General features: G+C 60.1%; 82 protein-coding genes and 3 pseudogenes. 46 read left to right on the top strand and 39 right to left on the bottom strand.

Going from position 1 to position 94547, the window contains the following annotated elements; genetic code table 11:
- From ACQ4OE_RS24255 to ycaC, 6 genes and pseudogenes are all read left to right on the top strand, one after another.
- Positions 1–2260: pseudogene (locus ACQ4OE_RS24255) on the top strand (hypothetical protein); the annotation flags it as partial.
- 459 nt (positions 2261–2719) lie between these two features.
- Complete coding sequence (locus ACQ4OE_RS24250) at positions 2720–3079, top strand: DUF6124 family protein (RefSeq protein ID WP_430948176.1); 360 nt, start codon at positions 2720–2722, stop codon at positions 3077–3079.
- 251 nt (positions 3080–3330) lie between these two features.
- Positions 3331–3747, top strand: a complete 417-nt coding sequence (locus ACQ4OE_RS24245; protein ID WP_122592423.1) for a DoxX family protein — start codon at positions 3331–3333, stop codon at positions 3745–3747.
- Positions 3740–4366, top strand: coding sequence for an antibiotic biosynthesis monooxygenase (locus ACQ4OE_RS24240; RefSeq protein WP_430948175.1), 627 nt, complete (start codon positions 3740–3742; stop codon positions 4364–4366). The genes ACQ4OE_RS24245 and ACQ4OE_RS24240 overlap by 8 nt, the downstream gene beginning before the upstream one ends.
- Positions 4367–4409: 43 nt before the next feature.
- On the top strand, positions 4410–6248 hold the full coding sequence (locus ACQ4OE_RS24235) for an amidohydrolase (RefSeq protein WP_430948174.1): 1839 nt from the start codon (positions 4410–4412) through the stop codon (positions 6246–6248).
- Between the two features lie 72 nt (positions 6249–6320).
- The gene (gene ycaC, locus ACQ4OE_RS24230; protein ID WP_007913541.1) at positions 6321–6944 is read left to right on the top strand and encodes an isochorismate family cysteine hydrolase YcaC; all 624 of its coding nucleotides are present in this window, start codon (positions 6321–6323) and stop codon (positions 6942–6944) included.
- A gap of 67 nt (positions 6945–7011) precedes the next feature.
- Here ycaC and ACQ4OE_RS24225 read toward each other — a convergent pair whose 3' ends face one another.
- Both ACQ4OE_RS24225 and ACQ4OE_RS24220 read right to left on the bottom strand, forming a co-directional pair.
- Positions 7012–8439 carry a mechanosensitive ion channel domain-containing protein gene (locus ACQ4OE_RS24225; RefSeq protein WP_430948173.1) on the bottom strand — a complete coding sequence of 476 codons (1428 nt, stop codon included), beginning with the start codon at positions 8437–8439 and terminating at the stop codon, positions 7012–7014.
- Between the two features lie 108 nt (positions 8440–8547).
- A complete protein-coding gene (locus tag ACQ4OE_RS24220; RefSeq protein ID WP_430948172.1) occupies positions 8548–9570 on the bottom strand; it encodes an alpha/beta hydrolase in 1023 nt (340 codons plus the stop codon).
- Between the two features lie 161 nt (positions 9571–9731).
- Between ACQ4OE_RS24220 and ACQ4OE_RS24215 the strand changes: the two genes are divergently transcribed.
- The gene (locus ACQ4OE_RS24215; RefSeq protein ID WP_430948171.1) at positions 9732–10631 is read left to right on the top strand and encodes a LysR family transcriptional regulator; all 900 of its coding nucleotides are present in this window, start codon (positions 9732–9734) and stop codon (positions 10629–10631) included.
- 130 nt (positions 10632–10761) lie between these two features.
- Here the strand turns inward: ACQ4OE_RS24215 and ACQ4OE_RS24210 are convergent, their stop codons facing one another.
- The 3 genes from ACQ4OE_RS24210 to gspG all read right to left on the bottom strand — a co-directional run bounded on the left by ACQ4OE_RS24210 (position 10762) and on the right by gspG (position 12904).
- On the bottom strand, positions 10762–11199 hold the full coding sequence (locus ACQ4OE_RS24210) for a hypothetical protein (protein ID WP_430948170.1): 438 nt from the start codon (positions 11197–11199) through the stop codon (positions 10762–10764).
- 74 nt (positions 11200–11273) lie between these two features.
- The gene (locus ACQ4OE_RS24205) at positions 11274–12461 is read right to left on the bottom strand and encodes a type II secretion system F family protein (protein ID WP_430948169.1); all 1188 of its coding nucleotides are present in this window, start codon (positions 12459–12461) and stop codon (positions 11274–11276) included.
- A gap of 14 nt (positions 12462–12475) precedes the next feature.
- Positions 12476–12904, bottom strand: coding sequence for a type II secretion system major pseudopilin GspG (gspG, locus tag ACQ4OE_RS24200; protein ID WP_007913548.1), 429 nt, complete (start codon positions 12902–12904; stop codon positions 12476–12478).
- Positions 12905–13111: 207 nt separating this feature from the next.
- On the opposite strand from gspG, the gene ACQ4OE_RS24195 reads away from it, so the two are divergent.
- From ACQ4OE_RS24195 to ACQ4OE_RS24080, 24 genes and pseudogenes are all read left to right on the top strand, one after another.
- Positions 13112–13720, top strand: coding sequence for a lytic transglycosylase domain-containing protein (locus tag ACQ4OE_RS24195; protein WP_430948168.1), 609 nt, complete (start codon positions 13112–13114; stop codon positions 13718–13720).
- 200 nt (positions 13721–13920) lie between these two features.
- Positions 13921–19755 carry a manganese-oxidizing multicopper oxidase MnxG gene (gene mnxG, locus ACQ4OE_RS24190; RefSeq protein ID WP_430948167.1) on the top strand — a complete coding sequence of 1945 codons (5835 nt, stop codon included), beginning with the start codon at positions 13921–13923 and terminating at the stop codon, positions 19753–19755.
- A gap of 210 nt (positions 19756–19965) precedes the next feature.
- Positions 19966–21888: a YncE family protein gene (locus ACQ4OE_RS24185; protein ID WP_430948166.1), complete on the top strand. Its 1923-nt coding sequence runs from the start codon at positions 19966–19968 to the stop codon at positions 21886–21888.
- A gap of 14 nt (positions 21889–21902) precedes the next feature.
- Positions 21903–22553 (top strand): SCO family protein, encoded by a 651-nt coding sequence (locus tag ACQ4OE_RS24180; RefSeq protein WP_430948165.1) that lies wholly within the window; start codon positions 21903–21905, stop codon positions 22551–22553.
- Positions 22550–23170, top strand: coding sequence for an SCO family protein (locus tag ACQ4OE_RS24175; protein ID WP_430948164.1), 621 nt, complete (start codon positions 22550–22552; stop codon positions 23168–23170). Before ACQ4OE_RS24180 ends, ACQ4OE_RS24175 begins: the two co-directional genes overlap by 4 nt.
- A gap of 9 nt (positions 23171–23179) precedes the next feature.
- Positions 23180–24730 (top strand): ABC transporter substrate-binding protein, encoded by a 1551-nt coding sequence (locus ACQ4OE_RS24170; RefSeq protein ID WP_430948163.1) that lies wholly within the window; start codon positions 23180–23182, stop codon positions 24728–24730.
- A gap of 15 nt (positions 24731–24745) precedes the next feature.
- Entirely contained in the window at positions 24746–25507 is a 762-nt protein-coding gene (locus ACQ4OE_RS24165; RefSeq protein ID WP_430948162.1) for a SurA N-terminal domain-containing protein, read from the top strand.
- 220 nt (positions 25508–25727) lie between these two features.
- Positions 25728–26258 carry a response regulator gene (locus ACQ4OE_RS24160; protein ID WP_430948161.1) on the top strand — a complete coding sequence of 177 codons (531 nt, stop codon included), beginning with the start codon at positions 25728–25730 and terminating at the stop codon, positions 26256–26258.
- Positions 26259–26339: 81 nt separating this feature from the next.
- The gene (locus ACQ4OE_RS24155) at positions 26340–28046 is read left to right on the top strand and encodes a GspE/PulE family protein (protein ID WP_430948160.1); all 1707 of its coding nucleotides are present in this window, start codon (positions 26340–26342) and stop codon (positions 28044–28046) included.
- Positions 28027–28830, top strand: coding sequence for a hypothetical protein (locus ACQ4OE_RS24150; protein WP_430948159.1), 804 nt, complete (start codon positions 28027–28029; stop codon positions 28828–28830). The genes ACQ4OE_RS24155 and ACQ4OE_RS24150 overlap by 20 nt, the downstream gene beginning before the upstream one ends.
- Before the next feature lies 1 nt (position 28831).
- Complete coding sequence (locus tag ACQ4OE_RS24145; RefSeq protein WP_430948158.1) at positions 28832–29377, top strand: PilN domain-containing protein; 546 nt, start codon at positions 28832–28834, stop codon at positions 29375–29377.
- The gene (locus ACQ4OE_RS24140; RefSeq protein ID WP_430948157.1) at positions 29364–29912 is read left to right on the top strand and encodes a GspMb/PilO family protein; all 549 of its coding nucleotides are present in this window, start codon (positions 29364–29366) and stop codon (positions 29910–29912) included. Before ACQ4OE_RS24145 ends, ACQ4OE_RS24140 begins: the two co-directional genes overlap by 14 nt.
- Complete coding sequence (locus ACQ4OE_RS24135; RefSeq protein ID WP_430948156.1) at positions 29912–30424, top strand: hypothetical protein; 513 nt, start codon at positions 29912–29914, stop codon at positions 30422–30424. The genes ACQ4OE_RS24140 and ACQ4OE_RS24135 overlap by 1 nt, the downstream gene beginning before the upstream one ends.
- Positions 30421–32268, top strand: coding sequence for a secretin N-terminal domain-containing protein (locus ACQ4OE_RS24130; RefSeq protein WP_430948155.1), 1848 nt, complete (start codon positions 30421–30423; stop codon positions 32266–32268). Before ACQ4OE_RS24135 ends, ACQ4OE_RS24130 begins: the two co-directional genes overlap by 4 nt.
- 2 nt (positions 32269–32270) lie before the next feature.
- Positions 32271–32744: a type II secretion system protein gene (locus ACQ4OE_RS24125; RefSeq protein WP_430948154.1), complete on the top strand. Its 474-nt coding sequence runs from the start codon at positions 32271–32273 to the stop codon at positions 32742–32744.
- 5 nt (positions 32745–32749) lie between these two features.
- The gene (locus ACQ4OE_RS24120) at positions 32750–33124 is read left to right on the top strand and encodes a type II secretion system protein (protein WP_007919395.1); all 375 of its coding nucleotides are present in this window, start codon (positions 32750–32752) and stop codon (positions 33122–33124) included.
- Entirely contained in the window at positions 33099–33638 is a 540-nt protein-coding gene (locus ACQ4OE_RS24115; RefSeq protein ID WP_430948153.1) for a type II secretion system protein, read from the top strand. The genes ACQ4OE_RS24120 and ACQ4OE_RS24115 overlap by 26 nt, the downstream gene beginning before the upstream one ends.
- Entirely contained in the window at positions 33635–34027 is a 393-nt protein-coding gene (csgE, locus tag ACQ4OE_RS24110) for a curli production assembly/transport protein CsgE (protein ID WP_430948152.1), read from the top strand. The genes ACQ4OE_RS24115 and csgE overlap by 4 nt, the downstream gene beginning before the upstream one ends.
- Positions 34024–34455, top strand: a complete 432-nt coding sequence (locus tag ACQ4OE_RS24105) for a curli assembly protein CsgF (protein ID WP_122592398.1) — start codon at positions 34024–34026, stop codon at positions 34453–34455. Before csgE ends, ACQ4OE_RS24105 begins: the two co-directional genes overlap by 4 nt.
- Before the next feature lie 28 nt (positions 34456–34483).
- A complete protein-coding gene (locus ACQ4OE_RS24100) occupies positions 34484–35344 on the top strand; it encodes a CsgG/HfaB family protein (protein WP_430948151.1) in 861 nt (286 codons plus the stop codon).
- Positions 35345–36289: 945 nt separating this feature from the next.
- Positions 36290–36661 (top strand): DUF6124 family protein, encoded by a 372-nt coding sequence (locus ACQ4OE_RS24095; protein WP_430948150.1) that lies wholly within the window; start codon positions 36290–36292, stop codon positions 36659–36661.
- 155 nt (positions 36662–36816) lie between these two features.
- Positions 36817–36945, top strand: a pseudogene (gene relB, locus ACQ4OE_RS24090) (type II toxin-antitoxin system RelB family antitoxin); the annotation flags it as partial.
- Positions 36946–37196: 251 nt separating this feature from the next.
- A complete protein-coding gene (gene relB, locus ACQ4OE_RS24085; protein ID WP_430948149.1) occupies positions 37197–37370 on the top strand; it encodes a type II toxin-antitoxin system RelB family antitoxin in 174 nt (57 codons plus the stop codon).
- A gap of 94 nt (positions 37371–37464) precedes the next feature.
- Positions 37465–37989 (top strand): hypothetical protein, encoded by a 525-nt coding sequence (locus tag ACQ4OE_RS24080; protein WP_430948148.1) that lies wholly within the window; start codon positions 37465–37467, stop codon positions 37987–37989.
- Between the two features lie 142 nt (positions 37990–38131).
- Here the strand turns inward: ACQ4OE_RS24080 and ACQ4OE_RS24075 are convergent, their stop codons facing one another.
- From ACQ4OE_RS24075 to ACQ4OE_RS24060, 4 genes are all read right to left on the bottom strand, one after another.
- Positions 38132–39583, bottom strand: a complete 1452-nt coding sequence (locus ACQ4OE_RS24075) for a curlin (protein ID WP_430948147.1) — start codon at positions 39581–39583, stop codon at positions 38132–38134.
- 27 nt (positions 39584–39610) lie between these two features.
- On the bottom strand, positions 39611–40075 hold the full coding sequence (locus ACQ4OE_RS24070) for a curlin (RefSeq protein WP_053119098.1): 465 nt from the start codon (positions 40073–40075) through the stop codon (positions 39611–39613).
- A 73-nt stretch (positions 40076–40148) separates the two neighbouring features.
- The gene (locus tag ACQ4OE_RS24065; protein WP_122592392.1) at positions 40149–42377 is read right to left on the bottom strand and encodes an Ig-like domain-containing protein; all 2229 of its coding nucleotides are present in this window, start codon (positions 42375–42377) and stop codon (positions 40149–40151) included.
- 35 nt (positions 42378–42412) lie between these two features.
- A complete protein-coding gene (locus ACQ4OE_RS24060) occupies positions 42413–43759 on the bottom strand; it encodes a hypothetical protein (RefSeq protein ID WP_122592391.1) in 1347 nt (448 codons plus the stop codon).
- 420 nt (positions 43760–44179) lie between these two features.
- On the opposite strand from ACQ4OE_RS24060, the gene ACQ4OE_RS24055 reads away from it, so the two are divergent.
- The 5 genes from ACQ4OE_RS24055 to ACQ4OE_RS24035 all read left to right on the top strand — a co-directional run bounded on the left by ACQ4OE_RS24055 (position 44180) and on the right by ACQ4OE_RS24035 (position 52705).
- A complete protein-coding gene (locus tag ACQ4OE_RS24055) occupies positions 44180–45628 on the top strand; it encodes a sensor histidine kinase (RefSeq protein ID WP_430948146.1) in 1449 nt (482 codons plus the stop codon).
- Between the two features lie 167 nt (positions 45629–45795).
- Positions 45796–48603 (top strand): multicopper oxidase domain-containing protein, encoded by a 2808-nt coding sequence (locus ACQ4OE_RS24050; protein WP_430948145.1) that lies wholly within the window; start codon positions 45796–45798, stop codon positions 48601–48603.
- Positions 48600–49703 carry an SCO family protein gene (locus ACQ4OE_RS24045; protein WP_430948144.1) on the top strand — a complete coding sequence of 368 codons (1104 nt, stop codon included), beginning with the start codon at positions 48600–48602 and terminating at the stop codon, positions 49701–49703. The genes ACQ4OE_RS24050 and ACQ4OE_RS24045 overlap by 4 nt, the downstream gene beginning before the upstream one ends.
- A gap of 94 nt (positions 49704–49797) precedes the next feature.
- Complete coding sequence (locus ACQ4OE_RS24040; protein WP_430948143.1) at positions 49798–51288, top strand: sensor histidine kinase; 1491 nt, start codon at positions 49798–49800, stop codon at positions 51286–51288.
- Positions 51257–52705, top strand: coding sequence for a sigma-54-dependent transcriptional regulator (locus ACQ4OE_RS24035; protein ID WP_430948142.1), 1449 nt, complete (start codon positions 51257–51259; stop codon positions 52703–52705). The genes ACQ4OE_RS24040 and ACQ4OE_RS24035 overlap by 32 nt, the downstream gene beginning before the upstream one ends.
- Before the next feature lie 149 nt (positions 52706–52854).
- On the opposite strand, the gene ACQ4OE_RS24030 is transcribed toward ACQ4OE_RS24035, so the two are convergent.
- Both ACQ4OE_RS24030 and ACQ4OE_RS24025 read right to left on the bottom strand, forming a co-directional pair.
- On the bottom strand, positions 52855–53202 hold the full coding sequence (locus ACQ4OE_RS24030) for a hypothetical protein (RefSeq protein WP_430948141.1): 348 nt from the start codon (positions 53200–53202) through the stop codon (positions 52855–52857).
- A 56-nt stretch (positions 53203–53258) separates the two neighbouring features.
- Positions 53259–53438 carry a DNA-binding protein gene (locus tag ACQ4OE_RS24025; protein ID WP_430948140.1) on the bottom strand — a complete coding sequence of 60 codons (180 nt, stop codon included), beginning with the start codon at positions 53436–53438 and terminating at the stop codon, positions 53259–53261.
- A 237-nt stretch (positions 53439–53675) separates the two neighbouring features.
- On the opposite strand from ACQ4OE_RS24025, the gene ACQ4OE_RS24020 reads away from it, so the two are divergent.
- Positions 53676–54473: a class I SAM-dependent methyltransferase gene (locus ACQ4OE_RS24020; protein WP_430948139.1), complete on the top strand. Its 798-nt coding sequence runs from the start codon at positions 53676–53678 to the stop codon at positions 54471–54473.
- A 151-nt stretch (positions 54474–54624) separates the two neighbouring features.
- Here ACQ4OE_RS24020 and ACQ4OE_RS24015 read toward each other — a convergent pair whose 3' ends face one another.
- From ACQ4OE_RS24015 to ACQ4OE_RS23935, 17 genes are all read right to left on the bottom strand, one after another.
- Complete coding sequence (locus ACQ4OE_RS24015) at positions 54625–55317, bottom strand: N-acetyltransferase (RefSeq protein WP_122592602.1); 693 nt, start codon at positions 55315–55317, stop codon at positions 54625–54627.
- A 114-nt stretch (positions 55318–55431) separates the two neighbouring features.
- Positions 55432–56223: a ChbG/HpnK family deacetylase gene (locus tag ACQ4OE_RS24010; protein WP_430948138.1), complete on the bottom strand. Its 792-nt coding sequence runs from the start codon at positions 56221–56223 to the stop codon at positions 55432–55434.
- Positions 56195–57379 (bottom strand): GNAT family N-acetyltransferase, encoded by a 1185-nt coding sequence (locus ACQ4OE_RS24005; protein ID WP_430948137.1) that lies wholly within the window; start codon positions 57377–57379, stop codon positions 56195–56197. The genes ACQ4OE_RS24010 and ACQ4OE_RS24005 overlap by 29 nt, the downstream gene beginning before the upstream one ends.
- A 4-nt stretch (positions 57380–57383) precedes the next feature.
- Positions 57384–58073 carry an N-acetyltransferase gene (locus ACQ4OE_RS24000; protein WP_430948177.1) on the bottom strand — a complete coding sequence of 230 codons (690 nt, stop codon included), beginning with the start codon at positions 58071–58073 and terminating at the stop codon, positions 57384–57386.
- Positions 58074–58141: 68 nt separating this feature from the next.
- Entirely contained in the window at positions 58142–60064 is a 1923-nt protein-coding gene (locus ACQ4OE_RS23995; RefSeq protein WP_430948136.1) for a hypothetical protein, read from the bottom strand.
- Positions 60061–61368, bottom strand: a complete 1308-nt coding sequence (locus tag ACQ4OE_RS23990; RefSeq protein ID WP_430948135.1) for a lipopolysaccharide biosynthesis protein — start codon at positions 61366–61368, stop codon at positions 60061–60063. The genes ACQ4OE_RS23995 and ACQ4OE_RS23990 overlap by 4 nt, the downstream gene beginning before the upstream one ends.
- Positions 61365–62366 (bottom strand): polysaccharide deacetylase family protein, encoded by a 1002-nt coding sequence (locus ACQ4OE_RS23985; RefSeq protein WP_430948134.1) that lies wholly within the window; start codon positions 62364–62366, stop codon positions 61365–61367. The genes ACQ4OE_RS23990 and ACQ4OE_RS23985 overlap by 4 nt, the downstream gene beginning before the upstream one ends.
- 13 nt (positions 62367–62379) lie before the next feature.
- On the bottom strand, positions 62380–63516 hold the full coding sequence (locus ACQ4OE_RS23980) for a glycosyltransferase (RefSeq protein WP_430948133.1): 1137 nt from the start codon (positions 63514–63516) through the stop codon (positions 62380–62382).
- Entirely contained in the window at positions 63509–64477 is a 969-nt protein-coding gene (locus ACQ4OE_RS23975; RefSeq protein ID WP_430948132.1) for a glycosyltransferase, read from the bottom strand. Before ACQ4OE_RS23975 ends, ACQ4OE_RS23980 begins: the two co-directional genes overlap by 8 nt.
- Complete coding sequence (locus ACQ4OE_RS23970) at positions 64474–65844, bottom strand: O-antigen ligase family protein (RefSeq protein WP_430948131.1); 1371 nt, start codon at positions 65842–65844, stop codon at positions 64474–64476. Before ACQ4OE_RS23970 ends, ACQ4OE_RS23975 begins: the two co-directional genes overlap by 4 nt.
- Entirely contained in the window at positions 65841–66932 is a 1092-nt protein-coding gene (locus tag ACQ4OE_RS23965) for a glycosyltransferase family 4 protein (protein WP_430948130.1), read from the bottom strand. Before ACQ4OE_RS23965 ends, ACQ4OE_RS23970 begins: the two co-directional genes overlap by 4 nt.
- Positions 66929–68521, bottom strand: coding sequence for a Wzz/FepE/Etk N-terminal domain-containing protein (locus tag ACQ4OE_RS23960; RefSeq protein ID WP_122592375.1), 1593 nt, complete (start codon positions 68519–68521; stop codon positions 66929–66931). Before ACQ4OE_RS23960 ends, ACQ4OE_RS23965 begins: the two co-directional genes overlap by 4 nt.
- A 16-nt stretch (positions 68522–68537) precedes the next feature.
- Positions 68538–69563, bottom strand: a complete 1026-nt coding sequence (locus tag ACQ4OE_RS23955) for a polysaccharide biosynthesis/export family protein (RefSeq protein WP_122592374.1) — start codon at positions 69561–69563, stop codon at positions 68538–68540.
- A 21-nt stretch (positions 69564–69584) separates the two neighbouring features.
- Positions 69585–70232, bottom strand: a complete 648-nt coding sequence (locus ACQ4OE_RS23950) for a CpsD/CapB family tyrosine-protein kinase (RefSeq protein WP_008084477.1) — start codon at positions 70230–70232, stop codon at positions 69585–69587.
- Positions 70232–70978 carry a sugar transferase gene (locus ACQ4OE_RS23945; protein WP_430948129.1) on the bottom strand — a complete coding sequence of 249 codons (747 nt, stop codon included), beginning with the start codon at positions 70976–70978 and terminating at the stop codon, positions 70232–70234. Before ACQ4OE_RS23945 ends, ACQ4OE_RS23950 begins: the two co-directional genes overlap by 1 nt.
- Positions 70975–72033, bottom strand: a complete 1059-nt coding sequence (locus ACQ4OE_RS23940) for an NAD-dependent epimerase (protein ID WP_430948128.1) — start codon at positions 72031–72033, stop codon at positions 70975–70977. Before ACQ4OE_RS23940 ends, ACQ4OE_RS23945 begins: the two co-directional genes overlap by 4 nt.
- On the bottom strand, positions 72030–73382 hold the full coding sequence (locus ACQ4OE_RS23935; protein WP_430948127.1) for a UDP-glucose dehydrogenase family protein: 1353 nt from the start codon (positions 73380–73382) through the stop codon (positions 72030–72032). The genes ACQ4OE_RS23940 and ACQ4OE_RS23935 overlap by 4 nt, the downstream gene beginning before the upstream one ends.
- Positions 73383–73771: 389 nt before the next feature.
- Between ACQ4OE_RS23935 and ACQ4OE_RS23930 the strand changes: the two genes are divergently transcribed.
- Positions 73772–75469 carry a sulfatase-like hydrolase/transferase gene (locus tag ACQ4OE_RS23930; RefSeq protein WP_430948126.1) on the top strand — a complete coding sequence of 566 codons (1698 nt, stop codon included), beginning with the start codon at positions 73772–73774 and terminating at the stop codon, positions 75467–75469.
- Positions 75470–75631: 162 nt separating this feature from the next.
- On the opposite strand, the gene ACQ4OE_RS23925 is transcribed toward ACQ4OE_RS23930, so the two are convergent.
- Positions 75632–76972: a hypothetical protein gene (locus ACQ4OE_RS23925; protein WP_430948125.1), complete on the bottom strand. Its 1341-nt coding sequence runs from the start codon at positions 76970–76972 to the stop codon at positions 75632–75634.
- A 190-nt stretch (positions 76973–77162) separates the two neighbouring features.
- Here ACQ4OE_RS23925 and ACQ4OE_RS23920 point away from each other — a divergent pair, with 190 nt between their 5' ends.
- The 6 genes from ACQ4OE_RS23920 to ACQ4OE_RS23895 all read left to right on the top strand — a co-directional run bounded on the left by ACQ4OE_RS23920 (position 77163) and on the right by ACQ4OE_RS23895 (position 82599).
- Positions 77163–77816, top strand: coding sequence for an ABC transporter ATP-binding protein (locus ACQ4OE_RS23920; protein ID WP_430948124.1), 654 nt, complete (start codon positions 77163–77165; stop codon positions 77814–77816).
- A complete protein-coding gene (locus tag ACQ4OE_RS23915) occupies positions 77813–80284 on the top strand; it encodes an FtsX-like permease family protein (RefSeq protein WP_430948123.1) in 2472 nt (823 codons plus the stop codon). The genes ACQ4OE_RS23920 and ACQ4OE_RS23915 overlap by 4 nt, the downstream gene beginning before the upstream one ends.
- Positions 80274–81344, top strand: a complete 1071-nt coding sequence (locus ACQ4OE_RS23910) for a lipocalin-like domain-containing protein (protein WP_430948122.1) — start codon at positions 80274–80276, stop codon at positions 81342–81344. The genes ACQ4OE_RS23915 and ACQ4OE_RS23910 overlap by 11 nt, the downstream gene beginning before the upstream one ends.
- A 133-nt stretch (positions 81345–81477) precedes the next feature.
- Positions 81478–81720 (top strand): hypothetical protein, encoded by a 243-nt coding sequence (locus ACQ4OE_RS23905; protein WP_122592366.1) that lies wholly within the window; start codon positions 81478–81480, stop codon positions 81718–81720.
- Positions 81721–81731: 11 nt separating this feature from the next.
- Complete coding sequence (locus tag ACQ4OE_RS23900) at positions 81732–81929, top strand: hypothetical protein (protein ID WP_430948121.1); 198 nt, start codon at positions 81732–81734, stop codon at positions 81927–81929.
- Positions 81930–82014: 85 nt separating this feature from the next.
- Positions 82015–82599: a hypothetical protein gene (locus tag ACQ4OE_RS23895; protein ID WP_122592364.1), complete on the top strand. Its 585-nt coding sequence runs from the start codon at positions 82015–82017 to the stop codon at positions 82597–82599.
- Between the two features lie 337 nt (positions 82600–82936).
- Here ACQ4OE_RS23895 and ACQ4OE_RS23890 read toward each other — a convergent pair whose 3' ends face one another.
- A complete protein-coding gene (locus ACQ4OE_RS23890; RefSeq protein ID WP_430948120.1) occupies positions 82937–83740 on the bottom strand; it encodes a glycosyltransferase family 2 protein in 804 nt (267 codons plus the stop codon).
- Positions 83741–83967: 227 nt separating this feature from the next.
- Here ACQ4OE_RS23890 and ACQ4OE_RS23885 point away from each other — a divergent pair, with 227 nt between their 5' ends.
- Together ACQ4OE_RS23885 and ACQ4OE_RS23880 are read left to right on the top strand one after the other, a co-directional pair.
- Positions 83968–84786, top strand: a complete 819-nt coding sequence (locus tag ACQ4OE_RS23885; RefSeq protein ID WP_430948119.1) for a VanW family protein — start codon at positions 83968–83970, stop codon at positions 84784–84786.
- A 51-nt stretch (positions 84787–84837) separates the two neighbouring features.
- Positions 84838–85812: a tetratricopeptide repeat protein gene (locus tag ACQ4OE_RS23880; protein ID WP_430948118.1), complete on the top strand. Its 975-nt coding sequence runs from the start codon at positions 84838–84840 to the stop codon at positions 85810–85812.
- A gap of 70 nt (positions 85813–85882) precedes the next feature.
- On the opposite strand, the gene ACQ4OE_RS23875 is transcribed toward ACQ4OE_RS23880, so the two are convergent.
- The 9 genes and pseudogenes from ACQ4OE_RS23875 to ACQ4OE_RS23835 all read right to left on the bottom strand — a co-directional run.
- Positions 85883–86677 (bottom strand): hypothetical protein, encoded by a 795-nt coding sequence (locus ACQ4OE_RS23875; protein WP_430948117.1) that lies wholly within the window; start codon positions 86675–86677, stop codon positions 85883–85885.
- Positions 86674–86907, bottom strand: a complete 234-nt coding sequence (locus ACQ4OE_RS23870) for a hypothetical protein (RefSeq protein WP_430948116.1) — start codon at positions 86905–86907, stop codon at positions 86674–86676. Before ACQ4OE_RS23870 ends, ACQ4OE_RS23875 begins: the two co-directional genes overlap by 4 nt.
- Before the next feature lie 271 nt (positions 86908–87178).
- Entirely contained in the window at positions 87179–87406 is a 228-nt protein-coding gene (locus tag ACQ4OE_RS23865; RefSeq protein WP_430948115.1) for a hypothetical protein, read from the bottom strand.
- A 103-nt stretch (positions 87407–87509) separates the two neighbouring features.
- Positions 87510–87797 (bottom strand): barstar family protein, encoded by a 288-nt coding sequence (locus ACQ4OE_RS23860; RefSeq protein ID WP_430948114.1) that lies wholly within the window; start codon positions 87795–87797, stop codon positions 87510–87512.
- 251 nt (positions 87798–88048) lie between these two features.
- Complete coding sequence (locus tag ACQ4OE_RS23855; protein ID WP_430948113.1) at positions 88049–88486, bottom strand: HEAT repeat domain-containing protein; 438 nt, start codon at positions 88484–88486, stop codon at positions 88049–88051.
- A 124-nt stretch (positions 88487–88610) separates the two neighbouring features.
- Positions 88611–89012: a hypothetical protein gene (locus ACQ4OE_RS23850; protein ID WP_430948112.1), complete on the bottom strand. Its 402-nt coding sequence runs from the start codon at positions 89010–89012 to the stop codon at positions 88611–88613.
- A complete protein-coding gene (locus tag ACQ4OE_RS23845) occupies positions 89009–93664 on the bottom strand; it encodes a polymorphic toxin type 47 domain-containing protein (RefSeq protein WP_430948111.1) in 4656 nt (1551 codons plus the stop codon). Before ACQ4OE_RS23845 ends, ACQ4OE_RS23850 begins: the two co-directional genes overlap by 4 nt.
- Complete coding sequence (locus ACQ4OE_RS23840) at positions 93664–94401, bottom strand: DUF4123 domain-containing protein (RefSeq protein ID WP_430948110.1); 738 nt, start codon at positions 94399–94401, stop codon at positions 93664–93666. Before ACQ4OE_RS23840 ends, ACQ4OE_RS23845 begins: the two co-directional genes overlap by 1 nt.
- Positions 94391–94547, bottom strand: a pseudogene (locus ACQ4OE_RS23835) (Rhs element Vgr protein); the annotation flags it as partial. The gene ACQ4OE_RS23840 and the pseudogene ACQ4OE_RS23835, both read right to left, overlap by 11 nt.

Here is a 94547-nt window from a genome sequence, read left to right as displayed (position 1 = left end):
ACTGCCGTTGCCGCAGATGCCTCAGGCCTCGGGCGCAGGGGCGGCTGTCACGCTGGCACCGCTCGATGCCCAAACCGGTGGCCGTGTGATCGTGGCTTATACCGGGATGAACGATAAACACAGTATTCAACTGACCCTGACGGGCACCCCGGGCGCTGGTTCGCCGGTGATTGCGGCGAAACCGGGTGTGGCTGAGGGCAGTGTTGAGTTTCTGATCCCGCCGGAAGCGATTGCGGCGAACATTGGTAATGCAGCGAAAACCTTCGAGCTGAAATATGAAGTGACGGCGGGCGGCAAGGAAATACCGTCCCTGCCACTGACTGTGACGGTCACGCCGCTGCCGGCGGCGGAGCTGGACAAGCTCAGCATCGTGCAGGCAGTGGGCGGTGAGCTGGATCTGAGTACCGTCGAGACGGGCGGGACTTTCCGCGCAGGGGTCTGGTCTTTCATGAAGGCCGGTCAACCCGTATGGGCAGAATTAAAGGGCAAGACTGCCCAAGGTGCCGCGCACAATCGGGTGATATGGGGCGGGGCGGGTTCGGCGGTGGATCAGAACTGGATAAATACAGGCAAGTATGAGCAGGCAGTGCCTTATAGCTATCTCAAGGATCTGGGACATGACACTGAACTCGAGATACATTTCAAAGTTGCGCTGACCACGAGTCAGGTCGAGGCAGATGCGATTGTCGGGCCGGTGAAGAAGTACCGGATCAAGGCACTCGATCTGCGGCAACCCGCCATCAAGGAAGCCAGCGGCGCGGATCTCGAACCAGTCAACGCCATAGACACCCTGACAGCGGTGGTCGATTACACCGGCATGAGCATCGGGGACACCATCATCGTCACCTGGACCGGAGCAGCGAATACACCGCCCGGCGGTTCACACACCGCACCGCCAAAAATCGTGCAGACAGTGGCCCCGCAGGAAATTGCACTGGACAACAAAGTTGTCGCATTCAATCTCGGCAAAACAACCACAGTGACCTATACCGTCTCACGCGGCGGCAGCCCGGTGCCTTCGTCGGCGCTGAATTTGCACGTAAAAAATTTGCAGCAAAGCGCTCTGGCAAAACCGACCATCACCCAAGCCGCCAACAACGGTGACGGTGCTGAACTGGACGTTTCTGGCCTGACCGTCGATGGCACCGCACGCATTGGCGGGTGGCCGCTTATCGCTGTTGGCCAACCGGTCTGGTTGGCCCTGACCGGAATCAATACTGATGACAGTCCTTATCGGAAAGAGCTGTGGAAAGTGCCGGACAAAACTGACGCTACCTGGTTGAGCCAAGGATTCTCTACTGTGGCGATCCCACGCGCCGAATTGCGGAATCTCAAACATGGCAGCGCGTTGAGTTTGCAGTTCAAGGCGGGATTGGGCGGGAGTCAGGTTGAGAGTGAGGCGGTGAGTTTTCCGCAACGTGTCTACACGGTTAGATCCGTGGTAGCAGAACAACGTCCAGTCATAACGTTGGTAAAAGATTCCAAAGGAGAAATCAAACCCGGGGGAACAACCAACGAGACGACCATCACAGTAGAAGGGACGGGCACAGCTCGATCAACCCTCGAAATCACCATGGGCGCGGGTATCAACGAGCGAGTGGTCGCTGATAATCAGGGAAACTGGACAATACAGATTTCTCGTTTGCCGGAAGGGACATACTCGATAGTTGCTAAAACAGTAGGTGGAGCATTACCAGGTTCGGATCCGTGGATAATTACGGTAAAACTGGAGCTGCAGTTTGATGAGACCGATATAGAAGTAAATACTGAGAATTATCTGGTGTATGAAGTCCTCACAGCTATTGCCGCGTCAGTTATCTATCTTCGCGAGGCAAAAGGCGGTACTCCGCCCTATACTTATCGCTCCAGCTCACCTGACTTCAGAGTTACAAGTGGCGCGGTTTTTTACATCGGTATAAAGGCCGCGGAAACCACGATTACCGTTACAGATGCGGCACTTCAGTCAAGATCTTACAAGTTGAAATACACAGGTTTAGCAAACCGCTTTGCATGCATAAAAGTAATTGGCTACGAAGATCAATATGACAAATTGGTCAGAGAAACGCAAAAGTTATGGGGGGGGCAAGCCGCAAGTTACGCCGATCTGGAAAATCTAGCAAAAATGGTTACTTCTATTGGTGGCGGTGTCCGGGTCTGGACACCTAAGCTAGTGGGAGGACGGCGGCTTTATATGTATGTACCTACAGGTGAAACGGGAACGTTCCCTGGGGAAGCGCGGGTGCTGTGCAACGTCAGCTAATAAGAGTAATTCTCTACGATTTGGCTAGAGAACGACCAGACCGCCTTCGCGAGCAGGCTCGCTCCCACATTGGGGCGGTGTGATGCTTGAGTTGTCGGTGGTTTAAACACCGCTGTTTAAGCAACACCCACAGACACTCTTTCAGGCTACGCAACCTTGCGCCTTTGCCTACAGCTACGCCAGAATCCGCCGGCTTGTGCGCTTGGGGGCCGGTCTTTATCGTTGGCTGGTCGCTGACAAATTCAGCGATCGGGTTTAGCGACTCGGACCAAAAAAGTGCACCAGCGCCCCATGCTTCGTTGCAGGCAATCGTCTGCACTGCGCTATGGCGGCTGTATGCGGGAGACCTTCGGGTCTACCGGGTTGCCTTTTTTCCGGTTCGCTAACCTGCATACGGTCGCCACCCATCCTGTTTAGCGACAGGACGTGGTGATCTCAGCATTAAAAAGGAGATCCACCATGTTCAAAATTACCCCCAACCCGCCAGACATCGACCCCACATCCCCGTACGAATCCATCGATTCGCGAAAGCTCCACCAGGCCGCCGACCGCGCCCTCGACCATTACCTGTGCCCACCCGGCTCCACGCCGCCGCCCCGCAGAACCCGCGGGATGTACGCCGTCACCGCCGACAACAAAAACGAAGCACTGCTGGCCGATGCCAGCGAAACACTGGCCTCGGCGAAAACCATCGCCCAAGACGTCGCCCACCTGCTGCCGGCGCCGCAGCGTCGGGCGTTGTTGGGGATTGCGCAGTTGATCATGCTCGGCGAATTGGCGGTGAATCGGGTGCTGGATAACCTCGATCTACCTGCCTGAACATGATCGTTCCCATGCTCTGCGTGGGAACGCCTCAACGGACGCTCCGCGTTCGGCTCTGGAAGGGACGCGGAGCGTCCCGGGCGGCATTCCCACGCAGAGCGTGGGAACGATCAAGAGCAAGCTCGCTCCCACAGGGATCTAAGGTTTTCTGAGAATTCCGGCACGCCGCAAAACTAAGCACACCCATCCAATTTCCCCCCAGCCATCCCCGGCATGATTCACCCCAATAACGATTAAAGGGTGGGCCCATGCACGTTTCTTCACGGGATGAACCGGCGCGCGACGTCGGTTTGCTGTTTCTTCGGGTGGCCGGCGGGTTGTTTCTGCTGTGGGTCCACGGCTTGCCCAAGCTGCTGGATTTCACCGCGCAGCTGCAACTGATCGAAGACCCGTTTCATCTCGGCGCCCACCTCACGTTGATCCTGGCGATTTTCGCCGAGGTCGTCTGTCCGCTGCTGCTCGTCGCCGGGGTACTGGCGCGATTGGCCTGCTTGCCTATTCTCTTTGTGCTGCTGGTGGCGCTGTTGGTCGTGCATCCGCAATGGAGTGTGGCCGAGGGGCAGTTCGGCTGGTTGCTGTTGATCCTGTTTACCACTGTGTTTATCGCCGGGCCTGGACGGCTGGTGATTCCTGTTCGTCTGCCCGGAGTGTTGCGTTATGCCTGAAGTCCTCAATCCACAAGCACCGGGGGCCGAGGAGACGGTCACGCTGATCATCAAGCATCGGGTCAAGGCCGGTTTCGAGTCAGCGTACGAGGCGTGGTTGCGCAACATCGTGCGAGTGGCAGGGCAGCGCGAAGGCCATTTGGGCGTGGACGTGGTGCGCGGCAAGCGCGGCCGGCTCGATTTCTACACCTGCGTGCTGCGCTTCAGCTCCACTGAGTCGATGCAAGGCTGGCTGGATTCGCCGCAGCGTCAGGCGCTGGTCGCCGAAGCGGCACCGATGCTGGCGGACGGCGATCAGACTGAAGTCGCGCCGGTCAATGAATTCTGGTTTACGCCACTGGCCGATGCCGCTTCACCGCCGCCGCGCTGGAAGCAGGCTGTGGTTTCGCTGCTGGTGATTCTGCCGCACACCTTGCTCGTGCCGCTGCTCTGGGGGCCGCTGCTGGGGCTGCATCCGCTCCTGTCCAATTACGTGGTCGCCACGTTCCTGATCACCCTGACCATCGTCCTCTCGGTGGTGTACGTGGTTATGCCGCCGGTCACCCGTTTGTTTACGCCGTGGCTCGAAGCCAGTCAGGCCCATGAACACCTCGATTCCCAAGAAACCTCGCCGCGTTGAGCGCGCGGGGTTTGCTCCTTTTTACTTTGCTTGAGGAACTGCGATGAGCGCCGATCTGATTTTGTTCAATGGCCAATTTCATACCGTAGACCGCACCAAACCGCTGGCCAGTGCCGTGGCCATCACCGATGGCCGCTTCGTTGTCGTCGGCAACGACAACCAGGCCATGGCCCTGCGCGGGCCGAACACGCAAGTGGTCGATATGCATGGCCGCTGCGTGATCCCGGGTCTCAACGACTCGCACTTGCATCTGATCCGTGGCGGTTTGAACTACAACCTCGAATTGCGCTGGGAAGGCGTGCCATCGCTGGCCGACGCGCTGCGCATGCTCAAGGATCAGGCTGACCGCACGCCGACTCCGCAATGGGTGCGCGTGGTCGGTGGCTGGAACGAATTCCAGTTCGCCGAAAAACGCATGCCGACTCTGGAAGAAATCAACCAGGCCGCGCCGGATACCCCTGTGTTCATCCTGCACCTGTATGACCGCGCCTTGCTCAACCGTGCCGCGCTGCGCGTCGCCGGTTACACCCGCGACACACCGAACCCGCCGGGTGGTGAGATCGTCCGCGACAGCAACGGCAACCCGACCGGCATGCTGGTCGCGCGGCCAAACGCGATGATCCTCTACTCGACGCTGGCCAAGGGGCCGAAGCTGCCGCTGGAATATCAGGTCAACTCGACTCGCCAGTTCATGCGCGAACTCAATCGCCTCGGCCTCACCAGTGCGATCGATGCCGGCGGCGGTTTCCAGAACTATCCGGACGATTATCAGGTGATCGAGCAACTGGCCAAAGACGACCAGTTGACCCTGCGCATTGCCTACAACCTGTTCACCCAGAAGCCGAAAGAAGAGCTGAGCGACTTCCAGAACTGGACCGGCAGCGTCAAGTTGCACCAAGGCGACGACTACCTGCGCCACAACGGCGCCGGCGAGATGCTGGTGTTTTCGGCAGCGGACTTCGAAGACTTCCTCGAACCGCGCCCGGACCTGCCGCAAACCATGGAAGAAGAGCTGGAGCCGGTGGTGCGCCATTTGGTTGAACAGCGCTGGCCGTTCCGTTTGCACGCGACGTACAACGAATCGATCAGCCGCATGCTCGATGTGTTCGAGAAGGTCAACCGCGACATTCCGTTCAACGGCTTGCCGTGGTTCTTCGACCACGCCGAAACCATCACTCCGCAGAACATCGAGCGTGTGAAGGCGCTGGGCGGCGGCATCGCGATTCAGGATCGCATGGCGTTCCAGGGCGAATATTTCGTCGACCGTTATGGCAAGCAAGCCGCCGAAGCGACCCCGCCGATCAAACGCATGCTCGCCGAAGGCGTACCGGTCGGCGCCGGCACCGATGCCACGCGCGTGTCCAGCTACAACCCGTGGACTTCGCTGTACTGGATGGTCAGTGGCCGCACCGTCGGCGGTCTGGCCTTGTACGAAGAAGGTTTGCCGCGCAGCACCGCGCTGGAACTGTTCACCCACGGCAGCGCCTGGTTCTCCTCGGAGCAGGGCAAGAAAGGCCAGATCAAGGTCGGGCAATTGGCGGATCTGGCGGCCCTGAGCGCGGACTTCTTCCATGTCGAAGAAGAAGCGATCAAGTGGATCGAGTCGGTGCTGACCGTGGTTGGCGGCAAGATCGTTTACGCCGCTGGCGATTTCGAAGACCTCGGCCCGCGCTCGATTCCGGTGCTGCCGGACTGGTCGCCGGTGGTGAAAGTCCCAGGTCACTGGCGACCGAATTCGCCGTTGCAGGCGCAGGTTCACCAGTGCAGCGGCCCGTGCGCTGTGCACACCCACAGCCATGAAAAGGCGCGGATGTCGAACGCGCCGGTCAGCGATTTCGCCGGTTTCTGGGGCGCGTTTGGCTGCTCCTGCTTCGCTTTCTGATTTCCGTCACAAGCGCCGGCCATCCGGGCCGGCGCTTAACGCTTCATCCATCCGTCCTTCAGGAGTTTTCCCATGAGCGTTCCTTACACACGTCTGAACAAAGATGACGCCGTCGTACTGCTGGTCGATCACCAGACCGGCCTGATCTCGCTGGTCCAGGATTTCACTCCGAACGAGTTCAAGAACAACGTTCTGGCGCTGGGCGACATTGCCAAGTTCTTCAAACTGCCGACCATCCTCACCACCAGTTTCGACGCAGGTCCCAACGGCCCGATCGTGCCTGAGCTGCGCGAGCAGTTTCCGGATGCACCGTTCATTCAGCGTCCGGGCCAGATCAATGCCTGGGACAACGAAGACTTCGTTAAAGCGATCAAGGCCACCGGCCGCAAGCAACTGATCATCGCCGGTGTGGTGACTGATGTTTGCGTGGCGTTCCCGACCTTGTCGGCCATTGCTGAAGGCTACGAAGTGTTTGTGGTGACTGACTCGTCCGGCACCTTCAACACCACCGTGCAACAAGCGGCTTGGGCGCGGATGTCGGCGGCGGGTGCCCACCTGCTGAACTGGTTCTCGGTGGCGTGCGAGCTGCAGGGCGACTGGCGCAACGATATGGAAGGCCTGGCGCATCTGCTGTCGGAGCGTCTGCCTAACTATCGCAACCTGATCAACAGCTATACCAAGTTCACCGCTAAGTAAGATCAAAAGATCGCAGCCTGCGCCAGCTCCTGCCGGAAGTGGCAATGCAGGCTGCGATTTTTTGCCTTCAACGCTTTTGCAGCCACCCCAAAAACCCACCTTTCCTCACCGCCACTGGCTTGGCCATCAACGCGAGGCGACTGTTCTGCTGACGCACCGCCTGCAGTTTATTCAACGCCCGTCCGACTTCCGTGCGCTGTTCCATGTATTCACGAGTCAGCTTCTTGTCGAGCCGGTAAATGATGCTCGACGTCAACGCCGTGAACGTCGCCTGCGACGGCGTGTCCGCCAGAATGCTTTGCTCACCCATGACCTCACTTGGCCCCATGCGCCCGGCCTCGACCTTGCTGTCGCCGTCCGGCACGGTCGCGCTGACCACGCCGGTGGCGATCACGAACAGCGTGTCCGGCACTTCATCCAGATCCAGCACCACCTGACCCGCCGTGTACTGCTGCGCAACCATCGACTCGGCGAGGCGATCACGTTCTTCGCTGCTCAGCGAACGGAAGATTTTCACTTCATCCAGCAGCGCGCGAGCGCGAGTCGAGGGTTCGATCACGCCGTCCGGATGACGGGAAATGCCTGCCGCTTCGAGATGCCGGTGGGCAAGGTCGAACAGCTGATTGCGCACTTCGCTTTTCTTGCCCAGTTCAGCGATGAAACCGCTGGCGACGTACTCCGACATGGTTTCGCCAGCCTCTTTGAGCACGGCTTTCGGCGCCGGCGTCAGCAACAGCGAGCTGCTGCCCTGCAAGGTGCGGTCGAGTGCGTCGAGCACCCGGCGCGGACGAATGTGGTTCGGCACTTTGATGCTGATCGACACGCCGTGCATGTTGTTCGGGCGACTGAGGTTGACGATTTTCGCCTTGGCCGCCACCGAGTTCGGCACCACGGCCATGGTTCCGGCGCTGGTCAGCAGGTGAGTGGCGCGCCAGTCGATATCGAAGACCTTACCTTCGACGCCATCGATCATCACCAGATCATCCACCTGATACGGCTTGGTGGTGTTGAGCACGATCCCGGAAAACACATCGGCCAAGGTGCTTTGCAGCGCCAGACCGACGACGATCGCGACCACGCCGGAAGTCGCCAGCAAGCCTTTCACCGGCAGCTCCAGCACGTAACCCGCTGCCGCCACGGTGGCGATCAGAAACACCAATGCGCCGATGACGTCTTGCAGCAAGCGACCGCTGTGACCGATACGGCGCATCAGCGCCAGACCGATCATTTCGGTCAGCACCCGTGCGGCGTACAACCACCAGAAAATCCCCAGCGCGGTTGCGCCCAGTTGTGCCACGCGGTCGTCATCGAACACCGGCGCCTGCAGCGGACTGACGCCGGCGTTGATCACCAGCGCAGTGAAGGCCAGAAACAGCACCAGCCGCACAGCGACTTTCGGCGCACGGTGCTTGAAGGGCGTGAAGTGCCAGAGCAGCGCGTCGAGCAGCAGCAGGGCGGCGCTCCAGGACAGCAGATGGGTGTAAAAAAGGTTCATGACCGATGCTCCGCAGTGTCTGCCAATAAAAAGATCGCAGTCTGCGGCAGCGCCTACAGGGAAATACGTTCTCCTGTAGGCGCTGCCGAAGGCTGCGATCTTTTGCTGTTAAGGCTGCAAGTGGGTTTTCAGCTCAGCCGCTGCCTGACGCACCGCCGCTTTCACTTCCGGAATCTGGCTCAGCGGATTGAGCAGACCGAAGTCATGAATCATCCCGTTGTAACGCACCGAGGTCACTGCCACGCCGGCCGCATCCAGGTGCCGCGCATAGCCTTCGCCTTCATCACGCAACACGTCGAACTCGGCGGTCTGCACCAGTGCGGCAGGCAAGCCTTTGAGCTGTTCGGCGCTGGCGTTCAGCGGCGAGGCGTGGATCTGCGCACGCTCGGCCGGGTTGGTGGTGTAGTTGTCCCAGAACCACTGCATCATGCCTTTGGTGAGGAAATGGCCCTCGGCGAATTGCTGGTACGAACCGTCGTCGAATTGCGCGTTGGTCACAGGCCACATCAGCAACTGGAAGCGCAGCGCCGGCGTTTTCTGTTCCTTGGCCATCAACGCCACAACCGCCGCCATGTTGCCGCCGACGCTGTTGCCGGCCACCGCCAAGCGCTTGCCGTCGACACCGATGTCTTTACCGTGCTCAGCCACCCATTTCGTCGCGGCGTAGGCCTGGTTGATCGCGGTCGGGTACTGCGCTTCCGGCGACGGCGTGTAATCGACGTACACCGCCACGGCGCCCGAGCCCACCACCAAGTCACGAATCAAGCGCTGGTGCGTCGGGTAATCGCCGAGCACCCAACCGCCACCGTGGAAGAACATGAACACCGGCAACTCGCCTTTGACCTTGGCCGGACGCACCACTTTCAGGTTGATGGTCTGGCCATCGACCTTGATCGCTTTGTCGCTGACTTCAACACCGGACAAATCCACCTTCACCGAAGCCTGTGCGCCGGTCAGCACTGCACGGGCGTCTTTCGGGCTCAGTTGCTCCAGCGGTTTGCCACCGCCGGCGGCGAGGGCGTTGAGGAAGGCCTGGGTGTTGTGCTCGACACCGCTGGTTTCGGCGGCGAAGGCGTTGCCGATGGAGAGGGCGAGGAGGGACGCGGTGAGGGTTTTTTTAACGATGTTCATGGTGGAAATCCTTTTGAATGTTTTTGAGTTTTTATGCCTGGCTTGCGGGCTGCTGTGGCGCTTGGCTTCAGGCCTCAGCAACACCGTGAGCACAGATTAATGAGCTGCTCGAAAGTGAAAAAGCGGCTATAAAGCGTTTAACTGTCCACCAGAGAGTGACAATGAACCCGTTCGAAGACATGCGTATTTTTTGCCAGGTCATGGAGTCCGGCAGCTTCACGTCGGCAGCTGATCAATTGGGGTTGTCCAAGCAGTTCGTCAGTCGCCGTCTGATGCAGTTGGAAGAACGACTCGGCGTGCGGTTGTTGAACCGCTCGACCCGGCGCCTGGATGTCACGCCGCTGGGCCAGAGTTACTACGAATCGGCGTTGCGCCTGCTGGGTGAAGTCGAACAGGTGGAGCAGGGCATCGCCGGGCAGACCGCCGAGCCGCGCGGAACGATCCGCCTGAGTGCGCCGCTGTCATTTGCCGTGGCGCACCTCGGTTGTCTGCTGCCGATGTTTTTGCAGCGCTATCGCGAGGTCACGGTGGAGGTCGATCTGAGTGATCGGCCGGTGGACCTGCTCGGTGAAGGTTATGACCTGGCGCTGCGCATTGGCGTGCTGGAAGACTCGACGTTGATTGCGCGGCGCATTGCGTCGATCGAGCGGGTGTACTGCGCCAGCCCGGCGTATCTGGCTGAACGGGGCACGCCGCTTGAACCGGAAGACCTGCATCGCCATGACTGTTTGCCTTATGGCCATAGCCGTTCGGTGCAGTGGCGCTTCAACGCGGGGCAGGGCAAGCCAGTGTTGGTCAATGTCACCGGGCGTATGCGCGTGAACAACGGCGAATTGCTCAGGGACGCGGCAGTGCAGGGGATGGGGATTACCTATCTGCCGACGTTCATTGTCGGCGCGGCGCTGAAGGATGGTCGCCTGGTGCCGGTGCTGGATGATTTGCGCCCTGAGCCGCTGACGCTTTCAGCCGTTTACCCGCAACATCGCCAGGCCTCCAGACCGGTGCAGGCGCTGGTCGAATTCCTGCGCGAACGCCTGAACGAGAGCCACGTCGCCCTCTGAGCCTTGCATCCATCCAAATGTGGGAGCGAGCCTGCTCGCGAAAGCGGACTGTCAGTCAAAACATCATTGCCTGACCCAGCGCATTTGCGAGCAGGCTCGCTCCCACAGGTCTTGTGGTGTTTTCTACAACTCAGTTGGCGCGTTTGTCATCGCCGGGTTCTCCGCCAACATGCACGCCGCGATCATCGCCGACTTCGCCGGCGCGATGGATCCCGTGGTCGTCACCGACTTCGCCCGCCCTGTGGACGCCATGGTCATCCCCCGCTTCGGCATGCGTGCCGTTGCGGCCGGAGGAGGCGCTGTTGCCTGAGTGACCGCTGCCGTGGTCGCTGCCGCTGTGGCCACTGCTGCCGCCGCCACCGCTGCCGCTATTGCCACCACCGCCGTGACTGCCACTGCCACCGCTTCCGCCGCTACCACCTCCGCCACCCCCACTTCCTCCACCACCGCTCCCGCCATCCTTGGCATAGGCACTGGACACCCCGGACAAACTATCCGGAACCAGCACCGTAGACGCCGACAGAACTGCGCCGATGGCCATTGCGAGCACGAGCTTTTTAATGTGCATATCGTTCTCCGTCTTTGTGGTCTTGTTGGGAACTCAAAGTGCGTTGTTGCAGCAATCCGATCCATTCCCGGCGGTCAGTGAATACTCGACGCCAGTTCGAAAATCGGGATGTACATCAGGATCACGATGACCCCGATCAGCAGGCCGATAAAGGTCATCAGCAGCGGTTCGAACAATTTCACGAACCACTCCAGCCAGCGGCTGATTTCTTCGTCGTAGAAGTCGGCGCTGCGCTCCATCATCTGCCCGAGGTTGCCGGACTGTTCGCCGGCCCGCAGCAGTCTCAGCGACACCGGCGTCACCAGATGATTGAGCTCCAGCGCGGTGGACAGCGATTGCCCCTCGCGCACACGCTCGCAGGCTTGATCCAGCCGCGTCCGCGAGGCCACGGTGAGCAAGCCGCGCACCATCGCCATCGCGGTTACCAGCGGAATCCCGCCTTGCAGCAGAATCCCCAGCGAACGATAAAAGCGCGCCAGCTCATACATGAAAATTCGTTGATGCACGGCGGGCAGTTTCTCCACCAGCCGATCCAGCCCCCGGCGAAACGCCGGTTGCTTTTGCAGCACGGCGAGGGCGATGACCATCGCGGCCAGCGCGCCAAAAAATTCCGCCTGATGCGCATGCAGAAACATCCCGCTATTCATCAACACCTGCGACAGCCACGGCAGGTTATCGCCCAAGCCTTCAAACACCAGACTGAAGCGCGGCACCACATAACCCATCAGGAACAACACCACGCCACCGCCGACTATCAGCAGCAGCATCGGGTAGATCGAGGCGCTGATGATCTTCTGCCGCACCTCGTCCATGCGTTGGCGATAACTGACGTAGCGGCCCAGCGCATCGCCGACCGCGCCGGTCTTTTCGCTGGACTGCACCAGCGCGACGTACAACGGCGGGAACACCGCCGACAACTGTCCCAACGCTTGCGAAAAGGATTTGCCCTCGTAGAGCAGGCGCACCAGTTCACTCAAGGTTTTGCGGGCGGCGGGGGCGGTTTCTTTCTCGGCGAGGCTTTCCAGCGCATCGATCAACGGCAGGCCGGCGTTGAGCAGTGTGGTCAGCTCCTGGCTGAACAACACCAGATTGAAGGTCTCGCGCTGACGCAGTTTCAGCGAGCGCCAATGCTTGTCGGCGTGCGAGCTGAGCACGCGCAAACCCTGATCCTCGGCGATCCGTCGCGCTTCGCTGTCGCCCGGCGCTTCGACGCTCAAGGACACCACGCCAGCCTTGCCGACCGCTTTCAAATGAAATCGCATGGGCCGCGCTCCGCTCACTGCCAGTTGGTCACTTCAGCGTTCTCGCCTTCACCACCCGGCTGGCCGTCCTTGCCCATCGAGAGCAAGTCGTACTCGCTGTTTTCCCCGGGATAGCGGTAGGCGTAATTACGTCCCCACGGATCTTGCGGCAGCTTTTTCTGCAAGTACGGGCCGGTCCATTTCGCCTCGTCGCTCGGTGCGGTGACCAAGGCCTGCAAGCCCTGTTCGGTGGACGGGTAATGGCCGACTTCCAGCCGATAGATGTCCAGCGCTTTGCTCAGCCCTTCGATCTGCGCCTTGGCCACTTTCACTTCGGAGCGACCGAGTTGAGCGAAGTATTTCGGCGCGACGATCCCGGCCAACAGACCGAGCACCACCAACACCACAAGCAGTTCGAGCAGGGTAAAACCGCGTTGGCCACGCGGACGAAATTGCAGCTTCATGATGACCTCCCGTGAGTGGCAGCCGTGTCGCCAGAAGAGCCTATGCAATTGCCATGCTCAGCCCCCCACTGAAAACCGTCTGATGGGCTGGAGCCCTTGTAAAACGGGCGTCGCAAGAGTCGGCACAGTGCTTGCGTATGGCTCAAACGTGATCGGCCATTGGGGCATTTCCCCCAATTTATCGGGGTCGATCCGGGGAGGCCCGACATGAAATTCCTTGCCAGCGGATTGCTCGGTTGTGTGCTGCTCAGCGGCGCCGCGCAGGCCGATGTGTTCATCTCGGTGGACGCCAAGGGCAGCTACGTGCTGTCCAACGTGCACCGGCCCGGACGCACCTACGAACGGGTGATCCACGAGGCGCAAGCCACCGTGGTCAGCCTCGATCAACAGCCGCAAATGATCGCCAACCAGCCCTATGCAGAGCTGGTTTCGGCGGCGGCCAAAGTCAACGAATTACCGGAAGCGTTATTGCACGCGGTGATCAACGCCGAGTCGCATTACAACCCCGGCGCCACGTCGCCCAAAGGCGCCGGCGGGCTCATGCAGTTGATGCCCGACACCGCGCGGGAAATGGGCGTGGCGGACGTCTACGACCCCAAGGCCAACATCCAGGGCGGGGCGAAATACCTCAAGCGTCTGATGACCCTTTTCGACAATGACATCGCTCTCGCCGTGGCGGCCTACAACGCCGGGCCCGACGCGGTGCTCAGCCGTGGCCGGGTGATCCCGCCGTTCGCCGAAACCCAGCGTTATGTGCCGAATGTCTTGCGCCAATACCGGCGTTTGCAGGGCTTGGCAATGGATGCGCCGCTGTGACCCCAACCGGGTTTTCCCCACTTTCGGGGCAAACCCGAGTGGCCCGAAAAGTGGGGGAAAGCGGTGGGGAATATCCCCCGGATTCTCAAGTGGTCGCAGTAACTGATTGAACGTTAATGCAATTTTTTGTGGCACGCGGATTGCTCCGAGGCATTTGTCGAGAATTATTCCCGTGAGCACCCACTACGAGGTTACTGATCATGGTTGGCATCCATCACGCTCCGTCCCTGTTGAACTGGCTGGTGATTCTGGCCTCGATGCTCAGCGTCGAGCTGGCCAGCGCGGCCGTACGTTGCGAGCGCAATCTGGTGGCCAACGTTGTCGCCTTCGATCAGCCGTTGATGTTCAACCGCCTCGGCGCGCAGAACATCAATGGCATGATGTTCGCCCTGCGCCGCGACGTGGTGGATGAGCATGAGCAGTCGCTGGCTTACGGCGGCGCCGCAGTGCCGGGCAAAGTCTCGTTGCGTCCGGACAAGCGTCCACGGCCACTGGTGTTACGCGTGGCGGCCGGCGATTGCCTGACGATCAATTTGCAGAACCTGCTCGACTATCAGGCCAACCCGAACAAGCACTTTGAAAACGAGGGCGAAGAGGAGGGCGCGGAAAACGCCAACGGCGCCGAAGACTTCAAAGTCGACGAACAAGTGGCGGATCGTCACGTCGGTTTCCAGGTCAACGGCCTGCAAGCGGTGAACAGCATCGATGACATTTCCTCGTTCACCGGGCGTAACGCCAACAGCCTGGTGCCTCCGGGCTCCAGCCGTTCCTACACCTTGTTCGCCGAACGTGAAGGTGCGTTTGCGGTCAGCAGCCGCGGCGCAACGTTTGGCGGCGAGGGCGCGGCCGGCAACGTCGCCAATGGCTTGTTCGGCCAGGTCGTCGTCCTGCCCAAGGGTGGCCGCACCTATCGCAACACGCTTACTGAAGAAGAAATGCGCCTGGCCACCACCGGCCGCGCACCCACCGGCCAACCGATCGTCGACTACCAGGCGCGCTACCCGCAGCGCGAACCATGGTTACGTGAAGGCAAGGCCGGCACGCCGATCATCGGCATGGTCGACGGCAACGAAATCATTTCCAGCGAAAGCGATGCGATTGTCATGGGCAGCAACGCCGACGGCAGTTTTCCGTCGAGCACCTACCCGCTGGAATCGGTGGGCAAACGCAACCCGGCGATCCCTAATCGACTGGAAGCGTTCCGCGATTTTGCCTCGCAGTTCCAGGACGAAACCGCCGCTACTCAAGCATTCCCGGCCTATTGGGCCGACCCGGTGATGGCCCATGTGCTGGAGCCGACCCGCGACTCGTTCATGATCAACTACGGTTCGGGCGGCATGGGCGCGGAGGTGGTCGCCAACCGTTTGGGCGTGGGGCCGATGCACGATTGCCTGTCTTGCGCCTACGAAGAATTCTTCCTCAGTTCGCACACCGTTGGCGACGTGGCGATGCTGGTGGACGTACCGGCCAACGCCGGGCTTGAAAACATCCTTCCCGGCCAAACGCCCAGCGCCGACCAGATCGGTGTGAAAGCGACCATGGCCCTGTATCCGTCGGAGCCGTCGAACGTCAACCACAGCTACATCGGTGACTTCGTCAAATTCCGCAACACCCACAATGGCCACGAGCAGCACATCTTCCACTTGCACGGCCATCAGTGGCTGTTCAACCCCAACGACGACAACTCCGATTACGTCGATGCCCAAGGCATCGGTCCGGGCGCTGGCTACACCTATGAAATCGCCAACGGCGGGTCGGGCAACCGCAACCGCGTGGCCGGTGATGCGATCTATCACTGCCACTTCTATCCGCACTTTGCCCAGGGCATGTGGGCGATGTGGCGGGTGCATGATGTGTTCGAAGAAGGCACCCGACTCGATGTTTCGCAGCAGGGCACCGATGGCTATCACAGCGAACCGTTTGCCTTGCGCAGCGGCAAACCGGCGGCCGGCGCGCGGGCCTTGCCTGACGGCGAGATCGTTGCCGGCACACCGATTCCGGCGATTGTGCCGCTGCCGGGCAAAGCCATGGCGCCGATGCCGGGCAAAGTCGTGGTGGTGCCGAAAATCGGTGAAACCCTGGTCGCCGGCAATGATGACGACGATGACGAAGAAGAGGGCGATGACGGCGGTGAACACCATGGCGGCAACGCCGGTGGTCAAGCCATCGGTTCGCTGGCGCTGGTCGATCGCAGCGAAGCCAACCGCAATGCCGACGGCAGCCTGAAAAATCCTGGCTACCCATTCTGGATCGGCGGCATGGAGAGTTCGGTCGGCCAACGGCCACCAACTCCGCCACTGGACATGCTCGACGCCGCCACCGCGCAATCGCTCAAGGCCAGCGGCAAAGCGCTGTGGGCCAATCTCGACCCGGCGCAATCCGGTGGTTGGGATGGCGGTTTGCAGCGGCACGCACTCGACGGCGTCTCGGCCGGTGGTGAAGCGCACACGGTGACCACTTCGCTGGATTTCTCCAAGGAAGTCACCCGCGCCAAACCGATTTACCTGCCGGAAGAAGGCACCGAAGTCGAACAAGCGGCGATGGCCTTCCACGCAAAAAAAGATCACCCAAGCTACGCCTTGCTGCCCGGCAATCAAGTGGTGGCCAAGGCGTTTCGCACCAACGGTGCCTTGCCGATGGCCGGCGCGCCGTACTACGAACCGTGCATGGATGATCGGCAAAAACGCCTGACCAGCAGCGCCGGTAGCGGTGAATTCGCCAGCGGTGAGCGCATCGACGGCATGTCCTTCGTCGGCGCCTCGAGCTTCACCGCCGACCGCCCACGGATCTACAAAGCCGCCAACATCCAGTTCGACGCGGTGTACAACAAGGTCGGTTATCACTTTCCGCAGGCGCGCATTCTCGCGCTGTGGGAAGACGCCTGGCCGGTAATCACCAAGCAGCGTCCGCCAGAGCCACTGGTGATGCGCATGAACACCTTCGATTGCGTGCAATACCAGCAAACCAACCTGGTGCCGGCCACCTATGAGATGGACGACTATCAGGTGCGCACGCCGACCGATGTGATCGGCCAGCACATCCACTTGCCGAAGTGGGATCTGACCTCGGCGGACGGTTCCTCTAACGGCTGGAACTACGAGGACGGCGTGCTCTCGCCCGGCGCCGTGCAGGAACGCATTCACGCGATCCGCGAGTTCAATCAGTGCGCCGGTACCGACCCGCGCGACGGCACTCAGGCCTGCCCGAAAGCCAAGAACCATCCGTTCTTCGGTCAGTACGGCCGCGCCGACTGGCTCGGTGCGCGCACGGCGATGCAGCGCTGGTTCGTCGACCCGGTGGTCAACGCCAAAGGCGTCGATCGCGGCCTCGGCACCATCTTCACCCATGACCACTTAGGCCCATCGACGCATCAGCAGATTGGACTGTACGCGACTGTGCTTGCCGAGCCGGCCGGTTCCACCTGGTTCCACGCCGAAACCGGCGAGCCGTTGTACAGCGGCGCGCGTCAGGATGGCGGCCCGACCTCGTGGCAAGCGGTGATCAACACCGGCGACCTCGATGGCGATGGCAAGAACGACAGCTTCCGCGAGTTCTTCCTCGAATACAGCGACTTCCAGCACGCCTATGAAGCTGGCGTCTATGTGGGGGCCGGTCCTAACGGCGTTCCGAATGCCCAGGCGTTCCCGGCCACCGCCGACAGCTTCCGCTACGCGATCAACCCGCCAGTGCGCAACAACGCTAGCAACTTGCTTGAAGGTGTACTGGAAGTGCAGGGCGGTCAGGTCCCGGGCTGCCCGAGCCGGCCATGTCCGCAGGCGATTTCGGTGGATGATCCGGGCATGTTCGTCGTCAACTATCGCAACGAACCGCTGGCCCTGCGCGTGTACGACCCGAACAAGGTCGGCCCGGACGGCAAGCGCGGCATGCAGGCTGATGGCCTCGGTGGCGATCTGTCGTTCGCCATGCAAAGCCGTACCGACCGCGCAATTCCGGCGATGAACCTGGCGCCGAATCTGCTCACTGCCGCGACCGGGCCTACCGGCGGCACCACGCTGTTTCCGCCGCACATCAACAAGGGCGGCGCTGAACCTGGCGACCCGTTCACGCCGATGCTGCGTACTTACACCGGCGACAACGTGCGGCTGCGGGTGCATGCCGGTGGCCATGAAGAAGAGCACAACGTCACCCTGCACGGTGTGAAATGGCTGCAGAGCGGTTCCGGTTTCGGCAACAGCTCCAACTCCGGCTGGCGCGCCTCGCAAATGATCGGGATCTCCGAGCAGATGGGCTTCATTGCGCCGGTGTCGATGCTCTCCAGTTCGGCGGCGACCACGGGCGATTATCTGTACTCGATGGACGCTTCGATCGAAGGCTACTGGAGCGGTATCTGGGGGGTGATGCGCAACTACACCGCCAAACGCGCCGACCTGTTCGCCATCCCGAACAACCCAAGCCCGGCGGGCATGCGCAACACCGTAGCGTTCGAGGGCAGTTGCCCACGGATCAGCGCCAACCCCAACGGTATCGGCACGCGGCCGACGGTGCAGCGCAACTATGAAGTGGTCGCGGCGCTGGCCAACGATATTCTTGGCAATACGCTGGGCCTGACCATCGGCGATCCCGAAGGCCTCGGCCAGCATGTCGGCGGGCCGCTGAATCCGGCGGGCGGCACCCTGGTGCTGAACTCGCGCACGGTAAGCATTCCACAAGTCACCGTGACCGATCCGGAGGATGGCGAAACCATCACCATCGGCGGGCAGAGCGGGCCGCTGCATGATCCGACCGCGATCCTCTATGTGCGTAAATCCGATCTCGATCCGGTGAGTGGCAAGCTCAAACCTGGCATCCCGGTCGAACCGCTGGTGCTGCGCGCAGCGGCGGGGGATTGCATCAACATCACCTTGGAAAACCGTTTGCCGAGCGTGATGCCCGACCTGACGCAAACCGCGGTGATGCAAGGCATGGTCAAGCGTGATCGCAACAGTGGTCTGGGTTCGACCACCTTCAGCAACAACCTGATGCGGCCGTCCAGCCACGTCGGTCTGCACGCGCAGTTGCTGGCTTACGACATCACCAAATCCGACGGCGCCAACGTCGGCGCCAACCCGATCCAGACCGTGCCACCGCGCGTCGGCAGCAGCGGCGCGTACCCGACCCGTACCTATCAGTACTACGCCGGGCACCTGGAGCGTGAAGGCAAACCGGTGACGCAACTGGGCCGCAGCGTCGACAACATCAACGCCACGGCGGTGGAGTTCGGCGGCTTGAACATCACCCCGGCGGACGTGATCAAGCAACCGCAAAAAGGCCTTGGCGGGGCGATGAGCATCCTGCCGATCGGCGCGACCTGGGTTGATGATGCACGCAAGGTCAACGCCACGGTTACGGCGCCTGGGCAAACCAGCTACCGCGACTTCGCGATGGTCTGGCACAAGGCGTTGAACACCCGTTGGGCCAATGGTCGGCCGGTGGAAGGGATCGCCGCTGAGGGCTTCGGCGTGCCGACTGATCCGCAGGACAACTCGAGCATGGCGATCAACTACAAGACCGAACCGCTGTGGTACCGCTTCGGCCTCGCCCCGGATGCACCGTTTGGTCACGCCGATGGCGCGGGTTATGGCGACATGGTCAATGCGCACATGGCCTACAGCAATGCGCTGGTCGGCGGCGATCCGCAAACGCCGGTGCTCTACGCCAAACCGGGGCAGCCGTTCCGTACGCATATTTTGATGCCGAGCGGTGGTAGTCGCGGCACCACGTTCCAGCTCGACGGGCATGTCTGGTCGGTGAACCCGTTCCAGGCCGAGAAGAGCGATGTCGGTGGTTATCCGATGGGCTCGCCGGGCGTGGGCTCGGTGCGCTTCGGCTACAACCCCATGTCGATGTACATCGGCGCCCACGAAAGCATCCTGCCGGCCGCGCACTTCAGCTTCATGATCCCGAGTGCTGGCGGGAGCAATGCGATCCCGGGGGATTACCTGTTCCGCGACTACGCCGCCTACGGCAACACCTCCGGTTTGTGGGGATTGCTGCGGGTGACCAACGAACCGGAACCGGCACCGCCAAGCCAGTAGGTACAACGGTAATGCCCCGGCGGATGCAAATCCCTGTGGGAGCAGTGGTTGGCATGAGGAAGTGGGCTGTATGCCATTCCTTGTGGGAGCGAGCCTGCTCGCGAATGGGGGCAACTCGGTTTTTGAGGGTGCAGCGCAGGACGCCTTCGCGAGCAGGCTCGCTCCCACAGTTACCGCGTCGTTTGGTTGGAATGTGTAGGGGAGGGTGGTATGAACAGGATCATCAACATCATCGGTATTTGCTCGCTGGCCATGGCCGGGGCGTTGCTGACGCTGAGTGAGATTGCGCTGGCGCAAACCGCTGGCGAGCAGACGCTGAACCGCGACGGTGTGGCGGTGGACTTCAACCTCAAGCCACTGGCCGCTGACAGTAAACTGCGTGAAGGCGAGTTCGCCGATGTGCAGTTCCGCATCAGCGACAGCGCTTCCGGCCAGCCACTGTCCGGTGTGGCACCGGGCGCGTGGGTCGATCCGCAAACCCTCGCCGCCGATCAAGCCCAGGGCCGCGACAAGAGCTGTAAAGCCCGGGTCGGGGTGTTCCTCAAATCCAACATCGGCGCGCGGCCGTTGCTCGACCTCAACAGCTATTTCCTGCTGGTGATGAACCGCGACGCGAGCATCGCTGTGGTCGATCCGTCGGTGTCGGTCGGCGGCATCACCAGCACCCTGGCGCGGATCGAACTCAAGCAACCGCCGATGGATTGGGTCACCCCCAAAGACAACAAACGCGTATTCGTCTCGATGCCAACGGCGGGGGAAGTGGCCGTCATCGACAGCGAACAATTCAAAGTCCTCGACTCCATCGCCGCCGGCAGCCAACCGGTGCGCGTCGCGCTGCAACCGGACGAACGCCTGCTCTGGGTCGGCAACAACGCGAGCAAAACCGCGGACTCCGGCGTCACGGTGATCGACAGCCAGAGCCTCAAACCCCTCAAACATCTGCAGACCGGTCGCGGCCACCACGAAATCACCTTCAGCAAAGACAGCCGCTTCGCCTTCGTCAGCAACCGCGACGACGGCACCGTCAGCGTGGTCGACATCGCCAGCCTGAACATCGTCCAGCAGATCAAAACCGGTGCCCATCCGTTATCCGTCGCCTACTCGGCATTGTCCGGCGCGGTCTACGTCGCCGACGGCAAGGACGGCACTGTCACCGTGATCGACGCCAGCAGCCACGCCATCCGCCGCGTGATCAAGTTGCAACAAGGCCTCGGCCCGATGGGCTTCAGCGCCGACGGCCGTTTCGGTGTGGTGCTCAACACCGTGGAAAACCGCGCCACGATTATCGATGCTGCGACCAACAGCGCCATCCATGATCTGGACGTCAGCGCCGAACCCTACCAAGTGGTGTTCACTCAGGCCTACGCCTACATCCGCGGGCTCGCCTCGCCGAAAGTCACCATGATCAACCTGTCCTCCCTCGGCGAAGGCCGCCAGCCGATCAGCCAGGGTTTCGAAGCCGGCCCGCAAGCGCCGCGTCTGGCCGGGGATTTGCCGCTGGCCTCCAGCCTCGCGGTGTCGCGCGATGACAACGCGGTGTTCGTGGTCAACCCGGTCGACAACACCACCTACTTTTACGCCGAAGGCATGAACGCGCCGATGTCCGGTTACCCCAACCGTGGCCAGATCGCCCGCGCCGCGATGGTCATCGATCGCAGTCTGCGCGAAGTCTCGCCGGGCCTGTACAGCGCGCGGGTGAGACTGCCGGCGGCGGGGCGTTTCGACGTGGCGTTCCTGCTCAATCAACCGAACATCATTCATTGCTTCACCGCGCAGATAGATAGCGACGGCAAGCCGCAAAAACACCTCGGCCAGCCGAAGGTCGAGTTCCTTCTCGACAAGACTGCCGTCGCGCTCAACGACCCCTACGTCGTGCGCTTCCGCATCGTGCAGGGCAAGGACAAAACCCAGCGCAGCGGCGTCAAAGACGTGCAACTGCGCTACTACCTCGCACCCACCTCGCACCCGCGTGAAGTGGCGGCGCTGGAAGTCGCCGATGGCGTGTACGAAGCGCCGATCAGCCTCGACCGCAGCGGCGCCTGGTACTTGCACGTGCGCGCGGCATCGCTGGGCGCCGGTTTCGATGACAAGACCTTTGCCAGTGTTCGGGTCATCCCCGGCCAGGCCCGTTGAAGAGGAGTTTCGACATGAACCGATTTGCATCCACTGGCCTGCTGACCCTGTGCCTGTTGAGCCTCGGCGTTCAACACGCCAACGCCCATTCGGCGGACGAACACGCCGGGCACATAGCTCCGGCCAGCAACACCCAAGAACACACCCAGGTAAAATTCGCCAATGTGCCGCTGCTCGACCAGAGCGGCAAAACCGTGCGCCTCGAACAAGATCTGGTGCAGGGCAAAATCGTCGTCATGAGCTTCATCTACACCAGTTGCACCACCGTGTGCCCGGTGGTCTCGTCGATCATGGGCAAGGTGCAGAAACAGCTCGGCGCGCGGGTCGGGAAAGAAGTGCAACTGGTCTCGATCAGCATCGACCCGCAACGCGACGACCCCAAACGCCTGCAGGATTACGCGCGCGCCTTCCAGCGCGGGCCGGGCTGGAGCTGGCTCACCGGCTCGCCCCAATCGATCACTGAAACCCTCAAGGGCCTCGGCAGTTTCAGCGGCGACTTCAAGAATCATCAACCGCTGATCCTCGTCGGCGACGGTAACAGCCGCCACTGGATGCGCTACTACGGCTTCACCGACCCGGCGCTGCTGGCCAAGGAAGTCGAGAAGCTCAGCGGCCTGCGCACTCACGCCAAACACACCGCCATCGCCATGGAGCAACAGCCATGAGAGCGCTCGACTGGATCTCCCTCACCGCGTGCTTCTGGATTTTCAGCAACGTGGCGCTGGCCCACGAAGGCCATGCCCCTGAGCCGCCGGCGACCGTTGCCGCCGCGCCGGCCAAAGGCACCCACGACGCGAAAACCTGGTTCACCGACACGCCGTTGCAGGATCAGAACGGCGAGACGTTGCGCTTCTACAGCGATGCCCTGCAAAACCGCATCGTGCTGCTCAACGTGATCTTCACCAGTTGCAACGATGCCTGTCCGCTGATCACACAAAAGCTCAAAGAAGTGCGCGAACTACTGGGCGACAAAGCGCCGGAGATCACTTTCATTTCCCTTACCAGTGACCCGCTGCGCGACACGCCGGCGGTGCTCAAGGCTTACAACTTGAAGCAGGGTTCCGATGACCCTCATTGGCTTTTTCTCACCGGCGACAAGGCGCAAATGGACCTGGTGCTGAGCCGCATCGGCCAGATCGTGCCGACCCCCGAGCAACACTCCACGCAGTTGATCGTCGGCGACGTCGCCAACAAACGCTGGAGCAAGATCCGCCCCGACGCCCCGGCCGCCGCCATTGCCCAGCGCTTGCAGTTGCTGACAATGCCTGTGGCCGGCCGCTGAGCCCGCGCCATGACACGCTGCCGCGTCCTCGCCCTGATCCTGCTCGCTGGCATCAGCCTCGGCGCGGGCGCTGCGCCGCTGACACCGGAAGAGGCGGCAGGAAAACGTCTATACCGGCAGGGCGTGTCGGCCAGTGGCGAAGCGATCATGGCGCGGGTCGGCGCAGCGGAGGTGGTGCTGCCGGCGACCCGCCTGCCATGCGCCAATTGCCATGGCGCCGACGGCCTCGGTCGACCCGAAGGCGGGGTGCGTCCGCCGCCGCTGAACTGGGCGCGACTGACCAGCACTTACGGCCAGCAGCAGGTCAACGGGCGCAGCTATCCGGCCTACAGCGAGAGCACTCTGGCCATCGCCATTGAGCAGGGTCGTGACCCCGGCCACAATCGCCTCGACCCGAGCATGCCGCGCTTTGTGCTGTCGATGAAGGATCAGCGCAACCTCACCGCGTACCTCAAACGTCTGGCCGACGAACGCGACCCCGGCCTCGACGCCGAGACCTTGCACCTCGGCACACTGCTGCCCAGCCAAGGCCCATTGGCGGAGGAGGGCATGACCATTGCGGCGGTGCTCAACGGCAGCGTGGCGCGGATCAATCAGGCCGGCGGTATTCATGGCCGGCAACTGCGCTTGACGGTCGTTGACCCCGGCCCGGATCGCAACAGTGCCGAGCAAGCCTTGCAGCAGTTGATCGAACACGAACAGGTATTCGCCTTGATCGCGCCGCTGGCACCGGCCCTCGACAGCGAACTGGCGGGCCGACTGGACCAGTCCGGCGTGCCGCTGATTGGCGCCTTGTCATTGCTGGGTTCGATGCAGGCCAGTCCGCAGATTTTCGAACCGTTGCCGGGCTTGCGCGAGCAACTGATCGCCCTGGCCGATTACGCCACGGCCAGCCTGCGCGTGCTGCAAGGGCCGACGCTGATTGCCTATCCCGATGACCCGTTGCAGGCGCAAGCGGCCACCACCCTCAGCCAATATCTGCAGGATCACGGCTGGCAGAACGTCCATCTGCAAGCCTATGACCCCGCAGCGGAAGCTTTGCCGCTGGGTTCACGCTCGGTGTTTTATCTGGGCAATGGCGGTGGTTTTTGTCGCTTGGCCACACGCCTGCAAGGCGCCGGGCAGGTGCCCTATCTGTTCGCCGCTTCGAGTCAGGTCGCTGGCGATCTGCTGCAAGTGCCGGAGGGATTTTCCCGCCGGGTGTTTCTCGCCTATCCATTCGTGCCCAGTGACTGGACCCAGGCCGGGCGCATGGCCCTGACCCTGCTCCGTGAACATCAAGGCCTCGGCGCCCAGCATGCGGTGCTGCAAGTCGGCGCCTACGCCTCAATGCTGCTGCTCAGCGAAGGCATGAAACAGGCCGGCCGCGATGCCAGCCGCGAGAAACTGGTGGCGGCGCTGGAAGGCCTGCACGACTTCGACACCGGCCTGACCCCGCGCCTGAGCTTCGGCCCCGGTCGGCGTCTGGGCTTGAGCGGCGCGCACGTGGTCACCGTGGATTTGCCCGATCAGCGCTTCTATCTGGTCGCGCCTTATAAACCGATTGTTGCCAGCCCCTGAACGGAGGGCCCGATCATGAAATTCACAACGCTGTTATGGCTGCTGGTCTGCTGGTTGCCGCTGGCCTCGGCCAATAACGAACCGGCGGTGGCGCGGGTCAACGGCGAGGAAATTTCCGGGTTTCGCTTCGAGCGTTTCTTCGTTGAATACCTGGAAGATCAGGGCCGCGCCGTGGCGAGCATTCGCAATCCCAAGGCCTACAAACAGCTGCGCCAAGCGGCGTTGCAAACGCTGATCGACAAGGAACTGCTGTGGCAGGAGTCGCAGAAACGCGGGGTGCAGATCGACCCGCAAAGGGTGCTTCAGCAGGTTGAGCAGACCCGCAGCGCTATCGGCGGCACGGACAAATTCCTCCGCCGCTTGCAGGACGCCGGTTTCGACGAAGCGTCTTTCACCGAGTACACCCGCCGCGAACTGGCGGCGCAGCAGGTGTTCGCCGAGTTGATCCGGGCGAGCACTTTGCAGCCTCGGCACCAATTGATCCGCGTACCCGCGCACGCCGATTCGGCGACAGATGCTGCGGCGCGTCTACGCTTGATGCAAATGCGCGCCTCGATAGTCGACGGCGCAACATTCGCCAGCCAACCGGTGCGTTCACCGTTCGGCTGGCACATGATTTATTTACCGAACCACCTGGAGAACGCCGATGTCCCAGATTTGCAGGGGCTGGATACAGTCAGGGCACACCTCGCCCGACAACAACAGACTCAGGCTCGTCGTCAGGTGCTCGCGCAATTACGGGTGCAGAACAGGATCGAACGAATTGACGACGACTGAAGGTTCCCCCCCAATAGTGGGGAATGGCTTCGATGCCCATTCAGGTGCTTCCCCGTTTCTGGGGAACGGGGTGCCGGGACGAGCGGGCATTGTCATTAAATTCAAGGACATGAAGACATAAAATTACCGGCACTCAGCCTGGCATGAAGTGTGCGTTACCGATGGTAAGGCGCACTTCTAAGGGCGGGGTCATCGGACCTGCTGTTTCAAGGAGTCGACCTTGGTTAACAAAGTACTGGTTGTCGAAGACGAACAGCTGCTTGCACAGAACCTTCAGGATTATCTGTCGGCGCAGGGGCTGGACGTCCGGATTGCACATGACGGAGCGACGGGTATCGGTTTGGCCGAAACGCTTGCCCCCGACGTGCTGGTGTTCGATTACCGCTTGCCCGATATGGAAGGCTTTGAGGTGCTCGACGCGGTCCGCCAGAACAGGACGTGCCATTTTGTGCTGATAACGGGTCACCCGACCGCTGAAGTCTGTGAGCGGGCGCGGCAACTGGGGGTCAGCCACATCCTGTTCAAACCGTTTCCATTGGCGGAACTGGCCCGAGCTGTCTGCGACCTTCTTGGCATCAAGCGCGAAGCGAAACCCGGTGCGAGCCCTTCCGAGGGCTTTGTCGAACGACGCCAGAGCAGGACCGAGAGCTTCCCGTTGCAGTTGTACGATGGCAGTTGGGTGTTGGCGGATCGGCGACGGCAGTCGCAATCCATGGCGCCGGACGACGATCAAATGCTCACCGGGGAGTAATGGCGCGAACAGACGTTCCGGCACTTGCCGCCAAGGTTTGCCGCGCCGACAGGGCTCTAAGCCCCGGTTGGAGAGCAAGCCATGGAACGTCTGTCCGTTGTCGTCGAACCGCTGCTGGCCGAATGCGCGCCAGAACGTTTTTCCAGTGAGCAACTGGCCCAGGCCCGGGCACGGGCCGCCACTTCCGGCGAACGTGTCCTTGAATCCCTCAGCGTACTGTGTGAACTGGCGCCAATGCCGTTCATTCACACCCTCGGCGCCACCCTGCATTACCCGGTGCTCGACACCGACAGCCTGTTTCAAGCGACGCCGGTATTCGACCGGGTCACCCTCGCACAATGCCTGAAACGTGAATTCATCCTGCTGCGCCACAACGACGAAGTCATCGGCGTGTTTGCCGACCCCTTCGACCCGGCGCGGCTGGCCTGGATCGACGACTGCCTGCACGGCGCGCCGCTGCATCTGGTGCACGCCGATGACCTCAAGGCCTATCTGGCCCGCCACGAAGAAAGCTTCCACGCCGTCGAATCGCTCAACGCCCAGGGCGACACCCACAACGAAATCGACACCCTGCAAAGCCTGTCGCTGACCAGCATCAGCGAAGACGCCAGCAGCGTGGTGAAACTGGTCAACTCGACCCTCTACGACGCGCTGAAAATGCACGCCAGCGACATTCATCTCGGCACCACTGGCCACGGTTTGGTGATCAAGTACCGCATCGACGGGGTGCTCAACAACATCAGCAAAGTCCAGGGCAACGAGTTCGCCGAGCAGGTGATTTCGCGGGTCAAAGTCATGGCTGAACTGGACATCGGCGAAAAACGCGTGCCGCAGGACGGTCGTTTCAAGATTGGCATCAGCGGCCGCCAGATCGACTTCCGTGTGTCGATCATGCCGAGCATCTTTGGCGAAGACGCGGTGCTGCGGGTACTCGACAAACAGGATCTGGCCGACAAGGTCTGCGGTGTGCAATTGCAGGCGCTGGGCTTTGAAGACGAAACCCTGCGCCAGTTGCGCCGCCTCGCTGCCGAACCCTACGGCATGGTCCTGGTCACCGGCCCGACCGGCAGCGGCAAAACCACCACGCTGTACGCGATGATCACCGAGATCAACCATGGCGTGGACAAGATCATCACCATCGAAGACCCGGTCGAATATCAATTGCCGGGCGTACTGCAAATCCCGGTCAACGAGAAAAAAGGCCTGACGTTTGCCCGGGGTTTGCGCTCGATCCTGCGCCACGACCCGGACAAGATCATGGTCGGCGAAATCCGTGACCCGGACACCGCACAGATCGCCGTGCAATCGGCGCTCACCGGTCACCTGGTGTTCACCACCATCCACGCCAACAACGTCTTCGACGTGATTGGCCGCTTCACCCAAATGGAGATCGACCCGTACAGCCTGGTCTCGGCGCTCAACGCGATTCTCGCCCAGCGCTTGATTCGACTGGTGTGCGCCAGTTGCAGCGCGCCGGTCAATCCGAGCGATGAAGAGCTGCGCGCTTCGGGCCTTGATCCACAGAAAGTCGATCACTACCACTTCGTCCACGGCAAGGGCTGCGGGCACTGCCGGGGCAGCGGTTATCGCGGGCGCACGGCGATTGCCGAGTTGCTGCATCTGGACGACGAACTGCGCCAGATGATTGTCGAGCGCCAACCGATCACCCAAATCAAAGCCTTGGCCTGCGCCCGTGGTTTGCGCCTGCTGCGCGAATCGGCGCTGGAGCTGGTGGAACAAGGTCGCACCACGCTGGAGGAGATCAATCGTGTCACTTTTATCGCGTGAGCGTTTTGTCGCCGTGCTCGGCGCCAGCGGTGTTGGCCTCGGCCAGCGGCGTGGCAGCGACACCTTGTGGCTGGGCAGCGTCGGTTACATCGACGAAGGCTTCCAGAGCTACGCGGTGGCGCTGGATACCCTCGATCGCCTGCTCGGTGAACACGCCCGCGCCGGTGCCGAACTGAGCGTGGTCATCTCCGGGCACTTCAGCCGCTTCTGCCTGGTGCCGTGGAGCGCGCAGATCAGCAGCCCTGAGGAACTGCGCGGCTTCGCCCAATTGTGTTTCGAAGACCTGTTCGGTGCGCCAAGCCAAGCCTGGAGTCTGGTGCTGTCCGCTGAACCTGCCGGTTACGACCGCATCGCCAGCGCCTTGCCGCAGGACTTGCTTGAACGCTTGCGCACGCTGGTCAGCGCTCGCGGTTTGCGCCTGCGCTCGGTGCAGCCGTACCTCATGGCAGCGTTCAACCGCTTCGATAAAAGCCTCGATGCTGGCGACTTCCTCTTCGTCGTTGCCGAGCCGCAGCGCAGTGTGTTGTTGCTGGCGAGGGAAGGGCGTTGGGCCGGCGTACGTTCGGTGGGCGGCAGCGACAGCGACGTGGCACTTAGCGCATTGATCGGTCGCGAACGGCAACTGCAAGCCTCGACCAGCGAACGCGCCTTCAACGTTTATCTGCATGCGCCGGCGCGCCTCGATGCGCATCCGGACGTGGCGGGTGTGCAACTGCGCACCCTTGAAGACGACTCGATGAACGTGCGTGACGGCTTGTACGTCATGTCCCGGGCGGTGGCCTGACATGCGCGCGCTCAATCTCGATTTTCAGCCACGGCCACGTTCCGGCCCCTTGGGTTGGACCTTGCTCGGCGGCGGTGTGCTGCTGGCGCTGCTGTGCTTCGGCGTGCAACAGCACCTCGACGCGCACACCGAACAGCAACAAGGCCACCTGCAAACCACCCAGCGCCAGCTCACCGGCGACAGCGGTGCCAAGTCAACTTTGAGCCCGGCGGAAACCCGCGAGCAGGCGCAGAACCTCGCCGAAATGCGCAAGGTTTCGCAGCAACTGCGCCGCCCGTGGGAACGCCTGTTCGCCATGCTCGAAGCGCTGCCCCGCGATGACGTTGCGCTGCTGAGCCTGACCCCGGATGCCCGTAAAGGTCAGGTGCGGATCAGCGCCGAGGCGCGGGATCTGCAAGCGATGCTCGATTTCCACAAACGTCTGGAAGCCAGCGACGAGCTGTCCGACGTCTCGCTGCTGAGTCACGAAATCGTCGTCAAATCGCCGGAGCAACCGGTGCAATTCAACCTGTCGGCGACTTGGGAGATGGGCGATGCGAATCCCTAGACTGATCGTCCACGAATACCTGCAAGGCCTCGGCGTTCCGGGCCTGGCCGGGCTGGCGCTGTTGCTGGTCGCCGTGGCTTGGGCACTCGGTGGTTTGCTGCCGGGCTGGCAATCGTTGCAGCACCTCAGCCAGCAGACTCAGGAAGCCACTGAGTATCTGGCCAAGGTTGAAGACGGCAGTATCGCGCCGCCAGTGGTGCCGCAGCGTCAGCTCGACGACTTCCGCAACAAACTGCCGGCGCAGCCGCAGGCCACCGTCGCCATCGACCGCATCTACGCCCTCGCAGCCCAGGAGCACATCACCCTGGCACGCGGCGAATACGCTCTCGGCGTCGACCCGAAAACCCATCTGGCGCGCTATCAGATCCTTCTTCCCGTGCGCGGCAGCTACCCGCAACTGCGCCGCTTTGTGCACGCCTTGCTCGGCCAATTGCCGGCGGTGGTGGTGGAAGACCTCGAGTTGCAACGCAAAAAGATTGGCGACACCGACCTCAATGGCCGGATCCGTATGACCCTTTTCCTGTCGAGGTCGTGATGAATACCAAGCGCGTGACAGGTTGGTTGGCGTTCTTCGGCGTGGCAGCGGCGCTGGCGTGGTTGCCGGCGTATTTCTCGCCGAGTGAAGACGCCGATTCCAACGAAGTGGCCGTCGCCACACCGGGGAAAAACCGCGGCGCGCTGGCGGCTAGCACCGCCAAGGCCAAAGACGCTCCGATCAAGGACTTGAGCCCGGCCGGCGACCTGTTCGCGGCGAAATCCTGGAAGGCCGCGCCGACTCTGGCCAAGGTCACCGAAATGGCCATCAATCCAGCAACTGTGGTGCAAGCCCCGAGCCTGCCACCGGTGCCGTTTCAGTTCGTCGGCAGGCTGCATGACCGCAGCGACCTGCAAGTGTTTTTGCAGAACGGCGAAAAGATCTACGTCGTGCGCAACGGGGATGTGATCGACGACACCTGGAAGATCACCGGCATTTCCGATGTGGAATTGAGCCTGGTCTACCTGCCTTTGCATTTGTCGCAGACCCTGTCTGTGGGGAGTACGCAATGAACCGATCCCGTTTGCTGATGAGCCTGGGCCTGTGTGCCGGGCTGGCCGCGTGCAGTTCTGCACAAGTGGCCAACAAGGAAGCCGCCGACCTGATTGAACAGGGTCAGTACGAGGCGGGACTGGCGCGGATCGAAGAAGGACTGCGCGAAAACCCACGGGACACTGAACTGCACCTGCTGCTCAACAGCGGTCGGGCCAAGGCAATCACCGCGTTGCTGACCACCGGCGATACCGACCGCTCGCGCCGCGATTTCGCATCGGCGCGGGTGGCCTACAACCGCGCGCTGACCATCGAGCCGAACAACCGCCGCGCTCAGGATGCCCTGAAGCAGATGGACTACCTGCGCAGCATGGACGAGAAACTCGAACTGGCCCGCGGCGACCTGCGTCGCGGCGATATCTACGGCGCTGATCGGCAGGTCAAACAGATCCTCGAACTCGACCCCAACAATGAGGGCGCGCTGGAGCTGCAAGGCAATATTCGTCTGGTGCAGAGCCGCAACGTGATTGCCTATCCACAACTGCGCACCAAGCTCGATCGGCCAGTCACTCTGGAATTTCGCGACGCCAACCTGAAGACCATTTTCGAAGTGCTGTCGCAGGTCGCCGGGCTGAATTTCATCTTCGACAAAGACCTGCGCCCGGACATGAAAGCGACGATTTTCGTGCGTGACGTGCGCATCGAAGACGCGGTGACCCTGCTGCTGCAACAGAACCAGTTGCACCAGAAAGTGGTGAACGAAAACACCTTGCTGATCTACCCGGATTCGCCGCAGAAAGTGAAGGATTACCAGGAACTGGTGATGCGCACGTTCTACCTGATCAGCATCGACGCCAACACCGCGCTGAACATGGTCAAAACCATGCTCAAGACCCGCGACGTGTTTGTCGACGAACGCCTCAACACCCTGACCATGCGCGACACCGAAGACGCTGTGCGCATGGCCGAGAAACTCCTGCAGTCGCAAGACCAGTCCAACCCGGAAGTGGTGCTGGAAGTTGAAGTGATGGAGGTTGCCACCCAGCGCATTCTCGACCTCGGCCTGCAATGGCCGAACACCTTTGGCGTGGTCAACAGCGACGGTTCGGCGGTGACCATTCTCGATCAATTGAAAGGCATCAACTCCGGGCGGATTTCGATCTCGCCGTCGCCGCAAGCCAAGATCAACGCGCAGGACAACGACATCAACACTTTGGCCAGCCCGGTGATTCGTGTGAGCAACCGCGAGCAGGCGCGCATCCACATCGGTCAGCGGGTGCCGATCATCAGCGCCACCTCGGTGCCGTCGACTCAAGGCCCGGTGATCACTGAGAGCGTCACCTACCTCGACGTCGGTCTGAAGCTCGAAGTGCAGCCGACCGTGCACCTGAACAACGAAGTGGCAATCAAGATTGCCCTGGAAGTGAGTAACGCCACGCCGCTGGAGCCGACCCGTCAGGGCACGATCCCGGTACAGGTCGACACCCGCAACGCGCAAACCTCGCTGCGCCTGCACGACGGCGAAACGCAGATCCTCGCCGGCCTGATGCGCAACGACCACGGCGCCACCGGCAACAAGATTCCGGGCCTCGGCGACATCCCTGGCATTGGTCGCCTTTTCGGCAGCAATAAGGACACCGTCGGCAAATCCGAACTGGTGCTGTCGATCACGCCACGGATCGTGCGCAACCTGCCGTACCAGAGCCCGTCGGACATGGAGTTCTCCACCGGCACTGAAACCAGCATGCACATCCAGGCGCCGGATCGTTCGCAGAGCTACGTGATGCCAGCGCCGACCACCCAGTCGCGCGGTGTCGGTGAATCGGCCGTGGCCACCACCCATGTCACCGTCGAGAAGCCTTGATCATGAACGCCTCCCAACGCGGTTTCACCCTGATCGAAGTCGTGGTGACGCTGGCCCTGATCGGCCTGTTGGCGAGCATGGCCGCGCCGCTGACCGAGACCCTGGTGCGGCGTGGCAAGGAGCAGGATTTACGCAACGCGCTGTATCAGATTCGCGACGCTATCGACGCCTATAAACGTGCGTTCGATGCCGGTTACATCGAGAAGTCGCTGAACAGCAGCGGCTACCCGCCGAACCTGAAAGTGCTCGTCGAAGGCGTGCGCGATGTGCGCAGCGCGAAGGGCGCCAAGTTCTACTTTTTACGCCGCATCCCGCGCGATCCGCTGGTGCCGGCCAAACGTGATGACGAAGGGGGTTGGGGCGTGCGCGCCTACAACAGTTCGGCTCAGAACCCGCGCGATGGCGAGGACGTTTTCGACGTCTACTCCGTGGCACGCGGCAAGGGCCTCAACGGCATCGCCTACCACGAGTGGTGAACCTCATGCGCCGGGAAAAAGGTTTTACCTTGCTGGAGTTGATGGTGGTGATGGCGATCATCGCCACGCTGATGACCATCGCGCTGCCGCGCTACTTCAACAGCCTCGAAGCGTCGAAGGAAACCACGCTGCGCCAGAGCCTGTCGGCGATGCGCGAGGCGCTGGATCACTTCTATGGCGATACCGGCCGCTACCCCGATTCCATCGAGCAACTGATCGAACAACGTTACCTGCGCAACGCGCCACTCGATCCGATCACCGAACGCAAAGACCAGTGGGTGCTGATCGCGCCACCGGACGGCGTCGCCGGTGGTGTGGCCGATATCAAAAGCGGTGCGACCGGGAGGGCGCGTGATGGCAGCCAGTATTCCGAGTGGTAACCGTGCGCAGCAGGGTGGCTTCACTTACCTGGGCGTGCTGTTCCTGATCGCAGTGATGGGCATGGGTTTGGCCAGTGCCGGCGAGTTGTGGTCGACCGCTTCGCGTCGCGACCGTGAGCGTCAGTTGCTCTGGGTCGGCACTCAGTACGCACAGGCGCTGCGCAGCTACTACCGCAGTTCGCCGGGCCTGGCGCAGTACCCGAAAGAGCTGGCGGATCTGCTTGAGGATCAGCGTTTTCCCGAGGCCAGGCATCATCTGCGTCAGCTCTATCCGGACCCGATCGGTCAGGGTGAATGGGCGCTGCAACGTGGGTTCGATGGACGCATCACCGGCGTCAACAGTCCTTCGACCGAGGTGCCATTGAAGCAGGCGGACTTCCCGACGCAGTGGTCGGATTTCGAAGGGATGCAGCGTTATTCGGATTGGCAGTTCGTCGCTGAAAAAGCCTTTCTCGACGGCACCAATGGCCCCGCAAAAGGCCAGTCGAATTTGCCGCAGGCGCTGCAGCCATGACTCGCCATTGGCTGTGCGCGCTGATTCTCACCGCTGTGGCGTGCTGCGCCAGCGCCGGTGAAGAAGACGAAATGATGGGCTTCATCGTCGACGACACGATCTCGCACATCGGCCACGATTTTTACTACTCGTTCAGTGAACGCCTGCGTGACACCAGCCCGATGGATTTCAACCTGGTGGTGCGCGAGCGGCCCGACGCGCGCTGGGGCAGCCTGGTGACCGTGGAATATCAGCAACGCCTGGTTTATCGGCGCTTCCTGCCGCCGAACACCGTCGAACTGAAGGACGAGGCCTACGCGGCCGCCGACTGGGTTCGACGCCAGGTTGTCCAGCGCAAGCTGGAGGCTCTGTTGCAGGACACCACCGACCTTGAGAAGGACGAACTATGAACAGCACAACGTTCTCACGGCGCAGCGGATTCTGGATCTCGGGGTTGTTGATCGGGCTCGCCAGCGCCGCTGCCGTCCAGGCCACCGAACTGGTCTACACGCCGGTCAATCCGTCGTTCGGCGGCAATCCGCTCAACGGCACCTGGCTGCTCAACAACGCTCAGGCGCAAAACGACTACGACGATCCGGACCTGAAAAGTCGTTCGACTGTGGCCGGCACCTCGGCGCTGGAGCGCTTCACGAGTCAATTGCAATCGCGACTGCTAGGGCAGTTGCTGGACAACATCTCCACCGGCAACACGGGGAGCCTGTCCACCGACTCTTTTATCGTCAACGTCATCGACGACTCCGGGGCACTGAGCATTGAAGTGACCGACCGAGCGAGCGGTGAAGTTTCGGAAATTCAGGTGAACGGCCTCAACCCATGACGGGCTGACGGTTCCGGGGAGAACGGACATGAAAAAGATCATCGCGTTAGGGCTGCTGTTGGCGACATTACAAGGGTGCAGTCTGCGTGAGCCGATGTCGGCCGAGCAGGACACCGAAACCCCGACCCTGACTCCAAGGGCTTCGACTTATTACGACTTGCTGAAGATGCCGCGACCCAAGGGGCGGTTGATGGCGGTGGTGTACGGTTTCCGTGACCAGACCGGGCAGTACAAACCGACGCCGGCGAGTTCGTTTTCCACCAGCGTGACTCAGGGTGCGGCGTCGATGTTGATGGACGCGATGCAGGCCAGTGGCTGGTTTGTGGTGCTGGAGCGGGAAGGGCTGCAGAACCTGCTGACTGAACGCAAGATCATTCGCGCGTCGCAGAAGAAGCCGAATACGCCGGTGAATATTCAGGGTGAGCTGCCACCGTTGCAGGCGGCGAACATGATGCTTGAGGGCGGGATCATCGCGTATGACACGAACGTGCGTAGCGGTGGGGAAGGGGCGCGGTATCTGGGGATTGATTTGCAGCGTGAGTATCGGGTGGATCAGGTGACTGTGAACTTGCGTGCGGTGGATGTGCGTAGCGGGCAGGTGTTGTCGAATGTGATGACCAGCAAGACGATTTATTCGGTGGCACGCAGTGCCGGGATTTTCAAGTTTATCGAGTTCAAGAAGTTGCTTGAGGCTGAGGTTGGGTACACCACGAATGAGCCGGCGCAGCTTTGTGTATTGTCGGCGATTGAGGCGGCGGTGGGGCATATGGTGGCCCAGGGGATCGAGCGGCGGTTGTGGCAGGTGGCGGGGGACAGTTCTTCGCCTTCGCAGGATGATGTGTTGAATCGGTATTTGACGCAGAACAAGATTGATCCTGAGGCGGAGTGAACGTGGCGGCCTTCGGGCCGACCAGGTTCTGGCTGGGCGGTGAGTTCTGGTTGACCGGGTGCATATCCGTTGCTGCGGTAACGGCTGCCTAGGGTTCCGCCCTTACGGCGGGTCACCTTTTCCAAACGCCGAAAAGGTAACCCAAAAGGCTTGCTCCTGCGTGCGGCCCGCTCGCTAGGGCTCGGGGTTCCTTCGCTCCGGGACCGATCCGGGCGCAGCGCCTACGGTTTGCTGCGCTGCACCTCCTCTCGCTGTGTTTGGCTGCGCCAAACGGTCGCTGCGCTCCCACGCCCGGATCAATCCCTCCACTCAGCCTTCCGACGTCGCCCGTGGATCAAGATCAAGATCAAGAGCAGGCGAGCTGACACTCGGCCTATTGAGTGGTGAAGAGCGGGTGTTCGGCTTTGGTTTTGTGCGTTTGTTGCGTTCAACGCGGTATCGCACGTCGGTGTACCTCTCCCAAACACCACGGTCAGTCCCCTCTCCCTCTGGGAGGGTGAGGGGCTCTTGCTTCAACGCTTCAAAACCTGAATTCAGCTCGGTATTTCACGTCGGCGTACCTCACCCAAACACTTCGGTCAGTTCCCTCTCCCTCCGGGAGAGGGCTGCGATCTGAAGTGTGTTTAAAGAAGTGTCTGAATCAGCGGAACCTTCCCACAAGGTTTTCAGGTTGTCCGTCGGACCTCCGGTCTCTAGCCTGTGTTCGTCGCTGCCAATTCAGCGACCGGGCGTGGAAACCCGAGTAACTACAGAGCGCACAAGCGCCATTCATAACGTATCCTTGCGCACCTCACTGTGTGCACTTTGTTATGGCGGCTGTGCGTGGGAGACCTTGTGTCTGCCGGGTTGCCTCTGTCCCGGGTTTCCAACCTGCGTACAGCTGCCACCTATTCGCTTGGAAACCGAATGGGGGCCAGCTATAACCGTCATACAGGGTAAATAATCATGAAAAAGCCAACACCCAACCCCCCAGAATCAGACACCGACAGCACATCCCCCTACGCCTCAGTCGACAGCAAAAAACTCCACGAAGCCGCCGACCGCGCCCTCGATTTCTACCTCAACCCCACCGCCCACATCATGTCCTGCGCCAACGAGCCGGAACCCATGTACCTCGCCAACCCCAGGTACAACACCGAATCCCTGCTGGCCAACGCCAGCGAAACCCTCGGCTCGGCCAGCGAAATGCTCATCAACTTCGCCGCCTCCCTGGAAACCTCACAGCGCAAAACCGCCTTGGGCATCGCTCAAGTCGTCATGCTGGGCGAACTCGCCGTCAATCAAGCGCTGGATCACGTCGAGTTGAAGGATGGCTGATTGATCGTTCTCACGCGGAGCAAAGGAATGCAGCCCTTGACCCTCTGCGTCAAATTCGCGAGTTGGAACGCGGAGCGTCCTGAGGGGCATTCCCACGCAGAGCGTGGGAACGATCAAGAACAGAGACAGGGTTTTACCCTCGGTCCGGAGGCACCATGGATCCACTGTTTTCCACAACCATTGCAGAGTTCGAAAGCGAAGAGCAGGCCGCCAGCTACGACCGTTGGCTCCGTGCCAAAGTCCAGAAATCGCTCGAAGATTCGCGCCCCTGCATTCCGAATGAGTAGGTAATGGCAGATATGAAGGCATTGATGACGGAACGGCGAATCAAGCATGAAACTCAAGAGACGTTGCGCAAAGTAGACCCGGCGCTCCCACGTTGATCATTCCCACGCTCTGCGTGGGAATGCAGCCCCTGACGCTCTGCGTCAAATTTGCAATTTGGAACGCGGAGCGTCCCGAGAGGCATTCCCGCGCAGAGCGTGGGAACGATCAAGAACAGAGACCGCGTTTTCACCCTCAGTCCGGAGGCACCATGGATCAACTGTTTTCCACAACCGTTCAGGATTTCGAAAGCGAAGAACAGGCCGCCAGCTACGACCTTTGGCTCCGTGCCAAAGTCCGGAAGCCGCTCGAAGATCGGGGCCCCTGCATTCCGAATGAGCAGGTAATGGCACAGATGAAGGGCGGAACGACGAATCAGGCATGAGGCTCAAGAGGCGTTGCGCGAAGAAGACTCGAGGCCTGTGGGTAGATCAATCCCAACCGGATAGAGGGAGTCGCCGGTACACTGCAAGAGTTAGATGTTCGTTGATCCACTAGCCACACTCGAAGGGAATACCGAGGCGAAAATGATAGGGAAATTTTTTACAAACGGGCGAGTCAGTCTGTGGCTGGCGGCAGTTCTATCTGTGAATGGGGTGTTGTTGGCTTCAATCGTATTTGACGGTCATTCAAATCGAAACGATATGAAAATGATCAAAACTAAAGAACCGTTGCTTATCGAAGGTCCAAATGGCGACGATAATTTCTATGTCCTGCCTCTGGGCACTACGCTCTACCACGATAAAAGCTTTCCTGAAGGTCACGATCGTTATGTGGTGTATCTAAATCATAAAGGCGCGATTGCTCACGAAGAAGTGCCCATGAAGCCTGAGTATGGTGGTTCTTTTATTGATCCACTCTGGCTGGCAAATGTGGATGCGGATACTTTGAAAGAAGTTTTCAAGCGTTTTCCGCTTTCCAAAAAAGATATCGCCGCCGCCATTAAGGCCAATGAATTAACCAAGGATGATCTGGCCGACATTATTCGTTCAATGCCAGATTGATCGACTATGAGCTGCCGAAGGCTGCGATCTTCTGATCTCCAATAGAAAAATCAAAAGATCGCAGCCTTTGGCAGCTCCTGCATAGGCCAAAAAAACCGCGACCCCCCTCACCAGAGAATCGCGGTCCATCAACACCCAACCCCTACTGCTGCAACACCGTCGCTTGGTTAGCCGACCCAAACTGCTGAATATTCGCAGTCTGCGTCACCCCGCTCTGATCGACATTGGCAATGTTCCCCGTGCCGCCCTGGGTCACGTACGCCACGTTCATCGTGTCCGCCTGTTTCACTGTGATCATGTTGTCACTGCCGTACAACTGCGCGGTATACGCCTGGTTACCCGTCCCGGATTGATCGAACTCGGCGCTGTTACCCGTGCCATTCGAAGAACCCTGCACCAGGTTGCCCGTCCCGCGCTGATCCGAGATCAAAATGTTGTCGCTACCATTCTGATCAAAGTAGAGCTCGTTATACGACTCAGCCTGACTGACCGTGGTCTTGTTGCCTGTCCCGGTTTGATTGGTGGTCATCACATGCCCGACGCCATCCTGAGTGAAGCTGGCGATGTTGCCATTGCCCGCCTGAGTAACCGTCGCGCGTTGGCCACTGCCGAATTGGCCGCCATGCTGTGGGCCTTTCCAGTTGCTGGCGTAGACCTTGTTGTCGTTGCCCACCGAGGTGGCGTTGAGCACGTGGCTGTCGCCGTTCTGGTAGGTGAAGTGCACGTTTCCGTTACCGACTTGATAGAGCGCCAGTGTCGAGTTGACCGATTCGAATTGGTCGGCGTAGATCGCGTTGGTGTTGCCGACCTGGGTGACGGCGGCGGTGTTGTTTTCGCCGAAGCTTTGGTCGACCACGGTTTCGTTGCTGTCGCCGTACTGGTTGACGGTGGCTTGGCTGGCGAGTTGTGAGTCTTGCCAGATTTCGCTGCCGTTGAGGTTGCCGAACTGGTTGATGCTGATGTTGCCGCCGGTGCCGTTGCGCTGGTCGCCGTAGGCGTAGTTGCCTTCGCCGGCCTGGTTGATGCCGATCTGGCCGCCGTTGTGCAGCACTTGTTCGGCGGTGCCGTAGTTGGCGGTGCCGTATTGGGTGATGACTGCGCTGTTGCCGCTGCCTTCATAGAGTTGTTCGATGTTGGCTTCGTTACTGTCGCCGAACTGGAAGGTTTTGCCTTCGCTGCCGTTCTGCGAGTCCTGATAAATGAATGAGAAGTTGCCGGTGCCTTGCTGCTGTTGCAGCGCGCTGTTGGGCGAGCCGAAGCCCAGCGACTGGCTGGCGTGGGCGGTGTTGAAGGCGCCGACTTGTTGCTGGGTGATGGTGGCGTTGTCTTCGTAAAGCTGTTCGGCGTATCCGGCGTTGTAGTCGCCGACCGCGTCCTGGGTGATTACGCTGCTGGCGTGGTCTTGCACGGCGGCGGCGTCGTTGCCCTGGCCCAGTTGAGTCTGGGTGGCGGTGCTGAACGGCGCCTGGGTCTGTTTCACGTCGGCGATGTTGGCGGTGCCGACCTGGCTTTGGTTGGACAGGCTGTCGTCGGCCATGGCCTGGGCACTGATCATGACCAGGATGGCGGCGGTGAGGGGCGTCAGTTTGAACATGATGAACTCTCCGATGATTTGCAGTGCTTAGCGATATTGCTTAACCGAAACGCTCATGCCGTTGCCCGACTGGGTCACGGCGCTTTGCAGCCCCGCGCCGGCCTGCTCGATGCTGGCGTCGTTGTTGTTGCCGTTTTGCGAAATCTGCGCGCGGTTGTGGCTGCCGTTCTGGGTGATGGAAGCGGCGTTGCCGGAACCGTTCTGGTTGATCAGCGCCATCAGGTCGCTGCCCTGTTGCAGGATGTACGCTTCCTGATTGCTGCCCGACTGCACGATCTGCCCGAGCAGCGACTGACCGTTCTGTTGCAGCAGGGCGACGTTGGCCTGACCGAGTTGATCGATCAGGGCTTGCTGACCCACCGGTGGGGGCAGTTCGCCGAGGTCGCTGCTGGTCGGGGCCAGGTCGTCGTTGTCCATCAGGTCGTCGGCGCGCACGCCCGCGCTGCTGCACAGCAGAAGCAGGCAAAGCAGGGCGGCGGTCGGCGTGTTCATGGCGTAAATCCTGTGTGGCGTTATCCGGTTTCGAACCGTGCCCCAGCCACCCGAAAGTGGCTGGGGGTCAGGCTTACAGCGTGGTCACCGAGACCGTGCGCACGGTGCCCTGGGACGAGCGGATCGTCGCGGTCGGGTTGGCCGATGGCACCACCGTCGTGTTGTTCAGCGTCAGCCGCCAGCGACCGGTCACCGGTACGGTGGTGGTGCCGAGGGTGACCAACCCTGTCGGGGTGGTGACCTGCACGGTGATGGTGTTGCCGGTGGTCACCGACGACGTCCCGGTGAAGTCCCAGTTGAAGCGCCCGCCGGAGCGTGCCTGCACCGTCGATGCGGTCACGGCGAAGGTTTCCGCCGCTGGCCGTGGCGACACTTGCACCGTGACCGTGGCCGGTGTCGACAGGGCGCCGAAGCTGTCCCGGGCGATGTAGGTGAAGGTCGTGGTGAACGCCGTGGTGACGGTGGCCGGTGGGTTGTAGGTGATCACCGTGCCGTCAGTGCTGACCGTGCCACGGCCAGCGGCCGGTTGGGTCAGACTGGCGACGCCCAGCGGCACGTTGCCTTCCGGATCAGTGTCGTTGGCCAACACGTTGATCGGGATTGCCACACCCAACGTGGCGACGCTGTCGGCGACGGCAGTCGGTGACCGGTTCGGTGCGACGGTGATCGTCACGGTCGCCGGATTAGCCGAGGCCAGGCCTTTGGCGTCTTGCGCTTTGTACGTGAACGTCGTGGTCAGTGGCGCGTTGACCACGGCGGGCGGCGTATAGACCACCGCAGCGGTGCCACTGAGGGCTACGGTGCCTTGGCCGGCTGCCGGTTGAGTCAACGCGGTGATGCCCAGCGGATTATCGCCGTCGGGATCGCTGTCGTTGGTCAACAGGCTGAGGGTAATCGGCACGCCGAAGCTGGTGCTGCCAGTGTCGGCATTGCTGATCGGCGCCTGGTTTTCGCCGGTGTCCGGCGCGGTGCCGACCACGACGACCGCCTCGGTGTCACTGCCGCCGGCGGCGGATTTCACCGTCACGGTGGCCGGTGGCTGAGTCAGGTCGGCGACGGTGATGCGTTGCAGCGTGCCGGTCTTCGACAGACGTCCGTAACCTTGGGCAACCATGTCCGGGATCGCCACTTCATCGGTCGATGTCGCTTCGATCAACAGACTTTTGTTGGCCCAGCTGTAGCGCGCGGTCTGCACTTTCACCACGTCAGTGAGCTTGGCCGACACGGCGGTTGGCCGCGTGGTGCCCGTCGGGTTGGTGGCGGTCACGACCACCACCGGCGGCACGGCGCCAGTGCTCAGTCGTTGGCCGAAGAACAGACCGTTGTTATCACCCAGCAGGTTGGTCTGGCATGGGGTCTGCGGCGGGCCGGGCAGCAGCGCCACGCTTTCGCGGAAGCACAGGGTCGAGCTGCTGTCAGCCTTGGCGAACACCTCGGCACGCACGCCGGCGGCGGTGCGGCGGTAGGTGGCGCGGTCGATGTCGACGTGGGTTTGCTGACGATTGTCGAGCACTTTGCCGGACAGGCTGAACACGTTCGACTGGATGGTTCCGGCAGGCCCGGTGATGCGCACGAAGTTGGTATTGAACGGGCTGCCGGTCACCGCTTCGTTGAGGTTCGGGTCGCCGACGAACGTTTCGGTGGCGCCGGAGTCCGGGTTCACTTCGGTGTAGGGGCCGTTGACGCTGCGCAGGAACGGGCCGATTGCGCCACCGACAGCGCCGCTGAAATTGCCCGGCGCGCCGATGCCGATGTCGCGAGTGATGTTGATCGCTCGCCGGCCAGGCGCGGTGACGTTGACCGTTTCCACACCATACGGGTGAGTGATGGTGTAGGTGCCGGCAAGGGGCACGTTCACCCGGATGCGAATCCGCGCGAAGCTTTGCTGATCACCATCGGCCGGATTCTCCGAAGCAAACGCTGCTTCAATCCCGGCGACATAGGCGTCCATCCCGTAACCGGCGGCGTTGTTGGCGATGGTGGTTTCGGCGAGAAACCAGAACGCTTCCGGCGGCCAGTTGTCCGGGAAAATCATCGGCTGAGCATCATCGTAGATACCCGGCTCGGCGAGCAGGATGCACATGTAGGCCGGTGGCACGCTGGCCGCCACTCGCGAGCTGGCGGCGCGCGACTGGCAGAGTTCCATCGACAGTTGGTTTTCGTCCTGATACCACATCGGGAATTTCCCGGTGGCGAAGGTGTAGGGGCCGGGGTCGACGGCGGCAAGTTGCGCATAGGCACTGCCGGTCAGCGAGAGAGCGAGCCCGAGCGCGTTGAGCGCAAAGCGTGGCCACTTGTTCATGATGCCTCCTGATGCGGATCTGGGCATGTGAGCGTTCATTGCACGATGACCACTTCTTCGGTATCGCTGCCGCCGTTGGACGACGTCACGCGGACCCGGGACGGTGGGATCGGCGAGATCCCGGTGGCCAGGGTTTTCACCGCGCCGTCGCCACCGAGCGCGCCGATGGCGGCGCCGCTGCCGGAGGTGGCGGTAAGCACCGGCGGCGAAGTTTCGTCACTGGTCGAGGCCACCACGGTGAGTTGTCCGGAGCTCAGGCTGTATTGCGCGCTCTGGATCACCACCAGGTCGGTCAGGGCCATGGGCAGGGTGGTCGGTGTGCTGCTGGCGATGGCGAGGTGGTTGTCGGCGGTCACTTGCAGGGTGGTCGGCAAGGCCGGGTTGACCGAGGACTGTGCGTACCAACTGCCGGTGCTGTTGGCTTCGGTCATGTTCAGCACAGGCGTGCTGCTGGTGACGGCCGCCGTGCCCGGAGCGGGCGGGGCAAGGACGAACACGTCTTGCTGCGCCACCGGTGCGCTGTCGCCGGCCTTGCGTGAGTAAGTGCTGCGCTGCGCGATCATCGGCGTTGGCCGCACGACGGTCGACAACTTGCCAGAGACGGCGAACGTGGTGGAACGCAGATCCAGACCATTCGGGCCTTCGATACGCACGAAGTTAGTGTTGAACGGGCTGCCGGTGACCGCCTCGCTGAGGTTCGGGTCGCCGACGAATTGTTCGGCGGCACCGGTCAGCGGGTTGGTCTCGGTGTACGGGCCGTTGACGCTGCGCAGGAACGGGCCGATGTCACCCTTGAGCGCGCCGTCGTAGGTTTTCGGCGTGCCGATGCCGATGTCGCGGGTCATGTTGATCGCGCGGCGGCCGGGGGTGTCGATGTTGAACACGTCGACGCCGTACGGGTGGGTGATCACGTAAGTGCCGGCGGTGGGCACGTCGACCCGAATGCGGATCCGCGCGAAGCTGACTTGATCGCCCTCGACCGGTTCTTCGGCGGCGAAGGCGGCTTCGATCGCGCTGACGTAGGTCAGGTCGATCCCGCGTGCCGCGTCGACGAGGGTGGTTTCGCCGGTGAACCAGAACGCTTCATCGGGGAAGTTGCTCGGGAAGACGATCGGCTGGGCGTCATCGAACACGCCGGGGGTCGGCAGCAGCGAGCACATGTACGAGGGTGCGCCAGGTGCGCTGGGGACTCGCGAACTGAGCGCTTTGGACAGGCACAGGTCCAGGGTGCGACCGTGGGTGTCCTGATACCAACTGGCGAAACCACCGTTGGCCGGCGCGTACGGACCTGGGTCAACAGCAAACAAAGCGGCCTGAGCAATGCCCTGGGCCAAGGCGCTCACGACCAGGACGGTCGCGGTTTTGGACAGTAAAGGGTGCATGAGTTAATCCCTCTATCAAAGTACCTGCCCCTTGGGGATGGGTCAGTTGCACAGGGCCTGTACACCTTCCATGCCAAGGTGCAGTGGATGGACGGGAGAGGGCCGGACTAGAGGGGTTGACGGGCTGGATGCTGAAGTTTTTGGTCTGCGGCGAAAGGGCGTCATTCCCCAGAATCGGGGACGGTGGGGATGAACACTGGAGATATCTGTTGGATGAAGAACCTGTGGGAGCGAGCCTGCTCGCGAATGCGGACTTCCTGTGACGAATTTGTCGACTGACCCAACGCCTTCGCGAGCAGGCTCGCTCCCACAAAGACTTGCGGTGGTTTGGGCTGTCTTATCGGGTCGATATCCCCGCAACCGGGCAAACCCCCACCCGTGGGCTATAACCCTATAGGGACGTATCGGGAAGTCGCCGCCATGAACATTCAGTCGAAATCGCTACCTGTCGAGGAGGGCACGCTACGGTTGGGCTCGCGCAAGCGGCCGTTCAACCTGCTGCGCTGGTTTTCACTGATCAGCATGGCGGTGATCGGTACCGTCGCCATCGCGCTGGGGACGGTGTCGACGCGGTTTGTGATCGAAGAAAGCGTGCAGCGCGATGCCTTGCTCACCGCACAATTCATTCAGGCCATCGCCTCGGCCGAAGTGCGCCACGTCTCCATTCCCAACGTGCGCACCATGGGCGAATTGCTCGACCCGCGACAGGACACGCATTTCCCCGATGTCAGCCCACAGGCCCGGGCCGATGCGCGCGGCGAGTTTCTCGATCACATCGAACACTTGCCGGACGTGATCCTCGCCAACATTTATGCGCCCGACCGCCAAGTGATCTGGTCGACCAACCCGGTCCTGATCGGTACCAGCATTCATGCCGACGAAGACCTCGATCGCGCCTTCAATGAAAAGATTCCGGTATCCGCCAGTTACCACGACGTCGACAAGGCCCGTGAAGAGCAGAAATTCGTCATTCCGCCGGACTACATCTTTATCGAAAACTACATTCCGCTGTTCGACGCCGAGGGCAAAAACGTCACGGCGATGGTCGAGATTTACAAAGAACCGAAAGACCTGATCGCGCGCATGGAACGTGGGCTGACACTGATCTGGCTGGCCACTGCGCTTGGCGGCGGGCTGATTTATCTGGGGCTGTATTGGATCGTGCGGCGTGCGGCGATTCTGCTCGCGGCCCAGCAACGACAACTGATCGCCAATGAAACCTTTGTCGCGCTGGGCGAGATGTCCTCGGCCGTCGCGCATAGCCTGCGCAATCCGCTGGCGACCATCCGCTCCAGTGCCGAACTGGCGCTGGAATTCGACGCCGGCCCCGCCGAAAAGAACATCAAGGACATCATCGGCCAGGTCGATCGCATGTCGAAATGGGTGCGCGAGTTGCTGCAATCCCTGCGCCCGCTCAACGATGACCCGGAACCGGTGAACCTGGTGGCGACGTTGCACGAAAGCCTCGTCGCCTTCGAACAGCAGATCGCCAAGGCCGGTGTGCAAGTGGTGTTTCATCCGCAGCACACGCCGATGGTGTTGAGCCAACCGGTGCAGCTGACGCAGATCCTCAACAGCCTGCTGGCCAATGCGCTGGAGGCGATGGACAAGGGCGGCACGTTGACCGTCAGCCTCGAACCAAGCGACGAGCGTGGTGTGTGCGTAGTGCTCAGCGACACCGGCAAAGGCATGAACGAAGAACAACGGACCATGGCGTTCCGACCGTTTTTCACCACCAAATCAGGTGGCTTGGGCGTCGGCCTGGTGCTGGTCAAACGCATCATGGAACGCTTCGGCGGCGGCGTGACGCTGGACAGCCGCGAAGGCGAGGGCACCACCGTGCGCCTGGCCTTCCAACTTGTGCCGTAAGGCTGCATAAACTCTCTGAACTTCCCCCACCAATGGGTGTCAAGCCCCGGTCACCGGGGAGTGGGGGAAACCCGCAGCCTCCTCAAGTCCCTGTTACAACTAGAAATAATTTATTGGCGCAGTAGTTGCAAAACACCATCACCCCTTCCTTGATGAGGCGGCTGGTGATGGACAGAACAACGCGTGACCCAAGCAACACCTTCCTGCTGACGCCTTTGAGCGTCTTTCTGATGTTGTCCCTCGGCACCATGGCCGGCGTTCGCGCCAGCCCCATCGATGACGAGCGACAGCCAGAAACGTCCGACCCGTCGGCGTACTACGACGAACCGGCCGACCGCGCCGGGGCGCTCAATAACATCCTGACCCTGCCCGAGGCCAACGAAGATTCCTTCGACCTGCCCGACGGCGTCAAAGGCAGCCGCGCCTCGACCCGCACGGAAAACATTCTGCCCCCAACGGTGCAGACCAGTTTCAACTACCCCACCAACGGCAAGCCGAGCCCGCTCTATGGCGCGCAGCCGTTCACCCAGCAGTTGACCCTGTTCGAAGAATTCGGCCCGGAAAAACTCGACCCGACCACCCCGGCCGCGCCGCTGCCATTCCCGCCCGCCGCGATTGGCCCGGCACCGGCCCAGGACCCGAACAACATCGCCCGCAGCGCGCCACCCGGCAGCGCCCTCGATGCATTCCTCCGGCAACCGGGGCTGACGCCATTTCCCAGCCAGTTCGCCAATGTTGTCGACCGCAACCCTTGGCAGGCGCAGATCGAAGTGTTCCTCAACCGCCACATCGGTTCGTCTGCTGAAGGACGGCCACCAGGAAAAGGTTGGGCGCACCAGCGCTGGAACGAGTTCTACCCGCAAGTCGCCTACAAAACCGTGCAGACCGGTGCGCGCCTCAACGGTGGTCTGCGTGACAGCGTGCAAATGCACCATTACGCCGTCGGCGAATTCGGCCCCGGCGGCCTGTACCACAACGTCGCAGGCGTACCGCTGACCGATGGCACTTCCAAGGGCGTCGACCCGCGTTTCCACCCGGCGATGCCGGCGCAAAACCACAACTCGGTGTGGACCTTCGACGGCACGCTGCCACCGAAACTGTTGATGGTGCGCTACGGCCAACCGGTGATGATGCGGCACTACAACGGCTTGCCGATCGATCCGTCGGCCAACCACGGTTTCGGCCTGCACACCATCAGCACCCACGAACACAACGGTCACGCGCCGGCGGAAAGCGACGGCTACGCCAACGCGTTCTTCTTCCCGGGGCAGTTCTACGACTATCGCTGGCCGATCCAGCTTGCCGGTTACGACAGCATCAACACCAAGGCCGAAGACCCGCGCGCCGCGTTCCCGTGTGCACCAGGGGAAACCCTGTGGGTCAACGACATGGCGCCGGCGAAGAAAACCTGCGACCACGGCACCATCAAGATTCGTGGCGACTGGCGCGAGACCATGAGCACCCACTGGTTCCACGACCACATGCTCGATTTCACCGCGCAGAACGTCTACAAGGGCAACGCGGCGATGATGAATTACTACAGCGCTCTGGATCGCGGCAATGAGTCGGTGGACGACGGCGTCAACCTGCGTTTGCCCAGCGGCAGCGCCTTGCCGTGGGGCAACCGCGACTATGACGTCAACCTGGTGCTGGCCGACAAGGCCTGGGATCAGGAGGGCCAGTTGTGGTTCAACCCGTTCAACACTGACGGCTTCATCGGCGATCAGATGCTGGTCAACTGGCAGTGGAAACCCACCCTCGATGTGCGCGCACGCAGCTATCGCTTCCGCATCCTCAACGGCTCGGTGTCGCGCTACTTCAAACTGGCTTTGGTGCGGGAAATCAAAGGCAGTGGCGGTGAGTTTCAAGGGCCGAAAAACTCGGGTCTGTCGTACAGCCGCGTGCCGTTCCACATGATCGCCAACGACGGCAACATCATGGAACACAGCGTGCCGTTCGACGGCTCGATGGATCTCGACGCCGATGGCGATAAGCAGAACCACAACGCGATTCTGCCGACTCAGGGCATCGCCGAACGCTTCGACATCATCGTCAACTTCTCGAAAAACGGCATCAAGCCCGGCGACAAGCTGTTCTTCGTCAACCTGCAGGCGCAGGACGACGGCAAAGGCCCGAAAGACGTGATCTCGCTGGCCGATGTGCTCTCGGAGAAATACCTGCCGGTGATCAAGCAGACCAGCAAAGGTCCGCAGTGGGACAAGGGCGATCCGGTGGTCGGCAAGTTTTTGCAACTGAACGTCAAGACTTACACCGGCCAGGATCTGGCGATGAACCCGGCCGCCTACGAACCGGCGAAACCGGGCAAGGCGGAAGGGCTGGTGATGATTCCGCTGAAGATCCACCGCGACAACGTTGCCGACAAGGCGCTGCTGGCCAAGGCTCGTCACCGCACCTTCACCTTCGGCCGCTCCGACGGCACCGATGAAGCACCGTGGACGGTCAAGACTGACGGCGGTTTCGGTTACCACATGGACCCACGTCGCCTGAATGCGTCGACCCAGTTGTCCAGTGGCCCGACCGATGCCGGTGTCACCGGGTTCGGCACCCTCGAGGTGTGGAATATCAAGGCCGGCGGCAAGGGTTGGAGCCATCCGGTGCACGTGCATTTCGAGGAAGGCATCATCCTCAGTCGCGGCGGCAAGGCACCACCGGAATGGGAAAAATGGGCGCGCAAGGACGTCTATCGGATCGGCTCCGAAGCCGATGGCCTGGACAGCGTCGAAATGGCGATCAACTTCCGCGAGTTCGCCGGGACGTACATGGAGCACTGTCACAACACTCAGCATGAGGACAACTCGATGCTGCTGCGCTGGGACCTGGAAAAACCCGGCCAGCTGCAACTGATGCCGACGCCTCTGCCGAGCTGGGACGGTGTGCGCTACGTCAACTCTGCCGCGCTGCCAACCTTCCGCAACGGCGACGGCACGGGCCCACAAGTGGTGGTCAAGCCATGAACCGCCGCCACGGTGACAGCCAACCGCTGCAGACCCCGCGCTCTCGGGCGCTGGGCATGCACCTGGTGCTGCTGCTGGTGGCCTGTGTGCTCGGCAGCCGCGTGCTGCTGGCGCATCAGGCCAGCGTCGGCGAGCCGCCAGCGGCGAGTGAATCCGCCACCCCGTGGGGTGGCGACTATTTCCCCAACACCTTGTTGACCGATCAGGACGGTCAGCAGGTGCATTTCTTCGATGACCTGATCAAGAACAAAGTGGTGGTGATCAACTTCATCTTCACTTCGTGCAGCGACTCCTGCCCGCTGGAAACCGCGCGTTTACGCCAGGTGCAGAAACTGCTCGGCGACCGGGTCGGCCAGGACATCTTCTTCTACTCGATCAGCATCGATCCGCTCAGCGACACCCCCGAAGTGCTCAAGGCCTATTCGCAACGTTTCAAAGTCGGCCCCGGCTGGAAGTTTCTCACCGGTGAATTCGAAGACGTCACCGACCTGCGCAAGAAACTCGGGCTGTTCATCGAAGGCGTCGACAACGGTCGCAACAAGGATCACAACCTCAGCCTGATCGTCGGCAACCAGACCACCGGGCGCTGGATGAAAGCCTCGCCGTTCGAGAACCCATGGATCCTCGCCGACCAATTGGCCAACACCTTGCAGAACTGGAAACAGCCGAGCATCGAGGAAAGTTACGCCGACGCGCCGCAAATCCGCCCGCCGAGCAATGGCGAAGAACTGTTCCGCACCCGCTGCGCCTCGTGCCACAGCCTCGGCCCGCAGGACGGCCAGGGCATCGGCATGCGCAGTATTGGCCCCGACCTGATCGGCGTGACCCGCAACCGTGACGCCAAATGGCTGAATCGCTGGATTCGCGAACCGGATCGCCTGCTCGCGGAAAAAGACCCGATCGCGCTGCAACTGTACGAGCAATTCGAGCGAATACCGATGCCCAATCTGCGCCTCGACGAGCAGGCCGCGCAGTCGATCATCGACTTCCTCAGTGACGAAACCGAGCGACAGCACCCGTCCGCCGATGTCGTGGCCGCCGGCGCGTTGACGCCAGTAAAACCGGGCGATCCAGCCGCAGCGGTGAGTCGTATGCAGTAGCGGCGAAATAGCATCATTGAACCGTGTGTTGCGGTCAGAGCCACCTACACTGATGGCTGTAACTGGCTCGATACAAACACTCCAGGGCACTCCCATGCAGCGACTGGAAGGACAAAAAACCACTGCACCGAGCACCTCGGTCGCAGGCAAGGGCTGGCGCGAGCAGTTCAATCTGCTGCGCTGGTTCTCGCTCGCCAGTTTTTTCATCATCGCGGCGGTGGCGCTGGGGCTGGGTTACATCTCCACGCGCTTCGTGGTCACCGAAAGCGTGGAGCGCGACGCGCTGCTGACTGCGCAATTTGTTGAGGCCATTGGCGCGGCGGAAATGCGTCACGCGAAAATCAATCCGAACCGGACGATGGGCGAGATGCTCGACCCGCGCCAGGATAACCACTATCCCGATGTTGACCCGGCGTTACAGGCGTCGGCGCGCACCGAGTTTCTCGATCACGTCGAACACTTGCCGGACATTTTGCTGGCGACCGTTTATGCGCTGGATCGCACGGTGATCTGGTCGACCAACGCCGAGTTGATCGGCGTGCACATCGACGATGACGACGAACTCGACGAGTCGTTCGAAATGAAGGTGCCGGTGTCCTCCAGCTACCACAAGATCGACGACGAACGCCCCGAACAGCGCCTGCTGCGCGAGCCGAAATACCTGTTCATCGAAAACTACATCCCGATGTTCAACGCCGACAAAAGCAAAGTCATGGCGATGGTCGAGATCTACAAGGAACCATCGGATCTGGTCGACCGCATCGACCGTGGGTTCGCCTCGATCTGGGCGGCGACGTTTTTTGGTGGCGCGGCGATCTTTCTCGCCTTGTTCTGGATCGTCCGTCGTGCGGCGAAATTGCTGCAGAGCCAGCAACAACAACTGATCAGCAATGAAACCTTTGTCGCCCTCGGCGAGATGTCCTCGGCGGTTGCACACAGTCTGCGCAATCCGCTGGCGACCATTCGCTCCAGCGCCGAACTGGCTCAGGAAATCGCCAGCCCCGGCGCGCAACGCAACATTGGCGACATCATCAGCCAGGTCGATCGCATGTCGCGCTGGGTGCGCGAGTTGCTCGTATCGCTGCGGCCGATGAACGACGACGGCGAGGCGGTCGATCTGCTGTTGGCGGTGGAGGACACCTTTGGCGCATTTGATGCATTGATCAAACGCAGCGGCGTCGAAGTGCGATTCAGTCCACAGAAATGCGCTCCGGTCGTCAGTCAAAAGGTGCTGCTCACGCAAATACTCAATAGCCTGTTTGCCAACGCCCTCGAAGCCATGCCCAAGGGCGGTGTGCTCACCGTCGAATTCGAATCGCCGCAGCCGGACAGCGTGCGCGTGACGGTGATCGACACCGGCAAGGGCATGAGCGCGCAGCAGCAACTGTTGGTGTTCAAGCCGTTTTTCACCACCAAACAGGGCGGCCTCGGGGTTGGCCTGGCGTTGGTCAAAAGAATCATGGAGCGTTTTCAGGGCTCGGTCGTCTTGACCAGCCGCGAGCAGGAAGGAACCCGCGTCAGTCTCAACTTCAAAGTGGCATCGGGAGGGGAATATGGAACACAGCATTCTGCTGGTCGAGGATGACGAACTGCTGGCCGACAATATTCAGACCTACCTGGAGCGCAAGGACTTCGAGGTGACGGTCTGCCATTCGGCCGAGGACGCGCTGGGGCAACTGGAAACCTTCATGCCCGACATCGTGCTGACCGACAACTCGCTGCCGGGCATGAGCGGTCACGACCTGATCCAGAAGCTGCGCGTCAGCGCGCCGGATCTCAAAGTGATCATGATGACCGGGTACGGCAACGTCGATGATGCGGTGGTGGCGATGAAGGAGGGCGCCTTTCATTACGTGACCAAACCGGTCGCCTTGCCCGAACTGAAACTGCTGCTCGACAAGGCCCTGGCCACCGAACGGATGGAGCGCACGCTGTCGTTCTATCAGGAACGCGAGGCGCAGAAGTCCGGCGTGCAGGCGCTGATCGGCGACTCGGCGCCGATGCAGTACCTGAAAAATACCATCGGCCAGTTGCTCGACGCCGAGCGACGCATGGCCAACACCGATCTGCCCCCGGTTTTGGTGGAAGGCGAAACCGGCACCGGCAAGGAACTGGTGGCCCGTGCGCTGCACTTCGACGGCCCGCGCAGCAAAGGCCCGTTTATTGAGTTCAACTGTGCGTCAATTCCGTCGAATCTGGTGGAGTCCGAGTTATTCGGACATGAGAAAGGCGCGTTCACCGACGCCAAGGATCGCCGTGTCGGTCTGGTGGAAGCGGCGGACGGCGGCACGCTGTTTCTCGATGAAGTCGGCGAAATGGACCTGCTGTTGCAGGCCAAGCTCTTGAAGCTGCTGGAAGATCGCACCATTCGCCGAGTGGGTTCGGTGAAGGAGCGCAAGGTCAATCTGCGGGTGATCAGCGCGACCAACTGCAACCTCGAGCAAATGGTCCAGCAGGGCAAATTCCGCCGTGATCTGTTTTTCCGTCTGCGGATCATTTCGATCAAAGTGCCGCGCCTGCATGCCCGGGGCGAGGATATCTTGCTGTTGGCGCGGCACTTCCTCGCCAGTCATGGCAAGCGTTACGGCAAGCCGAATCTGCATTTCAGTGAGCAGGCAGAGGAGTTGCTGCTCAGTTACACCTGGCCGGGGAATGTACGTGAGCTGCGCAACATGCTTGAGCAGACCGTGTTGTTGGCGCCGAGCGATACGATTGCCGCGCATCAGTTGAACGTGTGCATGAGTCTGTGCGACGAGTTGCCCCCGCAGCATCAGCATCAGCATCAACACTACGAGGCTGCGCCGCATTATGAACCGCGCCCGGCGAGCAATATGGAGTCGATGAACCTGCCCGAAGTCGAACGCGACATGGTGCGCAAGATGCTCGACAAGACCGACTGGAACGTCACCAAATCCGCACGCCTGCTGGGCCTGAGCCGCGACATGCTGCGCTACCGCATCGAAAAACTTGGCCTCGCCCGGCCGGATAAACGCCAGTGGTAACCCAGACACGGCGCATTTCCCTGTGGGAACGAGCCTGCTCGCGAAGAAGCCATGTCAGCCGACATCAATGTTGACTGGTCCACCGCCTTCGCGAGCAGGCTCGCTCCCACAGGGTTTTGTGGTGTCTGGTTAATACTTGGTCGTCAGAATCAATGCTGCTGCCGGCTCAAACACTCCAGCACACAACTCGGATCCAGCACCTCGTCATTCACATAAATCCCACGCTCGGCATCGTACGTGCGAATAAACACCCGCACCGTCGCATCCGCCACGGTCGGCAATCGCGAGTCGTAGAAGACGTGGTCATCCGGGATCACCACAAAATCCTCCGGCGCCGTGTCCTCGTAAGGCCTCGGCGGCGTGGCGTTCAGCGAATACGGGGCAGGGTGGGCAAAGGGCTGGTCAGGCCCGTAGTAAACAAAATTGCTGTCCAGCGCTTGCGCCTGAGTGGCAGCAAGCAGACAGCCGGTCAACAACAGCCGGTCGAGCATTAGCATGGCGGCACCTGCGAGTGCGGTATTCCCCAAGGCTATTAACTATAGCTGCCCTGCATTCAAGCGACTGTGTGATTGATCACATGCCCTGGCTGTGCGCAGGCCTTGAGCACATAGCCGATTGCGCGAAGAAACTCTGCGTTATCCCCATCTGAAAGAACCTGAGACAGGTATTCGGCGATAGCTTCGTCACTGTCCAGCAGTGCTGCCGCATCGAAATTTTTCAACGTCTGGCTCATGGTTAAACCTCCTTAGCCATTTTTTTGCGCGTCGGATGTTTGCGCTTTGTGAGGGTATCTACGTGAGCGGAGGTGAATAGTCAGCCGTGTCCTTTATCTGTTTTGATAATTCGCCGACGTTTGTAGGCCAGAACACCCTGGTATGTAGGAGGTGGCTTACAAGTTTGCAACAACCGTAATTGGCATGCTGTTCTAGACTCCGATCCGCTCAATCACGAGCATCGTCCGGAGTGCGCCATGGAAGTGCCCAACAATAAAACCGCCATCGAGAGCAATCGACAGGCGTGGAACGATTCCGCTCGCCATCACCAGGATTCGCCTGACTGGCAGGCTTTGCTCGGCGAGGTCGCGCAGGTGGATTTCTCCTGCCTCGATGAGACCTTGAGCGGGTTGCTCGAGGTCGACGGCAAGGATGTGATTCAACTGGGCTGCAACAATGGCCGTGAGAGTCTGTCGTTGTTTGCCCTCGGTGCGCGCAGTGTGGTCGGTGTCGATCAGTCGGCGGCGTTTCTCGAACAGGCGCGTGAGTTGAACAAGCGTTCACCGCATAATGCCGAGTTCATCGAAAGCGATATCCATCATTTGCCGGCGTCGTTGCAGAACCGTTTTGACGTGGCGCTGATCACCATTGGCGTTCTCAACTGGATGCCGGACATCGGCGAGTTCTTCGGTCATGTCGCTTCGACCCTGAAGCCGGGCGGCAAACTGGTGATCTACGAAACCCATCCGTTTCTGGAAATGGTCGATCCGAATGCGGAGGATCCTTATCGCCTCGCCAGTTCCTACTTTCGCGCCGAGCCGTTTGTGCAGGAAGAGCCGATTGTGTATGTCGGCAAGGTTGAGCAGCCGGCGGCGAAGTCGTATTGGTTTGTGCATAACCTGGGCGCCATCTTCAGCGCTGCCATTGCGGCGGGGCTGAATATTGCGCACTTCAAGGAGTATGCGCATTCGAATCGGGAAGAGCTGTATGACCAGTATTTGAATCAAGAGGCGCAGATGCCGATGTGTTTTACCCTGGTCGCCACCAAGTCCTGAAGTTTTCCATTGTGACAAATGGCCTCTTCGTCGGAACGCCGCCCGGAGCAAGCTCGCTCCCACATTGGTTTTGTGTACTGCACATATCCAGTGTGGGAGCGAGCCTGCTCGCGAAGGCGGCCTCGCCACCGCTACAAATTCTGAGACTGAATCAAGCCTGCGCCGCCGCACTCACCACTGGCCGCCCCGGTTTGCGCAGCGGTTCCAGCCGCGAACCCTCATAGCGCGTTTCGCGGAAAAACTTCCAGCGGCCAAACAGGCAATACACGTGCATCACGCGCCCCTGTTCGTGGTAGCCCATCCGGATATGCAGCTTCAGCGCCGGAATGTTGTGCGTCTCGCAAACGTCCACCACTTTGGTGCAACCCTGCGCCGCCATGGCTTCCCACAGGGCCACTTGCACGTCCACCGACAAACTGCTGCCGAAATACGCGCGGATCATCTCACCGCCAAATTCAAAGAATTCACCGGGCTTCACCGGGAAAGTGCAGCCGTAATAGTGACGGTCGTGATAGTCGCGAATCGAGCCCCAGATAAACCCTACTGCATGGCCGTCGGCATCGACGTACATGTGCCCTGTATGACCCTCGGCGGCCAGTTCCGCCATGGTCTCCACGCGGTCACCGAAATGCTTGGTGAACGCAGTCGCATTCTCCGGGGTAATGTCGACTTTGCGCAGGCCCTCGTAAGGGCGCAGCTTGTGCGGCGGTACCGGGCTGACCAGGTCGCGCTCCATCCACAACAGTTCCCAATGGAAGAACACGTAGCGTTTCCACAACGTGCCAAAGGTGCGGCCGAGGCCTTTTTGCCGGATGCGTTCTTGTAGTTTTTCGATCACGCTCATGATGCCCTCCGTGGCCGAAGCCAGGGTGTTGTGGATGGTGCTGTTGTGGGTATAGATCACCTGCCTAAACTCATTCCAAAGTGCCATCCCGGAATGTATTGCAAGGTATGTAACTCAATCGAGTGCCGCAGTTCCGCGTAGAAAATCCTTGTTCAAATCGGTGTAGGAAACCCGTTGAATACCCGTCAGCTGCAGCTCTAGCACGCGGCTCAGGGATTCTTCGGGCGGGAGATAGGCGTCACCAAAATCGGCGCCGAGCTGGGTCGGGTGAGCGACGATCTCCAGCACGCCGTCGGTCGGCGCTATGCCGTTGCGCAGGTCGATCGGTGTGCACACATAATCGGCAGTAACACCGGCCAGACTGTGCAAACGCCAGTTGAGCAAACCCTTGAACACGCGCTTGGGCAGATTGAGGTTTTGCCCCAGATTGCGCGCCAGTCGAATCGGCACCCCTTGCTGCGCCGCAAACCGCGCAACGATCTCGCCAATTGGCCAGATGTTGTGCACGTGCTGGTGCGAATCGATGTGGCTGGGGCGCATGCCGTGGTCGACACAGCGCTGCCACTGCGCCTGCAATTCTTCATGCACCGCGTCACGATCCTCACGCCCGAGCCAAACGCTGTGACGGGGCAGACTGAGGTCGAACACGCCGTGGTCATCGCAGAACGTGCGACGAGCGAGAATCGCCTGGCTCAACGGTCGTCCGTAGGTCAGGTTGAAATGCAAACCGATCCGGCCTTGCAGGCTCGGATGGCGGGCCATGGCGCAGGCCGCCTCGAACGCCGGCATGTTGGCCATCGCCGTGGCGGAACTGATGACCCCGGCCTGAAACCCAGCGAAGATCACTGCGTTTTCGTTCGGGCTGAGGCCGAAATCGTCAGCGTTGACTATGACTTGGCGTGGCATGTTCGCCCTCCGTGGTGATCGCGACAGGTTTCAGAGTGGGTTTCGCTGACTCGGCACGTCGTGCGCGCCAGGCGTGTACATGGGGTTTGAGCCGGTACCACAGGCGCAAGCCCAGACCGAGGACGAGGCCGCTCGGGCGCCAGGAATAAAAACTCCAGCGCCAGTGCTCGAGTTGCCCGGTCATGCGTTCGTGCAGCTGATGGCTGGAGTTTTCCAGGCTGACCCGAGAGGCATCGATCCAGCGCCAGTTGTCGTCCAGCCCCCAGCGAATCCATTCCTCCAGCAGCACCCGACCGCTGCCCAGATCAGCGTATTGCGGCAGGAAGGCGAGGTTGTAATCGTACAGTCGGCCTTGTTCGAGGAGGCCGAGGCGATAGCTGATGCAGCGGCCGTTCAGCTCCAGCGTCACCACGCGCACCAGGCCTTGACCGGCGAGGGCGATGAACGCGCGCTCGATCAATTGCCGGCTGCGTTCGCTGGCGAAAATCCCCACACCTTCGTCGCCTTTCCAGCTCACCGCTTCGACTTCGCTGATGACCTGCAGCAGCGGGCCCATGCTCATCGCATCGGGAACGATCCTGCGCACTTCGGCGCCACACGCGGCGATGCGTTTGCGCGCACGCCGCAGCTTGTAACGCGGGTCGCCGGAGACTTCCTGATGATCGGCCTCGCTGATCAGATGCACCGGCACCCGACAGCTCAAGCGTCGTTCGCCGGTGGAGCTGCGCGCCATCCATTCGGTCAGCGCACTTTCTTCACCGACCGGCTCGGACAATTCATTGAGTTGCAGCAGCGCGTGGGGCAAACGTTGGCGAATCAACACCAAGGCCTCGCGCATGCCTTCACTGCCGAGCACAGACAACAGCGCCAAGCGATCCGCCAACGGATAGCCCAAGTGGTGCAGGACTCTAAAAGGCACGCCGGCAAAGCGTTCGCGACTCGCCACCAGCGGCAGGCACAAGCGCAATTCGTCCGCTTCCCAGCCGAGCAGGATGTGCAAACGCTCACCCTCGCCAAGGGCCTGCTCGGCCGCGCACAACCAACCGAGGTTGTTGAACGGCGTGTGGTCCGTCACCCGCAGGCGCAGCGCTTCATACGCTGCTTCGGGGAAATCGGCGGCGCACAGGGAAGTGCGCCATTCGAATCGCGTCGCCATAGGCTCAGGCCGCCGTTGCTGTTACGGGTGGACGGGACGGTTTGCGCAGCGCATCCAGACGCGAGCCGCTGTAGCGGGATTCGCGATAGAAGCGCCAGCGACCGAACAGGGTGTACACATTCATGATGCGGTGTTGCTCGGTATAGCCCATGCGCAGGTGCAGCTTGAGCGCCGGGATGTTGTGGAATTCGCAGACGTCGACGACCTTGTCGCAACCCTGTGCCGCCATGGCTTTCCACAGTTCCAGTTGCAGGTCCACCGACAACTCGGTGCCCCAATAGGAACGGGTCAGCTCGCCGCCGAATTCGAAGAACTCGCCGGGTTTTACCGGGAACAGGCAGCCGTAGTAATGCCGGTCGAAATAGTCCTGCGGGCTGCCCCAGATAAACGCCACGGCATCGCCCTGATCGTCCAGGTGCATGTGCCCGGTGTGGCCTTCGTTGGCCAGTTCGGCCATGGTGCCGACGCGGTCGCCGAAGTAGCGGGCGAAGGCGCTGGCGTTGTCCTGAGTGATCTTCACCACCCGCAGCGGCGGGTAGGGCTTGAGGCTGTGCGGTGGCACCGGGCTGACCAGATCGCGCTCCATCCACAGTAATTCCTGGTGGGCGAAGACGTAGTGCTTCCACGCTTTGGCAAGGGTGGCGCGCAGGCCTTTTTGCTTAATGTGTTGGCTGAGTTTCTGCACAATGTTCATGGTCTTGGCTCCTGATGACGATGCATCGCGCGGCCACAGGCTCGCGCGGCTGAACATCAACGGACGGTTCATGAAGCGCTCCAGCTGAGGGCGAACAGGGTTTGCCCCGGCAGCTCGAAACGCACGCGACCGTCCTGGCAGGTAAATGGCGCATCGCGGCTGCGGTTGTCGGCGCCGAAGTAGCGCAAGGCGCCGTGGTTCAGCGGGCATTTCGCACCGCTCAGGTCGACACGCTGCAAGCGCGCGCCTTTGTTCACCCCCAGAAGACCCCGTTGCTCGTCGCCGGCCATCGCCAGCACATCGACTTCAAAGGCATCGTTCTCCAGCCACAGCACCTGATGCAGCCAATGCTGAGCGATGAATTGCTGCGCGAGGCCGACCGGTTTCAACTCGAAGCGTTGTTCATCCTGTGAAACCCGCAACATGCCCTTGGGATACTGCGGTTCATCGGCGGCCTGAAACCAGTTGAGCATGCTCAGCAAGCCGTCCTGCGAAGCATTGATCACCACCGACGCCCACCACAGCGAAGCGTAGTGGGTTTCCTGGTCGTAGGGGCTGAGGCTGGAGCCGCTGGACAGATTGGTCTGATCGAGCAATAGGGCTTTGCGCGGCTGGCCTTTGCCGTCGAGGCCAACCAGATCGGCGGCGCGGCGCACGCTGTCGCGGTAAACGCGAGTTGCGAGCAGGTCGCGGATCATCCATTCGTGCCAGGCCAGCGCATCGACCTGATCGCCTGATTCGCTGAGCAAACGCCGCGCCCAATCGATCCCGCGTTTATCCGCCGCGTTGTCGGCGAACGGCCCGTTGACCAACCGCGAACTGGCCGGCATGGCGATGCGCACGCCAGCCTTGGCATTTGCCGGATCGCTGCGCACTTGGCGAGCCATGCTGGCGAAGATCGCCTGATACTGCGCGTAGCTGGAATAGTTAAGGTTCGGCTCGTCGGCAAAACCAATGTAGTGCGTGCCTTTGCCACCGAGCTTACGGGTGCTGGCCAGCCAGGCATCGAGGCCGCTGTTGCTTTGCACATCGGCGCGCAGATCCGCCTGACGCTGACTGCCGGCCAGCAGAGTGATGTCCTGTTTGATGCCAAAACGATCCTGATACAGCTGACGGAACGCATCTTCGAAATGCGGATTCTTCGCCGTCACATCAACAAAACTGTAGTAACTCGCTGCCGTCGGTTTCAGCGCATCGAGTACGGCATGACTGGCGGGCGGCGGCATCACGTAGGGCAGGGCGATGCCCAGATCCGGCGTGCGCCCGAGGATTTTGTCGTGCAGGGTCAAGCGGGTTTGCCCGGCGTCTTCGCGCAGCGATTTCAGTTGCTGTGGATTCTGCGCAAACAGGTTGGCGGTGCCATCGAGCCAGAACGCCGCTTTGCCGCTGCCTTGCAAACGCAGACGCCAGATCTGCTCACGCTCGCTGACGGGCAGGGCGACCTGATCGAACTGCCAATAGGCGCGATAGGGTTTCAGCGCCAGGGTCAGTGGCTGATCGTCGCCAACCCGTTGCGCCTGCAATCCGCTGACGCCGCCATGAAACTTGCCGGCCAGCACCGCGTGTTCACCCGGCGCGACTTTGAAATACAGTTCGTCACCGTTGTGGGTGTCGGCGCTGAAATGCACTTTCGCCGGGGCAAACAACGCGACGGTGCGCTCGTCATGTTCAATTCGATAATTGCGGAAGCTGTAGCCGGGAATCTCCAGCCGATAACTCGCGGCGCCGGGCAGCAACGGCCAGCTCTGACTGCCACGGGTTTCACTGGCCTTGATAAACCGATCGCCCGCCAGTTTGCCTTGGCCGTCGAGCAGATACAGGTGTTCTTCATTGGCCTCAGCCTGCCAGGCCGGCGTCCAGCGCACGGTCACGGTGTCGGGGCGATCCGTTTGCAGATATAGGCTGCCGTCACGGATCTCACCCCAGCGCATCGACGCCGCGAAGGCGTCCAGCGACAGGCCGAGACCGAGCACCAGGGCCAAGGCTTTCATGCGGTTTTCCGGCGTTGCAGCATCAGCCACATCGGCGTGACGTCTCGGGGCAGGATGATCAGCACTTGCCAGAACGGCACGCCGCTCAAACGGCAGTAAAGCACCAGCATCGCCACGGTCACGGCGAGATAGGCAATCGACGAAGCCGCCGCCGCGCCGACAATTCCATAGGCCGGAATCATCACCAGATTCAACGCCAGGTTCAGCAACGCACCCAAGCCCATCAGCAATGACACCGTGCCGGGGCGATCCTTGCCGAGCAGGTCCAGACGCAGAATGCTTGCGTAGCAAAGGCCCAACAGCCCCGGCAACAAGGCGAGCAGCGCCGGATACGCCGGTTGGTACACCGCACCGAACAAGGTGACGATCAGCCATTCGCCAATCACCGCCATGGTCAGGCAGGCGCCGAGCATCACCGTGGCGGTCAGGCGCAGGGCCAGCGGGGTGACTTTGTCCATGCCTTCATCTTGTTGCAGCAAGCGTTTCATCAGCGGTGTGGTCACCGCTTCCGGGACGATCAAAAGGAGTTCGGCGGCGGCGCTGGCCATCGCGTAATGACCCAGCGCGGTGCTGCCGAGCAGGGCGCCGATAAACAGATAATCCGAGCGCAGAATCACTTGCTGGAACAGCAGATCAGGATGGCTGCGCGCGCTGTAGCGCAGCAGTTCGTTCTGACTGGCGCGATCCCATTGCAACTGCAACGGTTGCGCGCGTTTGAGCCAGACCCACCCGGCCAGCACCACCAGACTGATGCCGGCCAGCCAACTGATCAGCGCCGCTTCGAGGGCCGCGCTTTGCCACATCCAGAACAGGGCGAGAAACAGCAACAGCGGCGCCAGCGACTCGACCAAGCGCAAGGCATTGAACGCGACCACGCCGCCCGAGGCGTTGTGCAGGGTCAGCAAGCCGCTCTTCAATACCGTCAGCGGCACGGCCAGCAGCAATAGCCAGGCGAGCAGACCGAGTTGCATCGTCACATCGAGTTCGCTGCCAAATTCCCGCACCAGCGCCACTACCAGCAACGTCAGCAACGCCGCCAGCAAACAACCGAACACCAGAACCTGACTGAGCAACAACCCCATCGGCCGTTGCTTGGCCGCCTGATAACCGACCGCCGAATTCAAGCCGCCACTGGTGGCCGCGCTGATCAAATCCGGCAGGGTGCTGAGCAGCGCAAACAGCCCACGCTCACTCGGCCCTAGAATCCGCGCCAGCAGCACATTGCGCAGCAAACGCAGAGCGATCATCGCCAGTTTGGTGCCCATGCTCAGCGCCAAATGCTTGAGGTAGTTGCCTCGGCTCATGGCCGCGCCCCGCGAAAGATCCGCCACGACAGCAATTCCGGTTTATGCGCGGTGCGTTGGCTGACCCCGAAGCGCGGCAGGTTGAGCGGGTCGCCTTCGCCACGATAAATCCCGGTGCCGGTGCCCAGCGCGAACGGGTATTCATGGCTGGCGATCTGTTGGCGCACGCGCTCATCATTGTCACCGTTGGGGTAGCAATACACCGGCAGCGGCCGGTTGCAGCCGTTGTGCAGGGCATCGCGGCTGCGGCTGATTTCTTCGCTCAGGCGGACATCGTCAAGGCCAGTGAGAATCGCGTGACTGGCGCCATGCGGGCCGAAGCGCACCAACCCAGAGGCTTCGAGGGCGCGCACTTGGTGCCAGTCCAGCGCTTGCGGTTGCGACTCTTGCGGACACTCGTCGGTCAGACGTTCCAGCTCCTGTGGCTCCAGGGTTTTCAACCCTTGCAGATAATGCAGCATCGACAGGCTGCGCCGATCAACATCGATGTCATCCACCAGCACTGGCACTGGGTGGCCGCTGGCTTGCAGGCATTCGATCAGATGCATCCGCGCCTTCTCGCCGTGGCTGCCCCACAGGGTTTCGCCGAGGCTTTCCCACCAGAAGCGCTGACGGCTGCCGATGAAATCGGTGGAGAGAAAAATGCTCGCCGGCACCTGATGTTTTTGCAGCAGCGGGAAGGCGTTGACCGCGTTGTCGCGCCAGCCATCGTCGAAGGTCAGCGCCACCCGGGGGCGTTCGCTGCGCAGCGAATTGGGCTGGAGGATTTCCATCAACGGCACGCAATCGAAATGCTTGCGCAGCCACACCAGCAAATGCTCGAAGGCCTTCGGCCCGACGCACAGTTCGTTGCGGTGCGGCAGGTCCGCAGCCCGGTCATTCGACAGTACCCGGTGCAGCATCAGAATCACCCCTGCGCCGTGCAGCTGGTTGCGGCCCATGGACGAGTTCAGATACAGCCAGCCACTGGTACGTTTTATCAATTGTTTGATCGCCATGGCTTCAGTCCTTTTAACGGTTCTGTTCCGGATTCCACTGGGCATACCGCTGGCCGCGCAGGAACTGCCACAGGCCGAGACTCATCCCGGCAAGGGTGACCAGCAGAAACGCGGCGAGGCGGAAGGGTTTGGGCAAGCGGTGTTGCGAGTCCAGCAGTCCGGCAATCGCGATGGCGTAGCCGAACAATTGCGCGATCAGGGCGAGGCGATAGAAACCATGGTCGTCCCACAGCCAAAAGTTGCTCAGCAGCAACGGCAGCAACAGGATCGGCGCGAGACGGCGGATCAGTTTGTGGCTGATCAATGCGATCGAGTACAGGCCATATTTCAGCGGATTGAGCAGCTCGCGGCGCTGGGCCAGGCTCTGCAAGCCGCCCACGGTGACCCGTTGACGACGGCGAAATTGCTTGTCCGCCTCATCGACACCGTGGTCGATGACTTGCGCCTCCGGCACATAAACGATGCGCTTGTGCGCGACCGGCGCGCAGGTGCTGATAAAGAAATCGTCGTTGACCTCCGCCGGCACGTTCTGGAACAACTCACGGCGCAGGGCGAGCAGGGCGCCGTCGGCGGAAACCATGCAACCGGTGCGGTTCTCGACCCGGCGCAACCAGCCTTCGTAATGCCGATAGAGGCTGTCGCCAACGCTCAAGCCACCGCCGGTGACCGGAATCACCATGTGCCCGGCGCAGCCGCCAACCTGCGGATCATTCAGCGGCGCGAGCAGGTAGCCAAGGGTTTCCCGTGACCATTGGTTGTCGGCATCGGTGAACACCAGAATGTCGCCGGTGCTCAGAGCTACGCCGGCATTCAGGGTCGCCGCTTTGCCTTGGCGTGGCAGGTCGAGAATGGTGATGCGCGGGTCGACGACCTTGTGCGCGCAGGCCACGGTGTCGTCGGTCGAGCCGTCGCTGGCGAGGATGATCTGCAAGTTCGCGGGCTGATAATCCTGGGCCAGTAACGTGCGCAATTTGTGCTCGATATGCCGCGCTTCGTTGTGCGCGGCGATCACGATGCTGACGTTCAGCGGCGGTGCCGGGGTGTGGCGCCAGGCGGGGAACAGCGGCGCGATCAGGGTCAGCAGCAGCGGGTAGCCGATGTAGGCGTAGACCGGCAGCAACAGGCATGTCCAGAAAATGAATTCAGCCACGGGCAGGCCTCCTGGCGTTCCAATGACACAGACTCAAAATGAATGCAGCACCGGCCAGATGCAGGCGTACGTGATGCAGCCCCCACAGTTGCACGGTCAGGCAGAGGTTCCGGTGTTTGGCGCTCTGCCGCACACTCAGCGCCAGCCCCGGAACGAGTGTCAGCAGCACCATGACAGTCGCGTGATGGGGGAAACCGTCGAGCAGCGCCGAGATCGCCAGAAAGTCCAGCAGCCAGACCAATAGGGAGAACATCGGAAAACGCAGCAAACGCAGGCTCAAGCCGTGGCTGCGCAGCAGTTGCAGATGACTGCCCTGACGCCACAATTCCTTGCCCATCCATTCGCGCCAGTTCATTTCGTAACCCCAATGCAGCGCAACGCTTTCGTTGACCGACAGCAGCCGGGCGCCGTGTTCGCGCAGGCGCAGGGTGAATTCCTTGTCCTCGCCGGTGCGCAGGGTTTCGTTGAAACCGCCGATCTTGTCGAACCAGCGCCGCAACATCAGCAGATTGGAACTGGGCAGCCAGTCGACGACGTTGCTGGTGTGGGCGGACGGGCGCAGGGTGCGGCGCTGCCATGCGGTGGCGTACCACGGCGCTTCGGCGGGGGTGTGCAGATCGAGGCCGAAGACATCGGCCTGGCCGCTGGCTTCGATGTCGAACAATTGGCGCAACCAGTCTTCGGGCATTTCAATGTCGGCATCGATGAACGCCAGCCATTCACCGGTAGCGATGGCCGTGCCGCGATTGCGCAGGGCGCCGATCAGCAATCCTGGCAGCACCAGCACTTTCGCGCCGAACTGGCGGGCTATGTGCGGGCCCTGATCGGTTGAGCCGTTGTCGACCACGATCAGCTCGCATTCGACATTGGCCGCGTGCGCGGCTTTCTGCGCGGCGAGCAAGGTGCGGCCGATGTGCCGGGCCTCGTTGAACATCGGGATGACGATGCTGATCCGGCTCATGCGCGGGCCTCCGTGGTTAGCGGCGCTTGCTCGGCTTTCAGGCGCAGGACCCAGGTCAACGCGAGCATGATCCACACGTATTTCTGGTTCGGTGCGCTGAGGAACATCAGGAACAGCGTCAGCGACAGAAAGCTCACGCCGAGGTGCGTCATCAGATCCGCCTGATACGCATCGCGGCGCAGCATCCACGCCGCCCGCGCGCGAATCAGGTTGTACAGACCGAGGGCAAGCATGCCGACAAACAACAGCCCGGCAGGAATCCCGAGTTCACTGAAGATTTCCAGATAGGTGTTGTGCGCGCGGCGATAGAGGTCGCCGATCTTGCGGTTGGCCGAGAATGCCTTGGCGTAACCGGTGGTCGCGTAATGCAGCGGGAACGTGCCGGGGCCGGAGCCGAGCAGCGGGTTCTCGCGAATCATCTGGCTGCCGACCACGATGTACGAGGCGCGGCGGCCAAGGGATTCGTCCTGAGCCTTGGAGCCGGCGCTGAGAATGCTCAGGGACTGGATGCGCGCCATGTAACCGGCTGGCATCGCATAGATCGCCAACGGAATCACAATGGCCGCGCCGAGCATGGCGAAACCCAGATGCCGTGGCCGAATGTGCGTCAGTTGCGTGCGGTAATGCCAGCAGCCGATCATCAGGCTCAAGGCCAACACCACCAGGCCCGAGCGCGATTCGGTTTTGGTCATGCCGCCGAGCAACAGCAAGCAGCACCCGCCCCAGAACAACCGGTGCAGCAGGTTGGGGCTGCGGATCACCAGAAACAGGCCCATCGGCACCGCGAAAGCGATCAGCATGGCGAATGCGTTGGGGTCTTCGAGCAAGCCTGCCGCACGACCCTGATCCTGAAACCTGGCCGAAAACATCGCCATCGCACAGGTGGTGCTGACGGCGAGGGTGACGAGGCGGGCGAACAGATCGAGGTTCAACTCACGACCAATCAGCAGGGTGATCACAAACAGGATCAGGCCAACGCTTAGCTCGCGCAGGTGCCCCAGCGACATGCCCAGGTCATCGGTGTTGAGCAGGCTCAAAAAGTACAGAACCATGAACCACACCAGATAACGCCAGAGGTTGCTGCGCAGCCGATCCGAAGGAATCTGGTGCAGCGCCAGTTGCAGCATCAGGATCACCGCCAGCGAGGCGCCGATCAACTTGCTGCCGGAAAACGCTGTGTCCTTGAAGAAGCCTTCGAACGGCACCAGCGCGGCAATGCCGAGCAGGCCCCAGGTCGGCTTGCGGTACAGCACCGCGAAACCGACCAGACCCAGCACCGCTCCCGGCGCCAGATACGGATAAGGGCTGGCGAGCAAAGCGATGCAGGCCAATCCAAGAAAACTGACGATCGAGAGCGGGAAAATCATGCGCGTGCCTCCCGTGCCGTGCGGATGTACAGCTGCGACCAGCGTTCGGCCAGGGCCTTGAGGTCGTAGCGATCCTGTTGCGTGCGTTTTGCGTTGTCGCGCAGCTGACGGGCCAGTTTCGGCTCGCTCAGCAAGGTGTCGAGCTGGCGGGTGAGGTCGGCGCTCTCGGCGGGTGTGGCGAGTAAGCCGTTGTGCCGGTGTTCCAGCACATCGGGAATGCCGCCGACGCCGAACGCCACCACCGGCACCCCGGCCTGCATCGCTTCGAGCAAAATCATCGGCGTGCCTTCGGTGCGTGAGCTGATCACCAGCGCATCGAGTCGCTGCCACCACGGTTTCATGGCGATCTGGTAACCGGGCAAACGGATGCGTTGCTGCAAGCCGGCGTTGTCGATTCGCGCCTGCAACGCCTCGCGTTCCGGGCCGTCGCCGAGCATCACCGCATCCAGTTGCGGATGCTGATGACACAGCGGGATCAATGCATCGAGAAACAGATCCGGGCCTTTCTCACTGCTCAAACGACCAACGTAACCGGCCAGCCAGCGCTGCCGATCGGTGTCGGGCACCAGCGCAGCAGCGGCCGGCAAACCGTTGGGAATCACCTGCAGCTTCTCCGCGTTGACGCTGGCCTGACGGTGCAGCGCGGCGATGCTTTCCGCCACGCAGACCACCCGGTCCACTGACGCGGTGCGGCACAGTTGCAGGCTGAGCCAGGTGTAGAACTTCTGCTTGCGACTGCGCGGCGTGAAGCCGTGCTGGGTGATGACCAGAGGCAGGCGCAACAGCGTTGCGCCGACCCAACCGAACAGCAGGCCTTTGAAATTGTGCGTATTGATCAACGGCTTTTCAGCGCGACGCTGACGCAAGTGCCGGAGCAATTCCCCAAGCCCGGCACAACCCCGGCAATCCACCCCGGCCTCGCGAAAGCGCGCGATCAGGTCTGGCGGCGCATCAAGGAACAGCACCTGATGCTGTCCTGGCGTCGCCAGACAATGATCCAGCAACATCCGCTCGGCCCCATAGAAACCGCCGCTGCTGAGCAAATGCATGATCGGCAGCGCGGCGTTCGGGGTGGAAGCGATGTTCAATTGCGCACCCAGTGCATCAGGCTGGGTACGGTCCAGCTCTTGTGCGGATTACCTGGCAGCGCGTTCTGGTCGTTGATCACCAGCAGCACCGGCACGCCCAGCTCGTGGCTGATTTGCGCTGGGTGTTTGAAGCGGTGATCGAAGAACTCACGCACATAGACGAAGGCAATCGCCAGCAGCAAACCGGTGAGCATGCCGAACGGAATGATCAGGCCCGGTTTCGGGAACGCCGCTTCGGTCGGCTCGAACGGCGGGCTGAGCACCCGGGCGTTGGACAGATCGTCGCTGAGCGAACGGGTGGTGGTGCTTTCGGCGAACCGCTGGGCGTAGGTCGAGAACGCGGCGTGCAGTGCATCGATCTCGGTGTCCATCTGGCGCAGCTTGCTCTGGGTCTGCTGCAACTCGTGGATGCGGTTCTTGAACTCGGCGATGCGAGCGGTTTTCTGGTCGATCACCTGCTTGACCACCGTCAGATCGTTAGTGCGTTCCTGGATGCGGTTGCTCACCACTTTGAGGAACTGCTGACGGGTGCGGGCGATTTGCTCGCGGGTCAGCAGCATCGGTTCGCTGCCAGGCTGGAACACCGCCAGATCATTCATGTAGCGGCTGACCTGAGTGGTCAGTTGTTCGCCCATTTGCTTGATCTCCCGATCCTCGAACGCCACGTTGTCGACGGTGGTGGTGAAGGTGTAGGGGAAGGTGTAATCGTTGAGCTTGTTGGTGCTCGCGGCGGCCAGTGCGGTCTTCAGGTATTCGAGCCAGCGCTGGCTCTGCAGCAGGCGATCCTGATACAGGTTCAGCGCTTGCTCTTCGGTATTGATCGCGTTGAGGCGAAAGGTGATTTCTTCCTTCGGATCCGACGCGCCGACGCTTTCCAGCAAGGCTTGACGGTTACCTTCCAGGCCATCGAGACGCACTTGATACAAGTGCTTCTTGGTTTCGTAGAAGGATTGCGGCAGGTCGATCGATTGCAGGGCCTGACGGCTGACCAGATAGTTTTGCAGCAGGGCGCTGACAAACGTCGTGCCTTGGTGCGGATCCGGGAAGCTGTAGACGATCGAGATCACGTTGGAGCCCGGCAGGGTCTCGATTTTCAGTTTGTCGATGGCTTCTTGGGTCAATGCATCAAGTGCAGTGTCCCGCACCGGATCAGTTTCCAGCCCGAGCGTGTTTCGCACCGGGTTGATCACGTACTGACGCAGTGGCGAACTGACGTAGCGTTTGAACGGCTCGGCCACCAGTTTGCTGAAGATGCCCGGCGAAGGTGTGTATTCACCCTTGTCGCGCAGCTCACTGATGGTCTGCCGGATCAGCGCTGGCGAACGGAGGATGTTGGTTTCTGTTTCCATGTCCGCCAGCGACGGCGGAATGAAGGTGGCGTTGTCCACCGTGAGCGACGTGGTGGCGTCACCCTGGGAGAGTTTTTTCGACTGCACGATGACCTGCGCGGTGATATCGAAGCTCTGTTTGAGCAGCAGCGGCAGGAGCAGGGCGATCACTGCAAAGATCAGGAAGACCCGTTTCACCAATTGCTTGTTGGCGAAGAAGATCCTGAAGAACTCGTGCAGGTAGTTTTCCTTTGGGTTCATGTCGTTCACCTGAGAGTTAGTTGCTGTCACTGTCTTTGTTGTCGACGCGGTAGCCGAAGCTGAACCCGACGCCCTGGAACAGCACCACGTCGGCCAGTTGACGGGCGAGTTCGCCGGCGCTGGCCAATTTGGTTTTCGGTACGTAAAGCATGTCGTCCGGTTGCAGGTAGGCGATTTGCGGCGCCTCGCCCGACAGGGCCTTCTCGACGTCGTAACGCACCGCCTTCACCTGATTGCCGTTGCGGCGCATGATCACCACCGAATCGAGGCGCGCCTTGACGTTTGTGCCACGGGCCAGGGTCAGCGCTTCAAGCACCGAGACTGGCCGACGGATCGGGTAGGAACCCGGTTGGCCGACTTCGCCCAGTACATAGATTTCGTTGCCGGCGGTGGATTTCAGCAGCACGTCCACGGTCATGCGGCCCGGCAGTTGCGCGTACTTCTTGTTGAGGAAGCTTTCCAGTTGGTTGACGGTCATGCCTTGCAGCGGCACGGCGCCGATTTCCGGGAAGCTCGCGTAGCCGTCGGTGCCGACGGTGATCTCGCGGCTCATGCCGGTGGCCGGGTGATTCAGAGCGCTTTTCAGGTTGGCCTCATTGGTCAGCGGGCTGATGATCTGCACGGTCAGCTGATTGCGGTTGGGCTGGAACAGTTGTTTGCGCTGATAGGCACGCTGGATTTCTTCGCGGGCCTGATCACTGGTCAGCCCGGCGATTTTCACCGAGGTGTTGGCGCCCGGCAGTTCGATGGTGCCGTCGGGCAGCACCAGTTGATTGCCGTTGAGCTGACTGGCGGCGGTGAAGTTGAGGCCGATCTGGTCACCCGACTGCACGCGGTAGGCGTCCGAGCCGCTGGTGCTGATATGGAAGATCACGTCGAGCACATCCTGCGGACGCAGGGTCTGCTCGATCTTCGGCATATCGGTTGCCTGGGCGTTGGCCGGGGTGGCGGTGAGGATATTCACCGGCATGTTCTGGGTTTCGGAGGTGCTCGAGCAGCCTGCAAGCGGCAGCATCAGCAGCACAAGAATCTTGGCGTTCATGGCGTCTTCCTTCGCGTTCGCTTAGAGGTTTTTGTAAAGCCATTTGGGCATGTAGTACTTGCGCCGGTTGAACACGCTACCGACCACTTTTGCCCCGGCCTGCGTCAGGCGTTGCACGGCGGCTTGCGCGACTTCCCAGCGGGTGTCTTCGGCGCGGACGACAAACACCACGCCATCGACCTGAGTACTGATCACCAGGGTGTCGGCGGCGGAATACACCGCGTCGCCGTCGATCACCACGAAGCGGTACTGGCTGCCCAGTTGATCGAGCAATGGGCTCAGGCGCTCGGCGGTCAGGTGTTCCATGGTGCGGATCGGCCGGCCATTGGGCAGCACGTGGAAGGGCAGGCTGGAAACCTGCACCACGCAATCCTGCAACAGCGGCGGGTTGTCCGGGTTGAACAGCAGGTCGCGCAGGCCGCGCTCCTTGCTTAAATTCAACTGCTGCGTGAGGTTGCTGGCCGACTGGCTGGCGTCGACCAGCAGCACTTGGCCGCTGCTCATTTGCGCCAGTTGGCTGGCCAGCGCCAGTGCGCTGGTGGTGGTCCCCGCGCCAGGGTTGGCAGCGGTCAGGAACAGGATCCGCAGATCGAGATCCAGCACGGTCGAGGTCAGGTTCGATTCGCTGGGATTGGCGATGCTCAGGCTTTTGTTGGTTGAACCGTCCATTAGCTTGCTCCGTGGCCGCTGAATACTTTGAAGGGGGTTTTCAACAGAATCTTCAGATCAAGCAGAAGGCTCTGCTCGGCGATGTAGCTGAGGTCCAACTCAACGCGCTGGTCGAAGTCGATATTGCTGCGTCCGGAGATCTGCCACAGGCCGGTCATGCCGGGGTAGATCGCCAGACGCGCGAGGTGATTGTCCTTGTAGCGATAGGCGTTGAACGAGGTCGGACGCGGGCCGACCAGGCGCATGTCGCCGGTCACTACATTGATCAGGTTGGGCAGTTCATCGAGGCTGGTACGCCGCAGGAAACCGCCGATGCCGGTGATGCGTGGGTCCTGGTCAATCTTGAAATCGATGGCGTCGGCACCGTGCTTGTTGAGGTGGCGCAACGACTCTTTCAGTTCTTCGGCGTTGGCGACCATGGTGCGGAATTTGTACATGCCGAATTTGCGCCCGCGATAGCCGGTGCGTTTCTGCACGAACATCACCGGCCCCTGGCTGGTGAACTTGATGATCAGCGCCAGGCCGATCAACAGTGGCGAAATCAGCAGCAAAATCGTCAGTGCGCCGAGGCAGGCGACCACGCGGTTGGTGCGCGACAGCTGCCACGGACGACCGCCGTCGCGCCCGGTGAACCAGCCGCGACCTTGGCGATGGATCGCCGCGTCGAGGCGCATTCGGTGCTCGGGATCAACGCGCTTGTCGCGGCGCATTTCTAGGATCGGTACACCTTTCTCATGTCCAGTCATGGAATCCTCCGCATTACTTCAGCCGCGCGCGGCGCTTGGGCGATAGGCAGTGGGTAGTAGTCGCGAAACCACGCGACGAAGCGGCCGAGCCCTTCGTCCAGCTCGATGCACGGCTGGAATCCAGTGGCTTGGGCCAGATCACTGGCCTCGGCGCAGGTGTTGAGCACGTCGCCCGGTTGCAGCGGCAGCAGCTCGACAATGGCTTTCTGGCCGAGGTGTTTTTCCATCAGGGCCAGATAGGTTTTCAGTTCCACCGGGTGCTGCCCGCCGATGTTGAACAAGCGCCACGGCGCCATGCTGCTGGCCGGGTCGGGTTGCTCGCGATCCCACTGCGGATTGACCTGCGGGGGTTGCTCGATCAGGCGGGCGATGCTCTCGATGATGTCGTCGATGTAGGTGAAATCGCGCTGATGCTCGCCGTGGTTGAACAGCTTCAGCGGCGTGCCTTCGCTGATCGCCCGGGCGAACTGGATCGGCGACATGTCCGGCCGACCCCACGGCCCGTACACGGTGAAAAAGCGCAGACCGGTGCAAGGAATGCCGAACAAGTGGCTGTAACTGTGCGCCATCAGTTCATTGGCTTTCTTGGTCGCGGCGTACAGCGACAGCGGGTGGTTGACGCCGTCCTTCACCGAGTACGGCGTGTGCTGGTTGGCGCCATACACCGAACTCGACGAGGCATAGATCAAGTGCTCGACCGGGTGATGGCGGCAGCTCTCGAGAATGTTCAGGAAACCGTTGAGGTTGCTGTCCAGATACGCTCGTGGATTGTCCAGCGAGTAACGCACCCCGGCCTGCGCGGCGAGGTGAATCACTACTTGCGGGCGTTCGCGGGCAAACAGCGCGTCGATGGCCGAGGCGTCGGCCAGGTCAACCGTGGCGAGCTGGAAATCGCCAACCTGCTCACGCACCCACTGCACGCGATCATGCTTGAGTTGCGGGTCGTAGTAGGCGTTGAAATTGTCCAGGCCGACTACTGAATGCCCGTCGCGCAGCAGCCGCAACACGCAATGGGCACCAATGAAACCGGCGGCACCGGTGACCAGAATCTTCATGGCCGCACGCCTTCTGGGGCGATATGGCGCAAGCCGATGCCGCTGTAATGCAGGCCGGCGGCGGCGACGTGTTCCGGGTTGTACAGGTTGCGGCCGTCGACAATGACCCGCGAGCGCAGTTTGCTGGCGAGCAATTCGAAATCCACCACGCGAAAATTTTTCCACTCGGTGCAGATCACCAAGGCGTCGGCGTCTTCGAGGGTGTCGTCGCGGGTGGCGCACAAGTGCAGGTCGTTGCGATAGCCGTAGAGGCGCCGGCATTCGGACATGGCTTCCGGATCGTAAGCCTGCACGCTGGCGCCCTCGGCCCACAGCGCATCCATCAGATAGCGGCTAGGCGCTTCGCGCATGTCATCGGTATTCGGCTTGAACGCCAGGCCCCAGATCGCAATGGATTTGCCGGCCAGCCCTTGCGGGAATTGCGCTTTCAGTTTGCTGAACAGGATGTGCCGCTGCAGGTCGTTGACGTCGGTGACGCTGCGCAGCAGTTTCAGCGGCATGCCGTTGTGTTCGGCGGTGTGCAGCAGCGCGCGCAAGTCTTTGGGGAAGCACGAACCGCCAAAACCGCAGCCCGGATAGATGAAGTGGTAACCGATGCGCGGATCAGAGCCGATGCCTTTGCGCACCGCTTCGATATCGGCGCCCAGCAACTCGGTGAGGTTGGCCAGCTCGTTCATGAAGCTGATGCGCGTGGCGAGCATCGCGTTGGCGGCGTACTTGGTCAGTTCGGCGCTGCGGTTGTCCATGAACATGATTTTTTCGTGGTTACGACAGAACGGCGCGTACAGCTCAGCCATCTGCTCGCGGGCGTCGTCGTCGAGTGTGCCGACGATGATCCGGTCCGGGCGCATGCAGTCGGCGAGGGCGCTGCCTTCTTTGAGGAATTCGGGATTGGAGACCACGCGCACTTTCAAACCGCTTTTGCCGCGCTGCAGCAGTTCGCTGTTGGCCGCGGCCAGCACCTGATCCGCCGTGCCGACGGGCACCGTGGACTTGATGATCAGGGTGCGATCGGCCTCCATGTGCGAAGCGATTTGCCGGGCGACATTCAGGACGTGGCTGAGGTCGGCCGAACCGTCCTCATCGGCTGGCGTACCGACGGCGATGAAAATCAGCTCGGCGTGTTCGACCGCGTCGCTGGCCTGGGTGCTGAACAAAAGACGCCCGGCCTTGATGTTCTCTTCCAGTGTGCTGGACAAACCCGGTTCACTAATCGGCGGCACAGCTTGTTGTAGCTGTTTAATCTTGTTCGAATCAATATCAATACATAAAACCCGGTGCCCGACATCGGCAAGTGCGGCGGCTTGTATTAATCCAACATAGCCTGTGCCAAATACGCTCACGTCCATCTGCGCACCCTCGATAGAGCGAAAAGAAGAAGTTCAGAAGAAAACTGTAAAAGGGGTATAGCGCAGGGTTTGGAAAGCGTGTCAGCAAAATGACATGTTGCATCTGTATAACACTTGAGCGTTTTTTGGCGATTGGCCATCAAGTCATTGCTGCGATTGAATTTGTTCGAATTCTGCAGATTTGTTCAGATTTAAAATAAGCGATAAACGGTCGAAAGCCTTTGATTTAAAGGCTTGTGGCGTCTGCCGTGTGTCAGATTTGAGTCACCGGTTTTTTGACGCTTTGCAAAAAAAACAGTCAATTCTTGCGCTTTGATGGCCGGGTGCTAGTGTCAGGTTCTGACCGACAAACCTTTGACTCGCAGCCGTTTTGCGCGACCGGAATCGCCATGTTCAAATACGCTAAAGAAGTGCTTTTAATTGGTTATTTGCTTCTTTATTCCGAATATTACATTGATCGGTTAAATGCTATCGGTCTCGGTTTTGCTGTACTTCTTTTTGGCGCGATGTTTTTGGCGCTTACTTTAGCGTTATATCTAACCGCCTATATTCGCCAAGCGCTGATTCGGCATCTATTCGCATTGGCGATGTTTGCTTCGGCAGTTTTTTTCGACGTCTACACGCGCGTCACGGCGGATTACCTGAGCTACAGCAGTTTTGTCTCGCTGGTGTACTCGGGTGGCTTCATTCAGGAGGCGGCTTACCAGTACCGCGACGCGATCCTGCACGGGCTGTTCAGCGGATTGCTGCTGTTGTTCGCCATCGGCCTCAAACCCCGGCACGGATTGTTTGTGCCGAACGCTTTGCGCGTAGCGGCTCCCGTTTGTGGAGTGTTGTTGCTCAGCGCGGTGCTGTTTTTACGTGCGGGCGAGGGTGCCCGGGGTTTGCCGATCATGTACACGCCGCTGGCGTACCTGAATCTGTTTGCCTATGAGGCGCTGCACAACACCGTCGGCCCGCGTGAACCGGTGACGTTGGCGCGTGCTCCCCAAACCGTCGGGCATGACATCGTGCTGATCATCGACGAAAGCATTTCCGGCAATTACCTGGACATCAACGCACCGTTCGGCGTGCACAGCAACCTCAAGCAGGCGCCGGCGGGTGTCGACATATTCAACTACGGCTATGCCGCCTCCATCGCTAACTGCAGCGCCGACACCAACGTCACCCTGCGCTACGGCGGCACGCGCGCCGATTACATGCGCATCAACAGCACGTTGCCGTCGATCTGGCAGTACGCAAAAAAGGCCGGTCTGCGCACCGTGTACATCGACGCCCAGCGCACCGCTGGCAATCTGCAGAACCTGATGACCGACACCGAGAAAAAGGACATTGATGAGTTCGTGCAATTCGACCAGACCAGTGTGCGCGATCGCGACATGGCGGCAGCTGCCAAGCTGATCGAGTTGCTCAACGACGACAAGGCCGAATTGGTGGTGATCAACAAGGTTGGCGCGCATTTCCCGGTACACGACAAATACCCCGATGCGTTCATGGCCTACCGCCCGACCTTGCCGCGCGGGCAGTTCACCGAAGTCGCCGACACCGGCGAGCGCACCGGCTTCAATGGCCAGCCGGATGACTGGCTGCTGTACCGCAACGCCTACAAGAACACTGTGCTGTGGAACGTCGGCGAATTCTTTGCGCGGGTGTTCGCCCAGGCTCGTCTCAACAATGCGCTGCTGATCTACACCTCTGATCACGGCCAGGATCTGCATGAACGCGGCAACCCCGGTTTGAATACCCATTGCGGCGGCGACCCGGTGGAGGAAGAAGGGTTGGTGCCGCTGGTGGTGATCCAGGGCAGCCAGTTGCAGACGCTGGACTGGTCGGCGCAACTGGCAGCGAACAAGGATCGCTCCAGCCACTACAACATCTTCCCGACGCTGCTGCAGTTGATGGGCTACGACCTGACGGGGATCGAGGCGCTGTATGGCAAACCGTTGAGTGTGCCGACGGCGGATGAATTCACCTTCAACTATCGCTTCAATGCTCGGCTGGGGGCCAAGCCTGAGTGGAAACACATTGATCTGGGCAGCATTGTCACGCCGTCGCAGGCGCCAGCGAGTGTGGCTTCCGGGCAGTAAGGGTTTTGTGGGCTGGACTGGCATTATCGCTTGCCCTGCAAGCGATGAGGCCGGTTCAAACACCACCGGCCTCAGATCTCTTGGGTCACGGGCTCCGGCTCACACGCTGTAGAGGTGATTCGGCAGCTCGCGATAGAGGTGTGTCAGGCAGCGGGATATTCCTCAGGGTAGGTAACGCAAGACGTAACCGTAGTTAGTCGGTACGTCTTCATCAACAACATAAGCTGCGACGACAATGCGCTGATCGTCCATCACGGCACAGTCTCGGTAGAAGTCAATGCCGCCTGGATGGTTGAAGTCCGCCCAGCCTTTGCCTGCAAACGTCTGATCCAGAGAACCATCGGCGTTATAACGCGCTGTCAGCGACGAGCCGTGTTCATCGAGTCCTCCGCCGGGACCACCAACGATCAGCTTGCCATTTGCTTGCGACACACAACGTGTCCACCGGACGCCGTGCTCTGTGAAGTCAGCAAACAAAGGCTTGCCGTTGTTGAAAACCAAATTGAAACTTCCGGTCGGGTTCAGAGAAATGACGAGTCCTTCCTTTCTCTGATAGTCACTGGAAGTCGCGTTTCCCACGGCGATTACTCCGCCGTCGGGTTTCAGCGCCAAAGAATCAAAGACCAGCGAATCATCACTGCGCGTAACGGTTACAACCCCCGTATTGCTGCCGCCATAACTGCTGTCGACGCTGCCATTCTGGTTGTACCGAATGATGTAAGCGTCAACCCCTCCGTCACCTGGCTTGATGAAGTGTCCACAGACCAGCACTTTGCCGTCTTGCTGAATGGTGGCACCGAAGGCCTCAGTGACGTCGTGGGGTACGCCCGGTAGCTCAACCAGTACAAAACCACTGCCATTGAAGGTTTTGTCCAGCGAACCATCCACGTTCAGGCGGACCGCAATCCCTTTTTCATCGTTCGAATCAAAGATAACGGTAGAAATCAGAAGGATTTTGCCGTCCTGCTGGGCGACGATTCCAATACTGGCACTTCCTGTATCAGTCGACGCGTTGTTGCCCGGCGCTTGGCGCTTGAATTCGGCAAACCGAGCATCAGTTGTTTCACGCGAATCAATCAGGTCGTAGATATTGATAATGACTTTGCCGTCCTTGTCCGTGCCGAACGACGTATCCGGGCTACCATCCTCAAGTTGGCGAACGACTACCAGCTCACCACTATCCGTGGTCCCTGTGACCAACCAGCCGCTGGGCAGGGGGTGCAAGCGGCGAAAAGCGGGCGATGCCCCCCCTGGGAAAACCAGGTCAGCGAAACCGTTGTCAGCAAAAGACCGGTCAACCGAGCCGTCTTCATTCAATTTGGCAACGGCAGGAGGATTGCCTTGGTTGCTGGACAGCAGCACCAAAAGTTTTTTCGCGGGCAGCGACACTACCGACTGAGCAACCCGATTACCTCTGCCTTCCAGAGGTATATTCAGCACGCCGTTGTCGGCAAAGGTGGGATCAAGATAATCAGCGGATTTCTTTCCATTGTTCTGGGACATGATTGCGCTCCATCGAATCGTTGAATTTCCCCGGACGGGGGGAGTCAGTGGAGCATGAGGGGTAACGTCAAAACACCTGTCAGAAATGACAGTTGAACATGCTTTGTGGGCCATATAACTGGTGTTTCGAGCCAACTGCAACTTCCTGGTGCCGCTATTTTTCGGCCAGACTCATCGAACAGGTTCCGCCATGCTTGAGGTTTGCAACGTCTTCAAAAGCTACGCCACCCCCCAAGGCTCGCTGCCAGTGCTGCAAGGCGTCGACCTGACCCTGGAGTCCGGCAGCAGCCTGGCGCTGATGGGCGAATCCGGCAGTGGCAAAAGCACTTTGCTGCACTTGGTCGCCGGCCTGGACAAGGTTGATCGCGGCAGCATTCGCAGCGGTGAGCATCGACTGGAGGCGATGAACGAGGCGCAACTGGCGAACTGGCGGCGCACGGAAATCGGTCTGGTGTTTCAGCAATTCAACCTGATCGGCAGCTTGCGCGTCGAAGACAACCTGGCATTTCAGGCGCGTTTGGCCGGGCGTCACGAGCCGCGTTGGCAGGCGCATCTGGTGCAGCGTCTGGGGCTGGGGGATTTGCTCAGGCGCTATCCGGAACAGCTTTCCGGTGGTCAGCAGCAGCGGGTCGCGTTGGGCCGGGCCTTGGCCTCGCAGCCGAAATTGCTGTTGGCCGACGAACCTACCGGCAGCCTCGATGAAGCGACCAGCGACGAAGTGCTGCGGCTGTTGCTCGAATTGCTCGATGACACGCCGACGACGCTGCTGATGGTCACCCACAGTCCAAGAGTGGCGGCGCGGCTGGCGCAACGGGTGGTGCTGTCCAGCGGGCGTTTGACGTGAACGTATTTCGCCAGACTCTGCTTGCGTTGCTCAGCCATTGGCGACGGCATCCGGTGCAGTTTTTCAGTGTGCTGACCGGGTTGTGGCTGGCGACCAGTTTACTCACCGGTGTCGAAGCGCTGAACAGTCAGGCCCGCGACAGCTATGCCCGCGCCAGCCAGATGATCGGCGGCGAACCGCAGGCCAGTCTGAGCACGCCCAGCGGTGCCACGTTCACCCAGCAATGGTTTGTCGATTTGCGCCGCCATGGCTGGCCGGTGTCGCCGCTATTGCAAGGGCGTCTGCTGCTCAAGGAACACGACACTCAGCGGCTGCAGTTGATGGGCATCGAACCGGTGTCGCTGCCTGCCGACTCCGCGGTGGCCGGGCAAGCGATGCCGATCGAGCGCATTGTCGAATTCTTCACGCCGCCGGGCAGCACGTGGATTTCTCCGGACACCTTGCAGGCGCTCAACCTGCGCGAAGGCGACACGCCGCAGACGGTCAGTGGGCTGCTATTGCCGCCGTTGCTGGCGCAGAAGGACATGGCGCCGGGGGTTTTGCTGGTGGACATCGGCGTCGCGCAAACCCTGCTCGAACAACCGGGACAACTGTCGCGGCTGCTATTGCCGAAGGATTTTCACGGCGAACTGCCCCCGGCGCTCAAAGGCCAGTTGCAGCTCAAAAGCAGCGGCGAAGAAAACAACCTCGCGCGCCTGACCGAGAGCTTTCACCTCAATCTGGATGCCTTGGGCTTTCTCTCGTTTCTGGTCGGTTTGTTCATCGTCCACGCCGCCATCGGTCTCGCGCTGGAACAGCGTCGCGGCTTGCTGCGCACGTTGCGCGCGTGCGGTGTCAGTGCGCGGATGTTGATCTGTTGCCTGATCGTCGAACTAGGCGTTTTGGCGCTGATCGGCGGAATATTCGGGGTGATCAGCGGCTATTGGCTGGCCAGCGTGTTGCTGCCGGACGTCGCCGCCAGCCTGCGCGGTTTATACGGCGCGGAGGTGGCGGGGCAGTTGCGCCTGAGCCCTTGGTGGTGGTTCAGCGGTATCGGTTTGAGCCTGCTCGGCGCATTGCTCGCGGGCGGCAACAGCCTGCTGCGCGCGGCGCGTTTGCCGCTGTTGGCCGTGGCCGATCCGCAAGCCTGGCATCAGCAATACGCCCGATGGTTGCGGCGTCAGGGGTGGCTGGCAGCGATATTGGGATTGGTCGCGCTGACGGCGTTGATCTGGGGCGACAGTCTGGCCAGTGGATTTGTGTTGATGGCCGGGTTGTTGCTCGGCGCCGCGCTGGCGCTGCCGGTGTTGCTCAGCGCGATCTTGAATCAGTTGCTCGGGCGCAGTCGCTCAGTGCTCGGCCAGTGGTTTCTCGCCGATTGCCGGCAGCAATTGCCGGCGCTGAGTCTGGCACTGATGGCGTTGCTGCTGGCCCTCGCCGCGAATATCGGAGCCGGCAGCATGACCGCCGGTTTTCGCCAGACCTTCAACGATTGGCTTGAGCAGCGTCTGAGCGCCGAGTTGTATATCAACCCCACCAATCCGGCGCAGTCTCGGGAAATGTACGGTTGGCTCAGGCAACAACCGAACGTCGCGGCGGTGCTGCCCAACTGGCAGGTGTCCGTGACATTGCAGGGCTGGCCGGCGGATGTATTCGGAGTGATCGACCATCCTTACTATCGTCAACACTGGCCGTTACTCGATTCCAGCGGCGCTGATCCGTGGGGACATCTGGCGACGGATGATGCGGTGATGCTCAGCGAACAACTGGCGCGGCGACTGAAACTGCATGCCGGCGAACGCCTGATGATTCCCACGCCAAGCGGAGTCTGGTCGCCGCGCATCGTCGGCATTTACGCCGATTACGGCAACCCGAAGGGACACGTCATCGCCAACGTCAATCATCTGCTGCGCGGCTGGCCGCAATTGACGCCAAACCGCTTCAACCTGCGCATTGATCCACCCAATATTCCGCCATTATTGAGCGCGTTGCAGACGCGGTTTCAGCTCGATGACAGTCGCATCGTCGATCAGGCGCGGCTCAAGGGCTGGTCGGTTCAAGTGTTCGAACGCACCTTTGCGGCGACGGCCGCGCTGAACAGTCTGACCCTTGCAGTGGCGGGCGTGGCGCTGTTTATCAGCCTGCTGACCCAGAGCCAAAGTCGTCTCGGCCAACTCGCGCCACTGTGGGCATTGGGCGTGACGCGCAAACAATTGATGCTGCTCAACCTCGGCCAGACTTGGCTGCTCGCAGTGCTGACGTTGGTGCTGGCGCTGCCACTGGGAATTGCCTTGGCGTGGTGTCTGGATGCGGTGATCAATGTGCAGGCGTTCGGCTGGCGTCTGCCGTTGCGGGTATTCCCTTGGCAACTGCTGCAACTGATGGGATTGGCGCTGTTGGCGACCTTGTTGGCTTCGGCGTGGCCGCTGTATTCGCTGTACCGCACGCAACCGGCGGATTTGCTCAGGACCTTTGCCCATGAGGATTAACGCTGTTGTGGTGTGGCTGGCGCTGTTGCTGCTCGGCGGCTGCGATCAATCCGCGCCTGAGCAAAAAGGCTTTGCCGGCATGGGCGATCAAGCATTGGCCTACACGCCGGTGGTACCGGGGCGGGTGTTCAGTTTTCCCGCCGATCACGGCGCGCATGATGGTTTTCGCATTGAGTGGTGGTACGTCACCGCCAATCTGAAGGACGCGCAGGGCAACGAATTCGGTGTGCAGTGGACGTTGTTTCGCAGTGCGCTGAAACCTTCGGCAGAGCAGGCCGGTTGGGCCAGTCAGACGATCTGGCTCGGGCACGCTGCGGTGACTTCGGCTTCGGTGCACCACGCCGCTGAGCGTTATGCCCGCGGCGGAGTAGGGCAGGCCGGCGTGCGGCTGGCACCTTTCGACGCGTGGATCGACGATTGGCGGTTTGCCAGTCAGGCACAGGATCCGTTGCGCGACCTGCAACTCAGCGCCCGCGACAAAGATTTCGCCTATCAATTGCACCTGACTTCCAGTCGTCCGCTGGTGTTGCAGGGCGACAACGGGTTCAGCCAGAAATCTGAAACGGGTCAGGCGTCGTATTACTACAGTCAGCCGTTTTTTCAAGCCAGCGGCACTTTGCAGATAGACGGCCAAACGTACACCGTCAGCGGCCCGGCATGGCTTGATAGAGAATGGAGCAGCCAACCGCTGACCGCCAACCAGACGGGCTGGGACTGGTTTTCCCTGCACCTGGACAGCGGCGAACACGTGATGCTTTATCGCATGCGCCAGAAGGACGGCGCGCCGTACCTCACCGGCACCTGGATCGCGGCCGACGGCCAGACCGAGACCCTGAGCAGCTCGCAGATTCAACTCACGCCGCAAGACACCGCTCGCGTCGCTGGCCGAACGATGCGAGTGAAATGGGCAATCCGCATCCCCGACAAACACCTCGATATCAGCCTCGACGCGCTCAATCGCGATGCCTGGATGAACCTGCGGATTCCTTACTGGGAAGGGCCGGTTCACATCACGGGCAGCCATCCCGGCCAAGGCTATCTGGAAATGACTGGCTACTAACGGTTGCCGTGTGTCCTGTGGGAGCGAGCTGGCTCGCGAAGACGTCAGGCGCAGCACCACTGATCAAACTGCCCGGAACTCTATCTCTCCCACAACCCTCTACCCAGAAACCCGCCTATTTCTGGACTCCACCATGAGCGACGACCTGCAACCCCCAGACCTGAATGCCTGGCAGCGTCTGTTCGACGACGAAACCTACTGGCAGCAATCGCCCGACGCTCACTATTTCGACCTGCAACGCATCGCCGACGATCTGCTCGGCCAAGGCGCCATCGACCTGGAGCAATGGCAGATCCTGCGCGCCAAGGCCGACGACCTGCACAAGGATTCCCCCGCCGTGAACGTCGCACGTGAACTCGACGACCCTGAAGCCTGAGGACCACTGCCATGAAACCCATCACCCAAGGCGAACACCCCGACGAGCCCCGGCCTGCGGGGGAAACCGAACGCGACAACGATGCCCTGCGGCCCACCGACCCCAAACAGCGCGAAAGCACTGGCAAAGGTACGGCCAGCGGCGAGTCCACCGCGCAGGAAACCGCCAAGCCCCACACCACCTCGCAACCCGGCAAAGCCAAGCCCTGAATAGCGTCTATGCTCAGTGGCACGTCCGCCGCCGAAACCGCTTCGGGGCCGGGCGCTGCCATTCATCACAGGGAAAGTATTGCTTATGAAGCTCCACGCACTCGCCAAAGCCATAACTCTCGCAACCGTCCTGTCCGCCACCAGCTTCGGCGCTTTTGCCGCCGACATTCCGCTGTCCGCCACCATCGAAGCCGATCAGGTCACCACCAAAGTGCTCTCCGTTGATGCCGCCAAGCATCAGGTCGTGCTCGAGGGCGCCGAAGGCCGCCAGGTCCACGTTCAGCTCAGCGACAAGGCGAAAAACCTCGCCAATCTCAAGGTTGGCGATCAGGTCAACGTTGAAGTGCAGCGTTCCGTCGCCGCTTACCTCGACACCGATGTGGATAAAGGTCTGCCTGGCTCCACCGAGCGTACCGGCGAACTGCGCAACGCACCGGGCAGCGATAACCCCGGCGGCGAGGCGTTCCGTCAGGTTCAGGTGCAACTGAAAATCACCAAAATTGATTTGAAGAAAAACCAGGTGACCTTGCAAAACCCGGCGGGCGTATCGAAAACACTCGACGTGAAAAAGCCTGAAATTCAAGCCAAACTGAAAGACTTGAAAGAAGGGCAGAGCGTCATCGTCACTTACACCGATATCTTAAAAGTGACCAGTCAACACGAAAGTTGAGCATTAACTCTACAGAGTGATTGTTCTTGTACAGGTTTGTGTATGAGAACAATCATATAAAAGTGCAGTGTCGGAAGTTTCCCGGTAAATATCGGCGACACACACTTTTTAACTTTCCAGTACATAAATTTCATCATTATCAGTGACGACATAACTGACAACTTCTATTAAAATCCCCTCCGTTCGCCCAGTGTCAGGGCTCTTTACCGGTGCATGGATTGCCAGGCCATTACACTGGGCGAACACCTCTTCGGAGCGGATGTATACAAAATTTGCGAACAAAAAGGGCGACTCTAAAGTCGCCCTTTTTTGTTGCCCGGATTTCAACCAGCCCCGGCTACGCCTGCTGCCCCTGAAAGCGTTTGAGGGTCGCCTGATACATCTTCGTGCGCCGGTGGTCCTTGCCGTAAGTGCCTGCCGCCGCGACCGTGCCGGCCTGGATGTGATCCAGATAATGGAAAATCTTGCGCGGCGAAAGAAACTTGATGCCATAGCCCAGAGCCGTCATCCGGTCCTGCAGCGTATAACCCGGTACTCGATCATCCATACAGAAGTTCAGTCCCTGAGACTTCATCAGCCGCGCATTCCACAGCGTGCAGAAGCTCTTCAAATGGGTTTCTCTGTACGGTTTTGGCTCTTTGGTTTTCAGACCCAACTGAGTCTTTGCCCGACGAACATAGTGTTTGCAGAAGCGTGAAGTTAGACGCCAAGTATCACGCAGCGCACCGCGATTGATCTGCTCGACACAACCGACGGCGGCGATATCCGGCGTTTTCGTACACTCGCGCATCATCATCGCAAACACTTCCTTGTCGTAAACGAAAGTGTCGGTGTGCAGGAGAAACAGATAGTCAGTGTCAACTTGGTCCAACGCCAGATCCAGCGCTTTGCCGTGTGCAATATGACCGGCTTCTTTGCCCGGCGAAGGTCGCTCGATCAAGTTGATCCAGTTCAGGGAGCGCAAGTAATCGAGGCTGCCGTCGGCCGAATCGTTGTCTACTACCCAGACGGGAATGCGCTGTTCCTGGACATGTTCACGTAAAAGCTCCAGGCACATTTTGGTGATGTCCGGGGTTTTGTAATTTACCAAGACAATGCTGAAGTTCGACGCTGGCTGGGTTGGTAAATCTAACGTTTTCATGTCAGAAGGGCTCGTCTGCGATTCAAGGGCGACAGGGTTTCGTGGCCGCGATCGTAGCGAGGCAACCTTAGGCGAACCTTAATTTGGGGTTCGGGTAGCCGGCAGAATGTGTCGAATTGAGACCGCTGGTGTAATGAAATGCATGCGGTGCTGCCGGTCATTACCGGATAAAATGCGCGCCCCTCTCGCGGTTCAAGGAAGAAACGGCAATCGCCGTTGTGTCACGGATGAAACCACTCTCTCTCTACCACCCAGCCCTGTACTGGCTGCGCGTGTGGCAAAAAAGACTATTCCGCCAGATCGCCTGGCGCTGTTCCGGCAAATGCTACGCACGGCCCGTCGCGGCGGCCGAGCGGCTGCCCTTTCGCTACCTCAAACACACCTCGAAACTCATCCGCAAACTTGGCGACTCTGACCTCGCCTTGCAACACAACAAAGTCATCAACCTGAAACTCGCCGTCGCCGCCATCGACGGCGTCATCATCGCCCCCGGCGAACACTTCTCCTTCTGCCGCCTCGTCGGCCGCCCGACGTTGAAGCGCGGCTACGTTGAAGGCATGGAACTGTCTTTCGGCGAGGCACGACGCGGTGTAGGCGGCGGAATTTGCCAACTGAGCAACCTGATTCACTGGATGGCGATTCATTCACCGCTGGTGGTGGTCGAGCGCTCCAACCACAGCTTCGACCCGTTTCCGGATGAAGGGCGGGTACTGCCATTTGGCTCCGGAGCGGCGATCTTCTACAACTACGTTGATCTGGTACTGCACAACCCGACGGATCGGAACTTTCAGCTGAAGTTGAACGTCGGCGAGACACAACTCGAAGGGGAGTTGTTGTGTGATCGGGTGAGGGAATATCGCTACCACGTGTTCCAAGAGGCGCATCGGTTTGTGCGGGAGGGCGCGCGGGTGTATCGGGAGAATGAGATTTGGCGGGAGGTGCGGGAGAAAGGGCAGGTTGGGGAATTGGTGGAGAGGGTGAGGTTGTATCGGAATCGGGTGGTGGTTAAGTATGAGGTGGACGAGCAGATGTTCGAAGCGAGCTAGTATTTTGCGCAAGGTTTTCGTTGGATTTTTTAAGCCACAAGGAAGTAACAAATGATCAAGCGTTTCAAAACTGTCGGTACGGCGGGCACGGCACTTTTTTCAATGTTCATCGCCTGTAATACGTGGGCACAAGCGCCGCGTGATTATTACGACGGTATGAAGGCAGGGAAGTGCGCGCCAAATTCTGAGCGGCTGCATGAACAAGCGGTCGCAGGTGATCTTGACGCGCAGACGCAGTTTGGCAAAGCCATTCAGGAGAACCTCTGCGGGGTGGTTGAGCAGTGGTCTCCGGGCATGCCGGAAGTGTGGTTTCGCAAAGCTGCAGAGCACGGTAATGCCGAAGCGCAAGTCGGACTGGCTGAGGAACTGAGTTGGGATAGAAGCGTTGAGGGTGAAGAAGCGGGTGTTTACTGGGATCTGAAAGCTGCGGAGCAGGGGAACGCCAAGGCTCAGTTCAGTTTGGCGCAGATCTACCACAGAGGTGGTCGATCAATTAAGAATCTGAAGGATATGGACAAGGCAGTAGCGTATTACCATCAGTCCGCTGAGGGAGGATATTCCCTAGCCTACATGTTGCTCGCCAGCATCTATGAAGAAGGCGATGGGGTCGCGCAGGATGATGTTGCGGCGGCGAAGTGGTATCGAAAATATGCTGAGACTGGTGATAAGTCAGGGCAGTTTTACTTCGCGAAAATGCTGGCTGCAGGGCGTGGCATAAAACAAGACGAAGCCCAAGCGTTTAGCTGGTTCGGTAAATCGGCAGCTCAAGGCGATAAATATGCGCAGTATGAGATGGCGCAGATGCTGGAGCAGGGACGCGGTACAGCGCGAAACGAGCGTGAAGCGGTCATGCTTTACCGCAAGTCTGCTGATGCAGATTTCGGCAATGCGCAACTGGCACTTGGGAAATTGTACGCACAAGGACGCGGCGGGTTGCCAAAAAGCAAATCCAAGGCCGAGTACTGGATGCTCAAAGCAATTGATCGCGGTGCTCCGGGAGCTAAAGAAGAGCTGCAAAAGCTTTGATTTAAACGGGGAGAATATATTGATTTCAAAGAGGGCGATCATGGGGTCGCCCTCTTTTCATACGGATAAATCAGACTTCTTGCCGCCAGGCAGAGAAAGTGATCACGGTGCCTTCGTCTTCTCTGTTGCTGATTTCGATCTTGTAAGTCCCACCACCGAGATAGCCTTCCACCAGAGCCTTGCGCTGGTTGCCGCTGATTTCAGCGTCATTCGCATGCTGCTGATAGAAATGGATGACGTCCGCGTACTCTGTAAAAGTCCGGAGAATGACCTCGAACTCATGTTGTGGACGGCCGGCTATTTTGTCCCAATCACCATCAATTGGCGTGCCCTCCATCCCCGGCGTCGTGAAAACACCGTGGGCGCCAGCACCTATCAGGTGAGCCCGCTGCGCAAGCATCGCAAGCATGGCTTTGGGAAAGTCGGAAGGTAACTGTGCCGCTGTCCACGCTCCCTGTTCCGGTTTGGTTGCAGCGTATTCAACGCTGGCAATTTTCTGCGCGGCGGCTCGGCGTTCCGGATCATCACTTTCCGCCCATATCGCCATCATGGGAGGCAGTTGCTTGCTCCAGCCAATCAAAGCTTCGGCATCAGCTTGTTTAGCGCCTTGCGGTTGGAAAATGGTCAGCACGGTTTGCGGGGCATCATTACAGGTTAAAGCTTCCTCACGCGACTTGACCGTGCAGTGGCCATTGACCAGCCCGACAGCGACCAACTGGCCCTTGTCGTTAAGCAACAATGCGCCGCGCTCAAACCCATTGTTGCCATCATCCATGGCAGTAATCATTTTGCTGCCGGCAGGCCCACCGTCCGCAAAAGTCGACATTTCCGAATCAAGCGCTTCCAGAACTTGCTGCACAATCATTGTGTTGTCGTTGGTGTAGCTACCGGTCTGATAGCCAAAAAATCAACCAGTGCAGAGCGCACCGCAGGATCCTGATTGAGCTTTGGCGCGCGTTCTGCGGCGGGTTCATTTGAAAGTAACAGGGCAGTGGTGCCGTCGGGGCGTAGTTCGGAGCGAAGGGACAGTGCAGTCGCATTAAGGGAGAAGGTGAGGGCGAGGAAGATGGAAAATGGGCGATTCAGGCGTTTCAAGGCTACAGTCCTTTGATTGTTCAGTCCGGGGGAGTAAAGATTAAACAACGAGATTTCTCAGGGCTACCTGCGGTTCTCTCGTTTTTTCTAAAACAAATACCAGGCTTGTCGGGATTAAAGTTTTTAGTCCTCGTTGAGCCACTCGGCATTCTGCACCATGGCTTCTTCTAGCCACTTATCGAAGCTAGCGTAGGTGGCGTGAAGTTCCCAGCCCTCTGACGCATAAGCATGAATTATCAACACATGGGGCTGCCCAGAAAGTTCCTCTCCATCAAAAACACGCGATGTCATCATTCGCGTTGAATTTGGCGAATGGGATCAATGTGCGTTTTGGATAAAGCCGTTTGAGTGTTTTGTACCAGTTGCTGATTGTACCTTCGTTGAATACCAACAGCCACCAAGGCTCGATGTCTGTTTCTGGTTCAATGGATGCGAATTTTATGAAGTTCGCAGGGTATGGGTAGTCAGGCAGGTCATCGATGTTGAGATGGATTTTCATAAGTGATTAATCACGAGAAGACTGCGTTTAGAGCGCGGAAAGGTTCGGGTAAAACCACCTTTGGACAAAATAAAATTTGGCCTGCTCCTCAGTTGCGTCTTTGCTATTTAAGTTGGTAATTGAACTTATCATTCAGTCTAAAGCTTTTGTCGTGAATTTTCACTCGATCAAGAATGATTAATATTTTTTTGTATGAGTCGCCCATTAATTTTTCTGAATGTTTTGAATTTGTCCAAATTAATTCAATTGGGCGCTCTACGTCGGTGCTGAGCAGGTCCCAAAGAGCATTAAGGTTGTTTCCGTAGTATTGGGTGACCGAAAAAGAAGATGATATCTGTTTATGGAATTCTTCCTCGGTTGAGATGGATAATCCATCAAGCTGAATTATCATATTTATCTGCTTCCAGTTTCAGTAGGGGGGAGTCGTCGTAATGACCACTATTGATAAAGCGGTCTGTCATTTGGGCAGTATCCAGGAGGGAATCACGTTTGAAACGCGAAACCGTGACCTCTTCCCAGCTCTTTCGGATCACTACAGTTCGATGATAGAGCCATCCTGTGGTTGTGGTGTTTCTAGCCGGCAAGTTGACGAATTTAAAGCGGTGTCCGCACTTGTAGAGGCTTTTTACTCGTCTTAAAAACTCAGGCTTTCAGCTTTTTATTGGGGAACTTGGTGTTGTGATTTTTTAGTGGGTTTTTGAGTTCAGGGTGAGAATCAATTTCTTCATCGGACAGATTGTCTATGATTCGCTGAATTTTATTAGAGTATTTTTCCTCAATAACTGTTTCAGTCCAATAAAGTTCGGAGGCTGCGGCGATTGCCACCTCGGAGAACGTGGAGTCAAGAAGTTTTTTTAATAGCTCTATCGCTTCGGGCGATCGCAACTCTCCGAGAGCAGCAGCGCTCCTTTCTTGCCAGTATTCCTCTTTTAAAAGAATTGCTTCATTAAGCTGTTGCCAGTCCATGATGTTGAATTTTCTTAAAACTCCATATGCTACCTGTTCAGTAATGTACTCATTCCAATTTGAGTCTTCATTCGGTCCAAGCCAGTAGTTGTATTCTTCGAAAATCTTATTCATGTTGTTCAGGGATGGATCACGTTAAATAGCGAGAAAGAGGAGAGTTTTCAGGCGGCAGATTATAGATAAAAAACTGCGGTCTGCCCCTGTTTTATTCCTTTCGTTAACTAAAGTCGATTTGTTTTTATTGAGTGCTATCGCTGGTATGAACGCAATCATGATCATCCATGTAGATTAGTACTTTGAAGTTGTCGTCGACTATCCAGAATGGGAATCCAGTCGTTTCGGAGAATAGCGTTTTAAGATCTGCAGAGGTTGCTAGTTTCCAAGCGTGGATCTTACTGTCTTGAACTATTAGTAAGGGATTTTCAAAATTTTCGAGAATGTCTACTTTTTTCCAGAAGTCTGGATCGTGTTTTTTTTGGGGGGCCCTCAAGTAAAAAGGGTCGAGGCCCTTTGTTTCAGAAGAAAAAAATGATGCCATTAGCTTCATGATCAATTTAGATAGTTCATTCTCGCGTACTTTCTCATGCGCTAAGTTCTGCTCTGATAATGCCGAATCGATTTCTTTTTCTAGGTAGTTCATTGTGGATCTCCAATTCTCGCGCGTGATACAGGCACAGATTCTAACAATATGTGTCCTCTAACGGCCCCACCTGTACCACGCTTACCTGGCGTTTGGTAACCGACATGAGGATCTGCCGGACCATCACCAGAAGGAACGAGGCGAGGATCATCTATGTTTACTTCTGCACCCTTATTTCTGCCCTCTAATACGCGCCATTCTGTTGGGTAAGATTTTCCATATTGGTCTTTGCCCCACTTGGTAACTGAAAATTCGTTTTTCGGCACGCCTGTGCGAGTAAATGCCTCGTCCAATCCTTTGTGCATTTGCTGGTATGACGTCCCAGGTGTACTCCTCCAGTCTAAATCAACCTCAGAATTGAATTTCCATGTTCCGCCTGGGACAGGCTGCGGACAATTTGTCGGGCCGCTAGCTAGACCTAGAGGATCCACCCACCCCGTAGGGTTAGGCACGTACTGGTAGCTATTCAACCCACCCGCAAGCTTGATCGGATCCGGCGTCAAAAACCGTCCAGTTCCCGGATTGTAGTAGCGGTGACGGTTGTAATGTAACCCTGTCTCCGCGTCGAAATACTGACCCTGGAAGCGCAATGGGTTATCGATTTCGCTGACGTCCAGCGCAGCGAGGTTACCGTAGGCTCGGTACTTCGCCGACCACATGATTTCACCGCTGTAATCGGTGAGCTCCTGCGGTGTGCCGAGGTGGTCGAGTTGGTAATAGAACGGCGTGGCCTTACGTGGGCCTTCGCCGTCCAGCATTGCCAATGGGCGGAAGGTGCCCGGTTCGTAGAGGTAGCTGCGGTAACGGTTGTCGGCGCTTTCAGCGATCAAGCGCTCGCCTTGCCACAGAAATTCAGTGGTGTGGCCGTCGACAGTTTTTTCGATACGACGGCCGAAGGCGTCGTACTTATACGTTGCAATGCTGCCGCCCGGCAGGCTGACGCCGATCAGGCGGTGCTGGCAGTCGTAGCGATATTCGGTGACGAGTCTTTGTCCTGTGCCGCGGCGCTCGCGACTCAGGTTGCCATACGCGTCGTACTCATAATGACGATCACCCTGCATCAGCAGGCGGTTGCCTTTGACGTTGGCGAGGTTGGCGGTGCCTTCGTTGTTTTGGCCAAGCAAGTTGCCCGCCGGATCGTGGGCGAAGCTTTCTGGGGTGGCGCCGCGCACGCTGATCAGTCGGTCGAGCGGGTCGTAGTGGTAGCTGCGGTTGCCTTTGCGGCTGTCGTCGATGCCGGCGAGGTTGCCGTTGGCATCGTAGGTATAACGTCGTTGGAACAGGTTTTTGTCCCGTTGGCTGACGCTGTGTGCTTGCAGGCGACCTTGTTCGTCGTACTGGTATTGGCTAAGCAGCAGACCTTGCTGACGCTGTTGTTCGCGACCGGCGCTGAACTGGTGAGAGGTCAGACGTGAGCCGTTAAGGTCGATGCTACTGAGTTGCCCGCCAGGTTGGTGACGGTAGTCGAGTTTGCTTCCGTCAGGCAGGCGGCAGTGTTTGAGCTGGCCGACGCTGTCGTACTCGTAGCGCAGAGTGCCCCAACCTTGGTGTTCTTCGATGAGGCGGTCTTGCAGGTCGTATTTATAGGCGAGCGGCCAGTGGCCGTCGTCGACGTTTACGAGACGACCGAGGGCGTCGTAGCTGTAGTGGATTTCCTTGCCATCGGCCAGGGTTTTCACCAGCAGTCGGCCTGCTGCATCGCGCTGATACTCAGTGACCAGTTCGCTGCCATCGTCGCCGAATTCGGTTTTCTTCAGCAGTTGGCCGTTGAGGTCGTACTCATAGGCAGTACGACGACCGTCGAAGCCGGTTTCCTGCTGGATCAGGCCGTTGGCGTAGTAATCGAGGTGATATTGCTCGCCGCGCTCGTTTTCGATTTCGGTCAGCAGCAGGCGCGAGTTGTCGTAGCGATAGCGCAACTGGCTGCCGTCGGGGTTGATGCGGCGACTGACCAGATGCAGGTTGTCGGCGTACTCGTAGCGGGTGATGCGACCGAGTTCATCGCGTTCGGCGGTGACATTGCCGTAGGCGTTATAGGTGAACGCGCGAGTTACGCCGCCCGGTAGTGTGACCTGGGCAAGACGATTGGCGGCATCCCACTGGTATTGGGTAATGGCGCCGGACTCTTCCTGGCGGGTGATCTGCCGACCCAAAGCATCGTAGCGATACTTGCGTTGGCCACCATCGGGCAGGCGCTCTTCCAGCAACTGGCCGAGGTTGTTCCAGCCGAGTTGATGACGGCTGCCGTCCGGGTGGCGAATCTCCAGCAGACGCCCCTGACCGTCGTAGCTGTATAGCGTGGCGTTGCCGTCTGGGTCGATTTGCTGGGTGATATCGCCCTGACGGTTGCGTTGGTACTTCCAACTGGCTTTGCCGCGATGAACATCGCTGACGAAACCGTTGACGTATTCGTAGGTGGTGGCTTCGTCTTCCGGCGGGATGACGGCAGTCATCAAGCCGTTGTCGTCGTAGCGGTACTCGGTGACGGCGCCCAACGGGTCCTTTTCAGCGATCAATTGGCCTTTGTCGTTGTAGGCCTTGAGATGCTCGGCACCGTCCGGGTCGATCTTGCTGATCAGTCGCGCCTGATCATCGTGGGTGTACACCTCTTCGCTGCCGTCGGCGTTGGTGACGGTCACGCTGCCTTTATCATCCCAGGCGTAGTGCGCTTCCATCTGCGAGAAGTTGGCCCAGTGACGGATGCAGCGAGACAGTTTCCCCTCGTTCTCCCACTCCCAGTAGAACGCAGCGCCGCCCGCCAGCTGCCGCTCGAGAATGACGTGCTGTTCGTTGTAGCGATAACGTTCGGCTTCACCGGCGGCGTTCTTCGCTTCGATCAGGCGATGCTGGGCGTCGTAGCTGTAGGTGACCAGCGTCTGCACTGTATTCCAGGCATCTTCCAGATTGTCCGCGGGCAGGAACTGCTGATAGTCGACTGCGACGATGTGTTTGCGGTCGTAGCGCAGAAGCAGCGCGCGACCTGCACCGTTGTCGAGGCGTTTGATGCGACCGTGGATGTCGCGTGTAACGTGCAGTCGATTGCCATAGCTGTCGCTGATCGCGATCAGCGTTGCGCCTTTGCTGTTAAAACGGAAGTGGTAGAACGATGGACGCTTGCCTGCTTGGGCGAGAATCAGTTCCGATGGGTCGTCACCGAGGAAAATGGCAGCTTTTGAAAGGCTGTTAGTGATCGCTGGACGTTGTTCACTCGGGAGCGGGAACGGCGTTGCGCGGTTTTCGTGGTCGGTCCAGATGACTTCATCGCCATTGATGTCAATGCGATGAGCCAATGCATGGCTCCAGCCATAACCCAGACCGCAATCAATTTCCACGGCACTGGTTCTGTAGAGACGCGTCCACTCAAACGGCAGTAGCCCTTCGAGTTGACCGTCAGTCAGCGTCAACAGCTCTTCGCCGGTCACCATCGAAACCGGGCATCCGTTAGTGCAAGTCTCGGCGGCAGGTTCTGCACTTTTGTCGGCCGGCGTCTTCGCCTGCTTGGAAGCATCGTCAGCTATTTTTCCGTCCGCGAGTTTCGCGTTTTTCTTGCCATCAAACCGCAACTCGGAAATCCCGTTTCTCACCTTGGCCGTCACGCCCCGCGCCGCAACAGCGGTGTATTTCGCGACGTATTCCATAAAGCCATTGATGATCTTGAACAGCGACTTCACGAAACCGACGACGGCATTGAGGACAAGCTCACCGTACTTCTTCAAGCGGGCGATCAGGTAGATAACGCCGGTGCCTTCAGCCGCAATGGTGAGTACCACGCCAATCACGATGTCTATGGCGATACCGACCACCATTGCCGTGGTGGCTTTCGCGATGTCGCCCGCCATCTTCATCGGAGGCAAGCCTGCCAGCCAGATCACGGCGCTGCGTACCAGCAGGAACAGCGCGGCTTCGTCACTGGCCAGCAACATGGCCTTTTTCATGATGTCCGGCGAGCTTTTGGCAACTTTGATCAGTTCATCTGCACCCGCGCCAAGATCCTTCGCAAACTTGCCGGGGTCCTGCAGGATATCGAGCACCTGATTGATGCCATCCCACACACCTTTGATGGCCTCCCAGCCACCTTCAAGAATGCCGGTACCAATCGCCATTGCAGTGCCCGAGGTGGAAAGGTTCGACCATTGCGGTTTGAACCCGGCCCACTCTTTGCGAAGAAAGCCTTCCAGGTCTGCGGTCACGCCGCTGTAGGAGCTGAAGAGGGCATCGATCTGCGCCGGCGTCACTTCGTTATGAACGCGGATCTCGTAGAACTTGCCTGGAATACCACCGGTCCAGGCGGCTTTGCCTTGAGCGTCGAGTTTGACCTTGCTGACTGCACCACCCTCAACGGCGACGATCTCGACTTCGATTTCGCCAATAGGAATGTCGTAAACCGACTCGAATTTACTTTCGATCAGCAACGGCCCTTTGAGCGGGCACTGCGCCACGTTCGAAGTGAAATTGCCGTCGGTCATGCTCACCGCTTTGCTCGAGTCACCAACCTTGATTACTCGCTCCATGCCCAGCAGGGAAGGCATATCAGCGGCCCGACTGGCCTTGTCGGCGACGCGCGCGTACCAGGTTTTGGTTTGTTCCTGATACAGCTTCAGACTGTCCTTGAAGGTGTTCAGTTGGTTGTCAACAAAGGCAACGCGATCCATCAGCCTTGCTCCAGAATCAGGTGGTTTAACAGTGCTTCTTTAAGATTTTTCGGTGCGTCCGGACGGCGCACGAAACGGCTGACTTTCAGCTTCAGGTTGCTTTCGGGCCAAGCGGTGTAAATGTCCGGGCGGTCTTCTTCCAGCCACTGCATCAGGTTGCTGATCAGCGTCGTCGGATTTTCCTTGGCCAAGCCATCCAGCAACGGCTTCGGCACCTCCCACCACGGCCAATCTTTCACCTTCGGCACAACCCGCGTCCCGACCTCCAGCGACTGCCCATTAATCAAATACCGCTCAAACATCGGCAGCACTTCCCCAGCCTTTTCCCCTAATCCCTGCAGAATCGGGTAGATATGCCGCCCATCCCAAAACCGGAAAAACACCTCGGTCCCGTCCGGCATCTTCACCTGCGTCAGGCTGCGCAGATGTTCAAATACTTCATTGGGTTCTGAGCGCGATACCGCCAGCCAGCCCCAATCGAGGGCGTCGGTTTCGGCGATCCATGGCAGGAATGCCGAGTTGCCCTTGAGTTCGGTGACGTAGGGCATCACCGGTTGCCAGGTGGAGTAGGGCGTGCCGCCCCAGATCGGCAGGAGCTGGGCGGTGGGTTCGGTGAGGTAGAGGTTTTTCAGCGCGTCGGAATCGCTTGCTGCGCTGATGATCAGGTACAGGCGTTCGCCGGTTTGCAGCGGCTGTTGCGCCAGCCAATCCTTGGGTGTCAGTCGATCAGATGGCACAGGCACCTGCCTTGCATTTTTCGCATTCTTCGCAGAACGGCGCGTTGCGTTTGAGGGTGTTGATCTGGGCCGGGGTGAGGACTTGCCCGGCCTTGTCGGCGTCGGCCTGTTTCAATACACCGGGGATCAATGGCGCGGCGCCGGTT

The organism is Pseudomonas sp. WC2, assembly GCF_050586545.1.
GTDB lineage: Bacteria > Pseudomonadota > Gammaproteobacteria > Pseudomonadales > Pseudomonadaceae > Aquipseudomonas.
This window is presented reverse-complemented; position numbering and strand designations above follow the sequence as displayed.

Coding starts and splice junctions, on each gene's coding strand:
- ACQ4OE_RS24250 (WP_430948176.1), top strand. CDS start 2,720: ATGTTCAAAATTACCCCCAACCCGCCAGACATCGACCCCACATCCCCG.
- ACQ4OE_RS24245 (WP_122592423.1), top strand. CDS start 3,331: ATGCACGTTTCTTCACGGGATGAACCGGCGCGCGACGTCGGTTTGCTG.
- ACQ4OE_RS24240 (WP_430948175.1), top strand. CDS start 3,740: ATGCCTGAAGTCCTCAATCCACAAGCACCGGGGGCCGAGGAGACGGTC.
- ACQ4OE_RS24235 (WP_430948174.1), top strand. CDS start 4,410: ATGAGCGCCGATCTGATTTTGTTCAATGGCCAATTTCATACCGTAGAC.
- ycaC (WP_007913541.1), top strand. CDS start 6,321: ATGAGCGTTCCTTACACACGTCTGAACAAAGATGACGCCGTCGTACTG.
- ACQ4OE_RS24225 (WP_430948173.1), bottom strand. CDS start 8,439: ATGAACCTTTTTTACACCCATCTGCTGTCCTGGAGCGCCGCCCTGCTG.
- ACQ4OE_RS24220 (WP_430948172.1), bottom strand. CDS start 9,570: ATGAACATCGTTAAAAAAACCCTCACCGCGTCCCTCCTCGCCCTCTCC.
- ACQ4OE_RS24215 (WP_430948171.1), top strand. CDS start 9,732: ATGAACCCGTTCGAAGACATGCGTATTTTTTGCCAGGTCATGGAGTCC.
- ACQ4OE_RS24210 (WP_430948170.1), bottom strand. CDS start 11,199: ATGCACATTAAAAAGCTCGTGCTCGCAATGGCCATCGGCGCAGTTCTG.
- ACQ4OE_RS24205 (WP_430948169.1), bottom strand. CDS start 12,461: ATGCGATTTCATTTGAAAGCGGTCGGCAAGGCTGGCGTGGTGTCCTTG.
- gspG (WP_007913548.1), bottom strand. CDS start 12,904: ATGAAGCTGCAATTTCGTCCGCGTGGCCAACGCGGTTTTACCCTGCTC.
- ACQ4OE_RS24195 (WP_430948168.1), top strand. CDS start 13,112: ATGAAATTCCTTGCCAGCGGATTGCTCGGTTGTGTGCTGCTCAGCGGC.
- mnxG (WP_430948167.1), top strand. CDS start 13,921: ATGGTTGGCATCCATCACGCTCCGTCCCTGTTGAACTGGCTGGTGATT.
- ACQ4OE_RS24185 (WP_430948166.1), top strand. CDS start 19,966: ATGAACAGGATCATCAACATCATCGGTATTTGCTCGCTGGCCATGGCC.
- ACQ4OE_RS24180 (WP_430948165.1), top strand. CDS start 21,903: ATGAACCGATTTGCATCCACTGGCCTGCTGACCCTGTGCCTGTTGAGC.
- ACQ4OE_RS24175 (WP_430948164.1), top strand. CDS start 22,550: ATGAGAGCGCTCGACTGGATCTCCCTCACCGCGTGCTTCTGGATTTTC.
- ACQ4OE_RS24170 (WP_430948163.1), top strand. CDS start 23,180: ATGACACGCTGCCGCGTCCTCGCCCTGATCCTGCTCGCTGGCATCAGC.
- ACQ4OE_RS24165 (WP_430948162.1), top strand. CDS start 24,746: ATGAAATTCACAACGCTGTTATGGCTGCTGGTCTGCTGGTTGCCGCTG.
- ACQ4OE_RS24155 (WP_430948160.1), top strand. CDS start 26,340: ATGGAACGTCTGTCCGTTGTCGTCGAACCGCTGCTGGCCGAATGCGCG.
- ACQ4OE_RS24145 (WP_430948158.1), top strand. CDS start 28,832: ATGCGCGCGCTCAATCTCGATTTTCAGCCACGGCCACGTTCCGGCCCC.
- ACQ4OE_RS24140 (WP_430948157.1), top strand. CDS start 29,364: ATGCGAATCCCTAGACTGATCGTCCACGAATACCTGCAAGGCCTCGGC.
- ACQ4OE_RS24135 (WP_430948156.1), top strand. CDS start 29,912: ATGAATACCAAGCGCGTGACAGGTTGGTTGGCGTTCTTCGGCGTGGCA.
- ACQ4OE_RS24130 (WP_430948155.1), top strand. CDS start 30,421: ATGAACCGATCCCGTTTGCTGATGAGCCTGGGCCTGTGTGCCGGGCTG.
- ACQ4OE_RS24125 (WP_430948154.1), top strand. CDS start 32,271: ATGAACGCCTCCCAACGCGGTTTCACCCTGATCGAAGTCGTGGTGACG.
- ACQ4OE_RS24120 (WP_007919395.1), top strand. CDS start 32,750: ATGCGCCGGGAAAAAGGTTTTACCTTGCTGGAGTTGATGGTGGTGATG.
- ACQ4OE_RS24115 (WP_430948153.1), top strand. CDS start 33,099: ATGGCAGCCAGTATTCCGAGTGGTAACCGTGCGCAGCAGGGTGGCTTC.
- csgE (WP_430948152.1), top strand. CDS start 33,635: ATGACTCGCCATTGGCTGTGCGCGCTGATTCTCACCGCTGTGGCGTGC.
- ACQ4OE_RS24105 (WP_122592398.1), top strand. CDS start 34,024: ATGAACAGCACAACGTTCTCACGGCGCAGCGGATTCTGGATCTCGGGG.
- ACQ4OE_RS24100 (WP_430948151.1), top strand. CDS start 34,484: ATGAAAAAGATCATCGCGTTAGGGCTGCTGTTGGCGACATTACAAGGG.
- ACQ4OE_RS24095 (WP_430948150.1), top strand. CDS start 36,290: ATGAAAAAGCCAACACCCAACCCCCCAGAATCAGACACCGACAGCACA.
- relB (WP_430948149.1), top strand. CDS start 37,197: ATGGATCAACTGTTTTCCACAACCGTTCAGGATTTCGAAAGCGAAGAA.
- ACQ4OE_RS24080 (WP_430948148.1), top strand. CDS start 37,465: ATGTTCGTTGATCCACTAGCCACACTCGAAGGGAATACCGAGGCGAAA.
- ACQ4OE_RS24075 (WP_430948147.1), bottom strand. CDS start 39,583: ATGTTCAAACTGACGCCCCTCACCGCCGCCATCCTGGTCATGATCAGT.
- ACQ4OE_RS24070 (WP_053119098.1), bottom strand. CDS start 40,075: ATGAACACGCCGACCGCCGCCCTGCTTTGCCTGCTTCTGCTGTGCAGC.
- ACQ4OE_RS24065 (WP_122592392.1), bottom strand. CDS start 42,377: ATGAACAAGTGGCCACGCTTTGCGCTCAACGCGCTCGGGCTCGCTCTC.
- ACQ4OE_RS24060 (WP_122592391.1), bottom strand. CDS start 43,759: ATGCACCCTTTACTGTCCAAAACCGCGACCGTCCTGGTCGTGAGCGCC.
- ACQ4OE_RS24055 (WP_430948146.1), top strand. CDS start 44,180: ATGAACATTCAGTCGAAATCGCTACCTGTCGAGGAGGGCACGCTACGG.
- ACQ4OE_RS24050 (WP_430948145.1), top strand. CDS start 45,796: ATGGACAGAACAACGCGTGACCCAAGCAACACCTTCCTGCTGACGCCT.
- ACQ4OE_RS24045 (WP_430948144.1), top strand. CDS start 48,600: ATGAACCGCCGCCACGGTGACAGCCAACCGCTGCAGACCCCGCGCTCT.
- ACQ4OE_RS24040 (WP_430948143.1), top strand. CDS start 49,798: ATGCAGCGACTGGAAGGACAAAAAACCACTGCACCGAGCACCTCGGTC.
- ACQ4OE_RS24035 (WP_430948142.1), top strand. CDS start 51,257: ATGGAACACAGCATTCTGCTGGTCGAGGATGACGAACTGCTGGCCGAC.
- ACQ4OE_RS24030 (WP_430948141.1), bottom strand. CDS start 53,202: ATGCTAATGCTCGACCGGCTGTTGTTGACCGGCTGTCTGCTTGCTGCC.
- ACQ4OE_RS24025 (WP_430948140.1), bottom strand. CDS start 53,438: ATGAGCCAGACGTTGAAAAATTTCGATGCGGCAGCACTGCTGGACAGT.
- ACQ4OE_RS24020 (WP_430948139.1), top strand. CDS start 53,676: ATGGAAGTGCCCAACAATAAAACCGCCATCGAGAGCAATCGACAGGCG.
- ACQ4OE_RS24015 (WP_122592602.1), bottom strand. CDS start 55,317: ATGAGCGTGATCGAAAAACTACAAGAACGCATCCGGCAAAAAGGCCTC.
- ACQ4OE_RS24010 (WP_430948138.1), bottom strand. CDS start 56,223: ATGCCACGCCAAGTCATAGTCAACGCTGACGATTTCGGCCTCAGCCCG.
- ACQ4OE_RS24005 (WP_430948137.1), bottom strand. CDS start 57,379: ATGGCGACGCGATTCGAATGGCGCACTTCCCTGTGCGCCGCCGATTTC.
- ACQ4OE_RS24000 (WP_430948177.1), bottom strand. CDS start 58,073: ATGAACATTGTGCAGAAACTCAGCCAACACATTAAGCAAAAAGGCCTG.
- ACQ4OE_RS23995 (WP_430948136.1), bottom strand. CDS start 60,064: ATGAAAGCCTTGGCCCTGGTGCTCGGTCTCGGCCTGTCGCTGGACGCC.
- ACQ4OE_RS23990 (WP_430948135.1), bottom strand. CDS start 61,368: ATGAGCCGAGGCAACTACCTCAAGCATTTGGCGCTGAGCATGGGCACC.
- ACQ4OE_RS23985 (WP_430948134.1), bottom strand. CDS start 62,366: ATGGCGATCAAACAATTGATAAAACGTACCAGTGGCTGGCTGTATCTG.
- ACQ4OE_RS23975 (WP_430948132.1), bottom strand. CDS start 64,477: ATGAGCCGGATCAGCATCGTCATCCCGATGTTCAACGAGGCCCGGCAC.
- ACQ4OE_RS23970 (WP_430948131.1), bottom strand. CDS start 65,844: ATGATTTTCCCGCTCTCGATCGTCAGTTTTCTTGGATTGGCCTGCATC.
- ACQ4OE_RS23960 (WP_122592375.1), bottom strand. CDS start 68,521: ATGAACCCAAAGGAAAACTACCTGCACGAGTTCTTCAGGATCTTCTTC.
- ACQ4OE_RS23955 (WP_122592374.1), bottom strand. CDS start 69,563: ATGAACGCCAAGATTCTTGTGCTGCTGATGCTGCCGCTTGCAGGCTGC.
- ACQ4OE_RS23950 (WP_008084477.1), bottom strand. CDS start 70,232: ATGGACGGTTCAACCAACAAAAGCCTGAGCATCGCCAATCCCAGCGAA.
- ACQ4OE_RS23945 (WP_430948129.1), bottom strand. CDS start 70,978: ATGACTGGACATGAGAAAGGTGTACCGATCCTAGAAATGCGCCGCGAC.
- ACQ4OE_RS23940 (WP_430948128.1), bottom strand. CDS start 72,033: ATGAAGATTCTGGTCACCGGTGCCGCCGGTTTCATTGGTGCCCATTGC.
- ACQ4OE_RS23935 (WP_430948127.1), bottom strand. CDS start 73,382: ATGGACGTGAGCGTATTTGGCACAGGCTATGTTGGATTAATACAAGCC.
- ACQ4OE_RS23930 (WP_430948126.1), top strand. CDS start 73,772: ATGTTCAAATACGCTAAAGAAGTGCTTTTAATTGGTTATTTGCTTCTT.
- ACQ4OE_RS23925 (WP_430948125.1), bottom strand. CDS start 76,972: ATGTCCCAGAACAATGGAAAGAAATCCGCTGATTATCTTGATCCCACC.
- ACQ4OE_RS23920 (WP_430948124.1), top strand. CDS start 77,163: ATGCTTGAGGTTTGCAACGTCTTCAAAAGCTACGCCACCCCCCAAGGC.
- ACQ4OE_RS23910 (WP_430948122.1), top strand. CDS start 80,274: ATGAGGATTAACGCTGTTGTGGTGTGGCTGGCGCTGTTGCTGCTCGGC.
- ACQ4OE_RS23905 (WP_122592366.1), top strand. CDS start 81,478: ATGAGCGACGACCTGCAACCCCCAGACCTGAATGCCTGGCAGCGTCTG.
- ACQ4OE_RS23900 (WP_430948121.1), top strand. CDS start 81,732: ATGAAACCCATCACCCAAGGCGAACACCCCGACGAGCCCCGGCCTGCG.
- ACQ4OE_RS23895 (WP_122592364.1), top strand. CDS start 82,015: ATGAAGCTCCACGCACTCGCCAAAGCCATAACTCTCGCAACCGTCCTG.
- ACQ4OE_RS23890 (WP_430948120.1), bottom strand. CDS start 83,740: ATGAAAACGTTAGATTTACCAACCCAGCCAGCGTCGAACTTCAGCATT.
- ACQ4OE_RS23885 (WP_430948119.1), top strand. CDS start 83,968: ATGAAACCACTCTCTCTCTACCACCCAGCCCTGTACTGGCTGCGCGTG.
- ACQ4OE_RS23880 (WP_430948118.1), top strand. CDS start 84,838: ATGATCAAGCGTTTCAAAACTGTCGGTACGGCGGGCACGGCACTTTTT.
- ACQ4OE_RS23875 (WP_430948117.1), bottom strand. CDS start 86,677: ATGATTGTGCAGCAAGTTCTGGAAGCGCTTGATTCGGAAATGTCGACT.
- ACQ4OE_RS23865 (WP_430948115.1), bottom strand. CDS start 87,406: ATGAAAATCCATCTCAACATCGATGACCTGCCTGACTACCCATACCCT.
- ACQ4OE_RS23860 (WP_430948114.1), bottom strand. CDS start 87,797: ATGATAATTCAGCTTGATGGATTATCCATCTCAACCGAGGAAGAATTC.
- ACQ4OE_RS23855 (WP_430948113.1), bottom strand. CDS start 88,486: ATGAATAAGATTTTCGAAGAATACAACTACTGGCTTGGACCGAATGAA.
- ACQ4OE_RS23850 (WP_430948112.1), bottom strand. CDS start 89,012: ATGAACTACCTAGAAAAAGAAATCGATTCGGCATTATCAGAGCAGAAC.
- ACQ4OE_RS23845 (WP_430948111.1), bottom strand. CDS start 93,664: ATGGATCGCGTTGCCTTTGTTGACAACCAACTGAACACCTTCAAGGAC.